This window comes from Vibrio sp. Y42_MX_L11 (assembly GCF_024181785.1).
In the GTDB taxonomy this organism is placed as follows: Bacteria; Pseudomonadota; Gammaproteobacteria; order Enterobacterales; family Vibrionaceae; genus Vibrio; species Vibrio diabolicus.
The window spans coordinates 1-88,817 of sequence record NZ_JAMZAP010000022.1; the positions used below are offsets into that span (position 1 = coordinate 1).

General features: G+C 45.4%; 81 protein-coding genes, 20 tRNA genes and 1 other RNA gene. 57 read left to right on the forward strand and 45 right to left on the reverse strand.

Annotated features, from left to right (window positions below; all coding sequences use genetic code 11):
• Window positions 1-457: 457 nt before the first annotated feature.
• Entirely contained in the window at window positions 458-1,894 is a 1,437-nt protein-coding gene (locus tag NL643_RS18730) for an NAD-dependent succinate-semialdehyde dehydrogenase (protein ID WP_253644971.1), read from the forward strand.
• Between the two features lie 282 nt (window positions 1,895-2,176).
• Here NL643_RS18730 and NL643_RS18735 read toward each other — a convergent pair.
• The 16 genes from NL643_RS18735 to mutY form a co-directional block, all read right to left on the reverse strand.
• Window positions 2,177-2,252, reverse strand: a tRNA-Asn gene (locus NL643_RS18735).
• A gap of 15 nt (window positions 2,253-2,267) precedes the next feature.
• Window positions 2,268-2,343, reverse strand: a tRNA-Thr gene (locus NL643_RS18740).
• A 40-nt stretch (window positions 2,344-2,383) separates the two neighbouring features.
• A tRNA-Asn gene (locus NL643_RS18745) sits at window positions 2,384-2,459 on the reverse strand.
• A 22-nt stretch (window positions 2,460-2,481) separates the two neighbouring features.
• A tRNA-Thr gene (locus tag NL643_RS18750) sits at window positions 2,482-2,557 on the reverse strand.
• Between the two features lie 53 nt (window positions 2,558-2,610).
• Window positions 2,611-2,686: transfer RNA gene (locus NL643_RS18755), tRNA-Phe, on the reverse strand.
• A 233-nt stretch (window positions 2,687-2,919) separates the two neighbouring features.
• Window positions 2,920-4,545, reverse strand: a complete 1,626-nt coding sequence (locus NL643_RS18760; RefSeq protein WP_046875116.1) for a methyl-accepting chemotaxis protein — start codon at window positions 4,543-4,545, stop codon at window positions 2,920-2,922.
• A gap of 379 nt (window positions 4,546-4,924) precedes the next feature.
• A tRNA-Asn gene (locus NL643_RS18765) sits at window positions 4,925-5,000 on the reverse strand.
• 38 nt (window positions 5,001-5,038) lie between these two features.
• Window positions 5,039-5,114, reverse strand: a tRNA-Phe gene (locus tag NL643_RS18770).
• A 7-nt stretch (window positions 5,115-5,121) separates the two neighbouring features.
• Window positions 5,122-5,197 (reverse strand) — tRNA-Thr (locus NL643_RS18775).
• Between the two features lie 70 nt (window positions 5,198-5,267).
• Window positions 5,268-5,343, reverse strand: a tRNA-Asn gene (locus NL643_RS18780).
• 55 nt (window positions 5,344-5,398) lie between these two features.
• A tRNA-Phe gene (locus tag NL643_RS18785) sits at window positions 5,399-5,474 on the reverse strand.
• Between the two features lie 7 nt (window positions 5,475-5,481).
• Window positions 5,482-5,557 (reverse strand) — tRNA-Thr (locus NL643_RS18790).
• A gap of 66 nt (window positions 5,558-5,623) precedes the next feature.
• Window positions 5,624-5,699 (reverse strand) — tRNA-Phe (locus tag NL643_RS18795).
• A 100-nt stretch (window positions 5,700-5,799) separates the two neighbouring features.
• Window positions 5,800-6,939: a membrane-bound lytic murein transglycosylase MltC gene (mltC, locus tag NL643_RS18800; RefSeq protein WP_005393998.1), complete on the reverse strand. Its 1,140-nt coding sequence runs from the start codon at window positions 6,937-6,939 to the stop codon at window positions 5,800-5,802.
• A gap of 78 nt (window positions 6,940-7,017) precedes the next feature.
• Window positions 7,018-7,290: an oxidative damage protection protein gene (locus tag NL643_RS18805; RefSeq protein WP_005381002.1), complete on the reverse strand. Its 273-nt coding sequence runs from the start codon at window positions 7,288-7,290 to the stop codon at window positions 7,018-7,020.
• A gap of 19 nt (window positions 7,291-7,309) precedes the next feature.
• Window positions 7,310-8,386, reverse strand: a complete 1,077-nt coding sequence (gene mutY, locus NL643_RS18810) for an A/G-specific adenine glycosylase (RefSeq protein WP_005393997.1) — start codon at window positions 8,384-8,386, stop codon at window positions 7,310-7,312.
• Window positions 8,387-8,589: 203 nt separating this feature from the next.
• On the opposite strand from mutY, the gene trmB reads away from it, so the two are divergent.
• The 3 genes from trmB to glsB all read left to right on the forward strand — a co-directional run bounded on the left by trmB (window position 8,590) and on the right by glsB (window position 11,374).
• Window positions 8,590-9,309 carry a tRNA (guanosine(46)-N7)-methyltransferase TrmB gene (gene trmB, locus NL643_RS18815; RefSeq protein ID WP_006743099.1) on the forward strand — a complete coding sequence of 240 codons (720 nt, stop codon included), beginning with the start codon at window positions 8,590-8,592 and terminating at the stop codon, window positions 9,307-9,309.
• A gap of 17 nt (window positions 9,310-9,326) precedes the next feature.
• Window positions 9,327-10,355, forward strand: coding sequence for a TRM11 family methyltransferase (locus NL643_RS18820; RefSeq protein WP_005393988.1), 1,029 nt, complete (start codon window positions 9,327-9,329; stop codon window positions 10,353-10,355).
• 98 nt (window positions 10,356-10,453) lie between these two features.
• Entirely contained in the window at window positions 10,454-11,374 is a 921-nt protein-coding gene (gene glsB, locus NL643_RS18825) for a glutaminase B (protein WP_005393987.1), read from the forward strand.
• Between the two features lie 60 nt (window positions 11,375-11,434).
• Here glsB and hemW read toward each other — a convergent pair whose 3' ends face one another.
• From hemW to NL643_RS18860, 7 genes are all read right to left on the reverse strand, one after another.
• Window positions 11,435-12,613 (reverse strand): radical SAM family heme chaperone HemW, encoded by a 1,179-nt coding sequence (gene hemW / locus NL643_RS18830; RefSeq protein ID WP_253644972.1) that lies wholly within the window; start codon window positions 12,611-12,613, stop codon window positions 11,435-11,437.
• An 18-nt stretch (window positions 12,614-12,631) separates the two neighbouring features.
• Window positions 12,632-13,234, reverse strand: coding sequence for an XTP/dITP diphosphatase (locus NL643_RS18835; protein WP_005381009.1), 603 nt, complete (start codon window positions 13,232-13,234; stop codon window positions 12,632-12,634).
• 118 nt (window positions 13,235-13,352) lie between these two features.
• The gene (locus tag NL643_RS18840; RefSeq protein ID WP_005393982.1) at window positions 13,353-13,784 is read right to left on the reverse strand and encodes a DUF4426 domain-containing protein; all 432 of its coding nucleotides are present in this window, start codon (window positions 13,782-13,784) and stop codon (window positions 13,353-13,355) included.
• Window positions 13,785-13,911: 127 nt separating this feature from the next.
• The gene (gene yggU / locus NL643_RS18845) at window positions 13,912-14,202 is read right to left on the reverse strand and encodes a DUF167 family protein YggU (protein ID WP_048626014.1); all 291 of its coding nucleotides are present in this window, start codon (window positions 14,200-14,202) and stop codon (window positions 13,912-13,914) included.
• Window positions 14,202-14,759 carry a YggT family protein gene (locus NL643_RS18850; protein WP_012841393.1) on the reverse strand — a complete coding sequence of 186 codons (558 nt, stop codon included), beginning with the start codon at window positions 14,757-14,759 and terminating at the stop codon, window positions 14,202-14,204. Before NL643_RS18850 ends, yggU begins: the two co-directional genes overlap by 1 nt.
• Before the next feature lie 52 nt (window positions 14,760-14,811).
• Window positions 14,812-15,630, reverse strand: coding sequence for a pyrroline-5-carboxylate reductase (gene proC, locus NL643_RS18855; RefSeq protein WP_253644973.1), 819 nt, complete (start codon window positions 15,628-15,630; stop codon window positions 14,812-14,814).
• A gap of 157 nt (window positions 15,631-15,787) precedes the next feature.
• Window positions 15,788-16,489: a YggS family pyridoxal phosphate-dependent enzyme gene (locus NL643_RS18860; RefSeq protein WP_253644974.1), complete on the reverse strand. Its 702-nt coding sequence runs from the start codon at window positions 16,487-16,489 to the stop codon at window positions 15,788-15,790.
• Window positions 16,490-16,517: 28 nt separating this feature from the next.
• On the opposite strand from NL643_RS18860, the gene NL643_RS18865 reads away from it, so the two are divergent.
• Complete coding sequence (locus NL643_RS18865) at window positions 16,518-17,558, forward strand: type IV pilus twitching motility protein PilT (RefSeq protein ID WP_005381015.1); 1,041 nt, start codon at window positions 16,518-16,520, stop codon at window positions 17,556-17,558.
• Between the two features lie 20 nt (window positions 17,559-17,578).
• Window positions 17,579-18,685 (forward strand): PilT/PilU family type 4a pilus ATPase, encoded by a 1,107-nt coding sequence (locus tag NL643_RS18870; RefSeq protein WP_006743091.1) that lies wholly within the window; start codon window positions 17,579-17,581, stop codon window positions 18,683-18,685.
• Between the two features lie 61 nt (window positions 18,686-18,746).
• On the opposite strand, the gene ruvX is transcribed toward NL643_RS18870, so the two are convergent.
• The 8 genes from ruvX to metK all read right to left on the reverse strand — a co-directional run bounded on the left by ruvX (window position 18,747) and on the right by metK (window position 25,474).
• On the reverse strand, window positions 18,747-19,172 hold the full coding sequence (gene ruvX, locus NL643_RS18875) for a Holliday junction resolvase RuvX (RefSeq protein ID WP_005381017.1): 426 nt from the start codon (window positions 19,170-19,172) through the stop codon (window positions 18,747-18,749).
• Between the two features lie 34 nt (window positions 19,173-19,206).
• Window positions 19,207-19,770, reverse strand: coding sequence for a YqgE/AlgH family protein (locus NL643_RS18880; RefSeq protein ID WP_253644992.1), 564 nt, complete (start codon window positions 19,768-19,770; stop codon window positions 19,207-19,209).
• Between the two features lie 127 nt (window positions 19,771-19,897).
• Window positions 19,898-20,848: a glutathione synthase gene (gshB, locus tag NL643_RS18885; RefSeq protein ID WP_253644975.1), complete on the reverse strand. Its 951-nt coding sequence runs from the start codon at window positions 20,846-20,848 to the stop codon at window positions 19,898-19,900.
• A gap of 13 nt (window positions 20,849-20,861) precedes the next feature.
• A complete protein-coding gene (gene rsmE / locus NL643_RS18890; RefSeq protein WP_005393970.1) occupies window positions 20,862-21,593 on the reverse strand; it encodes a 16S rRNA (uracil(1498)-N(3))-methyltransferase in 732 nt (243 codons plus the stop codon).
• A 116-nt stretch (window positions 21,594-21,709) separates the two neighbouring features.
• Window positions 21,710-22,405 carry a deoxyribonuclease I gene (gene endA, locus NL643_RS18895; protein ID WP_047008832.1) on the reverse strand — a complete coding sequence of 232 codons (696 nt, stop codon included), beginning with the start codon at window positions 22,403-22,405 and terminating at the stop codon, window positions 21,710-21,712.
• A 150-nt stretch (window positions 22,406-22,555) separates the two neighbouring features.
• Window positions 22,556-23,053 carry a SprT family zinc-dependent metalloprotease gene (locus NL643_RS18900; RefSeq protein ID WP_012841396.1) on the reverse strand — a complete coding sequence of 166 codons (498 nt, stop codon included), beginning with the start codon at window positions 23,051-23,053 and terminating at the stop codon, window positions 22,556-22,558.
• Between the two features lie 68 nt (window positions 23,054-23,121).
• Window positions 23,122-23,919, reverse strand: a complete 798-nt coding sequence (locus tag NL643_RS18905; protein WP_253644976.1) for a DUF2189 domain-containing protein — start codon at window positions 23,917-23,919, stop codon at window positions 23,122-23,124.
• Between the two features lie 400 nt (window positions 23,920-24,319).
• Window positions 24,320-25,474, reverse strand: coding sequence for a methionine adenosyltransferase (gene metK, locus NL643_RS18910; protein WP_005381027.1), 1,155 nt, complete (start codon window positions 25,472-25,474; stop codon window positions 24,320-24,322).
• A 315-nt stretch (window positions 25,475-25,789) separates the two neighbouring features.
• Here metK and tkt point away from each other — a divergent pair, with 315 nt between their 5' ends.
• Entirely contained in the window at window positions 25,790-27,784 is a 1,995-nt protein-coding gene (gene tkt / locus NL643_RS18915) for a transketolase (RefSeq protein WP_005393956.1), read from the forward strand.
• A 93-nt stretch (window positions 27,785-27,877) separates the two neighbouring features.
• Here tkt and NL643_RS18920 read toward each other — a convergent pair whose 3' ends face one another.
• Window positions 27,878-28,771, reverse strand: coding sequence for a LysR family transcriptional regulator (locus NL643_RS18920; RefSeq protein WP_225462181.1), 894 nt, complete (start codon window positions 28,769-28,771; stop codon window positions 27,878-27,880).
• Window positions 28,772-28,911: 140 nt separating this feature from the next.
• On the opposite strand from NL643_RS18920, the gene NL643_RS18925 reads away from it, so the two are divergent.
• From NL643_RS18925 to mscS, 5 genes are all read left to right on the forward strand, one after another.
• Entirely contained in the window at window positions 28,912-30,870 is a 1,959-nt protein-coding gene (locus NL643_RS18925; RefSeq protein ID WP_253644977.1) for a ligand-gated channel protein, read from the forward strand.
• Window positions 30,871-31,001: 131 nt separating this feature from the next.
• Complete coding sequence (gene epd / locus NL643_RS18930) at window positions 31,002-32,039, forward strand: erythrose-4-phosphate dehydrogenase (protein WP_253644978.1); 1,038 nt, start codon at window positions 31,002-31,004, stop codon at window positions 32,037-32,039.
• Window positions 32,040-32,192: 153 nt separating this feature from the next.
• Window positions 32,193-33,353: a phosphoglycerate kinase gene (locus NL643_RS18935; RefSeq protein ID WP_005393948.1), complete on the forward strand. Its 1,161-nt coding sequence runs from the start codon at window positions 32,193-32,195 to the stop codon at window positions 33,351-33,353.
• 154 nt (window positions 33,354-33,507) lie between these two features.
• Complete coding sequence (gene fbaA, locus NL643_RS18940; RefSeq protein ID WP_005393947.1) at window positions 33,508-34,584, forward strand: class II fructose-bisphosphate aldolase; 1,077 nt, start codon at window positions 33,508-33,510, stop codon at window positions 34,582-34,584.
• Between the two features lie 434 nt (window positions 34,585-35,018).
• Window positions 35,019-35,885 carry a small-conductance mechanosensitive channel MscS gene (gene mscS / locus NL643_RS18945; protein ID WP_005393946.1) on the forward strand — a complete coding sequence of 289 codons (867 nt, stop codon included), beginning with the start codon at window positions 35,019-35,021 and terminating at the stop codon, window positions 35,883-35,885.
• Between the two features lie 46 nt (window positions 35,886-35,931).
• On the opposite strand, the gene NL643_RS18950 is transcribed toward mscS, so the two are convergent.
• Together NL643_RS18950 and NL643_RS18955 are read right to left on the reverse strand one after the other, a co-directional pair.
• Window positions 35,932-36,414, reverse strand: coding sequence for a YbaK/EbsC family protein (locus NL643_RS18950; protein ID WP_074191803.1), 483 nt, complete (start codon window positions 36,412-36,414; stop codon window positions 35,932-35,934).
• Between the two features lie 19 nt (window positions 36,415-36,433).
• Window positions 36,434-37,063: a LysE/ArgO family amino acid transporter gene (locus NL643_RS18955; RefSeq protein ID WP_012841398.1), complete on the reverse strand. Its 630-nt coding sequence runs from the start codon at window positions 37,061-37,063 to the stop codon at window positions 36,434-36,436.
• A gap of 146 nt (window positions 37,064-37,209) precedes the next feature.
• Here NL643_RS18955 and NL643_RS18960 point away from each other — a divergent pair, with 146 nt between their 5' ends.
• Both NL643_RS18960 and NL643_RS18965 read left to right on the forward strand, forming a co-directional pair.
• The gene (locus tag NL643_RS18960; protein WP_182037135.1) at window positions 37,210-38,106 is read left to right on the forward strand and encodes a LysR family transcriptional regulator ArgP; all 897 of its coding nucleotides are present in this window, start codon (window positions 37,210-37,212) and stop codon (window positions 38,104-38,106) included.
• A 227-nt stretch (window positions 38,107-38,333) separates the two neighbouring features.
• Window positions 38,334-39,026 (forward strand): oxidative stress defense protein, encoded by a 693-nt coding sequence (locus NL643_RS18965; RefSeq protein ID WP_253644979.1) that lies wholly within the window; start codon window positions 38,334-38,336, stop codon window positions 39,024-39,026.
• 60 nt (window positions 39,027-39,086) lie between these two features.
• Here the strand turns inward: NL643_RS18965 and serA are convergent, their stop codons facing one another.
• The 5 genes from serA to NL643_RS18990 form a co-directional block, all read right to left on the reverse strand.
• On the reverse strand, window positions 39,087-40,319 hold the full coding sequence (gene serA, locus NL643_RS18970) for a phosphoglycerate dehydrogenase (protein ID WP_005393937.1): 1,233 nt from the start codon (window positions 40,317-40,319) through the stop codon (window positions 39,087-39,089).
• A 273-nt stretch (window positions 40,320-40,592) separates the two neighbouring features.
• A complete protein-coding gene (gene rpiA, locus NL643_RS18975) occupies window positions 40,593-41,249 on the reverse strand; it encodes a ribose-5-phosphate isomerase RpiA (RefSeq protein ID WP_005380982.1) in 657 nt (218 codons plus the stop codon).
• A gap of 53 nt (window positions 41,250-41,302) precedes the next feature.
• Window positions 41,303-41,902, reverse strand: a complete 600-nt coding sequence (locus NL643_RS18980) for a 5-formyltetrahydrofolate cyclo-ligase (RefSeq protein WP_253644980.1) — start codon at window positions 41,900-41,902, stop codon at window positions 41,303-41,305.
• A gap of 5 nt (window positions 41,903-41,907) precedes the next feature.
• A non-coding RNA gene (ssrS, locus tag NL643_RS18985) (6S RNA) lies at window positions 41,908-42,092 on the reverse strand.
• Window positions 42,093-42,100: 8 nt separating this feature from the next.
• Window positions 42,101-42,409, reverse strand: a complete 309-nt coding sequence (locus tag NL643_RS18990; protein WP_005393932.1) for a cell division protein ZapA — start codon at window positions 42,407-42,409, stop codon at window positions 42,101-42,103.
• 249 nt (window positions 42,410-42,658) lie between these two features.
• Between NL643_RS18990 and NL643_RS18995 the strand changes: the two genes are divergently transcribed.
• From NL643_RS18995 to NL643_RS19005, 3 genes are read left to right on the forward strand one after another with little or no spacing between them, the layout of a single operon-like run.
• On the forward strand, window positions 42,659-43,237 hold the full coding sequence (locus NL643_RS18995; protein WP_033907447.1) for a YecA family protein: 579 nt from the start codon (window positions 42,659-42,661) through the stop codon (window positions 43,235-43,237).
• A 23-nt stretch (window positions 43,238-43,260) separates the two neighbouring features.
• Window positions 43,261-44,439 carry a 2-octaprenyl-6-methoxyphenyl hydroxylase gene (ubiH, locus tag NL643_RS19000; RefSeq protein WP_074191799.1) on the forward strand — a complete coding sequence of 393 codons (1,179 nt, stop codon included), beginning with the start codon at window positions 43,261-43,263 and terminating at the stop codon, window positions 44,437-44,439.
• Between the two features lie 31 nt (window positions 44,440-44,470).
• On the forward strand, window positions 44,471-45,679 hold the full coding sequence (locus NL643_RS19005; protein WP_005393929.1) for an FAD-dependent 2-octaprenylphenol hydroxylase: 1,209 nt from the start codon (window positions 44,471-44,473) through the stop codon (window positions 45,677-45,679).
• Between the two features lie 65 nt (window positions 45,680-45,744).
• Here NL643_RS19005 and NL643_RS19010 read toward each other — a convergent pair whose 3' ends face one another.
• The 3 genes from NL643_RS19010 to ygfZ form a co-directional block, all read right to left on the reverse strand.
• Window positions 45,745-45,951 carry a DUF1107 domain-containing protein gene (locus NL643_RS19010; protein ID WP_005380970.1) on the reverse strand — a complete coding sequence of 69 codons (207 nt, stop codon included), beginning with the start codon at window positions 45,949-45,951 and terminating at the stop codon, window positions 45,745-45,747.
• A gap of 640 nt (window positions 45,952-46,591) precedes the next feature.
• Complete coding sequence (locus tag NL643_RS19015; RefSeq protein ID WP_031780369.1) at window positions 46,592-47,065, reverse strand: aminoacyl-tRNA deacylase; 474 nt, start codon at window positions 47,063-47,065, stop codon at window positions 46,592-46,594.
• Complete coding sequence (gene ygfZ / locus NL643_RS19020) at window positions 47,058-48,026, reverse strand: tRNA-modifying protein YgfZ (protein ID WP_253644981.1); 969 nt, start codon at window positions 48,024-48,026, stop codon at window positions 47,058-47,060. The genes NL643_RS19015 and ygfZ overlap by 8 nt, the downstream gene beginning before the upstream one ends.
• A gap of 189 nt (window positions 48,027-48,215) precedes the next feature.
• On the opposite strand from ygfZ, the gene NL643_RS19025 reads away from it, so the two are divergent.
• On the forward strand, window positions 48,216-48,476 hold the full coding sequence (locus NL643_RS19025; protein ID WP_005393925.1) for a succinate dehydrogenase assembly factor 2: 261 nt from the start codon (window positions 48,216-48,218) through the stop codon (window positions 48,474-48,476).
• A complete protein-coding gene (locus tag NL643_RS22790; RefSeq protein ID WP_308384594.1) occupies window positions 48,424-48,906 on the forward strand; it encodes a protein YgfX in 483 nt (160 codons plus the stop codon). The genes NL643_RS19025 and NL643_RS22790 overlap by 53 nt, the downstream gene beginning before the upstream one ends.
• 22 nt (window positions 48,907-48,928) lie before the next feature.
• Here the strand turns inward: NL643_RS22790 and nadB are convergent, their stop codons facing one another.
• Window positions 48,929-50,542, reverse strand: a complete 1,614-nt coding sequence (nadB, locus tag NL643_RS19030) for an L-aspartate oxidase (RefSeq protein WP_253644982.1) — start codon at window positions 50,540-50,542, stop codon at window positions 48,929-48,931.
• A 553-nt stretch (window positions 50,543-51,095) separates the two neighbouring features.
• Here nadB and rpoE point away from each other — a divergent pair.
• From rpoE to acpS, 11 genes are all read left to right on the forward strand, one after another.
• Window positions 51,096-51,674, forward strand: a complete 579-nt coding sequence (gene rpoE / locus NL643_RS19035; RefSeq protein WP_005380946.1) for an RNA polymerase sigma factor RpoE — start codon at window positions 51,096-51,098, stop codon at window positions 51,672-51,674.
• Between the two features lie 26 nt (window positions 51,675-51,700).
• Window positions 51,701-52,327, forward strand: a complete 627-nt coding sequence (locus NL643_RS19040; protein WP_012841405.1) for a sigma-E factor negative regulatory protein — start codon at window positions 51,701-51,703, stop codon at window positions 52,325-52,327.
• On the forward strand, window positions 52,324-53,289 hold the full coding sequence (gene rseB, locus NL643_RS19045) for a sigma-E factor regulatory protein RseB (protein WP_005393918.1): 966 nt from the start codon (window positions 52,324-52,326) through the stop codon (window positions 53,287-53,289). Before NL643_RS19040 ends, rseB begins: the two co-directional genes overlap by 4 nt.
• Window positions 53,286-53,756: a SoxR reducing system RseC family protein gene (locus NL643_RS19050; protein ID WP_005384575.1), complete on the forward strand. Its 471-nt coding sequence runs from the start codon at window positions 53,286-53,288 to the stop codon at window positions 53,754-53,756. Before rseB ends, NL643_RS19050 begins: the two co-directional genes overlap by 4 nt.
• A gap of 158 nt (window positions 53,757-53,914) precedes the next feature.
• Window positions 53,915-55,708, forward strand: coding sequence for a translation elongation factor 4 (gene lepA / locus NL643_RS19055; RefSeq protein ID WP_253644983.1), 1,794 nt, complete (start codon window positions 53,915-53,917; stop codon window positions 55,706-55,708).
• Window positions 55,709-55,812: 104 nt separating this feature from the next.
• Entirely contained in the window at window positions 55,813-56,712 is a 900-nt protein-coding gene (gene lepB / locus NL643_RS19060) for a signal peptidase I (protein ID WP_005380933.1), read from the forward strand.
• Between the two features lie 20 nt (window positions 56,713-56,732).
• Window positions 56,733-57,410 (forward strand): ribonuclease III, encoded by a 678-nt coding sequence (gene rnc, locus NL643_RS19065; protein ID WP_005393907.1) that lies wholly within the window; start codon window positions 56,733-56,735, stop codon window positions 57,408-57,410.
• A complete protein-coding gene (era, locus tag NL643_RS19070) occupies window positions 57,403-58,365 on the forward strand; it encodes a GTPase Era (protein ID WP_253644984.1) in 963 nt (320 codons plus the stop codon). The genes rnc and era overlap by 8 nt, the downstream gene beginning before the upstream one ends.
• Before the next feature lie 115 nt (window positions 58,366-58,480).
• Window positions 58,481-59,212, forward strand: a complete 732-nt coding sequence (gene recO / locus NL643_RS19075) for a DNA repair protein RecO (RefSeq protein WP_006743310.1) — start codon at window positions 58,481-58,483, stop codon at window positions 59,210-59,212.
• Window positions 59,209-59,940 carry a pyridoxine 5'-phosphate synthase gene (gene pdxJ / locus NL643_RS19080; RefSeq protein WP_253644985.1) on the forward strand — a complete coding sequence of 244 codons (732 nt, stop codon included), beginning with the start codon at window positions 59,209-59,211 and terminating at the stop codon, window positions 59,938-59,940. The genes recO and pdxJ overlap by 4 nt, the downstream gene beginning before the upstream one ends.
• Window positions 59,941-59,953: 13 nt before the next feature.
• Window positions 59,954-60,334 carry a holo-ACP synthase gene (gene acpS / locus NL643_RS19085; RefSeq protein ID WP_012841407.1) on the forward strand — a complete coding sequence of 127 codons (381 nt, stop codon included), beginning with the start codon at window positions 59,954-59,956 and terminating at the stop codon, window positions 60,332-60,334.
• 69 nt (window positions 60,335-60,403) lie between these two features.
• Here the strand turns inward: acpS and barA are convergent, their stop codons facing one another.
• Complete coding sequence (barA, locus tag NL643_RS19090) at window positions 60,404-63,202, reverse strand: two-component sensor histidine kinase BarA (protein WP_243328159.1); 2,799 nt, start codon at window positions 63,200-63,202, stop codon at window positions 60,404-60,406.
• A gap of 192 nt (window positions 63,203-63,394) precedes the next feature.
• Here barA and rlmD point away from each other — a divergent pair, with 192 nt between their 5' ends.
• The 13 genes from rlmD to rpoS all read left to right on the forward strand — a co-directional run bounded on the left by rlmD (window position 63,395) and on the right by rpoS (window position 77,740).
• Entirely contained in the window at window positions 63,395-64,714 is a 1,320-nt protein-coding gene (rlmD, locus tag NL643_RS19095) for a 23S rRNA (uracil(1939)-C(5))-methyltransferase RlmD (RefSeq protein ID WP_253644986.1), read from the forward strand.
• Between the two features lie 123 nt (window positions 64,715-64,837).
• Window positions 64,838-67,057 (forward strand): GTP diphosphokinase, encoded by a 2,220-nt coding sequence (relA, locus tag NL643_RS19100; RefSeq protein WP_005393896.1) that lies wholly within the window; start codon window positions 64,838-64,840, stop codon window positions 67,055-67,057.
• A gap of 209 nt (window positions 67,058-67,266) precedes the next feature.
• A complete protein-coding gene (gene mazG / locus NL643_RS19105; RefSeq protein WP_109169440.1) occupies window positions 67,267-68,064 on the forward strand; it encodes a nucleoside triphosphate pyrophosphohydrolase in 798 nt (265 codons plus the stop codon).
• 211 nt (window positions 68,065-68,275) lie between these two features.
• A complete protein-coding gene (locus tag NL643_RS19110; protein ID WP_005393892.1) occupies window positions 68,276-69,916 on the forward strand; it encodes a CTP synthase in 1,641 nt (546 codons plus the stop codon).
• Between the two features lie 78 nt (window positions 69,917-69,994).
• On the forward strand, window positions 69,995-71,296 hold the full coding sequence (gene eno / locus NL643_RS19115) for a phosphopyruvate hydratase (protein WP_005383785.1): 1,302 nt from the start codon (window positions 69,995-69,997) through the stop codon (window positions 71,294-71,296).
• Between the two features lie 466 nt (window positions 71,297-71,762).
• Entirely contained in the window at window positions 71,763-72,044 is a 282-nt protein-coding gene (gene ftsB, locus NL643_RS19120; RefSeq protein ID WP_005380907.1) for a cell division protein FtsB, read from the forward strand.
• A 1-nt stretch (window position 72,045) separates the two neighbouring features.
• Window positions 72,046-72,750: a 2-C-methyl-D-erythritol 4-phosphate cytidylyltransferase gene (gene ispD, locus NL643_RS19125; protein ID WP_065646112.1), complete on the forward strand. Its 705-nt coding sequence runs from the start codon at window positions 72,046-72,048 to the stop codon at window positions 72,748-72,750.
• A 17-nt stretch (window positions 72,751-72,767) separates the two neighbouring features.
• Window positions 72,768-73,244, forward strand: coding sequence for a 2-C-methyl-D-erythritol 2,4-cyclodiphosphate synthase (gene ispF / locus NL643_RS19130; protein ID WP_005393886.1), 477 nt, complete (start codon window positions 72,768-72,770; stop codon window positions 73,242-73,244).
• Between the two features lie 46 nt (window positions 73,245-73,290).
• The gene (gene truD / locus NL643_RS19135) at window positions 73,291-74,334 is read left to right on the forward strand and encodes a tRNA pseudouridine(13) synthase TruD (RefSeq protein WP_253644987.1); all 1,044 of its coding nucleotides are present in this window, start codon (window positions 73,291-73,293) and stop codon (window positions 74,332-74,334) included.
• A complete protein-coding gene (surE, locus tag NL643_RS19140) occupies window positions 74,334-75,110 on the forward strand; it encodes a 5'/3'-nucleotidase SurE (RefSeq protein WP_253644988.1) in 777 nt (258 codons plus the stop codon). Before truD ends, surE begins: the two co-directional genes overlap by 1 nt.
• A complete protein-coding gene (locus NL643_RS19145; RefSeq protein ID WP_005393881.1) occupies window positions 75,110-75,736 on the forward strand; it encodes a protein-L-isoaspartate(D-aspartate) O-methyltransferase in 627 nt (208 codons plus the stop codon). Before surE ends, NL643_RS19145 begins: the two co-directional genes overlap by 1 nt.
• 13 nt (window positions 75,737-75,749) lie before the next feature.
• Complete coding sequence (locus tag NL643_RS19150; protein WP_253644989.1) at window positions 75,750-76,673, forward strand: peptidoglycan DD-metalloendopeptidase family protein; 924 nt, start codon at window positions 75,750-75,752, stop codon at window positions 76,671-76,673.
• Window positions 76,674-76,753: 80 nt separating this feature from the next.
• Window positions 76,754-77,740 (forward strand): RNA polymerase sigma factor RpoS, encoded by a 987-nt coding sequence (rpoS, locus tag NL643_RS19155; RefSeq protein ID WP_005393877.1) that lies wholly within the window; start codon window positions 76,754-76,756, stop codon window positions 77,738-77,740.
• A gap of 82 nt (window positions 77,741-77,822) precedes the next feature.
• Here rpoS and mutS read toward each other — a convergent pair whose 3' ends face one another.
• Window positions 77,823-80,384 carry a DNA mismatch repair protein MutS gene (gene mutS / locus NL643_RS19160; RefSeq protein WP_006743294.1) on the reverse strand — a complete coding sequence of 854 codons (2,562 nt, stop codon included), beginning with the start codon at window positions 80,382-80,384 and terminating at the stop codon, window positions 77,823-77,825.
• 84 nt (window positions 80,385-80,468) lie between these two features.
• On the opposite strand from mutS, the gene pncC reads away from it, so the two are divergent.
• The 14 genes from pncC to NL643_RS19230 all read left to right on the forward strand — a co-directional run bounded on the left by pncC (window position 80,469) and on the right by NL643_RS19230 (window position 88,544).
• The gene (gene pncC / locus NL643_RS19165) at window positions 80,469-80,951 is read left to right on the forward strand and encodes a nicotinamide-nucleotide amidase (protein ID WP_253644990.1); all 483 of its coding nucleotides are present in this window, start codon (window positions 80,469-80,471) and stop codon (window positions 80,949-80,951) included.
• A gap of 200 nt (window positions 80,952-81,151) precedes the next feature.
• A complete protein-coding gene (gene recA, locus NL643_RS19170; protein WP_005393872.1) occupies window positions 81,152-82,195 on the forward strand; it encodes a recombinase RecA in 1,044 nt (347 codons plus the stop codon).
• A 128-nt stretch (window positions 82,196-82,323) separates the two neighbouring features.
• Window positions 82,324-82,791 (forward strand): recombination regulator RecX, encoded by a 468-nt coding sequence (gene recX / locus NL643_RS19175; protein ID WP_253644991.1) that lies wholly within the window; start codon window positions 82,324-82,326, stop codon window positions 82,789-82,791.
• 142 nt (window positions 82,792-82,933) lie between these two features.
• On the forward strand, window positions 82,934-85,516 hold the full coding sequence (alaS, locus tag NL643_RS19180; protein ID WP_109169448.1) for an alanine--tRNA ligase: 2,583 nt from the start codon (window positions 82,934-82,936) through the stop codon (window positions 85,514-85,516).
• Between the two features lie 212 nt (window positions 85,517-85,728).
• Window positions 85,729-86,916 carry an aspartate kinase gene (locus NL643_RS19185; RefSeq protein ID WP_005393869.1) on the forward strand — a complete coding sequence of 396 codons (1,188 nt, stop codon included), beginning with the start codon at window positions 85,729-85,731 and terminating at the stop codon, window positions 86,914-86,916.
• A gap of 92 nt (window positions 86,917-87,008) precedes the next feature.
• Window positions 87,009-87,206: a carbon storage regulator CsrA gene (csrA, locus tag NL643_RS19190; protein WP_004415691.1), complete on the forward strand. Its 198-nt coding sequence runs from the start codon at window positions 87,009-87,011 to the stop codon at window positions 87,204-87,206.
• 334 nt (window positions 87,207-87,540) lie between these two features.
• Window positions 87,541-87,632: transfer RNA gene (locus NL643_RS19195), tRNA-Ser, on the forward strand.
• Window positions 87,633-87,663: 31 nt separating this feature from the next.
• Window positions 87,664-87,740: transfer RNA gene (locus tag NL643_RS19200), tRNA-Arg, on the forward strand.
• Between the two features lie 29 nt (window positions 87,741-87,769).
• Window positions 87,770-87,861 (forward strand) — tRNA-Ser (locus NL643_RS19205).
• Between the two features lie 85 nt (window positions 87,862-87,946).
• Window positions 87,947-88,023, forward strand: a tRNA-Arg gene (locus NL643_RS19210).
• 55 nt (window positions 88,024-88,078) lie between these two features.
• Window positions 88,079-88,155 (forward strand) — tRNA-Arg (locus tag NL643_RS19215).
• A 53-nt stretch (window positions 88,156-88,208) separates the two neighbouring features.
• Window positions 88,209-88,285 (forward strand) — tRNA-Arg (locus tag NL643_RS19220).
• 53 nt (window positions 88,286-88,338) lie between these two features.
• A tRNA-Arg gene (locus tag NL643_RS19225) sits at window positions 88,339-88,415 on the forward strand.
• Between the two features lie 52 nt (window positions 88,416-88,467).
• Window positions 88,468-88,544, forward strand: a tRNA-Arg gene (locus NL643_RS19230).
• Window positions 88,545-88,817: the final 273 nt, after the last annotated feature.

Here is an 88,817-nt window from a genome sequence, read left to right on the forward strand (position 1 = left end):
GCTGACGGAAGAAACCAGCTTCAAAGCTGGGATCAAAAGAAAGCAGAAAAAAGCGAACCGTAGCAACAGCTACCTTTCGCAAGTCCTTGCAGGGCAAGGGGTTTCGTAATCTTTCCCTGACCTTATAGTAAATGCTGGAGACTGATGAATCCGCATAAGCTAGCTCGTCGTCTGCACTCTGTCACTGCGTATTTCGTTAACGCTTTTCTCTAGCAAGGGGTTTCTACTGCTACTTCGCAAATATTCATCGTTCTAGTGTTCTGGATAGTCCCTAGGAGAATGGATTGCTGGAGTTTGTTACCGCTAGTCTGATTTAGTCATTGGAAGAGAATGAGCGTCTAGACTGTTAAGAGAATAAAGTCATTCGAACATTCATGTCTTTTAGAAAACTTTGTTTTCTTTGCTGATCTTGCTAGTAAAGATTAACCTAAGAGGAGTTCTCGTAGGAGTAAGTTTGATGATGCAACAAATAAAAAATGAAACCTTGAAATCCGTATTTAAACAATGGTCTTCCGAAGAGGGAATTGTGGTCATCAACCCTGCAACTGAGCAAGAGTTAGTTCGATTAAAGCCCAGTGCTCTTGAGGAATTAGATGACATTATTGGTAAGTGTAAAACCGAGCAAATTCGCTGGGCAAAGTTAAGTGCTAAAGAGCGCTCTCGTCGCTTGAAAAAGTGGTATCAATTACTCTTTGATAATGCAGAAGACATTGCCACAATTATTACCTTAGAGCAGGGGAAACCATTAACCGAGAGTAAAGGGGAGGTGATGTATGGCGCCTCTTTTGTCGAGTGGTTCTCAGAAGAAGCCAAACGTGCTTATGGCGAAGTTATACCTGCCCCCACGACAGATCGACGTCTGTCTGCTATTCGCCAGCCTGTAGGGGTATGCGCTGCAATTACGCCGTGGAACTTCCCTATTGCGATGATTACAAGAAAAGCAGCACCAGCCCTGGCGGCAGGTTGTGGTATGCTGATTAAACCCTCTGAGCTTACTCCTCTTACTGCAATTGCTGTTGTTGAATTAGCTTATCAGGCAGGAATCCCAAAAGAACTGCTTCCTGTGGTGGTATCAGAGCAGGCAGCTGAGTTTGGCCAAGTACTAAGTACTGATCCTAGGATTAAGAAAGTTTCTTTTACGGGCTCTACGCGAGTCGGGAAGATTTTGATGAAACAAGCCAGTGACTCTGTCAAAGCGGTTTCGATGGAGTTAGGTGGTAATGCACCTTTTATTGTTTTTGACGATGCAGATTTAGATGCGGCGGCGGAAGGGCTTGTCGCTTCGAAGTTCCGTAATGCAGGGCAAACATGTGTTTGTACCAATCGGCTGTATGTTCATGAAGGTGTAAAACAAGTTTTTATTGAAAAAGTATTGTCGAAGTTAAACAAATTACAGCTTGGTAATGGTTTAGAGAAAGGTGTCACATTAGGTCCGGTTATTACGATGGCTTCTAAACATCGCCTAGAGGCAGTGATCGATCAAGCCGTACAAGAAGGAGCTTCTATTGCCAACTCTCCACAGAGACGCCCTGGGCGCTTTATGGAGCCCGTTCTTTTGGATAGCGTCAAGCAGCATATGTCGATTGTTCAGCAAGAGCTATTCGGGCCTGTGTTACCTATTATTACCTTTGAGAATGATGAACAAGTTCTCGGAATGGCGAATGACACAGAGTATGGTTTGGCTTGTTACTTCTACACGAATAACTTCAAGCGTATTGTTGCTTTCAGCGAAGGCCTGGAATACGGCATGGTTGGTGTCAATGAGGGGATTATTTCTACTGAGGTGGCCCCGTTTGGTGGAGTGAAAGAGTCAGGAGTTGGCCGAGAAGGTGCGAAACAAGGGCTCGATGAATATTTGGAGACAAAGTATATTTGTCTCGGTGGTTTAAGCTGAGTTGGTTGATTTAAGCAAAAAGCTGGGTTTTACTGGCTTTTTTGATCTGGGAGATGTGTGCCACCCACTATGATTATTATTTATTGGTGAGCATTGCTTATGGTGGGACTATCGATAGAAAGCAGAGTTGTTGGTGAGCAGATATTCCACTCTAAGTTAAGCGATGCCTTCAAGGTAATGATCTAAACTCTGATTTTCTTTCCTGAGTGACATGAGTAGAAAAGAGTTTGACTTTAAACCAATGCAAAAAAGCCGTATCAAGAGATACGGCTTTTTCTAATATGGCTCCTCCTACTGGACTCGAACCAGTGACCTGCGGATTAACAGTCCGTCGCTCTACCAACTGAGCTAAGGAGGAACAAATTTTAATAAGTGGTGCCGACTACCGGAATCGAACTGGTGACCTACTGATTACAAGTCAGTTGCTCTACCTACTGAGCTAAGTCGGCACATTTTCGTTAATAAGTAATCGACTTACTAACTGAAAAATGGCTCCTCCTACTGGACTCGAACCAGTGACCTGCGGATTAACAGTCCGTCGCTCTACCAACTGAGCTAAGGAGGAATTGTCTTTTTAAAAGAATAAATGGTGCCGACTACCGGAATCGAACTGGTGACCTACTGATTACAAGTCAGTTGCTCTACCTACTGAGCTAAGTCGGCACACTATATTCTTTAACTATTGTTCGTGCTAAGCACCAACAATTAATAAATTGTGGTGCCCGGAGGCGGAATCGAACCACCGACACGAGGATTTTCAATCCTCTGCTCTACCGACTGAGCTATCCGGGCGACGAGGTGTATTAAACGGTTTTTCGGCTCTTAGGTCAACCATAAAATTAAAATAAAATATCGTTTGATGAAAATGTGCTCGGAGTGGGCTGTTTTTATGCATTTTTGATACAAATACACCATTAACTAAGCTTTCTTTAATGGAGAGATAGGAGTTTGAAAGTAGAGTAAATGGATAAAAACAAAAAAAGCACGCTTGAAAACGTGCTTTATACTAAACAATTGACTTTAACCTAGTGCTTTACAGAGAACTTGTTTACCCAACCTTCTAGCTCATCCGCCAGCGAAGCTAAACTTTGAGTGCTTGATTGACTCTCCGTTACCACAGAGTTGAGCTGGCTTCCGCTTTCCTCGATAAGATTGACGCGCAGCGCAATATCATCACTAACCTGAGTTTGTTCGGCTGCTGCGGTCGCGATCTGCTGACTCATTGCGGTGATAGATTCTAACGCCGTTACAATTTGCTGCAGAGCTTCAGAGGCATTCTTAGACTCTGTTACTGTGCCCTCACTGGTTTCTGCACACACTTCCATTGTGTGAATAGCGTTACGGGAACCTTCTTGCAGGTTGGAGATCATATGCTGAATCTCTTTAGTGCTATCTTGTGTTCGGCCTGCCAGGTTACGCACTTCGTCGGCAACAACGGCAAAGCCTCGACCTTGCTCTCCGGCACGTGCTGCTTCAATGGCAGCATTGAGTGCGAGTAAGTTTGTTTGCTCTGCAATATCGCCAATTACATCGAGCACTTTCACTATACTATTTACATCCTGATCTAGATCGGCGACCGCTTTACTTGCAGTATTTAATTGAGAAGCCAAACCTTGAATGTTTTCAACAGTACTGTGAATCAGCTTCTGAGTATGCTGACTTTGTTTATCGGCTTCGTCTGTGTTGTTTGCTGTATCACTTGCCGAGTTGGCAACATGGTTGGCTGAAGATGCCATTTCAGTCATCGCAGTGGCAATCATTGCTGTTGACTGCTGCTGGGATACGGTGAGATCGGCAATCGTATTTGAGCGAGATTCTACGGCAGATAACTCAGCGCGCAGTGCGTGCATGGATTTCTCAAGGTTTGTCACCATGGTGGCTAGTGATTGACTCATATCTTGCACCGCACGATAGATACTTCCTCTCGGCGCCACTGCATCAAAACTGGTCTGAATGTCGCCTTGTGCGACAGCTTGAACGGCTTTGCGCACATCGTTTGGCTCTCCACCAAGTAGATTGAGCATCTTGCGAATCGAGATTATCAGGCCACCGAGAATACTCCCCGCGATAACTAAACACAGTACAAGCTGCCATTGAGCGGTAGCCCAGAAGCGAGCATTCACCTCATTAAAGCCGATCCCTGTACCTACAACCCAGCCCCAATGTGGTGTTTTCTCGGCAATAGAGTGTTTTTCTTCAATGCTTCCGTCGGCCTGCTTTTGACTCCAGGTATATTCGACGATTTGACCTGTTTTGCGCCCCAAAACATCTAAGATAAGTTGGCCGACGCTGTTGCCATCTCCATCACGAAAGTCGTGAAAGCTTGTTCCATGTAATTGAGGGTCAAGCGGAGCTGCAACAAAAATCATGTTCTCATCTGCGACATAAACGTATTCGTTGTCTTTGTAGATATTATTACGAAGTAGGCGAGTGGCTAATGATTTCGCTTCGTCCTCTGGCATTTTGCCTTCGATAGCCATTTTTTCTACTTCGGTAAGAATGCTGTACGCACTTTTGAATAGCTCAGTAACCCGAGCTTTGTTATCAAGGTTACTTGCGACGCGAAGTGTCCATAAGCCCGTTGCGGTCAGTGCTAGGAGTGCTAGCAATATGATCGCAGATAATAAATAGGCTTGAGTTTTTAGTTTCATATTTGGCTCACAAATAAAGTGTCATCACTATGCAAGGCATAGTTAAAAGAAGAAATGTAATAACTCGGGTATCTTAGTGAAGATGAATATGAGCGCATACTAGTGCGTATTGAAATTATGATGAGGATTAAATTTTTAGCGTAAAATAAGTGTTTTTTAGAGATTGGGCTTAATATTTTGCGATGCTAGAAACAGAGAAACAGAGAAACAGAGAAACAGAGAAACAGAGAAACAGAGAAACAGAGAAACAGAGAAACAGAGAAACAGAGAAACAGAGAAACAGAGAAACAGAGAAGCAGAGAAGCAGAGAAACTGGGGGAATGAAATGAACGTAGGGCAGATGCCAAAAAGCCGCATCAAAAGATGCGGCTTTTAAAAATGGCTCCTCCTACTGGACTCGAACCAGTGACCTGCGGATTAACAGTCCGTCGCTCTACCAACTGAGCTAAGGAGGAATTATTCGTGTATCGTGTTTAGCAATGACACCAAATAATGGTGCCTCGAGGCGGAATCGAACCACCGACACGAGGATTTTCAATCCTCTGCTCTACCGACTGAGCTATCGAGGCAAAAGAATGGTGCCGACTACCGGAATCGAACTGGTGACCTACTGATTACAAGTCAGTTGCTCTACCTACTGAGCTAAGTCGGCACACTTTATTCTTTTTAGAAGAGATGAACTCTTCGTTTTAAGAATCTCATTTATATGAAATTCTTAAAGTTGGCTCCTCCTACTGGACTCGAACCAGTGACCTGCGGATTAACAGTCCGTCGCTCTACCAACTGAGCTAAGGAGGAACTATTCTGTTTTGTGTCTTGCCAATGATTTAAAATTAAGCAAGCGCACCAAATATGGTGCCTCGAGGCGGAATCGAACCACCGACACGAGGATTTTCAATCCTCTGCTCTACCGACTGAGCTATCGAGGCAAAAGAATGGTGCCGACTACCGGAATCGAACTGGTGACCTACTGATTACAAGTCAGTTGCTCTACCTACTGAGCTAAGTCGGCACACTTTATTCTTTGTGCTTTTGTCCGTGTTATAACATTTCGTTAAGACACCAACAAATCAAATTGTGGTGCCCGGAGGCGGAATCGAACCACCGACACGAGGATTTTCAATCCTCTGCTCTACCGACTGAGCTATCCGGGCAACGGAGCGCTATTAAACGGATTTTCCCGCTTTGCGTCAACCACTTTTTTTAAATAATTTCAAAAAAGTGCTTGTTCGAACGCTTTTTATTCAACTATCACTACAAAGTTTGCTTTGAGTTAAATTCCTTTTTGAAATTTGTAACTTTTTCTAGGTAACGACGAGCTTCTGCGTTCGGGTGTTTCTTAGTTAGTGCCCAATAAACTTGGTTGGGTTGCAACGAATTAAGATCTTGCATTGCGCGTTTGCGATCGCTGCGATGGAATGTGTTTAAAACACCTCCAGTACCGCCATTGTAAGCGGAAATCATACTGTACTCGAGAGAGGTAGGGTGATGGACTTCTCTTAAATAACGATTTTTTAAAATGTAGAAATACGCAGTACCGGTATCGATGTTGTTTTCTGGATTAAACAAATATTCAGGGCTTGGCTGGCCTGAGCGCTTTTTCACGAGCTTGAATACGTCTCGACCGGCGGTTTTAGGTACAACTTGCATTAAGCCATACGCATTTGCCCAACTTACTGCGTACGGGTTGAAGCTGCTCTCGGTTTTAATAATGGCGTATATCAAATCTTCTGGAATATCGTATTTTTTGGAAGCTCGGCGCACGATATCGGCGTATTGGTAGCTGCGTGTTGAAAAATGGTCTTCAACCATGGGGATTTCGACGTAATACGCTTTCTTGAAATCAACGTCTTTGGTCTTGATCTTGTTTGCGATGAGATACTCCGCAAATCGGTTTGCCCGCCAAGACCACTGAATTGGCTTATTGTCTTGATCGACAACTTGTTTATACAGAAATGGTTGCCCTTCTAACGTGATTCCTTTTGAGGAGAACAAGTCGACGTGAGCTGGATCGTCTGGCGTGAGTAAGGTAGTGACAATCGCCTCTTTGAGGTGCTTTTGGGGCTCGGTCGGTGATACGGTTTCAATCGTGATCACGCCTTTGCGAAAGTCGACTTCGGCACGGCTAAGGTAGTTATCGATATATTTGACGTAATTACTTTTGCCTGCGTACTTAATTTCTTTTTTACCCCAGCGCTTTTGAATATTACCAGAGAAACTATTGATCAGGGCATCCAACGCGGCGGTATCTTTTTCAAATTGTCCAGGTAGCTCAGCTAAGTTATTGGCAAAACGGTTTGTGGGCTCGTAGTTGACGTCATAAATCTTTTCGACGAATTCACGGCTACAGCCAGCCATTAAAAGTGCGGCAGCAATAAAGACAATTTTTTTCATAAGTATCAGGGCTATTGAAGGTAATAGAAAAATGACACCACAAGTGGTTGTGATGTCATTGTTTTAACTCAAGCGACTTTATTCGCTCGGCGGTGTGTAACCTTCGATATGAACGTCTTTTCCTTCAAAGAGGAAGTTTACCATTTCTGTTTCGATCAGTTTTCGGTGCTCTGGATCCATCATGTTGAGTTTCTTTTCGTTGATCAACATGGTTTGTTTGTGTTGCCACTGAGCCCACGCTTCTTTCGAGATGTTGTCGAAAATGCGTTTACCTAGTTCACCAGGGTAAAGTTGAAAGTCTAGACCTTCGCCTTCTTTTTTTAGTCGAGCACAAAATACAGTGCGGCTCATAATGACTCCTTGTATTCAATTAACGAAGTTCGTGGGGTAGCGCTTCCAGCAATAGTTTTACTGGCGCAGCTAAACCGACTTCTTCAGGTTTAGATAAGTTATACCAAAGACCTTTGTTGCCTTCCATTATCACGTCCGGTTGCTTTGATAAATCAATCAAAATTGGCGTGATATCGAGGTGGTAATGGCTAAAGGTATGGCGAAAGGTAATCAGTGTTTGCTGCTGCTTGATATTGCTGGCTTGAATGCCACGTTGATCCAGTAGCAATTCAATGTCGCTTTCTACATCCACATGTTCGGTTTGTGGGAAGCAAAATAAGCCACCCCAAATGCCTGTTTGTGGTCTTTGTTCTAACCACACTTCATGACCATTTTCGGTGTTGTGGTGAAGCATTACAAAACGAGTTTGCTTGATTGGCTTGTCTTTTTTCGGTTTTTTACCCGGGTAATCGAGCACATTGCCTTGTTGTTTTGCCACACACAGATCCGCAACAGGGCAGAGGCTACATTTGGGTTTGCTGCGTGTGCAGACCATTGCGCCCATGTCCATCATTGCCTGGTTATACTTATCTACATCCGTTTGTGGGGTATGCGTTTCGGCAATTTCCCACAGCTGGTTTTCAACCTTTTTTTGTCCTGGCCATCCTTCGACTGCGAAACAGCGGGATAGGGTGCGCTTCACGTTGCCATCAAGAATCGCATGTGGTTGTTTATACACAGACGATAAAACGGCGGCTGCGGTAGAGCGGCCAATCCCCGGTAAGGCGTTCATTTTCTCTATATCAAGAGGAAACTCACCATTGTATGTAGAGGCGACCTCTTGTGCTGCTTTGTGAAGGTTACGGGCTCGGGCGTAATACCCTAAGCCAGTCCAAAGGTGCAGGACTTCATCTTGCTCAGCATTGGCAAGATCGATAACGGTTGGAAAACGCTCCAAGAAACGTTGGTAATACGGAATAACCGTAGTGACCTGAGTTTGCTGAAGCATGATTTCAGACAACCAGACACTGTATGCGGTCTTATTTTGTTGCCACGGAAGAGCTTTTCTTCCATATGCGTCATACCATTCTAGGATGGCACTGGCGAAAGGTGTCACGACTTGCTCTGTATTCTATTATTGGTTAGGTGCAAAATTGCACCACATAATGGGCAAGAAGTACAACGGATAAACAGCAGGGATATAAAGAGGTGTGCTATTGCTTTTGGGCTGCCATAGGCCAAGAGCTCAACAAATACTTGCACCTCAGTAAATTCTTTGGATAATCCCCGCTTTGATTAATCAATGTGCAGGCAAAATCAATGAGTGAAGTAACCACTAACGAATACAACGAAGACGGAAAGCTGATCCGCAAAATCCGCAGCTTTGTGCGCCGTGAAGGGCGTTTGACTAAAGGTCAAGAGAGCGCGATGAATGAATGCTGGCCAACGATGGGTATTGACTTCAAAGCTGAACTTCTCGATTGGAAAGAAGTGTTTGGTAACGACAACCCCGTTGTACTAGAGATCGGTTTTGGTATGGGTGCTTCATTGGTTGAAATGGCAAAGAATGCACCAGAGAAGAACTTCATTGGTATCGAAGTACACAGCCCGGGTGTTGGTGCTTGTCTTGCGGATGCGCGTGAGGCGGGAGTTACTAACCTGCGTGTGATGTGCCATGACGCAGTGGAAGTGTTTGAGCATATGATTCCAAACGGCAGCCTATCGACACTGCAGTTGTTCTTCCCAGACCCTTGGCACAAGAAACGTCACCACAAGCGTCGCATCGTTCAATTAGGTTTTGCTGAAATGGTTCGTGAGAAGCTGATCCCTAATGAAGGTATTTTCCACATGGCGACAGACTGGGAAAACTACGCAGAGCACATGATTGAAGTTATGAACCAAGCGCCAGGTTTCGAAAACATTGCTAAAGATGGTGATTTCGTTCCTCGTCCAGACGACCGTCCTTTAACGAAGTTTGAAGCTCGTGGTCACCGTCTTGGTCACGGTGTGTGGGATATCAAATATAAGCGTATCGCGTAACTAGAGGAGTTCATGGGATGTACCATTACGCGATATTAGCGAATCCGGGTCATAACCGAATTTACTTTGATAGCGCAATGACCATTGCCTGTTCAGAGCTAAAAGCAATTTTAGCTTCACAAGGCGTGGATGTGACAGAAATTGGTAGTAAAGAGGTTGGCTTACCTGCAGCGTTGGTGTTTTCTTGTCAGGAAGCTCTAAGCGATGAGCAGACGCGAAGAATCGCAGCCTCTTCGATTTACTATGCACTATTTGAAGTGCGCGAAGATGGTTTACTTCGACCAATTCAAGCGTCAGCGTTCAATACTTTCCCGGAAAGCATGAGTCAGATTCTGCGTTATACCGGGAAAACAAACGAGCAGTTTACTCGCTTGATGGTAAATATCGGCATTAGTTCGTCCAATACGGGAAGTGAGCAGCTGACCTTAATGGATCCAATGTGTGGTAAAGGTACAACCTTGTTTGAAGGCTTGATCCATGGTTTGAACGTGGTGGGGGTAGAGATCAATGCCAAGTGGGTGCAAGAGATCCAGACCTTTATCGTTAAGTTCATGAAGAATGGCCGCTTTAAGCACAAAGTGAGCAAAGAAAAGCGCACTGCGGGTGGCAAGAAAGTGGCGGATGGTTTCGTGGTTGAAGCTGCAGCAAATAAAGAAGATTACAACCAAGGCAATCTTCAGTTTATGAAGCTGTATTCGGCTGATACTCGTATCGCTGATCAAGTCGTGAAAAAGAACTCAGTTGACGTGATGGTGTCTGACTTGCCTTACGGCGTGCAGCACGGCAGCAAAAATGCCAAGGACAGCAAACTGAACCGCAGCCCACTAGAGCTTTTAAAAGAGGCTCTGCCTGCATGGAAAGTGGTACTGAAAAAACAAGGTTCAGTGGTGTTGTCTTTCAATGAATTTACGTTGAAATGGAAAGACGTCGCGGCATTATTTGAAGAGCAAGGTTGGAAGGTACTTTCAGAAGAGCCTTACATCGGTTATCTTCACCGTGTTGATCAATCTATCAACCGCAATATTATTGTGGCAGTAAAACCATAATCGACTTGAGTCGAACGAACCCTATGGAAAAGCCAACGACACGTTGGCTTTTTTTACCTCTGAGCTCAACGAGTTCTCTTGTAAATAGAAGGTAGAGAATGAAACCGACAGTGGAAATTTTGACAGATATTTTGGCGGAAGTGCGCCCTTTAATCGGCCAAGGCAAAGTGGCTGATTACATTCCTGCTCTGGCAAAAGTACCCAGCAACAAGTTAGGTATTGCGGTATACACCAACGAAGGTGAGGTTATTAAGGCGGGCGATGCCGATGAACCTTTCTCTATCCAATCTATTTCAAAAGCATTGAGCTTGACGTTAGCGATGTGCTTGTACAAGCAAGAAGAAATTTGGTCTCGAGTGGGAAAAGAGCCTTCGGGGCAGGCATTTAATTCGCTAATCCAGCTAGAAATGGAGCAAGGTATTCCTCGCAATCCTTTTATTAATGCTGGAGCGATAGTTGTGGCGGATCTGTTGCAAACTCGCTTATCTGCACCTCGTCAGCGCCTATTGGAATTTGTACGTCAGCTTTCTGGTGATACTCATATTGTGTATGACAAAGTCGTCGCGGCATCCGAAATGATGCATGGTGATCGGAATGCGGCGATTGCATATCTCATGCGCTCGTTTGGTAACTTCGAAAATGAAGTAATTCCAGTGCTGCAAAACTACTTCCACGCTTGTGCACTGAAGATGAGCTGTGTCGACTTGGCTAAAACGTTTAGCTATTTGGCAAATAAGGGCACATCGGTACAAACGGGTAAGCCCGTTGTTTCTCCCGTGCAAACCAAACAACTTAATGCACTGTTAGCAACGTGTGGCCTGTATGATGGCGCGGGCGAATTTGCTTATCGTGTTGGCATGCCTGGTAAGTCTGGTGTCGGTGGTGGCATTATCGCGGTAGTACCTGGCGAAATGACCATTGCAGTATGGTCTCCAGAGCTTGACCCTTCAGGTAACTCCCTTGCTGGTACTAAGGCGCTTGAATTGCTATCGGAGCGAATTGGCCGTTCGATTTTCTAATGTTGAATGTTCTATATAAAAAGCCTCTCAATTGAGAGGCTTTTTTGTTTTTGGGTTGCGTTACTCTTCGCTTTCTTCGGCCATAAAGGCTTCGAGCAAGTCATTAAGGAAGAGCTTCCCTTTTTCAGTAATTTGCCAATGAGTGGCGGTTTCACTCAAGTAGCCCATTTCTAACGCCCAATCAATAGTTTCTTGAATCGTACTGAGCGGCAAGCCTGTGGTGTCCACGTAATCTTGCTTCGGGCATGCTTCCATTAAGCGAAATCGGTTCATAAAGAACTCGAATGGACGATCTTCATCCGCGACGACATGTTCCGTATGCAGATAAGGTTTGACCATATTTTGATAAGCCGCTAAATAGCCACGCGGGTGTTTTACCTTTGTCGTTCGAATAATACGTCCGTCGGTAAAACTGAGTTTGCCATGAGAGCCACAACCGATACCAAGGTAATCGCCAAAGCGCCAGTAGTTGAGGTTGTGCTGACACTGATAGCCCGGCTTGCTGTAACCCGAGATTTCATATTGCACATAACCCGCTGCTGAAAGTTTTTGGTCTCCGAGCTCGAAAATATCCCACAAGTCATCATCGTCAGGTAGCGTTGGTGGCTTGTAGTAAAACATGGTGTTTGGTTCGATGGTCAGCTGATACCAAGACAAGTGCGGCGGTGCCAACTCAATCGCTTTGTCCAAATCTGCCAAGGCTTGTTCGATGCTTTGATCAGGTAAGCCGTGCATGAGATCGAGGTTAAAGCTGTTCAAACCGATTTGGTGCGCCAGCTTAGCAGCATTGACGGCTTCGTCTTGGCCGTGAATGCGCCCCAAACGCTCAAGCTTCTGCTGCTCAAAGCTTTGCACACCGATAGAGATACGCGTTACACCAGCTTTGCGGTAGCCAACAAAACGCTCTGCTTCGATAGTGCCTGGGTTCGCTTCCATGGTGATTTCGATTTCAGGCTTGAACGGAATACGCGCTTCAATGCCCTTAAGTAGACGCTCGATGCCTTCTGCCGAAATCAAACTCGGCGTACCACCACCAATGAAGATTGAATGCAGTGGACGTGGCGCTTCGTTAAGGCGGTATTTTTGAATGTCAGTATCCAAATCTTCTAGAAGGGCATTGATGTACTCTTCTTCTGGAATGTCCGCTTTTAGTGCGTGTGAATTGAAATCACAATAAGGGCACTTTTGCACACACCAAGGGATGTGTACATACAAGCTGAGTGCTGGGGGCGTTAACATGGTCTAATTCGCTCGTGATTACTGAGACACTTGCTCAGACAGTTGAGCAAACAACGACTTGAGCGCTTTACCGCGGTGAGACAGTTGTTTCTTACGTGCAGGTTCAAGTTCGGCTGACGCACAGTTGTCTTCAGGAACAAAGAAGATTGGGTCGTAGCCAAAACCATTTTCACCGTGTGCTTCAGTTAGAATGCGGCCTTCCCATTTACCGTGGCAGACGATAGGCGTTGGGTCGTTCTCGTGACGCATGAGGACTAATACACAGTGGAAACGTGCTGTACGCTCTGCTTCTGGTACGCCTTCCATTGCCGCTAGCAATTTTTCTAGATTCTCTTGATCAGATGCGCTCTCGCCTGCGTAACGTGCAGAGTAAATGCCCGGAGCGCCTTTTAAGAAATCGACTTCTAATCCAGAGTCGTCTGCAATGGCAGGAAGCCCTGTTTCTTGTGCGGCATGGCGAGCTTTAATGATTGCGTTTTCAATGAAAGTTGTACCCGTTTCAGCTACTTCCGATACATTGAATTCACTTTGCGCTAATACTTCAAAGCCGAAGTCAGACAACAAATCTGCCATTTCACGAACTTTGCCTTGGTTACCAGTTGCTAGCACAATTTTTTTCATGGGAATCTCTTTTAATAGTGATAGAGGAGAACAAATCGTTCTCCTCTAGATATTCTTTAACTAATAAGTGGTTTTTAGCCTGCTTAGATCCAAAAGCTTTTGGATCATCACAACCCAATTACTCTTCAACATAAAACTTCTGGGTGAATTTAAGCTTACCTGAGCCTTTGTTTCCAGCTTTTACGTCAATATCGAAAGTAAAAGTTTCTTCGTGGGTAATTGGCAGTTCGGCTAAATAGTATATCGCATTGCCTTCTTTGACTTCACGAAAGGACAAGGTCTGAGTTTGGCCGATGAGGTTTTTCGCGCGTCCAGCAATTTTTGCTTCTAATGCAGGCTTACCCAATGAAGCTCTATCTAGCACGCTAATATTAACCACAGCGAGGTATCCATTACGCTTGATATCGTAGCTACGTGCGACTTTCGGTGTTAAGAATGTCGAGTTAAACGCGACATAGTGTACTTCGATATCTTTCATATTTTTAAACTGATCGGCGAAGCTTGGTAACGACAATAGGCTGATCAGTAATGCGGTAATCCATTTGCTCATTGTTACTTCCTCAAAGCACTTGTTATAAAACAACCATAGCCGCAATTTTACCTTGGTCACGGGGTAAAAATGCGAACTCAGTCATTGGTACTAGTAAGTGTGGTACAAAATTGTAAATAAAAAGCCATCATAAGATGGCTTTAATTTCTGTCGGTATCTGGGTAGGTGATTCTATCCGAATTTGTTTGTGCCGTCCTAATTCACCTTTTTCTATGTGAACCAAACCCTTAGCGATTTTAAACTGCTTGGCTAAGAACTTAGTTAGGTGCGCATTAGCTTTGCCATCGACAGGTGGAGCAGTAATGGCGATTTTGAGCTCTTCACCATGCAAGCCAACAATTTTATCGCGGCTTGCTTTAGGTTGAATATAGAGCTTTAGGATGATGTCGTCGCCATCTTGCCAAACTGCGGCTGACATTATAATTGGAACCAAATTGGACCAATGATATCGCCCATCAAGAAATTCGCGAACTGCAAGCCGATAAACAGCACCAGTACGCTCAAATCAAGACCACCAATAGCCGGAATAATACGACGGATTGGTGCGCACATTGGCTCGGTTAATTGATGGAATACGTACTCGATAGGGCTGCGACCTTGGCTTACCCAGCTCAAAATTGCACGGATCAATAGTACCCAGAACAGCAGACCTCCAGCGGCTTTAATTAATGATAACAAGCCCAAGAACAAGAAATCAGCGCTGAAAGAGACGGAACCGTTCGAAGCTATCAGGATCAGAACGACAAATTTAAGCACACACAACACGTAGGCAAACAACACGGTTGCTAGGTCAATATTCCCCACGGAAGGAATAATGCGGCGCAGTGGACCAATGACCGGCTGAGTCGCTTTTACTATGAATTGCGAGAATGGGTTGTAGAAGTCTGCGCGTGCAGCTTGCAACCAAATTCGCAAAATTACGACCATGATGTACAGGTCAAATAGGGTTGAGATGAGAAAACTCATTGAATTCATAAGGTACCCTTAACAAGTGATGGATGATACTAAACGGAGTTCATCCAAATAATTAAAACAGTTTTTCCATTTCTTCCGCGCGAGCCACAGCAGCTTGCATGGCTTTAGCAACAATATCTGAAAGTTGATGTTCGTTGAATGTACGCAGTGCTTCTGCCGTTGTCCCACCTTTCGATGTCACGTTCTCACGCAGGGTCGATAGCTCAGTTTCTGGGTTGTTAACCACCATACTGGCCGCGCCCAATGCAGCTTGCTGAACCAATAGTCGAGCGGTGTCTTTATCAAAGCCTTGCGCAATCGCTTCTGCTTGCATCGCCTCCATAAACAGGAAGAAGTATGCCGGAGCACTGCCTGCTGCGGCAATCACATTATTAATACCAGACTCTCGCTCAACCCAACATACTTTACCGACCGCTTCCATTAACTCTGCGGCAAAAGCTTTGTCTTGCTCAGTTACATGGGCTGGTGCGAATAAACCACTCATGCCCAACCCAAGTTGTGATGGCGTATTTGGCATAACACGAACCAAGTTCAATTTGGTGTCTAGCATATCATCCAATCGTGAACAGTTGATGCCAGCGGCAATAGAAATCACCAGTTTATTAGTGAAATCGATCGCTTGCAGTGGTTTACAAACATCAGCCATCATTTGCGGTTTCACAGACAATACCACCACATCCGCCTCGGTCGCAGCTTGGATGTTATCGCTGGTGGTACGGATGCCAAAATCTTGTTCTAGCGGAAGACGGCGTGCCTCTGAAGGAGCTGTCGCGGTAATGTTTTGCGCTGGGTATCCGTTAGCAACCAAGCCAGAAACAATGGCTCTCACCATGTTGCCAGCACCAATGAAGGCGATTTTTTTATGTTCCATTTGTCTGATTTCCATCATGATATTTAGAGTTTATTGTGCGCTCAGGTGTATAATGGCGCCGCTGTTACTTACTGCTCCTATTGGCGAGTAAGATGATTGCGCGATTTACTCTTTAATTTAACGACGAATTTATGTCGCTAGTGAGCGTTTTGTTGATTTAGCTGTAGTCTCGCACGCCGAAAATAGCGGTTCCAATACGAACCATTGTACTACCAGCTTCGATTGCAGCGGTCATATCACCACTCATTCCCATTGATAATGTATCGATTTCTGGGAACTGTGCTTCGAGTGTTTGCTTCAATGTGGCCAACTTCTGAAACTCATGAAGCTGTGATTCGTAGTCAGACAGGTTGGCAGGAATCGACATCAACCCTCTTAAAGTGAGGTTGGGTAGGCGAGAAATCAACTCCGCCAGCTCGAATACTTCCGCTTCGGTGACACCAGACTTAGATGCTTCACCACTGGTGTTAACCTGAATCAGAACTTGTAGCGGTTTAAGTTCGCTTGGACGCTGATCATTCAGGCGTTGAGCAATCTTGGTTCGATCTATGGTGTGAACCCAATCGAAATGTTCGGCAACAAGTCGCGATTTATTCGACTGAATCGGGCCAATGAAGTGCCATTCGATTCGATTATCTGGATAATGCTCGGCAAAGTGCTGAACTTTACTGACGCCCTCTTGGACGTAGTTTTCACCAAAGGCGGTTTGTCCCGCTTGGTAGGCTTCGAGAATTGCCTCGACAGGTTTAGTTTTGCTTACCGCTAGAAGTTGCACTGACTCTGGAGTTCGACCACATTTTTGCTCGTCATATCGAATTTGAGAGGTGATATGTTCAATATTTTGTTGAATACTACTCATAGCTGTACTTTAGACTTAAGGATTTTAAATGGATATCACTGAGTTACTGGATTTTAGTGTAAAACATAATGCCTCGGATCTACATCTTTCTGCAGGTGTCCCACCAATGGTTCGTATTGATGGGGATGTGAGAAAACTAGGCATTCCAGCGTTTACACACCAAGAAGTGCATCGTTTGGTTTTCGAAATCATGAACGATGCCCAACGCAGTGAGTTCGAAGAAAAACTCGAAGTCGACTTCTCTTTTGAGTTGCATAACGTTGGTCGTTTCCGTGTCAACGCTTTCAACCAATCTCGTGGCTGTGCGGCAGTATTCCGTACCATTCCAAGTAGCATTCCAACTTTGGAAGAGCTGGAAGCTCCCGAGATCTTCAAAAAAATTGCGAACGCTGAAAAAGGCTTAGTTCTGGTTACTGGCCCAACAGGTTCTGGTAAATCGACGACCTTAGCAGCCATTGTTGACTACATTAATCGTAATCACAACAAGCACGTACTCACAATTGAAGATCCGATTGAATTTGTTCACAACAACAATAAATGTTTGATCAACCAGCGTGAAGTACACCGTGATACGCATAGTTTCCAAAACGCACTGCGCAGCGCATTGCGTGAAGACCCGGATGTCATTCTGGTTGGTGAGATGCGTGACAAAGAAACCATCAGCCTTGCGTTAACGGCGGCAGAAACGGGGCACTTAGTGTTCGGCACGTTACACACTAGCTCAGCGGCAAAAACCATTGACCGTATTATCGATGTGTTCCCTGGCAGTGATAAAGATATGGTCCGCTCGATGCTTTCTGAATCCCTTCGTTCGGTTATCGCGCAAAAGTTATTGAAACGTAATGGTGGTGGCCGTATTGCATGCCATGAAATCATGATGGCAACACCTGCGATTCGTAACTTGATCCGTGAAGACAAAGTCGCGCAGATGTATTCGATCATTCAAACTGGTGCGGCTCACGGCATGCAAACCATGGAGCAAAATGCTCGTCAGTTAATGGCACAAGGTATGGTCGCTCGTGAAGAGGTCGATAGTAAGATCGGGTTAGAAGTGCAGCAATTCTCGTAATACGTAGGTGAACACGGAAGATGGATCTAAATAAATTTCTCGAAGGTATGCTGGCGCTGAAAGCGTCGGATCTGTACATCACGGTTGGTGCGCCAATTTTGTTTCGCGTGGATGGCGAATTGCGACCTCAAGGTGAAAAACTCACCGAGAGTGATGTGGCGGCATTACTCGACAGTGCTATGGAGCCAGATCGGCGTCAGGAATTTCGTAAAAGTCGTGAATCGAATTTTGCCATTGTGAGAGATTGTGGCCGCTTCCGTGTTAGTGCTTTTTTTCAACGGGAATTACCGGGTGCGGTGATTCGTCGTATTGAAACCAATATTCCCACCTTTGAGCAATTAAAGTTACCGTTAGTGTTGCAAGATTTAGCGATAGCCAAGCGTGGTTTGGTGCTGGTGGTTGGTGCTACTGGGTCAGGTAAATCCACCACAATGGCGGCAATGACGGGCTATCGAAACAGCAACAAGACGGGACACATTTTGACGGTCGAAGATCCGATCGAATTCGTGCATGAGCACAAGCGCTGTATCGTGACTCAACGCGAAGTTGGGTTAGATACGGAAAGCTATGAAGTTGCGCTTAAAAACTCGCTGCGTCAAGCGCCAGATATGATTTTGATTGGCGAGATCCGTAGCCGTGAAACAATGGAATACGCGATGACATTCGCTGAAACAGGTCACCTGTGTATGGCAACGTTGCACGCCAACAACGCCAACCAAGCCTTAGAGCGCATTCTTCACTTGGTACCGAAAGATCAAAAAGAACAATTCTTGTTTGATTTGTCGATGAACCTAAAAGGTGTGGTTGGTCAGCAGCTGATCCGAGATAAGAATGGGCAGGGGCGTCATGGTGTGTTTGAGATCTTGCTAAATAGCCCACGAGTATCGGATTTGATCCGCCGCGGAGATTTGCATGAGTTGAAGTCAACCATGGCTCGCTCAAATGAGTTTGGTATGCTGACGTTCGATCAATCTCTTTATAAGTTGGTGATGCAAGGTAAGATCAGCGAAGAGGATGCGCTGCACAGTGCCGATTCGGCGAATGATTTGCGCTTGATGTTGAAAACGCAACGTGGCGAAGCATTCTCTACGGGCAGTCTTGCTAACGTTAAGATCGATATGGATTAAGCGTGTTTAGACGAAAAAAGGTTGGCACTTGCCAACCTTTTCTTGTTTTGAGTATTGTGTTTTATTCACCCCAGAGGGCTTCAAACCAGCTTTCTAGAATCACCACCGCTGACTGGCAGTCCACATTCCCTTTCGATAGGGCTTTGTAGCCGCCCATGCTGAACAACTCCGCACGAGCTTCTGCTGTAGATAAACGCTCATCATGCAGTTCAACAGGTAAGCCGTATCGGCCTTGCAGACGCTTAGCAAATTTTCGTGCACGAGGGGTTATGGTCTCAAGGTCTTTGCCATGAAGATCAGTTGGTAAACCGACCACTAGCAAATCTGGTTGCCACTCTTTGATTTGCTTTTCGATATCGTCCCAATTTGGAATACCGTCATTGGCTTTAAAGGCTTTTAATGGGGAAGCCGTACCAGTAATTTCTTGGCCAATAGCGCTACCAATGCTTTTGGTTCCAAAGTCAAAAGCCATAATTGTGCGTGACATAAGGTGTCTCTATCTAATGTAACTGTATTTCGGACTAAGCATGCCCAGAGTCTGCTGAAAGATGACTGGGGTCGATGCCCAGCTTTTCGATCGCTTTCTTCCAACGCTCGTTGATTGGTGTATTAAAGATAATTTCAGGCGTCGCTTCAATGGTGAGCCAAGAGTTTTCGACCAGCTCATTTTCTAATTGGCCTGCACTCCAACCTGAGTAGCCAAGTGCCACTAAGTAATCACTTGGTTCTGCTTCTGTTCCTAACACCGAAAGAATATCACGTGAAGTGGTTACAGCGAGGTCATCGGTCATTTGGACGCTGGACTCGTAGTAATCTTTAGGTTTATGCAGAATAAAACCACGATCTTCCGAGATTGGGCCGCCATTGTAGACTGGTCTATCTAGGCTGGCTTCAAATAGGCGCGGGTGTACTGGCTGAACTTCCACCTGCTTGAGCATGTTGCCGACGGTGATATCAACAGGAGCATTGATCATTAACCCCATAGCGCCGTCTTCGTTGTGCTCACAAACGTAGGTCACGCTGTTTTGAAAGTACGGATCTTTCATCCCTGGCATGGCAACCAAAAAGTGATTTGTGAGATTCATACTCATATTGACCCTTAACTCTCGTAAATGCCCTAAGCAAACATCATACAGTTTACCATCTAGGTATGTGCATGAGTTTGCTTAAGTTAATGTACTACGCTCTCTATTAACTGTAATACAGTTTGAGTTATTCGCCTTTTACTCGACGCTCAATCGCATCCATCAGTTTGCCAGTGATTGAGATGTCAAAAGCCGCTTCAATTTCGCGAATACAGGTTGGGCTGGTGACGTTGATTTCTGTTAGCTTGTCGCCAATTACGTCAAGGCCAACAAAAATAAGACCTTTTTCTTTCAGTGTAGGAGCGACAGTTTGAGCAATCTTAATATCGGTCTCGCTTAGTGGTCGAGCCTCACCTGTGCCACCAGCGGCTAGGTTGCCGCGCGTTTCACCTTTTGCAGGAATACGAGCTAGACAGTAAGGCATTGGTTCACCATCTACGACTAAGATACGTTTGTCACCGTTGCTGATATCTGGCACGAAGGTTTGCGCCATTGCGTAGTCTTGACCGTGGTTGGTCAGTGTCTCGATGATTACAGAGACGTTAGGGTCGTTTTCTTTTACGCGGAAGATAGATGCGCCGCCCATACCATCAAGCGGTTTTAGGATGACATCACCATGTTTTTCACGAAACTCTTTAATTTTCTCTGCTTTTCGCGTCACGATTGTCGTTGGTGTCAGCTCAGGGAACCACGCTGTAAACAGTTTTTCATTACAATCACGTAGACTTTGAGGTTTGTTAACGATCAGTGCACCTTGTTCTTCTGCACGCTCAAGGATGTAAGTCGCGTAGATGTATTCTGTGTCAAACGGAGGATCTTTACGCATTAGTACAGCGTCTAGCTCAGACAGTTCGATCGTTTGCTCTGATTTGAACTCGTACCAACCGTTTGGATCTTCTTTTAGCTCCACCACTTTAGTATCTGCAATGGCAACGCCTTGATCTAGATGCAGATCATTCATTTCCATGTAGTGGATTTCATAGCCGCGTCGTTGCGCTTCAAGCATCATGGCAAAGCTAGAGTCTTTTTTGATGTTAATGGACGAAATTGGGTCCATCACAATGCCGAGTTTGATCATTATTTTTCTCCGTTTAACCAAGATCGCCGAAACGAACTTGTAAGGCTGTAATTGCTGTCAGAGCCGCTGTTTCGGTGCGCAGAACGCGAGGGCCGAGTAGCGTTTCTTCAAATTGATATTCTCGAGTCATCTCGATCTCTTCAGACGATAAACCGCCTTCAGGGCCGATCAGTAGGCGCACTTTCTCAACAGGTGTTGGCAGTGTGTTGATTGAGTAGTTAGCACGAGGATGAAGATTGAGCTTTAAGCCATCGTACTCTTCTTTACACCACTCTTCCAAGCTCATAATTGGACGAATTTCTGGAACGACATTGCGTCCACACTGCTCACAGGCACTGATGGCGATTTTTTGCCATTGCGCGAGTTTTTTCTCAAAGCGCTTTTGGTCAAGCTTGACGCCACAACGCTCGGAAATCAGAGGTGTGATGGTATTGACGCCAAGTTCCACTGACTTTTGGATAGTGAACTCCATCTTATCGCCACGTGAAATAACTTGACCAAGGTGCAGGTCTAAAGGGGATTCAATACTGTTTTCTACACGCTCAGTAATGTTAACCAAAACCGTCTTTTTGCTGACTTCACTGATAACCGCTGGGAATTCTGCGCCGCTGCCGTCAAATAGGAGAACGTCTTGGCCTTCTTTCATGCGCAGAACACGGCCAATATGGCCTGCTGCGTCGTCACTTAAAGCAAGTGAGCCAAGTTGATGAATGGTTTCTGGATGATAAATTCGAGGGATACGCATGAGATTTCCAGCAAGAGAATAAACTTAAACCCTAACATGGATGCTTTCCACCGAAAAAACAAGGGGCAAGAAGCGTTTCAATATCAGTTATTGAAACGCTTCAAGGTAGAGGAGCACTAGAGTGCGCGACAGGCTTTTTGAACAAATGGGTTATGATTGCCTTGTACTTTGGCAATGCGCTCGTCACGCTCACATTCCCATTTATCGACTGGGTAGGTTTTGTTCCAAGCACTCATCAACTGCGTTTGCTGTTTTGATAATTTAAAGCCGTACTCTTTGCTCATGTATAGGTAGGTACGAGCAATCGAACCTCGAGCACGGTCTGGTGGCATGACTTTACGCTGCTTAAAGTTCACTTGCATCTCACAGCGACCATAACTCACGCCATCGATACCGTTCCATTGGCTAAAGTTGTAGTTCGAACGGTCACCGTTTACTTCACCAATGGCAGGGGTTAGGTTGTGCAGGTCTGCTTCCATCAAGCGAAAGGTTTTGTCTTTTTTCTTGCAGTTTTTACGTCCGCCATCTTGCCAGCATTGACGCTGGTGGCCAAATTGCCACGCAGGTACAACGTGCTCCCATTCGATTCGTGCGGCCCGCTTTTCCTGTTTACGGACTTGGTAACCGCAAGAGGCTAAATCTGGGGAGCCTTTTTTGCCTTGCCATTGAATGTTGCAGCCACAGTAAAAGCTCGTTGGATGGTCTTGATAAATTTTTACCGCCTCACGTTTGGCGGCAGAGAATGAGCTTGGTGGCGCGGCAACCGCAGTGCTAGAAAGCGCGATAAGTAACAAAGAGAATAGGTATTTCATGATTAAAGTCTTTATAAAGTATGACTTTATTCATGATAACACGCATAAAATAGCTTTAGTGATGAGTAAGTTAACAATAAGTGGCGAGGGGAAGGTTTTGATAAACTCGATCTTTATTTTGGGAACGCAAGTAACACTATGAGATATAGATTACGATAATTGAACGCCCGTGAAGTTAAGTGGTTGGCGGCATTTTTGACAAGAGTACGTTGCCTCTTTGCGCAGCACTTTATTATGACGGCGAATCGATAGAGGGTAGGTCATACAACCACAACGATACTCAAAGGTTTTACCTTGAACGGATTTTACTTCAAAGCTGTGAGTGGTTTTGGCTGGCACTTTAAATACGGCTTCCATGACACCTTGCCATTCTTTGCCGTGAGGTCTAACTCGTCCGTAAACCTGATAGGTAATTAGGTGTGCTACCTCATGAGGAATGACTTCATCTAAGAATGCTTGGGTGTTTTCGCGAAATAAAACGGGATTTAGGCGAACTTGATTTAATTGAAGGTAGGCTTTTCCTGCCGCTTTCCCGCGGACGTTGAAGGTGACCGTTGGAATAGGGAAAGAACGTTTGAAAGCTTGCTCTGCCATCGCGATGCAATCCGCCATCACTTGCTTGGCTTTATAGCTTAGTTCTATATCCACAACTCACCTCGATAAATCAAATAAAAAAGCCCCCGCATTCGCGAGGGCCAGATCATAGCATCAGTTAATTACGGAGTGTATTTTTTCTTGATGGTGGCATGGTAAGCGTGCCATGTACCGTAGCCTAGAATTGGCATGGTAAACAACATTCCGATCCCGTACGTTGCAAAGCCGATAAGAATACCGCCGCAGATGATCGCTGCCCAAACAATCATCGCTGGAATGTTGAATTTCACCGCATTAAAGCTGGTAAATACAGCGGTCATCATGTCTACGCGACGCTCCATCATAAGCGGAATAGAAAAGGCTGAAATGCTAAACACCACACAAGCCAAAACAAAGCCAACTAAAGATCCTATCACAAGGAAGGGTAGGAACTCACTTAAAGATGCCCCTTGAACAGAAGGGTAAAGCGCATGAAGTAGAGCGGCAATGCGCATCCAAAATATCATACACACTGCGAGTAACACGGCGAATGCCCATTGAGATGTTGAGTTACGACCGATCGCTTTCATGGAATGGAACAAGCTAGCTTTGTGTCCGCGCTCTCTCTCCCAACTGGCATCATACAAGCCGAGCGCGAGAAATGGACCGATTAACATGTAAACAATCAAACTGGGCATGACGACCAAGTGTGTGCCTTGCCACTGTACGAGCAAAACAATGCCTATCGCAGCCGCCATAAAACAGATGCCATAGAAAGCACTGATGAGGGGCATTCGCACGAAATCATGCAGACCTAATGCGAGCCAATGAAAAGGTGCAGAAAGATTGACCGTATTACACGGTATGGTTCTGGCGTATTCTTTATCTGGCACTTCCTTTCGCTTGTTGTGGAAGTCCGATGGATTAACAGTTCGAGGCATAACTCCTCCTTGATTTATTCCCACATTATCCGCTTATACCAACTGACAGCGGTTTTTGTTCAGTCAAACTTGAAGCGACTTTTTCAAGTTTACATCTGAGCATTGGCTTAGTTTGGTATCGGCCATAAAGATGCCTGACTCGTGTCTTTATTAAGTGTTGCTGCCACATCGCCAGCATCCGACGTCTCTATTTAAATTGGAATTAACAATATTTTAACTATTGGCGGAGATGGGATAATTTACAAATAATTGCTGAAAATTTATTCGGTATAAAAGTGAGGGAAAAACACGACTACTTCGTGAGGCGGGGCGGTATTAGTCGAAATGGCTGGATAAAAGTTGCTGAAAATAAAAAGCCCCCGCCATAGGCGAGGGCTTGATTGATTCTTGCTTGGCTTGATTATTTGATGCCAGCGAAATCACGTAGAAGTGCAGCTTTGTCTGTCGCTTCCCACGGGAATTCTTCACGACCGAAGTGACCGTAAGCGGCTGTCTTCTTGTAGATAGGTTGAAGAAGGTTAAGCATTTCTTGTAGACCGTATGGACGTAGGTCGAAGAATTGACGAACCGCTTCAATGATGATGTCGTGAGATACTTTCTCAGTACCGAACGTTTCCACCATGATAGACGTTGGATCAGCAACACCGATTGCGTAAGAAAGTTGGATCTCACAACGGTCAGCCATGCCAGCCGCTACGATGTTTTTCGCTACGTAACGTGCTGCGTATGCTGCACTACGGTCAACTTTTGATGGATCTTTACCAGAGAACGCACCGCCACCGTGACGAGCTGCGCCGCCGTAAGTATCTACGATGATCTTACGACCTGTTAGACCACAGTCACCCATAGGACCACCGATTACAAAGCGACCAGTTGGGTTGATGAAGAAGTTTGTTTCTTTGTTGATCCACTCAGAAGGTAGCACTGGTTTAATGATCTCTTCCATTACCGCTTCACGCAGGTCTGAAGTTGAGATTGAATCACAGTGTTGAGTTGAAAGAACAACCGCGTCGATACCAACGATGTTACCTTGATCGTATTGGAATGTTACCTGAGATTTTGCATCAGGGCGCAACCAAGGTAGTGTGCCGTTTTTACGAACTTCTGCTTGCTTTTGAACAAGACGGTGAGAGTAAGTAATTGGCGCTGGCATTAGTACTTCAGTTTCGTTACAAGCGTAACCAAACATGATGCCTTGGTCGCCTGCACCTTGTTCTTTAGGGTCAGCTTTATCAACACCTTGGTTGATATCTGGCGACTGTTTACCGATTGTGTTTAGTACCGCACAAGAATCTGCGTCAAAGCCCATATCTGAATGTACGTAGCCGATTTCACGAACGGTTTCACGAGTTAACTCTTCGATGTCTACCCATGCTGAAGTCGTGATTTCACCACCCACCATTACCATACCGGTTTTAACGTAAGTCTCACATGCAACACGAGCCTTTGGATCTTGCTCTAGAATCGCGTCAAGAACCGCATCAGAAATCTGGTCTGCAATTTTATCTGGATGACCTTCTGATACTGACTCAGAAGTAAACAGGTGCTTAGCCATGTTAGCTCCACTATATCTGGTTTAAAACTGGGGAATGATAAACTCTCCAGCGCAAATTAATACTAATTTTTGTAGGTGTATCTACATCTAGACGTCTATTCTAAATTTGATTGCTCGAATTACAAGCTCTTTTTTGGTTTTTGTTATAACCAAACGTTTGCCTGATTTATTGATAATTTTAAGAACTTCGAACGATTTGGCGTGAAAGGTGCAATATTTGTGAGGTTTTGGACTGGAAAACGTTTGCACACCCAACAGGGCTTTGAGAGAATTATGACCTACTTTTCGTTTCGCTTAATGTACTCAGGAGCAGACATGTCGTCTCGTAAACATCTTGCCAATGCAATTCGTGCTCTAAGCATGGATGGTGTTCAACAAGCTAACTCAGGCCACCCAGGCGCACCAATGGGTATGGCTGATATCGCTGAAGTTCTTTGGCGCTCTCACCTAAACCACAACCCATCAAACCCAGAGTGGGCCGACCGTGACCGCTTCGTGCTGTCAAACGGTCACGGCTCAATGCTTATTTACTCTCTACTGCACTTAAGCGGTTATGAGCTATCTATTGACGATCTGAAAAACTTCCGTCAATTGCACTCAAAAACCCCAGGTCACCCAGAGTACGGCTACGCGCCTGGTATCGAGACAACAACGGGTCCTCTTGGCCAAGGCATCACTAATGCTGTTGGTATGGCTATCGCAGAGAAAGCACTAGCGGCACAGTTCAACAAAGAAGGTCACGACATCGTTGACCACTTTACGTATGTGTTCATGGGTGACGGCTGTCTAATGGAAGGCATCTCGCACGAAGCATGCTCTCTAGCAGGTACGCTAGGTCTAGGCAAACTGATTGCGTTCTGGGATGACAACGGCATTTCTATCGACGGTCACGTTGAAGGTTGGTTCTCTGACGATACACCTAAGCGTTTTGAAGCTTACGGCTGGCACGTAATCCCAGCGGTAGATGGTCACGATCCTGAAGCAATCAACGCAGCGATTGAAGCGGCTAAAGCGGATCCTCGTCCGACTCTAATCTGTACTAAAACAATTATCGGTTTCGGTTCTCCTAACAAGTCTGGCTCACACGACTGTCACGGTGCACCATTAGGTCACGATGAGATTCAAGCGGCTCGCGAATACCTAGGTTGGGAGTACGGTCCATTTGAAATCCCTGCAGATGTTTACGCTGAGTGGGATGCAAAAGAAGCAGGTGCAGCGAAAGAAGCGGCTTGGAATGAAAAGTTCGAAGCATACGCAGCAGCTTACCCTGCAGAAGCAGCAGAGCTTAAACGTCGTCTAAACGGCGAACTTCCAGCGGAATGGGAAGAAAAAGCGAACCAAATCATTGCTGATCTTCAAGCAAATCCAGCGAACATTGCATCACGTAAAGCATCGCAAAATGCACTAGAAGCGTTTGGTCAAATGCTTCCTGAATTCATGGGTGGCTCCGCTGACCTAGCGCCTTCTAACCTGACCATGTGGTCTGGTTCTAAGTCTCTAGAAACGGATGACTTCTCTGGCAACTACATTCACTACGGTGTACGTGAATTCGGTATGACTGCTATCATCAACGGTATTGCATTGCACGGTGGTTTCGTTCCTTACGGTGCGACATTCCTAATGTTTATGGAATACGCGCGTAACGCAATGCGTATGGCTGCGCTGATGAAAATTCAGAACATCCAAGTGTACACGCACGATTCGATCGGTCTTGGCGAAGATGGCCCAACTCACCAACCTGTTGAGCAAATGGCATCTCTACGCGTAACGCCAAACATGAGCACATGGCGTCCATGTGACCAGGTTGAGTCTGCCGTAGCATGGAAACTAGCGATTGAACGTAAAGATGCACCAACAGCACTTATCTTCTCTCGTCAAAACTTAGCGCAACAAGATCGTACAGCTGAGCAAGTAGCGAACATCGCGAAAGGTGCATACATCCTGAAAGATTGCGAAGGCAAGCCAGAGCTAATCCTTATCGCAACAGGTTCTGAAGTTGAGCTAGCAGTAGAAGCTGCGACTCAACTAACGGCAGAAGGTAAGAAAGTACGCGTTGTTTCAATGCCATCAACGGATGCATTCGACAAACAAGACGCCGCTTACCGTGAAGCAGTATTGCCATCAGACGTAACAGCACGCATCGCTATCGAAGCGGGCATCGCAGACTTCTGGTACAAGTACGTTGGTTTCGATGGTCGCATCATCGGCATGACGACATTTGGTGAATCTGCACCTGCTGGTCAGCTATTCGAGATGTTTGGCTTCACGACTGAAAACGTAGTGAACACAGCAAAAGAATTGCTAGCGTAATTGCTAGATTGTCTCAATAGTCGAACGTAAAGGACGACTGTTAGATAATAAAGTTGGAAAGGCCATCATTGCGATGGCCTTTTTTGTTTTTTGTCAGGTTTTCCAACTTTGTGGAATGCTTTGGTGAATACAGTCTAAAAGTACGGATAAGCGTAATGGCGGTCTTCCTGCAGGCGTATAGCAGTTAATGGAGATGGGCTCTGAAAGCCAACCTTCTAAGCAAGGTGTGATTCGACCCGGATGATGTTTCTCGTAGCCGCTTGCTGTCCAAGTTGGCAGCAGTCCTATACCATGACCATTCGCGATGCTGTCGATCTGCATTGCGATGTTGTCGCTGTATAAGCGACTCACAAATGGTTCTAAAAAGAACTCACCGTGTTGGGGGTGTGTGAGCATCAATCCATTTTCTTGTACCGAGCCAAAATCGATCCACGGATGCGCTTCAAGCTCTTTGGGGTGCAGGATCGAACCGTGCTTATCAAGATAAGCTGGAGAGGCAAAGGGCGTGTAACGAAATGAGCCTAATACCTCTTTGCGCCAATCGAGATCTTTACGCTCACCGAGCCAGATGAACAAATCTGGGTCATGGTGCGCTTCAGAAAAGTCACTGGTAAGTTGGACCCTAACGTCAGGATTATCGGCAAGAAAACCGTTGAGCACACCACCTAGCCAACTTCTAACTAATGCTGTGTGACAAACAATATGTAGCGGCCCTGAAACTTGGTTTGTTAAACCTTGAAGCGCGTCATAACTCTCTTCACTTAGCTCAAGAATCTGGCGACTGTAGTGGGCAAAAATTTCTCCCGCTCTTGTCAGAACTAATCGGTTACCTTGTCTTGCGGTTAGAGCCTGACCGAAATCTTCTTCTAATTGTGCCAAGCGACGACTCAGCGTTGATTTAGGCTGGTTAAGGGCCTTGGCAGCGGCGGTCAAACTCTTATGCTGATTGAGCGCATCAAAGGCTCGAATTGATGCTAAGTCGTGCATATTTCATTTACTCCTTACTGCGTTATGCACGGGTTCCATAAATGGGAAGAACCGTTCCATAACTCTCACTATGCATCTCATTCTATTTGTGAATAATTCACTTTCGAAAATAATAATCATTATCAATTATGGAGATATAGATGTCTACTCTTAGACTGCCAGTTATTACTGCAACTGGTATTTTAGCCTTCGTCAGTGTCCCTCATGTGTTTGCCAATGATGCAGTTTCTAAAATGGAAACAGTGGTTGTAACTGCATCAAGTTATGAGCAATCTCAAGCGGACGCGCCTGCAAGTATTAGTGTGATTTCGCGTGAGGAGTTGGACTCTCGTTATTACCGCGATGTGACTGATGCACTAAAAAGTGTGCCTGGTGTTGTCGTGACAGGCGGTGGTGACACTACCGACATCAGTATCCGTGGTATGGGCTCCAAATACACTTTGATACTGGTCGATGGTAAACGTCAAAGCACACGTGAAACTCGTCCAAATAGTGACGGCCCTGGTATCGAACAAGGTTGGTTGCCTCCTCTTCAAGCGATTGAGCGAATTGAAGTTATCCGTGGTCCAATGTCGACGCTTTATGGCTCTGATGCGATTGGTGGTGTAATTAACGTGATCACGCGAAAAGACGCGATGGAGTGGACAGGTAATGTTCAGCTAGACACGGTTCTGCAAGAAAACAGTCGCTCGGGCGGAGAGCAGAGCGCGAATTTCTTCGTCAATGGGCCGCTAGCCGAAAATCTATCTCTCCAAGTATACGGTCAGTATACCGCAAGAGAAGAAGACGATATTGAATACGGTTATGAAGATAAAGATATGCAAAGTATCTCTTCAAAACTGACCTACCAGATTAATGACCGCCATTCTGTGCAGCTAGAGGGTGGCACATCGGCACAAAGTCGTCGCGGTAACGTTGGCCTTTCCGTACCAACGACGGGTTGCCGAAGAGGTTGTGAGGATTCACTCAACGAATATCGTCGTAATTATGTAACGCTAAGTCACAATGGCGACTGGGACTCGGTTGGCATCTCAGATACTTACTTACAACGTGAAGAGAGCGAAAACAAATCTCGTGAGATGACGATCACCAACACCACATTCAAGTCGAGCTTAGTGACTGGAATTGGAAACCATACGCTGACGACTGGTGTGGACGCCACTCATGCAGAGCTTGAGGATTTCACCTCCAACAAAGCGTCATCGAAGACCGAAACATCGAATACGCAGTGGGCTGTTTTCATTGAAGATGAATGGAGAATCGCCGATCCGTTTAGCGTTACGCTTGGTGGTCGTCTAGATCATGACGAAAACTATGGCGCGCACTTTAGTCCGCGTGTCTATGGTGTATGGCGAGTTGACCCGTCTTGGACTGTGAAAGGCGGTGTGGCAACAGGTTTCCGTTCTCCGCAATTACGTGAAATTACTCCTGGTTGGGCGCAAGTCAGTGGCGGCGGTAATATCTACGGTAACCCAGACCTTGATCCTGAAACGTCGCTAAACAAAGAAATCAGTGTCTTGTATCAAGGTGACTCTGGTTTAGATGTCTCTTTGACTGCGTTCCATAATGAGTTCAAAGACAAGATCACACGTGTTGTTTGTCCAGATACCATCTGTACAGATGGACCAAACCAATGGGGTGCAGATCCAACGTACCGCATTAACGTGGACGAAGCGGTCACACAAGGTATTGAAGCGACCTTAGCATCGCCATTAACGGAAACCATTTACCTCAGTTCGAGCTACACATTTACCGACTCAGAGCAAAAAACAGGTGAATACAAAGGCATGCCGCTGCAGCAGTTACCAAAGCATCTGTTCAATGTGGATGTAACTTGGCAAACAACAACAGATCTAGAAAGCTGGGCTAAAGTCACTTACCGAGGTAAAGAAATGGATCCGGTTACTGGCCCATCAAGAAACAGTATCGTAGAGCCTGCTTATACTTTTGTTGACGCTGGTGTGACATACCAGTTAACCGATAATACTCGTATTAAAGGTGCGATCTATAACTTGCTGGATGAGGAAATCAGTTACGAAGAATACGGATATGTCGAAGATGGTCGTCGCTACTGGTTAGGTTTAGACGTCGCATTTTAATTATTGTTGTAATAAGGCCGAGCATTGTCTCGGCCTTTTTTAATCCTGCTTTACTATGATTCAACAGGTGCGTTTTTCAGCCTGATCAGGTAGTATCTGTGACACGAAATTTTTGGTAGGGCGAAGGATAAATGCTAAAGGTTGCGATCAATGGATTTGGACGTATAGGTCGTAATGTTCTGCGAGCCGTATATGAAAGCGGAAAACATCGGCAGATCAAGGTTGTGGCGGTTAACGAATTAGCGCAGCCAGAAGCGATGGCGCACCTACTGCAATATGACACTAGTCATGGTCGCTTCGGTAAAAAAATCTCCCACGACCAAGAACACTTGCATGTTCATCATGACAGCGGCGAATATGACTCTATTCGCATTCTTCACCTCTCTGAACTCGAACTACTTCCTTGGCGCGATTTAGAAGTCGATATTGTCTTGGATTGCACTGGCGTGTTTGGTTCACAAGCCGATGGGCAAGCGCATATAGAAGCTGGCGCGAAGAAAGTGCTGTTTTCACACCCGGGCGCAAACGACATAGATAATACGATTATCTATGGTGTGAACCACGAAACTCTGAAAGACGAGCACCGTGTTGTCTCCAATGGCTCTTGTACTACCAACTGTATCGTTCCCATCATTAAAGTGTTAGACGAAGCCTTCGGTATTGAGTCCGGTACCATTACCACGATTCACTCTTCCATGAACGATCAGCAAGTAATCGATGCGTACCATAACGATCTACGCCGTACCCGCGCTGCTAGCCAATCTATTATTCCGGTTGACACCAAGTTGCATAAGGGGATTGAAAGAATCTTCCCGAAATTTTCCAACAAATTCGAAGCAATTTCTGTTCGTGTCCCAACCGTTAACGTCACCGCAATGGATTTAAGTGTCACAATTAATACAAATGTGAAAGTTAATGACGTAAATCAAACCATTGTTAACGCATCTCAGTGTACATTACGTAACATTGTTGACTATACTGAATCGCCACTCGTTTCCATCGACTTTAACCACGACCCCCATAGTGCGATTGTAGATGGAAGCCAGACTAGAGTGAGTAACGGGCAACTAGTAAAAATGCTCGTTTGGTGCGACAACGAATGGGGCTTTGCTAACCGGATGCTGGATACTGCCTTAGCAATGCAAGCTTCTTCTCAAGTGGAGCAGTAATGACGAAGAAGTGATGGAGAATTTTTATTTCAAGCCTTGAAATAAATCCATGATATCTCCATATCATCTATAACCAGTTTGAAGAATTAACAGGCTTGGCAGGGTTGCCGAGTTTTCAAAAACTTTAATTATCAATATTTGAGAGGACACATCATGTCTGTAATCAAGATGACTGACCTGGATCTTGCAGGTAAACGTGTATTTATCCGTGCTGACCTAAACGTGCCAGTAAAAGACGGTAAAGTAACTTCAGATGCACGTATCATCGCATCTCTTCCAACTATTAAGCACTGCCTAGAAGCAGGCGCTAAAGTAATGGTTACGTCTCACCTAGGTCGCCCAACTGAAGGTGAATACGCTGAAGAGTTCTCTCTACAACCAGTTGTTAACTACCTAAACGACGCACTAGATTGTGAAGTTAAGCTAGCAAAAGACTACCTAGATGGCCTAGAGCTAAACGCTGGTGAACTTGTTGTTCTAGAAAACGTTCGCTTTAACAAAGGTGAAAAGAAAAACGACGAAGAGCTATCTAAGAAATACGCAGCACTATGTGACGTATTCGTAATGGATGCATTCGGTACGGCTCACCGCGCTCAAGCGTCAACTCATGGTGTTGGTATGCACGCACCTATCGCTTGTGCTGGCCCTCTTCTAGCAAACGAGCTTGAAGCACTAGGTAAAGCAATGGACAACCCAGCTCGTCCAATGGTTGCTATCGTAGGTGGTTCAAAAGTTTCTACTAAGCTAACTGTACTTGAGTCTCTATCTAAAATCGCTGACCAACTAGTTGTTGGTGGTGGTATTGCTAACACATTTATCGCAGCTGCTGGCCACAACGTTGGTAAGTCTCTATACGAAGCGGATCTAGTAGACACTGCTAAGAAGCTAATGGATGAGTGTGCAATTCCAGTAGCAACTGACGTTGCATGTGCGAAAGCATTCGACGAAAACGCAGAAGCAGAAATTAAACACGTTTCTGAAGTACAAGACGACGACATGATCTTCGACCTTGGCCCAGATTCAACAGCTGAACTAGCAGAAATCCTTAAGAACGCGAAGACTATCCTATGGAACGGTCCAGTAGGCGTATTCGAATTCAAGAACTTCGAAGCAGGTACTAAAGGTATCTCAGAAGCTATCGCAGCATCTGAAGGCTTCTCTGTTGCAGGTGGTGGTGACACGCTAGCAGCTATCGACAAGTTCGGTATCAAAGCTGACGTTTCTTACATCTCTACAGGTGGCGGCGCTTTCCTTGAGTTCGTAGAAGGTAAAGTTCTTCCAGCAGTAGAAATGCTAGAAGCACGCGCTAAGTAATTAAAGCAAAGCGGGGGAGTGATTCTCCCGCTTTCTTGTTTGCTGCAACGTGTGAGGAACTCTGCTAGAATAGCCTCAGTTGTGAGCAAACGTTTGCAAGATTTTCAACTTAACAAGTTTTGTTTAAAAACGACAGATAAATAGGATTACATCCATGTCTAAGATCTTCGACTTCGTAAAACCAGGTGTTATCTCTGGCGATGACGTTCAGAAAGTATTTGAAGTTGCAAAAGAAAACAGCTTTGCACTTCCAGCAGTAAACTGTGTGGGTACTGACTCTGTAAACGCAGTACTTGAAGCAGCTGCAAAAGTTAAAGCTCCAGTTATCGTTCAATTCTCTAACGGTGGCGCTGCTTTCTTTGCTGGTAAAGGTCTAAAACTTGAAGGTCAAGAAGCTCAAATCCTAGGTGCTGTTGCTGGTGCGAAATACGTTCACGCTGTAGCTGAAGCTTACGGTGTACCAGTAATCCTACACACTGACCACGCTGCTAAGAAACTACTTCCTTGGATCGACGGTCTACTAGACGCTGGTGAAGAGTACTTCGCGCAAACTGGTAAGCCACTATTCTCTTCTCACATGATCGACCTTTCTGAAGAGTCTCTAGAAGAGAACATCGAGATTTCTGCTAAGTACCTAGAGCGCATGGCTAAAATGAACATGACTCTAGAAATCGAACTAGGTTGTACTGGTGGTGAAGAAGACGGCGTAGACAACTCTGATATGGATGCGTCTGAGCTATACACTTCTCCAGAAGACGTTGCATACGCATACGAGAAACTAAGCGCAATCAGCCACCGTTTCACTATCGCAGCATCTTTCGGTAACGTACACGGCGTGTACAAGCCAGGTAACGTTGTTCTAACTCCAACTATCCTACGTGATTCTCAAGCGCACGTTTCTGAGAAATTCGGTCTTCCAGCGAACTCTCTAAACTTCGTATTCCACGGTGGTTCAGGTTCTTCTCTAGAAGAAATCCGTGAGTCTATCGGTTACGGTGTTATCAAAATGAACATCGATACTGATACACAGTGGGCAACTTGGGATGGTATCCGTAAGTTCGAAGCTGAAAACCACGATTACCTACAAGGTCAAATCGGTAACCCAACTGGTGAAGATGCACCAAACAAGAAGTACTACGATCCACGCGTATGGCTACGTGCTGGTCAAGCTTCAATGGTAGCTCGTCTAGAGCAAGCATTTGCTGACCTAAACGCAGTTGACGTACTATAATCGTTACTGATTAAGTTACTTAAAAACCCGCTTTTTGAGCGGGTTTTTTTATGTCTATCATTTTGCCCCTATGTTTCTTTCCCTGTTTTCCTATTGATATCTTTATGCGTCAGGTTGTATTTTCTGGTGGGATGTTCCCCCTTTAACGTTTTTAAATAAAAACATAGGAATATCAGTCATAGGAGTGGCGAAATAAGAGTGCATTGCGTAACCTGTAACAAGCCAATATCAGAAAACTCTGATAAAGTCTTGTTTTGCATATCTTTGCGAAACTCTGACTTTGAAAAAAGTCAAAGTTGGGATATTGTGCCAAAAATCTGACACTGTTCAGTGGGGCAATAGGGATGTTGTTTTAGAAAAGAGCCTTTAAAAAACAAGGTTCATAAATTAACGGCAATTGGATTTATATATCTTTATTTTTGAGGATAAGAATTATGGCAGGTGAATCGGTGGGTATCGATACCACTTTAACGGATGGTCTAACTCAGGCTGAAACTTGGCTGACAAACAACTCAGATCTACTGGTTCAGTACGGTGTGAACATTATCTCTGCGCTGCTTATTCTGTTTATCGGTAATATTATCGTTAAAGCAGTCGCTGGTAGTGTTTCTAAAGTACTAGAAAAGAAAAACATGGATAAGGCTGTCGTTGAATTTATTCACGGTCTTGTTCGTTACTTGCTATTTGTAATCGTACTTATCGCCGCTCTTGGTCGATTAGGCGTTCAAACCGCTTCAGTCGTGGCTGTAATCGGTGCGGCAGGTCTTGCTGTTGGTCTTGCGCTACAAGGTTCACTATCAAACTTTGCAGCTGGTGTACTCATTGTTGCGTTCCGTCCATTCAAATCTGGCGACTACGTAGAAATTGGCGGTGTAGCGGGTAGTGTTGAAGCAATTCAAATCTTCCAAACTGTTCTAAAAACACCAGACAACAAGATGGTTGTTGTGCCTAACTCGTCAGTAATCGGTGGTGCAATTACTAACTACTCTCGTCATGCAACGCGACGTGTCGACTTAGTGATTGGTGTGTCATACAAAGCGGATCTTAAACTAACGAAGAAAGTAATTCGCGAGACGCTAGAAAAAGATCCGCGTATCTTGAAAGATCCTGATATCACAATCGGTGTACTTACACTGGCAGACTCTTCAGTAAACTTTGTGGTTCGCCCATGGGTGAAAACTGCAGATTACTGGGGCGTATACTTTGATGCAATGCAAGGTATTAAAGAAGCATTGGATGAAAATGGTATCGAAATTCCATTCCCACAAATGGATGTTCATCTGAACAAAATCGACGCTTAATACAAGCGGTAGATATTCGAAAGCGAGGCCAATTGGCCTCGCTTTTTTATATCTCATAAAGAATGTGATTACCGGCAAGCAATAGACGTTTTAGATGTTTACCGGCAAAGCCAAAGGTGAATTCAGGCAACCCTGGCGTATAGAGCAACTCTTCGTGTTGATACAGGGTTGTATCAACAATGAGCGTGACATATTCAGGTAAGCCAATCGGACATACCGCTCCAGGCAAACAACCTAACACTTCGACCATTTCATCGTCGTCACAAATTGAGGGGCGTTTACCTGTGACGGCCTTTATTTGTTTGGCATCGAGGCGAGAGTCTTTTTCTGTTAGATAAATTGCGTAGCCTTGCCCTTTAAGTTTTAAGAAGAGGCTTTTGGTGTGCGTGCCTGTCCATCCAAGCTCGGACGCAATTCTTATATCCGTGTCAAAGTCTAAGATGGCTTCATGCTGCCATTCCCGAAAAGGAATAGAGAGCGCGTTGAGTCGCTCTCTATTGATATCATAGATACGCTTTAGTGACTCCATGTCTATGTTGTCCTGTTGATTACCAGTACTTTTCAATAAGTTCGCTAGCTAAAATATACGCTATCGTGAACATCATTACTGCGACCGCGATGTCGATGCCTTTTTTCACTCTTGGCTTTGATAGGGTAGGGCCTAGTTTTGCGGCTCCTATCGACAAGGTATAGAACCAAACAAAGGAAGCCATCATCGTACCTAGTGCAAAAGCAATTCGGTCATGGCCTTCAAACTGCCCACCAATAGAGCCCAGAATAACGACTGTATCTAAGTACAAGTGTGGGTTAAGTACTGTGACGGCTAACGCGCCTAATATGACCGTTCGACGACCACGAGCGACGACTTCACCTTTTGATTCTGACTCACTGTCTGACTTAAACGCACTCTTAAGTGACAGTAATCCATAAAAGCTCAGGAAGGCAATACCACCAAGCGTCACCGATGTTAGCAAGATTTCATTTTGAGACAAAATCGCACCACCACCAAAGATACCTAGAGAAATGAAGATCATATCTAGGATGCTACAAATAGTGGCAGTCGTCAGGTGATGATTGCGCTTTATGCCTTGATTTAAGACATACGCATTTTGTGCGCCGATCGGAATGATCATTGATGCCCCTAAACCAAACCCTTGCAATAGAACCCACAAGCTCACACTTCACCTCACTTCAAAATAACCAATAAATTCTCAGAAGAGTGAAAGATAAAGAGTTTATCTAAATAAGTATAATTAATGATTTTAATATTATATTAGCCAAGCTAATTTAAGGGTTGGTGTTTTATCAGGAGAGGAAGAGTAGGATGAGAGGGTTGGACTACAAATGGATTGAGGCATTAGATGCCGTGGTTTATCAGGGGAGCTTTGAGCGTGCTGCTGAGCATTTATTTGTCTCGCAATCAGCGATTTCTCAACGTATTAAACAATTAGAGAAGTTTCTCGCACAACCCGTTTTGGTTCGTAGTCAACCACCCAAGCCAACGCCGATTGGTAAAAAGTTATTAGGCCTTTATCGTCGAGTGCGCTTACTCGAGCATGAAATTCTACCCGAACTCAAGAATGATACCAGTACTCGACCTGTACAACTCTCTTTGGCGACCAATGCTGATAGCCTTGCTACTTGGCTACTGCCTGCACTGCAAGATGTCATGAAGCAGCGTCAGGTTGAACTCAAACTCACTATCTATGGTGAATCTCGTTCCATCGAAAAGCTAAAAAGTGGCGAAGTGACGGGGGCGATCAGCTTAGAATCCCAGCCGATACCTGGCTGTAGAGCGGATTACTTGGGACGTGTTGATTACGTTTGTGTCGCGAGCCCGGAGTTTTATCAGCGTTACTTTGCTCAAGGCGTTAATAACCAGACTTTGGCCAAGGCGCCGGCCGTTTCGTATGATCAATATGATGACCTACATAGAACCTTTCTTACCGAGCATTTCAATGTCAGCCCTGATAGCGTCATTCACCATAACATCAGCAGCTCTGAAGCGTTTCTAAAAGTGGCGTTAGCTGGTGTAGCCTATTGCTTAATCCCTCGTTTGCAAATTACCGACGAGCTAGAGCGTGGCGCGTTGGTTGATGTTACTCCCGGTTTTTTAATGTCCCATCGGATTTATTGGCATCATTGGCAACTGGAAACGGGGGTTCTACAAGAAATCTCACACGCGATAGTCGGGTATGCTCAGCGACACTTACCTCAATAAGTTCATTGTCGCATCGATGGGTTCATTGCCGACAGAGTGTTTCGTTGAAAAATTACGCCAATGTTACATAGTCAAAGTTGTGTTAGAAGTCATTCTGAGTGCTTGGATAATCGACAGAAGTTTCTATTATGAAACCATACACTTTCTCAGTAGTGATAGTTTTGTCTGAATCTTGAGCCTTTCTGCTGAGAGTAAGTACTTTATTTTTGTATGGATGGATTTATTGAATGAGACTGTATTCATTTTTGCTGGCTTCTGCACTCAGCCTTACTAGTGCTTCAGTGTTGGCGAACTCGCCTGAATTTGCTCACGTAACGACGACAGGTTATGGTGAAGTTATTGCTACACCAGATATGGCGACGTTTTCTGTGAAAGTGGTAGACACGACAATGACTGCTGAACAGGCCAAGCAGTCAGTTGACAAAACCGTTGAGCAATTTCTGAAAAATCTGTCCGATGCTGGCTTATCAAAAGACAATGTTACCAGCTCGAATTTATACCTTGCGCCTCAATACCACTACCCTAAATCTGGTAAAGCAGAGCTCGTTGGTTATCGCGCTTCTCGTAGCATTGATGTGACGGTTACGGATCTAAAAAACCTAAACCAGTACCTAGATATGGCGTTAGAAGCAGGGATTAATCAGGTTGATAATATTCAACTTAAGGTAAGCAACCAGGCTGAGTATCAGCAAAAGGCACGCATGGCGGCTATCCAAGATGCGCGAGAAAAAGCAGCGTCACTGGCTACTGGCTTTGAGAAAAAATTGGGTGATGTCTGGCAGATCAATTACAGACAGATGCACGTTCAGCCAATTCTAATGCGCTCGATGGCGATGGACAGTAAAGAAGGGGCAAACAGCTACCAGGATTCTACCATGATTATTCGCGATCAAGTTGACGTGATTTACAAGCTGAAGTAATACTGGGTGCAAAAAGAAAAGGCAGGGTACTCCCTGCCTTTGTTATTTCTGCTTCACAAATTAGTGAAGGATACGAGCACGGATAGTGCCTTCAATACTTTTCAGTTTCGCTAGCGCTTCTTCTGAGCGCTCGGTTTCAACATCGATCACTACGTAGCCGATTTCAGCGGCTGTTTGTAGGTACTGTGCGGCAATGTTAATGCCGTCTTCCGCGAAGATGGTGTTGATCTGAGTAAGAATACCAGGACGGTTTTTATGGATGTGAAGCAAGCGAGAGCATTCACCACCGTGCTCTGGCAGTGACACCTCTGGGAAGTTTACGCTTGAAAGCGTAGAGCCGTTGTCAGAGTACTTCGCCAGTTTTCCTGCGACCTCAACACCGATGTTCTCTTGTGCTTCTTGCGTTGAACCACCAACGTGTGGAGTGAGGATGACATTATCGAACTTCTGCAAAGGAGATTCGAACGGGTCGGCATTCGTTTTTGGTTCTGTTGGGAATACATCAATCGCAGCGCCCGCAATGTGACCCGCTTCTAAACTATGGCAAAGTGCTGGAATATCCACGACAGTGCCGCGTGCTGCATTAATAAAGATTGAGCCTGGCTTCATGCGAGCAAACTCAGCTTCACCCATCATATTTTTTGTTTCTGGCGTTTCAGGAACGTGCAGAGAAATTACGTCACACTTGTTTAGTAGTTCACTCATGGTATGTACTTGCGTCGCATTACCAAGGGACAATTTGTTCTCGATGTCGTAGTAGTAAACGCGCATACCTAAGTTTTCGGCAATAATACCTAGCTGCGTACCAATGTGGCCGTATCCGATAATGCCAAGACGTTTGCCACGTGCTTCGTAAGAGTTGTCAGCACTTTTCTTCCAAATACCGCGATGTGCAAGCGCATTCTTTTCAGGAATGCCACGCAGAAGTAGTAGGATTTGACCAAGTACCAGCTCCGCCACACTGCGTGTGTTAGAGAACGGTGCATTAAACACTGGAATGCCGCGTTTTGCTGCTGCGTCTAGGTTTACTTGGTTAGTACCGATACAAAAACAGCCAATTGCAACCAGTTTATTCGCCGCATTGATTACCTCTTCGGATAGGTTCGTACGGGAGCGAATACCGATGAAGTGCACGTCTTTAACCGCTTCAATCAATTCTTCTTCCGGAAGGGAACCTTTATGGTACTCAATGTTGGTATAACCAGCTGCTTGAAGAACTTCAACTGAAGAAGGGTGGAGTCCCTCTAACAAGAGGATCTTAATCTTTTCTTTTTCCAGTGAAACTTTGGCCATTTTTTCTCGTCCTTAAAATGGAAAGGTGGGCTAATGTGGCGCACATTGGGCAAAACTATTAAAAAGGGGATAATTGATAGTTTTGTAGGAGGACAAACGTTTCCTTGTGCGTCTTCTGTTCAATAAAGTAACAAAAAAAAATTGCTTTGGGTAAGAAAATTACGGAATAAGAGATAATTTTCTTAGAGAAAGGAATAAAAAACGGTGCCTTGCAGCACCGTATGTAATGAAATAACAGAAAAGTGAACCAGATAGGTCGATTTGAGCTGTTATTTATTCTTCAATTTTTGCGCCTTCTGGTGTGCCTGTGATTACGACGTCAGCACCACGGTGAGCAAAAAGACCCACAGTCACCACACCCGCGATACCGTTGATCTTGTCTTCCATTTCTTTCGGGTTAGTAATCTGCATGTTGTGTACATCCAAAATTACGTTGCCGTTGTCAGTCACAACGCCTTCACGGTAAGCCGGGTCACCGCCCAGTTTGACTAATTCGCGCGCAACGTAAGAGCGTGCCATTGGGATCACTTCTACAGGTAGTGGGAACTGACCTAGTACGTCAACTGCTTTGGTGCCGTCAACAATACATACAAACTTATCAGAGATTGCTGCGACAATTTTCTCACGAGTCAGAGCCGCGCCGCCGCCTTTGATCATTTCACGTGCTGGGTTAATTTCGTCTGCGCCATCAACATACACATCCAGCTTCATTACGTCGTTACACTCGTATACTTCAATACCAAGCTCTTTAAGGCGCTCAGTTGAAGCGACAGAGCTAGACACTGCACCTTTAATATCGTCTTTGATAGTGCCTAGTGCATCGATGAAGTGATTCACGGTAGAGCCAGTACCAACACCGACAATGCTGCCTTTCTCAACATATTTTAGTGCTGCCCAACCAGCCGCTTTTTTCATTTCATCTTGAGTCATGCCAATCTCCTGAATAGATGTTCGTTAACGTTTGCGGGCGTGATTATAGCGGCTTACTTGCCACTTTCCCATTGCCATATTCGGCTTGGGGTCACGATCTTAGGTAATGGAATGTCCCAGCTTTCAATTGGTAAGCGTTCTACATGTTGGCAGTCGTGAGCGATACCAACAGGCTTGGCACCTTCTCCGGTTATAAACCAATGAGACAGGGTACGGTCATAATACCCTCCGCCCATGCCTAAGCGGTGGCCGATGCTGTCGAATCCAACCAAAGGCGTACAAATGATATCAAGTTGACGAACGGGCTTGAGGTGGCGGATGTCCAGTTTGGGCTCTAAGATGCCGTATTTGTTGTAGACCAATTGATCATCACTTACGTACAGAAGAAACAGTAACTGACCTTTGGAAAACGGATGGATGACAGGTAGATAAACCGATTTTCCCTGTAGCCACAACCACTCAATGAGCGGCTTGGTATCAAGTTCACCGTCAGCAGAAAGATAAATAGCAATATGCTGTGCTTGCTGGATTTCAGGAAGTTGAGAGAAATGAGTGACAAGGTCGATCCCCGCTTGGAATTGCGTGTCGCTACACAATGCGTTGCGCTTTTCACGAATCAGTTTGCGGAAGTCTTGTCGAGAGAGGTCTGACATAGAGAGAATACCCCAGGGTGCCGTTGAGGATTGTGGCCCTTGAACCAGCTGGTTCAAGGCGGATCAGCAATGACAACCGTAGGCTTCTCGGTGCATGCCGAGCTTGCTCAATAGTTACCAAATACTAACCCTTAGGTATTGCTTATCGGCTCAGGGACTTAAATCCTGCTGACGCACACCCCAGGGTAAATTTTGTATTTACTGCTGTCCTTGCGTAACTTTGCTTAGTGCGTTCTCAAGAGACGCAGTGAGCTTTTCCATTCGCTCAGTAATTTCTTGCTGTTGACCGTTTGATTCGTATGACTTGGTGTGCAACTCATAACAAATATTCAATGCAGCGAAGGTCAGCAGTTGGATTTCATTGGTTACCTTAGTACGTTCGCTCATTTCTTTCAATCGGCGATCCAGATCTTTTGCCGCTGCAACAAGAGACTCTTCTTGTCCTGTCGGACAATTCACTCGTGTAACTTTGCCTAATATTTCAACGTCGATCGCTTGATTGCTCATGATGAATAAACTCTATATTCGCGCTATCTAAGGTGTTGCTTCATACAACTACCGAGGAGCAAACTATAGGAAAACCGCTATTAAGATTCAAGCATTTCCCATCACAGAAAGAGAAATGATGACGAGATCACACAGGAATTGGGCAAATTGAGCAAATGCTGTTCAAAATTGAATTTGATAGCCGTTTCAGACCACTAACCTTGATGGTAGGATATACCAATACATTATTATGCAAGAATGAGCCAAGTTATGAGTGAAATCACCCTTCCTGAATACCAATCTATTGCTGCTGAACTGCAATCTGCAAGCCTAGCAGTAACACCTGCGGAATTACATGGCTTATTTGTCGGCATGTTAAGTGGTGGATTGGCGATTAATGATCAAACTTGGCAGCCTATTCTGTTTGACTACACCAATGATGGTATGGGTTGGCCTTCTACCGCGCTAGCGTTTGCTCAAAGCGTATTCACCGTTACTGTCAATGAACTCACGGGCACGTCGATGGAGCTGTCTTTATTATTACCAGATGAGCCGGGAGAAGAAGGCTTATTCGCGTTGGCTGACAGCGTGTCCGATTTCGTAAACCACTTTATTTCTGGGTTAGGTCTAGCAGGTGTTGCGCTAAATAAAGCGTCAGATGACGCTAAAGAAGCATTGGCTGACCTAGAAGAGATTGCCAAATTAGGCATTGATGAAGATGATGACCTCGGTGAACAAGCGCAATTGCTAGAACAAGTGATTGAACACATCAAAGCTTGCGTACTAACGATTCATGCTGAGTTTGGTGTTCGCCCTGAAAGTAGCGATAAAAAGCCTACTATTCATTAATCGTAGATGGTCCAGAGGTTAGCATGAAGCAATATGATGTAGTCATTGCTGGTGGTGCCATGGCTGGTGCAACGTTAGCATTGGCGATTGACCATTTGTCTCAGGGAAAGCTCCGCATTGCCGTCGTTGAGCCTTTTAAAGCGCAGTCAGATATGCACCCTGGTTTTGACTCTCGCTCAATCGCATTGTCTTACGGTACTGTCAATCTGTTGCGTCAACTACAGCTCTGGACTTCAGTAGAACCGTTTGTCACACCCATTGAACATATTCACGTTTCTGATCGCTCTCATGCTGGGATGACGGAAATTACCAAGCAAGAGATTGGCGTTGAAGCACTAGGGTATGTTGTCGAATTAGCCGATGTTGGTCGCGTATATCAAGAATTATTAGATAGCAGCGCATCCATTACACTGTTTTGCCCTGACTCTGTTACCGATATCGAGCGCGAGCAAGACTGTACCCATATTACGTTGAAAAGCGGTGAGCAGCTTGACGCAAAACTGTTGGTGGCAGCCGATGGTGCTGTTTCAACCTGCTGTCAGAAAATTGGTTTAGAGCTTTCTGAGCAAGATTTTGAACAAGTGGCTGTCATTGCCAATATTGTGACTCAAGAACCTCATCAAGGTAGAGCCTTTGAACGTTTTACTGAAAATGGCCCTGTAGCTTTATTGCCAATGAGTGACAATAGAATGTCTTTAGTTTGGTGTCTGCACCCTGAGGAAGCCCAAGCAGTTCTTGAGTTATCTGACCAAGCATTTCTCCAACGTTTACAACAAGACTTTGGCTGGCGTTTGGGCGCGATGAAAAAAGTGGGACGACGTGCGAGTTACCCATTGCTTCTTCGCCATCGAAAGCAAAATATTTCTCATCGTTTTGCGATTGTTGGGAATGCGGCGCAAACGCTGCATCCGATAGCTGGACAAGGTTTTAATCTTGGTATTCGCGACGTTGTCTCGCTAGCAGAAGAAATCGTGCAGCAAAGCGATGATGTTGGTCTTTATCAAGGCTTGATGCGCTTTAGTCAGCGTAGAGAGGCAGATCGAAGCGAAACGATCTGGCTAACCAGTGCCTTAGTGCATATTTTTTCAAATGATTTACCCGCGATGCGAATTGGGCGAAATACAGCCTTAGCAGCGATGGATAACCTTTCTATTTTTAAGCAGCCGCTACTGCGCCATACGCTTGGTTTGGTAAAACGATGAACGGCCGCACTGAATTAGGTAATAAAAAGCAATGATGCAAAGTGTAGATATCGCCATCATCGGCGGAGGGATGGTTGGGTTGGCACTTGCTGCCGCGTTCAAGGACAGCGATCTGCGTGTCGCCGTAATAGAAGGCAAGGTGCCAGATGAGTCGTTGAAAGAGTTACCTGATGTGCGTGTGTCTGCGTTGAGCCGTTCTAGTGAGACGATCTTGCGTAAGCTTGGCGCTTGGCAGGGAATAGAGCAACGCCGAGCTTCACCATACTACGGAATGGAAGTGTGGGAGCAAGATAGCTTCGCTAGTATTGAGTTCAATGCACAAAGCATGGCACAACCTGATTTAGGGCATATTGTTGAGAATCGAGTGATTCAACTCGCACTGCTCGAACAAGTCCAAAAGCTCGATAACGTCACTATGTTTATGCCTGCACGTTGCGCGACCTTAGCGGTGGGCGAACAAGAAAGTTGGTTGACGCTCGACAATGGTCAAGCCATGACGGCTAAGTTAGTGGTCGGAGCCGATGGGGCAAACTCGTGGCTTCGTCATCAAATGGATATTCCGTTAACGCATTGGGATTATGGACATCATGCTCTGGTCGCGAATGTTAAAACCGCTGCTCCGCACAATAGCATTGCACGACAGATTTTTACTCCTCAAGGGCCATTGGCGTTTTTGCCAATGTCGCAACCAGATATGTGCTCTATTGTTTGGTCCACTGAGCCAAATCGTGCAGAGCAGCTATTGGCAATGAGTGAGCATGATTTCAACAAAGCGTTGACGAGCGAATTTGATACACGACTTGGTCTATGTGAAGTCGTGGGAGAGCGTGCCGCGTTTCCTCTGAAAATGCGTTATGCGCGAGATTTTGTTGTGGAGCGAGTCGCATTGGTTGGTGATGCGGCCCATACCATTCATCCTCTAGCGGGGCAGGGTGTGAATTTAGGTTTATTAGATGCAGCCAGCCTCGCTCAAGAGGTGCTAGCGCTATGGAAGCAAGGCCAAGATATTGGCAGCAAACGCAATCTAAGAGGTTATGAGCGTTGGCGCAAAGCGGAAGCTGCAAAGATGATCGCTGCAATGCAAGGATTCCGAGACCTGTTCTCTGGAGAGAATCCTGCTAAGAAGCTGGTTCGTGGCATTGGTTTGAGTTTAGCGGGTCAATTGCCGGGAGCGAAAGATGAGATCATGAAGCGTGCGCTTGGTCTAAAAGGTCATCTGCCGGATCTGGCACGTCAGTAGGTGTAAAGCGAACTTCAAATACACAAAAGGCTGGTTAATCCAGCCTTTGTTTTATCAACGTTTTGCTAAGCATATGCGCATCGGAGTTTCATTATTTCTTGGTTGATCTCTTTGACCGCTCGGAAATGGCGTTGCTCTGCTTTCTCCGGCAGTATTAACTTGCCGTTATCAAACTCGAATCTACCGACCCCGTAAATATAAATTCTTCCTTTAAAAAGACGACTTATATGTTTAGCAATCATACTTGGTGTATAGCGCTTAAACAGTCTCATATTTACTTTCCTTTTATCTAACCTAGCCTAGGTATTCTACGTTTTGGACGCGAAAATTATTGTGACAGCCATAGTATTAAATACAGATGTAGGGTGTTGCGTCAGAGATTTGTGTTGTCTTAGACAATTTGACAGTGTCATCTCTTAAATAGCGTGAGGATTACCCCAAAAAATCACCGTTCAAGGAACCCTTACGACAATACACTCCTTTTTATGTGACGCATTAAGCAATAGTTTTGTTACAGAATTAAGAATAGAACGAAAATGATTGTTTGCTAATTGTTCCTATTAAGGTGGTATCCAACAGAACAAACTTTACGTCCTAACGGTTAGATAAAGAGGAAGAGAAAAAAGTTCCGTACAAAAAAAAAGCCCGCTTCAGCGGGCGAATAGTCACAGATGCATTACACAAAAGTGGACAGCTGACGGCATGAATACTGTCATTCAGTCAGCTGATTCACTTTATGTTGGTTAAGTGCTTGTTTGAAACTTAACCAACAAATTCAGCATATACGAGTTTTATCTTTGTGACTATTTATGTTTTATATGTGATTAAAAATTCTCTCGTCTATTTTTATAGATATGAGCGAGATCACGTGATGATAGAAACACTACGTGCTATTACATTATTTTTAGACGACTAACGACATATCTCAGCTACGGTCGGCTGACACAATTGGATAAGATCTTGGATAGAAAGCGCCAGTCCAGCCATGCGATCGCCACTGCTGATCGTGACTTCCTGTTCTTCTAGTAAGCTAGGATCGAACACGATCGGCATGTGTCGTTTGAGTAATAGTGGAGTGACAGTACCAATTTTGTAACCTGTGATGGCCTCAACGTCGGCTTGATCAACGCAAGTCATCCGGCGGCATTGCAGTAACGAGCGCACTTTTTTGGGATCGACACTACGATCACCAGGCGCACAGGCGAGAGCATATTGATTACCCATGTCTCGTAGCAAGATCGCTTTTACCATTTGAGAAGGGCGAATGCCGCGTTGTTGCGCGGCATCCTCAATAGTGGTTGCTGGTCTTTGATGCGGTAACAGACGAAACGGAATGTGTTGGTCTGTGAGAAATTGCATCAAAGGAGTATTGATTGTATTACTCATCATCAAGGCTGTAAGGCAGTGATTCGATTGTCCATTCACATTCTGGTTGAGCAACCAAACGAAGACGAGTGTCTTCATCGAGATTATTGGGCAGTACGATCAGGCCAATCGCTTGATTGTCGCTGAACTGGTAGTGGTTTAATAAAGCACCCACTGAACGCCAGTTTTCACCCACGCTGCGTTCGAGCTCAATTGGCTCGTCACTAAATGGAGCAGAAGTTGCCCCTTTTACGATGTACATCGCACGTTTATTTGTACCGCGATACTTAGCTCGTGCTACCGTTTCTTGTCCTGTGTAGCAGCCCTTTGTGAAGCTAATGCCTCCTAAAGCTTGCACGTTGAGTGCTTGTGGAATGTGAGCATTCTGCGCGGATGCAGGGACAAATGGTAAACCAGCTTCAATGTCGAAACGATTCCAAAGCTCATTTGTCGTAAGGGCAGCATCTGTATTTTCAACGACTTGTTGCGCAGCTGACGCACTTAATATCAGTAGCCAGCGGCTTTGTGAAACTTGTACCGCGGTGCCGCCTTCAACAGGGCGAACGCTGCCAGTCGTTTTGCTCATTGAAGAAATAAGCTCGTCGGCTTTTACGCCGGCAACACCTAAGATAACTTCATCAGAAGCTTCAATCGTTACTTTAGAGAAAATGGCGTATTTTTTTATTTCGCTAAGTTCTACGTCAATCGCCGATTTTGGTTGGATCATGCCGTAGCCATCGTGGTGATGGAAAAGGCGGAACACACTCCACACTTTACCTTTCGCATCACAATGTGCGCCTAACGTTGATTGGTCTTGTTCTAAAGAAACGACATCGCAGGTAACCTGACCTTGTAAGTATGATTTTTTATCGTCACCGACCATGGTGACCATGCCGAAATTGTCCAGCAGCGAGATAGATAACTCTGGAAGTGCGTCTTGAGTTGAGAGAGGTAGTGCTGAAAAACGAGTTTGCCATTCCATAATTACAATGCCTTTTGAAGATATTTTTCCGCTATGTTATACCCAAATAACCTTGAGATACTAGGGGAGCGATTTACGAATCAACATTTGTCTGCTTTCACTATCGTATTGTGACCCGCACACTAGTGACGTAGCACATCCCTTGTTACACTCCGCACTAACAACAAGACATCTATGAAGGAATAGTGAATGTACACTCCGGAAGAAAAAGCGCGTATTAAATGGGCTTGTCGTCGAGGCATGCTTGAGCTTGACGTAGTAATTATGCCGTTTTTTGAAGAGTGCTTTGATACTCTGAGTGAACAAGAGCAGCGTGACTTTGTTTCTTTACTTGAATGCGATGATCCTGATCTGTTTACTTGGATAATGGGGCATGGCCGCAGCGAAAACTTAGGTCATGCTGCAATGGTTGATAAAATTGTCGCCCATAACCTCAGCAAAGTTCGTTAATTTTACCGCTTCTCCCTCTCTGACTGCCCGAGTTCTCAATGTAATACTTTTCTTACTGATGACTTGGGCCGTTACCCTCTCTAGCATCCCTCTCGTATTATCGATTTATTTGTTATTAATGATTGTTAAGGCACTACTGAGCCAAGGCTTTGTTAAACCGACAAGTCAGGGTTATTGGTATGTGCATTGCGATGGCTCGGTTAGGTTTGAGGCCCTTGAGTATAGTGAATGTTCGGCGGCTCTTGAGTCTGAAAAGGATCAGTTACAACGAGTCGATACATCGACATTGCCATTCAAGATAACATTTCGATTGCAGTCTGGCCGTAGCGTCACGATTTGGCGTGATAGTTGTGACGATCAGCATTACCGTCAATTATCTTTGGTATTACGCCAGTGGGAAATGAAACAGGGAGCCAATGCTCCCTGTTGATGTAATAGTTTATTTTGTCGAATTAAAGCTGTTTAGCTGGAACCAAAATCGTTGGTCCGCTGTTTTCCAGTTGGTTCGGATAATCAAGCGTGTAGTGCAAACCTCGACTCTCTTTACGCTGCATCGCACAACGAACCATCAGCTCTGCTACTTGTAAAAGGTTACGCAGTTCTAATAAGTTGTTCGATACACGGAAGTTGCTGTAGTACTCATGCGTTTCTTGTTGCAACAGTTGGATACGGCGCAAGGCGCGTTCTAAACGCTTGTCAGTTCGTACAATGCCCATGTAGTCCCACATAAACAGACGAAGCTCGTGCCAGTTGTGCTGAATGATCACTTCTTCATCACTGTTGGTCACTTTACTTTCATCCCAACATGGCACCTGTGAAGGAAGCTCCACGTTAGTGTGATGTTTTAGAATATCTTTCGCCGCAGACCAAGCATAAACCACGCATTCGAGAAGTGAATTTGATGCCATGCGGTTAGCACCATGCAGCCCTGTATAGCTGACTTCGCCAATTGCATACAAGTTTTTAAGATCGGTGCAGCCATTTCTATCCACCATGACACCGCCACAAGTGTAGTGCGCAGCAGGTACGATTGGGATTGGCTCTTTGGTCATATCAATGCCCAAGTCCATCAAACGTGAGTAAATGGTTGGGAAGTGCTTAGTAATAAAGTCCGCAGGTTTGTGACTGATGTCGAGGTACATACAGTCGGCACCCAAACGCTTCATTTCGAAGTCGATAGCACGAGCCACGACGTCACGCGGAGCAAGCTCTTTACGCTCATCGAAATCTGGCATAAAGCGAGAACCATCGGGACGACGCAGGTAAGCACCTTCACCACGTAACGCTTCGGTCAACAAGAAGTTACGTGCTTCTGGGTGATATAAACACGTCGGGTGGAACTGGTTAAACTCCATATTTGCCACACGACACCCTGCACGCCAAGCAATGGCAATACCATCACCAGACGAAACATCTGGGTTAGAGGTGTATTGATAAACTTTTGAAGCGCCACCTGTAGCGAGAACCACAAATTTGGCCCGCACGGTTTCGACATGCTCTTCGTTGCGGTTCCAAATATAAGCACCGATAACTTTGTTTTTATCACCGCCAATTTTGTCTTCGGTGATTAAGTCCAGCGCATTGTGACGTTCGAGAACATGAATGTTTGGATGGTTGTGAGCGTTATCTTGCAAGGAGGTTTGCATCGCCATACCTGTCGCATCTGCCGCGTGAAGAATACGACGACGGCTATGGCCACCTTCACGAGTTAAGTGGTAGCGAGGTTCATCGTCAGAATCATCTTCTTCACGATCAAATGGGACACCACCATCAATCAACCACTGTACGCACTCTTTTGAATGTTCAGCAATGAACCTCACGATATCTTCGTCACAAATACCATCGCCGGCGATTTGCGTGTCTTCAACGTGTGAATCAATGGTGTCTGACTCATCAAATACAGCAGCAATACCACCCTGGGCATAATAGGTCGCCCCTTCGCTGCGTGGCCCTTTACTCAGCACCATCACTTTACAGTGGTTAGCAACGCGCAAAGCCAACGACAAACCAGCCGCGCCACTCCCTACCACTAACACATCACACTCATGTTCACGATTTGTGTTCATATAACTTTTATAATCCCAAGCTAAGGTAACAAAGTCACCTTGTGTATTATTTGCACACCATGTGCATTCCATTATCGCGACACCCGTCGCTAAGGGCTAAGTTGGGAGACCTATCGACATCCGTGTTACTGCGGTGACTGAGCCACTCTTCTTTTTCATGCAGAGCATGAGCATGCTTCCTAAGTTATATTTGTAACGCGGTGTTCAGATAGCCATTAGCCATGCAAATGAAAAGTAATAGTTTGTCAATGCCATTGCTTTTCCATGCTCGACCCAGCACAATCTGGGACAGAGATCATTCATTATACCCATTTCCCCTCAAGATGCTCGCTTGTCAAACTTAGACTAAAGTCAGGCAACGGTGGTCATTTGGGTATAGACATCACACTGTGAAAAAACAATGACAAAAAACTTGAGAAACCATGGAACTTTCTCATTCACGTTAGGGTCACAATAGTGCTCAAGTAAGCAGTGGTGTCAATACTACGTTTTGCATAATTAGTACCCATATCTGAGAAGAGTAGGGGCATAACAAATAGGAGTATCCGCTCGAATGAACGAGCAGCTGACCGATCAAGTATTGATTGAGCGAGTTCAGAATGGCGATAAGCAAGCATTCAATCTGCTGGTAACGAAGTACCAGAACAAGGTATGTAATCTTATTTCCAGATACGTTAGTAATCCTGGCGATGTACCAGATGTAGCACAAGAAGCGTTTATTAAAGCTTACCGAGCTATTCCCAGCTTTCGTGGGGAGAGTGCGTTTTATACGTGGCTGTATCGCATTGCAGTGAATACTGCGAAAAATCACATTGTTGCTCAAGGGCGTAGACCTCCAGCGACAGATGTCGATGCTGAAGATGCTGAATTTTACGAAACAGGTAGTGCACTTAAAGAAATATCGAACCCTGAGAACTTAACGTTGTCCAAAGAATTGCAACGGGTGGTGTTCAGTGCAATCGAAGCTTTACCTGAAGATTTAAAAACCGCAATGACATTACGAGAGCTCGATGGCTTGAGTTATGAAGAAATTGCAGAAGTGATGGATTGCCCGGTAGGAACGGTACGATCGCGTATCTTCCGTGCTCGTGAGGCGGTGGAAAAGAAAATCAGACCTCTTTTGCAACGCTAGTACAAGTAATAACTATGGTGAAAATAATGGCTGACAAAGAAAAACTTTCAGCTCTCATGGATGGAGAATTGGTCGATAAGGCTTTAATTCAAGAGTTAGAGCAAGACCAAGAGAGCCGTGATGCTTGGCAGAACTATCACCTGATTGGTGATGTGATGCGAGGCGAAGCGCCAGCAAAACCTGAGTGGAATATTGCTGAAAGCGTGGCGTTAGCGTTAGAAGATGAACCTGCACACCGTGCGTTTGATGCGCACAGTGCAAATGTTATCTCAATTGCTGATACGCCAAAAGAGTCGCAACCAGAACCGCAAAAAGCAAAACGTCAGTTGCCAGGTTGGTTGACACAGTTTGGTCAAGTTGCTGTTGCTGCATGTGTATCGCTTGTCGTTATTTTAGGTGTACAGCAGTACGGTGGTAGCGATTCGATGTCGCCGCAAACAGACCAATTGCCTGTGTTGCAGACAGTTCCGTTTGCTGGCAGCGCAGAGCCTGTGAGTTTAACTCGTGAGTCTGTTGAGCGTTCTGTAGGTGAAGCAAATATGCAAGAGCAACGTAAGCGTGTTCATGCTATGCTGCGAGACTACGAATTGCAGTTACGAATTAACAGTGATGCATCTCAACAAGATGCAAATCTGAATCCGGATATTGAATGAAAAAATTTCTGATCAGCGCTTGCGCTCTGTTCAGTATGATGTCTTCTCAAGCCTTTGCTGGTGATAAGCCAGCGGAGGCTTTATTGCATCAAATGAGCGAGGCGAGTAAGAATTTAAGTTACGAACTCTCTTATATCCTTATCAAAAAGAACAGCATTGAGCCGTTGCTGTATCGTCATGCGACGCATGGTGACGATCAATATGCTCATCTTGTCTATTTAAGTGGCCCTGTACGCGAAGTGATTCGTCGCGGCACAGAAGTAAGCTATATCGAAACGGGTTTAGAACCATTCACCATCGAGTCAGGTAAAATGGTCGCTCCGACCATGCCTATGCTCAACACCAATATCGATGAGCTAAACTTGTATTACGACTATGTAAAAGTGGGTAGAGCTCGTGAAGCAGGTGTAGCAACACAAGTGCTGCGTGTCGTCCCTAAAGACGGTCTGCGCTATTCATACGTACTATGGATCGATGAAAAGAGTAAATTGCCGTTACGTGCCGACCTTGTGGACCGTGATGGTGAGATGCTTGAACAATATCGCACTATTTCTTACACGGTGAATCCAAAAATCGCAGAGTTAATGAGTGGCCTACAAGATGTTCAATTACCAGCTGTTCTCACCATGCCAAAAGGCGATATTGGGACCAGTAATTGGCAGGTAGGTTGGATCCCTGAAGGTTTCGAGCCGAACGAGCTCAACCGCTATCGTATGGCCGTTACTAATCAAATGGTGGAGAGCCAGCTGTATTCTGATGGTCTATTTAGCTTCTCTGTTTACGTAGCAAACAAAGATGAGCACTCGTTAAAAGGTCAGTTGGTTCGCCAAGGCCGAAGAACGCTGCATAGTTTTGTGAGCGGTCAACATGAAATCTCCGTAGTTGGAGACATTCCGCCGACCACAGCACAACGTATCGCCCAATCTGTCACATTTAATGTAACAAAGAGTAAACAACAATGATGACCGCGTTGGCTACTGTGACAGACGTACATCGTCGCGGTAAACAATACGAAATTGATTTAAGCTGCGAACAGCAGACCAGTTGCAGTAGTTGCTCTTCACAGAAAAGCTGTGGAACAGGCGTTGTGACTAAAGCCATTGGTAACAAGAGTTTATCTTGGCATCTGCGCACGGATAAATCAGTGAAGATAGGTCAAGTCGTCGAGATAGGTTTTCCTGAGTCGAGCCTGATAAAATCAGCAATGGCGGTTTATTTACTGCCGTTGTTTGGTTTGATTATCGGTGCGATGTTTGGTCACTTCCTATTAGCGCCGCTGACCGCGGGCGGGGAAGGTATCATCATATTGGCATCAGTATTATTTGCAGCTGGTGGAATGTGGATCGCAAAACGTGTTTCTCGTCCGTTAGAGGATGAATCCAAGCGCCAAGTTACCCTTGTTAGGGTACTTGGGGAGCCAATCCAGTAAGCGCTGTCCCCCTCCACTTAAGGTTATTTGGGTATGTACTTTAAATTACGTGCGCCCGTTAACGAAATTCGGTAGAATCTGCCAACTTGATTGAAATGCCGTCAGTAGATGGCGTTTCTTACTGTCCCTATTTGTAAAGAGTTAGTCACCCTAAATCTATGAAGCACATTCGTAACTTTTCGATTATCGCCCACATCGACCATGGTAAGTCGACCCTATCAGACCGTCTAATCCAAGTTTGTGGCGGGTTAACCGATCGTGAAATGGCCGCACAGGTTCTGGATTCTATGGATCTTGAACGTGAGCGTGGTATCACCATTAAATCTCAGAGTGTGACGCTAAACTACACCGCTAAAGACGGTGAAACGTATCAGCTGAACTTCATCGATACTCCGGGGCACGTTGACTTTGCATATGAAGTATCACGTTCTCTAGCGGCTTGTGAAGGTGCGTTATTGGTTGTAGATGCGGGTCAAGGTGTTGAGGCTCAAACACTGGCTAACTGTTACACCGCGATTGAGATGGATCTAGAGGTTGTGCCAATCTTGAACAAGATTGACCTACCAGCAGCCGATCCTGAGCGTGTAGCGGAAGAAATTGAAGAAATCGTTGGTATCGATGCAATGGAAGCAACACGCTGTTCTGCGAAGACAGGCATCGGTGTTGATGACGTTCTAGAGAACATTGTGTCAGCGATTCCAGCACCGGAAGGTGACCCAGATGCGCCATTACAAGCGCTGATCATTGACTCATGGTTTGATAACTATCTTGGCGTTGTTTCTCTAGTACGTATTAAAAACGGCGAACTGAAGAAGAACGACAAGATCAAAGTGATGAGCACGAGTCAAGTTTGGGGTGTAGACCGTCTTGGTATTTTTACGCCAAAACAAGTAGATACCGATGTCCTTCGTACTGGTGAAGTAGGTTGGGTGGTTTGTGGTATTAAAGACATCCTTGGTGCACCAGTTGGTGATACGCTGACTATGGCTAAGAATGGCTGTGAAAAACCGCTACCAGGCTTTAAGAAAGTAAAACCTCAGGTTTACGCAGGTCTGTTCCCGGTATCGTCTGACGATTACGAGAACTTCCGTGATGCGCTGGGCAAATTAAGCCTAAACGACGCATCGCTATTCTACGAGCCAGAAAACTCAGCGGCACTTGGCTTTGGTTTCCGTTGTGGTTTCCTTGGCATGCTGCACATGGAAATTATCCAAGAGCGTCTAGAGCGTGAATACGACTTAGATCTTATCACCACGGCACCAACGGTAGTTTACGAAGTTGAAAAGACCGATGGTGAACTGCTGTACGTTGATAGCCCTGCCAAACTACCAGCGATCAATGATATTGAAGAAATTCGTGAACCGATCGCTCGTTGTAATATCCTGGTACCTTCAGAGTACCTAGGTAACGTAATCACGCTGTGTGTTGAAAAGCGTGGTACTCAGGTCGATATGGTTTACCACGGTAACCAGGTTGCCGTGACTTACGATATTCCAATGGCAGAAGTGGTACTGGATTTCTTCGACCGTCTGAAATCGACATCTCGTGGTTATGCGTCTTTGGATTACAACTTCCAGCGTTTTGAAGCTTCGAATATGGTACGTGTAGACGTTCTTCTGAACGGTGACACCGTTGATGCATTGGCGATGATCACACACAAAGACCAGTCTCAGACTCGCGGTCGTCAGCTGGTAGAGAAGATGAAAGAATTTATCCCTCGCCAAATGTTTGATATCGCAATCCAAGCAGCGATTGGTAACCACATTATCGCACGTTCAACTGTAAAACAGCTGCGTAAGAACGTAATCGCGAAATGTTACGGCGGTGACGTAAGTCGTAAGAAGAAACTTCTGAAGAAACAGAAAGAAGGTAAGAAGCGCATGAAGCAGATCGGTAACGTTGAGCTGCCTCAAGAAGCGTTCCTAGCCATCCTTCACGTAGGTAAAGACTAAAGTTGAACTTTGTCTCACACTTGTCGGTCTTAAGACGTTAGATATTAAAATAAGTGAAAGGGTTTCGGCTCTTTCACTTTCGTATTTTTAGATAAGGGAATTTAATGGCGAATACATTCTCACTGATGTTGGTTATTGCGACTTTGGTAACTGGCGTGGTTTGGCTATTGGAAAAGCTGGTTTTCGCGAAAAAGCGTCAGGAAAAACTGGCGGAGATTCAAGCTCAGACGTCTAATGGTTTGGATGCAGTGACCTTGCAAAAAGTTGAGCGTCAGCCTTGGTGGGTTGAAAATAGCGTCTCAATTTTTCCTGTGATTGCGTTCGTTTTAGTATTACGTTCTTTTATCTACGAACCATTTCAAATCCCATCAGGCTCAATGATGCCGACTTTGTTGGTGGGTGACTTTATCTTGGTAGAAAAATACGCCTATGGCTTGAAAGATCCGGTATGGCGCACGCAGTTAGTTGAAACAGGTAAGCCTGAGCGTGGTGATATCGTGGTATTCAAATACCCGCCACAACCAAGTGTGGATTACATTAAGCGTGTTGTTGGTTTGCCTGGTGATATCGTGCGTTATTCAAGTGATAAGCAGCTTTGCGTGCAAAGCCAAGGTGAATCGGCGTGTAAACCAGTTAAACTGAGCAATGTTGAAGAAAGTCAGTTTAGCTCGAACGGTATTCCAATGATCCAACTGGATGAAAAATTGGGTAACGTGGAGCACAATATTTTGGTTAACCCTCTTGTTCGTAACCGTGTGGAGCAATACTTCCCACGTAGCGGCACGACAGAGTGGGTTGTACCACAAGGTCAGTACTTTGTGATGGGTGATAACCGTGACAACAGTGCTGACAGCCGTTACTGGGGCTTCGTTCCTGAAGCAAACTTAGTCGGCAAAGCTGTCGCCATTTGGATCAGCTTCGAGTTTGATCGTGGCGCAGATAGCGTTCTACCTTCATGGATTCCAACTGGTGTGCGTTTTAACCGCATCGGTGGTATTCACTAACCATTTTATATCGAGAGAGTATGAATTCTCCAATTGATAAACTAGAGAGAAAGCTCGGCTACCAGTTTCAAGATGCCGGGCTTATCAACTTGGCGCTGACTCACCGCAGCGCCAACAGTAAGCATAATGAACGTCTTGAGTTTCTGGGCGATTCAATTTTAAGTTTTGTCATCGCTGATGATCTGTACCATCGTTTCCCGAAAGTGAACGAGGGTGACATGAGCCGTATGCGTGCTACTTTGGTTCGCGGACATACATTGGCGGAACTGGGTCGTGAATTCGATCTAGGAGATTATTTAAAATTAGGTCCAGGTGAATTGAAGAGTGGCGGTTTCCGCCGAGACTCTATTTTAGCCGATGCGGTTGAAGCCATTATTGGCGCAATTTACCTAGACAGCGATCTTGAAGTCGTGCGAGGCATTGTACTGAGTTGGTACAACTCACGCCTTGAAGCCATTAAACCTGGCGTCTCACAAAAAGATCCGAAAACTCGCCTACAAGAGTTCCTACAAGGCAGAAGAAAACCGCTGCCTGTGTACACAGTGACTAATATTAAAGGTGAAGCGCACAACCAAGAATTTACGGTTGAGTGTGAAGTAGCAGGTGTGGACAAGCCTGTAATCGGGAAAGGCACCAGCCGCCGCAAGGCAGAACAAGCGGCTGCTGAAACAGCACTTGAGCAATTAACAAATGGCTGATAACGAATTCGATATCGATGCGTTTTTCGCATCACAAGGTGAGCCAAGCTCGCCAGAAAACCAGCACTGTGGCTTCATTGCTATTGTTGGTCGCCCAAACGTAGGTAAGTCGACACTTCTGAACAAAATCTTGGGTCAGAAGATTTCGATCACCTCACGTAAGCCGCAAACAACACGCCACCGCATTATGGGTGTGGACAAAGACGGCGATTACCAAGCGATTTACGTTGACACGCCAGGACTTCACATCGAAGAAAAGCGTGCGATTAACCGTTTGATGAACCGTGCGGCTAACTCATCTCTAAGTGATGTAAACCTAGTGTTTTTCTTAGTCGATGGTACGCATTGGACTAAAGACGATGAGATGGTGCTGACTAAGCTTCAAAAATCGAACTTCCCAGTTGTGCTTTGTGTCAATAAAGTCGACAACGTGCAAGATCGTAACGAAGTGATGCTACACATGGCTGAGATGTCTAAAAAGATGGACTTCGTTGACGTTGTGCCAATCTCTGCGAAACAAGGGAAGAACATTGATGTACTGCGTAAGCACGTGCGTAATCACTTACCTAAAGCAACGCATCACTTCCCAGAAGAATACGTGACTGATCGCTCTCAGCGCTTTATGGCATCTGAAATTGTGCGTGAAAAGTTAATGCGTTTTACGGGTGAAGAATTGCCATACTCGGTAACGGTCGAGATTGAACGTTTTGATTACAACCCAGAAACTGACGGTTTCCATATCAATGCCTTGATTCTTGTGGAGCGTAATGGCCAGAAGAAAATGGTTATTGGTAAAGGTGGCGAGAAGATCAAGACCATTGGTCGTGAAGCGCGTTTAGATATGGAAGAGTTGTTCGGTCGTAAGGTTTACCTAGAAACCTGGGTAAAAGTGAAATCTGGCTGGGCAGACGATGAACGAGCACTGCGCTCGTTGGGTTATATCGACGACTTATAATCTTGGCTGCGAAGATGCTTCGCTCCAACATCGATGAAAACTCAGTATCGATTAAAATAAGGAGCCGCTTGGCTCCTTATTTTTTATTTCACACTTTTTAGGCACAATGACTTCGATGAGTAATCTGTCTTCTGAAGGTTTACAGCGCTGCTTTGTATTACATCGCCGCCCTTACAGTGAATCGAGCTTAATCCTTGATGTATTCAGTGAGGAATATGGTCGAATGACTTTAATGGCCAAAGGCGCGCGCAGTAAGCGTTCGAACTTAAAAGGCGCATTGCAACCTTTTACTCCGCTGTTACTTAAATGGTCGGGGAAAGGTTCGATGAAGACTTTGCGTCAAGCCGAGCCGATAAGCCTAGGCTTACCGCTAACGGGCATTAATCTCTACTCAGCCATGTACGTCAATGAACTGATTGGCCGTATCTTGATGGCGGAAGTGCCGATGCCAGCGCTATTTCATGATTATTTGCATGCGTTAACAGAGTTGGCACACAACGAGAACCCTGAGCCAGCACTGCGTCGTTTTGAGTTAGCACTGCTCTCTTCTATGGGGTATGGCGTGGATTTCTTGCACTGTGCAGGTACTGGCGAGCCCGTCGACCCAGAGATGACGTATCGTTACCGGGAACAAAAAGGCTTCATAGCTTCGGTTAGGCGCGATAACCTTACGTTTTTAGGGAATGAACTGATTGCTATCAGTGAGCGGCGGTTCGTCACTAAAGAGCAGCTAAAAGCGGCAAAACGCTTTACACGTATAGCCTTAAAGCCGTATCTTGGCGGCAAACCTTTAAAAAGTCGTGAATTTTTCATTCAGACCCCCAGAGCACGGAGTAACGGAAAATGAGCTCAATTTATTTAGGCGTCAATATCGACCATATTGCCACTCTACGTAATGCACGTGGTACAAAATACCCTGATCCTGTTCACGCTGCAGAAATTGCTGAGCGTGCAGGCGCGGATGGTATCACAATTCACTTACGTGAAGACCGTCGCCATATTTTGGACCGTGATGTACATATTCTGCGTGAAACCATTCAAACGCGCATGAATCTAGAGATGGCTGTGACGGACGAAATGGTTGAGATTGCGCTGCAAACTAAACCAGAGTTTGTGTGCTTAGTGCCTGAAAAACGTGAAGAACTGACGACGGAAGGTGGCTTGGACGTTGTGGGGCAGCTTGAAAAAATTAAAGCTGCGACGAAAAAGCTGACAGATGCTGGCATTAAAGTTTCACTCTTTATTGATGCTGATCGTCAACAGATTGAAGCGGCAAAAAAGTGTGGTGCTCCGTTTATTGAGCTACACACTGGTCATTATGCTGATGCGACGACAGAAGACGAACAGCAAGCAGAACTGAAGAAGATTGCCGCTGGTGCGAGTTATGCTCATGATCTAGGTATTATTGTTAATGCCGGGCATGGACTGACTTATCACAATGTTGCGCCAATTGCTGCATTACCAGAAATTTACGAACTCAACATTGGTCACTCAATCATTGGTCGTGCGGTATTTGATGGTTTGAATAAAGCGGTTGCGGACATGAAAGCACTGATGATTGAGGCACGCCAGTAATAGGGCTATCTAGATGGCGATTATAGGGTTAGGGACCGACATTGCAGAAATTGAGCGTATTGAAAAAGCGTTAGCTCGTAGTGGTGAGCCTTTTGCTCAGCGTATTCTTTCAGAAGAAGAAATGGCTAAATTTTCACAGCTTAAGCTGCAAGGCCGCTATCTTGCTAAGCGCTTTGCGGTCAAAGAAGCGGCCTCAAAAGCATTGGGAACAGGGATCGCAAAAGGGGTCACGTTTCACGATTTTTCCATCTCGAACGATGCGCTTGGAAAACCAGTGCTCGCATTGACGGGCACAGCAAAACAAATAGCGGATGCGATGGGCGTTAACCACATTCACCTGTCCATTTCCGATGAGCGTCATTACGCTGTGGCGACGGTCATTTTTGAATCCTAGCTTGTAAGTCTTAAACAAAATACTAAAAAGCCAGAGCAGATGCTCTGGCTTTCTTGTCTCTCGAGCAGATTACTGTTCAAGGTATAATTTTGCAGTCGTTGTGACTTTAATCATTTCATCTTGCAGCTCGAACATTTCAGGCTCAACCTCCTCAAGACTGACCCCTGAGCGCAGTGCTTGCTCAAGCGTCGCACAGAGTGATTTCAGCCTAGGCACTCCGCAATATGAGCTACTGCCGTGCAGCTTATGGATGACATGAATTAGGTCATCACGGGAGATATCTTCTTGCTCCAGAGCTTGGTCAACGACTGCTTCTACTTCAGGGATGAACTCAATCAACATGCGCAGCATGTCTTTGGCGAGATCCTCTTTATTCGCGCTCTGTTTTAAGGCAGCTTGCCAATCAATAATCACATCCTGCTGAGGCGAAGAAACGGATTGTGGCGCGCTCCCTTCAGGCTCATCAACGTATGAAGGGGCGACTTTGCCAATGCTCTCTGTACAAGCATTTGGGTTCCAGTGAACCAAAACCTGTTGTAGCACATGCTCTTCAATAGGTTTGGTCAAGTAATCATCCATTCCTGCCGAGAGCAAGCGATCTCTTTCACCCGCCATGGCATGCGCAGTTACCGCAATCACTGGCGTGTCTTTATTTAACTCCAACTCTTTAATGTGCTGACAAGCGGTCACACCATCCATTTGTGGCATTTGGATATCCATGAAGATTAAGTCGTACTTTTTCTCCGTCGCAAGGTTCACCGCTTGCTGGCCATTGCTGCAGGCGGTGACGGTTTCTACTCGTTCGCGGAGCAGAGCGGAAATCAGCTTCAAGTTCGCTGGGTTATCATCCACCGCTAACACCGTCAGAGGTAAACGCTCCCCTTCGCTTGGCGTAATTGGAGCACTCAATGTTGGTGGTGATTCGACATGTTCGCTAATCAGGCTTTGTAGCAGTTTACGGCGAGACAACGGCTTCGTCAGGCATTGGACGTGATGCTCTGTCATAATTTGGTCGGCAAGTGCCAGTTCGGTACTCGGCGTCCCTAGGATCACACTCGGAGCCATGCGTTTCGCTTGTTCTATCCAAGGTGTAATGACGTCTGCATCATGCGTTTGATTCGCCGCTAAATTCAGTAATACATAGTCATATTGTTCTTCGTTTTTCGGTAGCGAAGAGCGGTAGGTTACTAAGATACCTTCTTGACTTAGAATCTGTTGGGTTACGGATGCGGCTTGCATGTTTGGTTCAATCAACAGCAACTGTTTGCCCGTTAGAAGCTCCACTTCAATCAGTTCGCTCATTGGCATCTCTGTTGAGTGCAAGCGCACCGTAAACCAGAACGTCGAACCTTGGTGTAGGCGGCTGGTTAAGCTGATCTCGCCACCCATCTGGCTTACCAATTTCTGCGTGATAACCAAACCTAACCCAGTGCCACCGTAGCGACGTGAAATGCTGGCATCCGCTTGGCTAAATGCTTGGAATAATTGCGCTTGCTGACGTTCAGAAATACCAATGCCGGTATCACGCACCATGAATTGCAGTTCGACGGAGTCCCCAGATTGAGAGCGCATTTCAACGCTAACATCAATGTTGCCTCGCTCGGTAAACTTGATGGAGTTACCGACTAAGTTCGTCAAAATTTGCTGGATACGTAGTGGGTCCCCAACTAAACCCGGTGGAATTTTAGGGTCCACTTTTAGGGTGATTTCTAACCCTTTCTCATGTGCACTTGTGGCTTGTAGGTTAATCACTTCTTCTAAACTTTCTCGGAAATCAAACGGAATGTTTTCCAGCGCCAGCTTACCCGCCTCAAGTTTCGAGAAGTCGAGAATGTCATTGATGATGTTCAGTAGATTGTTCGCCGACTTCTCAATCGTCTGTAGGTAATCAGTTTGGCTGTTAGAAAGCTGCGTTTTAAGCATTTGACGAGTAAAGCCAATAACCCCATTGAGCGGAGTACGCAGTTCGTGCGACATGTTCGCCAAGAACTCAGATTTAACCCTGGCCGCTTCTTGCGCACGTTTCTTCGCGATATCTAACTCAACGTTCTGAATCTCTAGCTGCTCAAGCGTTTCACGCAAGTCTGATGTGGCTTGGTCTATACTGTGCTGCATCTCCACGTGATATTCCGATAGCGATACCGCCATGGCGTTAATACCGTTTTTCAGTTGGTCTAACTCACCATGCATTTTACCTTCGATACGCACGTCTAGGTGACCACGGCGAATGCGGTCAACGACATTCTTCATGTGGGTGATAGGCTGGGTAACATCGTGCATCAGACGTGAAGCAAACACACTTGCCAAGCCAAGACCAAGTATAAGAACTAAAAAAGCAGAGAAAACTTCTTGATACTGTTGCAGCCTTAAAGAGGAGAGATCTAACTCAACGGCAATATAACCAATTGCTTTGGTTCCTTGGCTTTCGTTCGACAACTCCGCTAAATAGTGACCCTCTGACAAAATAGGTACGCGCAATATCAGTGAGTTTTCGTAGATTTCCGAATTGCCCAGTTGCGGGATCGGTTTATCTTTGGGGAACATCAAGGCTTCGAAATTAGGGTGAAAGTTAGATGTCACGAAGAGCTCATGATGTTCATCAAACACCGCGATACTACGAACCAGTTTAGAGTTTTTGCGATGGGCGTAGCTTATCAAGCGACGTACCGCCTCTCGGCTTTCTGATAGTAGATGAGTTTCACTGGCAATTGCTAACGGCTCAATGATGCTGTTACCAGTGGTGATAACTTGTTTCTCAAGGTCTTGGTAGCGATTAAATGAGAAAAAACCGCTCAGTAATAAACCAATGATGAGAGTGGGAGCGAGAGTCAGTGTAATTACACGTGCTCGTAAGCCATATCTGGTCATGTTATCTAATTACATCGGAGTCTGGATATGGGAAAATAACGCATTATTTCTCAAGCGCACGATAAGGCGTTGAGCAAAGAAGTGACGTCACCTAATAAACGGTAAGCATAATCAAGTCACTCGAATCACACAACGGCTGCAATCAAGAATAGTGAAGCCGAAGAGCAATTAGACATAAATCAGGCATAGAGCATGGCACGCATCTTTCAACCGAAAAAGAAAACCCAACTCAATACTCGTCATCAAGCGGTGCAAGTGGAGCGTTTAGATCACCACGGCGCAGGTATTGCTTACCTAAAGAAAAAACCGCTGTTTATTGATGGCGCATTGCCGGGAGAAGAAGTCGTCACACAATTAGTGGAAGAAAAAAGTAAATTTGCTCGCGGTAAACTGATTAAGATTCTTAAGCCGAGTGACACTCGCGTGGAGCCATTTTGTCCGCATTACCACGAGTGTGGTGGCTGTGACTTGCAACACCTAGATTATGACCAACAATTGACGTACAAACAGCAAACGTTGCGTCAGCTAATGCGAAAATTTTCAGGCAGTGACATTGAACTAGATGCCCCGTTATTGGGAGATTCGCAGGCCTACCGTCGCCGTGCGAGAGTGAGCTTGTTTGTTGATAAAAAAACACGTCAGCTACATTTTGGTTTCCGTAAAAAGCAGAGTAAGCAAATTGCGCAAGTGACCGATTGCCCAGTGCTGGCGCCGGAACTGAACGTTCTGCTTCCAGAGATTTATTCAGCACTAAAAGCGTTTAAAAAGCCCGAGCAATTGGGTCATGTAGAGCTGGTTCTTGGTGATAATGGGCCGTGTATTACGTTGCGTCACTTGAGTGCTCTGACAGCGAGTGAAACTCAATCTCTAACGGAGTTGGCAAAACGTCATGGTGCATCGCTGTACCTAATGCCAGCAACAGATCAGCTAAACCTTGTTGAAGGCGATATGCCTTTCTATCAAGAAGTTGGCGTGAAAATTCCTTTTGCGCCAAATAATTTTATTCAAGTGAACCAAGCCGTAAACAAAAAAATGGTCAAGCAAGCGGTTGAGTGGTTAGACCCGCAAAAGAGTGACCGAGTGTTAGATTTGTTTTGCGGCGTAGGCAACTTCAGTTTACCGATTGCGAAGTTAGCTAAGCACGTGGTTGGGGTTGAAGGTGTTGCAGAGATGGTCGAAAAAGCCACAAATAATGCATCCTTGAACCAAATCAATAATGCGCAATTTTATCACGCTAACCTTGAGCAAGATTTTGAAGGGCAGGTCTGGACGGCAGAACAGTTTGATAAAGTGCTGTTAGACCCAGCACGCGCGGGGGCAAGTGGGATCATCGATCAAGTTTCTGAGCTTGGCGCACAGCGTGTAGTTTATGTTTCTTGTAATCCTGCTACCCTTGCTAGGGACAGCCAAAGCTTGATGGAGCAAGGCTATAAATTAACTAAATTAGGTATGCTGGACATGTTCCCTCATACCAGTCATCTAGAATCGATGGCATTGTTTGAAAAGTCCTAACTTTAGGACTTTGGCCCCTTATTTGTGGTGGGTGGTCATAAAGCCAGCGTTTACGCGCAGGTAAAAGAACTAACCTGGACGGTGTTAGTCAAACCACACGAATATAATAATTAGGATGATGAGATGGTTGCGGTAAGAAGCGCGCATTTAAACCAAGATGAACAGTTTGAACTCGAAAACTGGGTGGCTAGCCTAGGACAAGAGAAAAACACAGCCTCACGCTTAATCGAAGTATATCGAGATTGCCAGACGGTATTAGCCGATAACGAGCAAGCGGAACTGTTGTTGTGGCGTGGACGAGAAATGATCGAAATTTTGATCACCTTGTCTATGGATCAGGCCACCTTAGTGGCTGCACAACTGTTTCCTTTGGTTTCAAGTGGTGCTTTTAACAGAGAAATTCTGGAAGAGAAATACAGCAAAGAAATCATAAAATTAATTGATGGCGTTGAAGAGATGGCGGCTATTGGCCAACTCAATGTCAACATGGAAGGCAGTGCAGCGTCATCTCAGGTAGATAACGTACGCCGTATGCTGCTTGCCATGGTGGATGACTTCCGCTGCGTGGTTATCAAGCTCGCGGAACGAATTTGTAATCTTATTGAAGTTAAAAAAGCGCCTGATGAGGTTCGACGTGCGGCGGCAAAAGAGTGTGCCAACATCTATGCGCCGCTAGCAAACCGATTAGGCATCGGTCAGCTGAAATGGGAAATTGAAGATTACGCTTTCCGCTACCAACAGCCGGAAACTTACAAACAAATTGCCAAGCAGCTTTCTGAGCGACGCATCGTTCGTGAACAGTACATCAAAGACTTTGTTGAAGACCTCACGCACGAAATGGAAGTGTCAGGTATTAACGCCGAAGTGAGTGGTCGACCTAAGCACATCTACAGCATTTGGCGAAAAATGCAGAAGAAGAGTTTGGCATTCGATGAGCTGTTTGATGTTCGAGCAGTACGTATCATCGCAGACAAACTGCAAGACTGTTACGCGGCTTTGGGTGTAGTTCACACCAAATACAAGCACCTACCGAGCGAGTTTGATGACTACGTTGCTAACCCTAAACCAAACGGTTATCAATCGATCCACACCGTAATTCTAGGGCCAGAAGGCAAAACCATCGAGATCCAGATTCGTACCAAGCAAATGCATGAAGAGTCGGAGCTGGGTGTTGCCGCGCACTGGAAATATAAAGAAGGGGCAAGCAGCCGAAGCGGTTATGATGAGAAGATCACGTGGCTGCGTAAGCTACTGGATTGGCAAGAAGAAATGTCAGATTCTGGCGAAATGCTTGATGAGCTACGTAGCCAAGTCTTTGATGACCGCGTCTATGCGTTTACGCCTCGTGGCGATGTTGTCGATTTACCTATGGGGGCAACGCCGCTAGATTTTGCCTACCATATTCACTCCGAAGTCGGACACCGTTGTATTGGCGCCAAAGTCGGAGGCCGCATAGTACCGTTTACTCATAAACTACATATGGGTGATCAGGTTGAGATTATCACTCAGAAAGAGCCTAACCCATCGCGAGACTGGTTAAACCCATCATTAGGCTTCGTTCATTCTGGCCGCGCGCGTGCCAAAATTAACGCCTGGTTCCGAAAGCAAAGCCGTGAGAAGAACCTCGAAGCGGGTCGTGAAATTCTTGAACATGAGTTAGCAAAAATTGGCGCAACGTTAAAAGATGCTGAGCATTACGCTCTCAAACGGTTTAACGTCAAAACACCAGATGAGCTTTACGTTGGTGTTGGTAGCGGTGATTTGCGTATCAACCAAATCATTAACCATATTAATGCGCTCGTTAACAAGCCAACGGCAGAAGAAGAAGACCAGCAAGCACTGGAAAAACTGCAAGAAGCAGAGCACAAATCACCAGCGCAAAGCCGACCGAAAAAAGACGCCGTCGTTGTAGAAGGCGTTGATAACCTAATGACGCACCTAGCGCGTTGCTGTCAGCCGATTCCAGGTGATGATATCTGTGGTTACATAACGCAAGGGCGCGGGATTTCAGTACACCGCAGTGACTGTGAGCAGTTAGAAGAACTGCGCCATCATGCGCCAGAGCGTATCATTGATACTGTCTGGGGCAGCGGCTTCGTCGGGTCATACATCCTCACCGTCCGTGTTGAAGCGATGGAGCGAGGTGGTCTACTCAAAGACATTACGACACTGTTCGCCAACGAAAAGATCAAAGTGACCAGTATGAAGAACCGAGTCGATTACAGACGTCAACTTGCCATCATGGACTTTGACCTAGAAGTCACCAATATTGAGGTGCTTTCTCGTGTTTCGAAGCGTGTTGAGCAGATTAAGGATGTGATGACGGTGAAACGCCTCGGCTAACTTTCACGTCGTACTTGTCACTTTTACTGCGTTAACTGCGTTTTCTTGCTCCATCACATAGGCGAGCTATGCTCAGGAGTCGCGAAAACTTGTTGCCTTGTCAAAGTAACAATTACTTAGTGAAAGCTGCTGAGAAAATATAATGTAGAAGGTGAGTGGTTTTGGCTGCTCACCTTTTTCTTTAGTAGAAAGGTTTAAAGGAACAAAAAATGAGTCATCCAATTGAACAATTAGAACAAATCATGGCGAAGTTGCGTGACCCAGAAAACGGTTGCCCTTGGGACTTAAAACAAACCTTTGACACCATCGTTCCGCACACCATCGAAGAAACTTACGAAGTGGTGGACGCGATTCAAAATCGAGACTGGACCAATCTAAAAGAAGAGCTAGGGGATTTGTTGTTTCAGGTGATTTTTTACAGTCAGCTAGCGAAAGAGCAAGAGCTGTTCGACTTTTCGGATGTCGTCGAAACCGTGAATGAAAAACTGACTCGCCGTCATCCTCATGTTTTTTCAGATGTTGAGTTTGAATCGGACGAGGAAATCAACGCCAACTGGGAAGCGGAAAAAGCAAAAGAAAAAGCGCAGGTAGGCAAAGCGGAAGAAAGTATCCTAGACTCAATACCAAACTCTTTGCCGGCACTTTCTCGTGCTACAAAGATACAGAAAAAATGTGCGAAATATGGATTTGACTGGGACTCTCTTGGCCCGGTCGTCGATAAGGTGCGAGAAGAAATTGATGAAGTCATGGAAGAAGCACTACAAGTTCAGCCTGATGAAGAAAAAGTGGAGTTGGAACTCGGCGATTTGCTATTTGCGACCGTCAATTTGGCACGCCATCTTGATAAAAATCCAGAAGTCGCACTAGGTAAAGCAAACTTAAAGTTTGCGAGACGTTTTAAGCAAGTTGAAGGAAAGGTCCAGCAGTCAGGCAAAGCGCTTACAGATTGTTCTTTATCAGAGCTCGACGATTTCTGGGATGAAGTAAAGCGAGAAGAGTCTAGATAGGGGGAAATAAGCGGAATATACAATATGAGGCCAGTTTGCCTCTTAACACGAAAACGGACTTTGGTTTGTCTTTGCTCACTTTGATTTGAAGCAAAAAATAAAAAATTACGGTGTGATAGATTTCACGTTGTGGCGGTAAGGAGCTTCTGGTATATTTATCTCCCGTCCAGAAGCACTCCATTTCCCTCATTCAACCAATTTCAGGTTAAACATGACGACAAATTACATTTTTGTTACTGGCGGGGTTGTATCCTCTCTAGGTAAAGGTATTGCAGCAGCATCTCTTGCGGCTATTCTAGAAGCTCGTGGTCTTAAAGTGACTATGATGAAGCTTGACCCTTACATCAACGTTGACCCGGGCACAATGAGCCCTACTCAGCACGGTGAAGTGTTCGTTACAGAAGATGGCGCAGAGACTGACCTTGACCTTGGTCACTACGAGCGTTTCATCCGTACCAAGATGACCAAGCGTAACAACTTTACTGCAGGTCGTGTTTATGCCGACGTACTTCGTAAAGAACGTCGTGGTGACTACCTAGGCGCAACTATTCAAGTTATCCCTCACATCACTAACGCGATCAAAGACCGTGTAATTGCTGGCTCTGAAGGCCATGATGTGGCTATCGTTGAAGTTGGCGGTACCGTTGGTGATATCGAATCACTACCATTTATGGAAGCGATTCGTCAGCTAGCCGTTGAACTAGGCCGTGAGCGCGCAATGTTCATGCACCTAACACTTGTTCCTTACCTAGCGGCAGCGGGCGAAGTGAAAACTAAGCCAACTCAACACTCTGTAAAAGAACTTCTATCTATCGGTATTCAGCCAGATATCCTAGTTTGCCGTAGCGACCGCGTTATTCCAGCGAATGAACGTAAGAAAATCGCACTATTCTGTAATGTTCCAGAAAAAGCAGTAATTTCAATGAAGGACGTAGATTCTATCTACAAGATCCCTCAATTGATCAAGTCTCAAGGTCTAGATGATCTTGTGTGTGCTCGCTTTGGCATCACAGCTCCTGAAGCTGATCTTTCTGAGTGGGAACAGGTTATTTACGAAGAAGCAAATCCTACTGGTGAAGTAACCATCGGTATGGTTGGTAAATACACTGAATTGCCAGATGCATACAAGTCTGTGAACGAAGCGCTTAAACACGCTGGCTTGAAAAACCGTCTAAGTGTCACAATTAAGTATGTAGACTCACAAGATATCGAAACAAAAGGCGTTGAGCTGCTAGAAGGCTTAGACGCGATCCTAGTTCCAGGTGGCTTCGGCGATCGTGGTATTGAAGGCAAGATCCGTGCGGCTCAATATGCACGTGAAAACAATGTGCCTTACCTAGGTATTTGTTTGGGTATGCAAGTTGCACTAATTGAATACGCGCGTAACGTTGCGGGTATGGAAGGTGCACATTCAACAGAATTTAACAAAGAGACTAAGTACCCTGTGGTAGGTTTGATCACAGAGTGGGTAGACGAGTCAGGTAACGTAGAAGAGCGTACTGAAAAGTCTGACCTAGGTGGTACGATGCGTCTTGGTTCACAGCTATGTCACCTAGAGAAAGGTACGAAAGCTCGTGAACTTTACGGTAGCGCGACGATCCATGAACGTCACCGTCACCGTTACGAAGTGAATAATGTGCTTCGTCCGCAAATCGAAAAAGCAGGTCTGAAAGTTTCTGGCCTATCAGCGGACAAGAAGTTAGTGGAAATGATTGAGAACCCAGCTCACCCATGGTTTGTAGCGGCTCAGTTCCACCCAGAATTCACATCGACTCCTCGCGATGGCCACCCATTGTTTGCAGGTTTCGTTAAAGCTGCGGGCCAAAACGCACGCGGCGAATTCGAGAAGTAAAAGGATACGGGCGGCGGCGAAGGTTGTGCTGCTGCCCTTTAAAATTGACATTTATATTTGAAACGAGAGGAAACATTAATGTCTAAGATCGTTAAAGTTCTAGGTCGTGAAATCATCGACTCACGTGGTAACCCAACTGTAGAAGCTGAAGTACACCTAGAAGGCGGTTTCGTAGGTATGGCGGCAGCTCCATCTGGCGCATCTACTGGTTCTCGCGAAGCTCTTGAGCTACGTGACGGTGACAAAGCACGTTTCCTAGGTAAAGGTGTTCTTAAAGCAGTTGAAGCTGTAAACGGCCCAATCGCTGAAGCTCTAGTTGGCAAAGACGCTAAAGACCAAGCTGCAATCGATGCAGTAATGATCGAACTAGACGGCACTGAAAACAAATCTAAATTCGGTGCTAACGCTATCCTAGCTGTTTCTCTAGCAAACGCTAAAGCTGCTGCTGCAGCTAAAGGCATGCCTCTATACGAGCACATCGCTGAACTAAACGGTACAGCTGGTCAGTTCTCTATGCCTCTACCAATGATGAACATCATCAACGGTGGTGAGCACGCAGACAACAACGTTGACATCCAAGAGTTCATGATCCAACCAGTTGGCGCTAAGACTCTTAAAGAAGGTCTACGTATCGGTGCAGAAGTATTCCACAACCTAGCTAAAGTTCTTAAGTCTAAAGGCTACAGCACTGCAGTTGGTGACGAAGGTGGTTTCGCTCCTAACCTTAAATCTAACGCTGAAGCTCTAGAAGTTATCGCAGAAGCTGTTGCAGCTGCTGGTTACGAACTAGGTAAAGACGTTACTCTAGCTATGGACTGTGCAGCATCTGAGTTCTTCGACAAAGAAGCTGGCATCTACAACATGAAAGGCGAAGGTAAAACTTTCACTTCTGAAGAGTTCAACCACTACCTAGCTGAGCTAGCTAACCAATTCCCAATCGTTTCTATCGAAGACGGTCTAGACGAGTCTGACTGGGATGGCTTCAAGCACCAAACTGAACTACTAGGTGACAAACTTCAACTAGTAGGTGACGACCTATTCGTTACTAACACTAAGATCCTTGCTGAAGGTATCGAGAAAGGCGTAGCTAACTCTATCCTTATTAAGTTCAACCAAATCGGTTCTCTAACTGAGACTCTAGCTGCAATCAAGATGGCTAAAGACGCAGGTTACACAGCAGTAATCTCTCACCGTTCTGGCGAAACTGAAGATGCAACTATCGCTGACCTAGCGGTAGGTACTGCTGCAGGTCAAATCAAAACTGGTTCTATGAGCCGTTCTGACCGTGTTGCTAAGTACAACCAACTAATCCGTATCGAGGAAGCTCTAGGTGAGCGCGCTCCTTTCAACGGTCTTAAAGAAGTTAAAGGTCAAGCTTAATTCTTAATTGAATAAGTTTAGCTAAATAGCTTTCTAGAAACGCTCCACTTCGGTGGAGCGTTTTTTATTTAAGAGCGATGAGCCGTTCTGGCCGTGTTGCTTGCCATACCTAAAGAAAGCAACCCATTTATCTGCATCGAGGAAGCTCTAGATGAGCACGCTCCTCCATGTTTCAAAGAAGCGGTCTTAAAGAAGTTCAAGCTTAGTTCTTCATTGGATTAACCGCTTAGATTGAAGCTTTGAAAATACCCTGATTTTGCGGGGTGTTTTTGTATCTATAGGCTTGTATTTCTTGGTCTTACTTTGGTGAGTGCTAAGAATAGCTTCATATGTCTTTGTTTCATTTTGCTGCTTATTTCTTGTAAGGAGCGTGTGAGTCTCCCTTTCTCCCCTAGAGGCGACCTCGCATTTATGCTATATATGTCACCTTATCTAATTCCTTCCGGTACAGAATGTTAGCAGCGATATGCGAATCTTTGTTATAGCCCTTACGCTACTGTTTGGCTTGCTTCAATACACTCTATGGTTTGGTAAAAACGGAGTGTCTGACTACTACACAGTAAAAGATGAAATTGAAGTTCAGCAACAAGTGAACAGCAAGCTACAAGCTCGCAATAATGAAATGTTTGCTGAGATTGATGACTTAAGGCAAGGTCTTGATGCGATTGAAGAACGTGCGCGTCATGAGCTTGGTTTAGTTAAAGATGGCGAGACTTTCTACCGCATTATAGGTGAGGAAAATCATTAAAATGTTGGATGTGAACTCATCGCATGTCGCAATTGTTCCTGCTGCCGGTGTCGGTAGTCGAATGAAGGCTGACCGCCCTAAGCAATATTTATTGATCGACGGAAAAGCGGTGCTGGAACACACTGTAGAAAAGTTGCTGTCGCACCCACGAATTTCGAAAGTGGTTGTCGCCATTACCGAAGGTGACCCTTATTTCCCTGAGTTAACCATCGCGAACCATCCTGATGTAATTCAAGTCGCGGGTGGCAAAGAGCGCGCTGATTCCGTACTTTCAGGGCTAAACTATGTCAATGAACATCTGGAAAGCGAGTGGGTATTGGTCCACGACGCTGCGAGGCCATGTGTATTAACATCCGACATTGACCGTTTGATTGATGTTTGCTGCGCTCACCCAACGGGTGGCATCCTCGCATCTCCAGTGAGAGACACAATGAAGCGAGCAAATGCAGCACAAGATATCGGTCATACGGTAGAGAGAGAAGCATTGTGGCATGCATTAACTCCACAAATGTTTAAAACTCAACAACTAACTCGAGCACTGGCTGACGCATTAGAACAAGGCGTAGCCATCACGGATGAAGCATCGGCTTTAGAGTGGTTGGGCGAAACGCCTGCTTTAGTCCAGGGTAATGCGAATAACATAAAAATTACTCAGCCAGAAGATCTCGCGTTAGCCGAGTTTTATCTGAGCCGTGAGCGCGGCTAAAAAAGAAAGGATAAAAAATGATTCGAATTGGTCATGGTTTTGACGTGCATAAATTTGGTGGTGAAGGCCCGGTCATTATCGGTGGTGTTGCTATCCCTTACGAGCAGGGCTTAGTAGCCCACTCAGATGGTGATGTTGCTCTTCATGCTTTGACTGATGCGCTACTCGGGGCGATTGCTGCGGGTGATATTGGTCGTCACTTCCCGGATACCGACGATAAATGGAAAGGGGCAAATAGCCGCGAATTGTTGAAGGACGTTTATCGTCGTGTCAAAGAGCAAGGCTACCGCCTTGGTAATGCCGATGTCACCATCATGGCACAAGCACCTAAGATGGCACCTCATATTGACGCGATGTGTGCGGCGATTGCAGAAGACCTAGAAACCGATATTAGTAACATTAACGTAAAAGCGACGACGACAGAGCGTCTCGGTTTTACTGGACGCAAAGAAGGCATTGCAACGGAAGCCGTGGTGCTTCTGTTCAAGCAATAATTAACCAATTTGCTCCCTAATGCTGTGTAAACAGCGGAAAAACATCATGTCAGATATTTTATCTTCATTGGCTTATCTAACGGGTAAGCCTGTTGCATCGGCAAAAATCAAAGCGCAACCAGAACATTTTCAGGTTCGTGAGGATTTAGGTTTTGCCTTTACGGGCGAAGGCGAGCACCTAATGGTTCGTATCCGTAAAACGGGCGAGAACACCAGCTTCGTTGCTAACGAGTTAGCAAAAGCCTGTGGTGTTAAGTCGAAAGACGTTAGCTGGGCGGGTCTTAAAGACCGTCATGCGGTGACGGAACAGTGGTTAAGTGTGCATTTACCAAAAGGTGAAACGCCAGATTTTTCAGCGTTTTTGTCTCAATATCCAAGTATCGAAATCCTTGCAACAGATCGTCACAATAAAAAACTGCGTCCTGGAGACTTAATAGGGAACGAGTTTGTTGTCACTTTGTCTGAAGTGACTGACGTTGAAGATATAGAGCAACGCCTTGAAAAAGTGAAACAAGTTGGTGTGCCAAACTACTTTGGTAGTCAGCGTTTTGGCAATGATGGCAATAACCTTGAAGAAGCACGTCGATGGGGACGCGAAAACGTTCGTACCCGTAATCAAAATAAGCGCAGCATGTATTTATCAGCGGCGCGTTCGTGGATCTTCAACCGTATCGTTTCTGCTCGTCTAGAAAGTGGTGTGTTTGATAAATTCATCGATGGTGATATTGCACAGACAAATTCTGGCACTCAGTTGGTTGATGCAAGCAATATCGCAGATCTACAAGCACAATTTGCTGCTGGTGAAGTGGCAATTACCGCTGCGCTTGCTGGCGATAATGCGCTTCCAACTCAAGCGGATGCGCTTACTTTAGAACAACCGTTCTTAGATGAAGAGCCTGATCTCATGGCGCTGATTCGTGGTAATCGCATGCGCCATGACCGTCGCGATATTGCGCTGAAGCCAAAAGATTTAGCTTGGACGGTTGAAGGTAACAACATTACGCTGACTTTCTCATTGGATGCGGGATCTTTTGCAACCTCTATCGTTCGTGAGTTAGTTAATGAGGTTGAAGTAGAAAGAGAATACTAATGGAACAGGATTCACTAAACGCGAAGCCCCTAAGAGTCTTAATCAGCAACGACGATGGCGTACATGCGCAAGGGATTCATGCACTTGCTGATGAGTTGCGAGATATCGCTGAAGTGACCATTGTCGCACCTGACCGAAATCGTTCAGGTGCTTCGAACTCACTGACACTAGAGCAACCATTACGCGTAACTGAAATTGCCCCAAATATCTATTCAGTGCAAGGAACGCCTACAGATTGTGTACATTTCGCGCTGAATGAGCTGATGAAAGATGATTTGCCCGATCTTGTTTTATCAGGCATCAACCATGGTGCAAATTTGGGTGATGACGTTCTTTACTCAGGAACGGTAGCTGCAGCAATGGAAGGGCATTTCCTTGGTGTTCAGTCGGTTGCTTTTTCGCTGGTGGGTAAGCGTCATTTCGAATCTGCCGCAAAAATTGCACGTCAAATTGTGCAACAGCATTTAGCGTCTCCGATTCCAACGAATCGGTTATTGAACGTAAACGTGCCTGACTTACCAGTAGAAAACCTGGGCGAAATCGAAGTCACGCGTTTGGGTGCGCGTCATCACGCAGAGAATATGATTAAGCAGAAAGATCCGAGAGGTCATGATATTTATTGGCTAGGGCCTCCAGGAAAAGAGCAAGATGCGGGGGAGGGCACTGACTTTTATGCGATTGAACATGGTCGAGTTTCAATGACGCCTCTGCAAGTTGATCTCACTGCTCATGAGTCGCTGCGTGCAATGGATAGTTGGTTAAAGGAAGAGAAGTAATGAGTAACCCACATGCTGACAGGTTGATAGCGTTTCTTATCTCCAGTGGCATCAAAGACCAAAGAGTTCTGGATGCTATCCAACGCTTACCACGAGAAAGCTTTGTCTCTCAAGCGATGATGCACCAAGCCTACGATAACAATGCGTTACCGATTGGTCAGGGACAAACTATTTCTCAACCTTATATTGTTGCTCGTATGACCGAGTTACTCGAACTAGAGCCAACGAGTCACGTACTGGAAATCGGAACGGGTTCCGGTTATCAAACCGCAGTACTGGCGAAAATTGTTGACCATGTATACTCCGTTGAGCGAATTAAATCGTTGCAATGGGAAGCAAAACGCCGTCTGAAACAATTGGATATCTACAATGTTTCAACCAAGCATGCTGATGGGTGGCAAGGCTGGGAAGCTCGTGGTCCTTTCGATGCCATCATTGTTACTGCAGCTGCAGAAGTGATCCCCCAAGCACTTCTCGCACAATTAAAAGATGGCGGTAAGATGGTGATTCCTGTTGGAGATAAGGAGCAACAGTTACTAAAAATTGAACGTAAGGGAGATGAATATCTCTCTACTGTTGTGGAAATGGTTCGATTTGTACCTCTGGTTGCGGGTGATTTAGCTTAAGGGTTAGGGATAGGTGAGTAAGTTATTACGTCATATTGGTATTAGCTTTGTGTTTGCTGCAGGACTAGTTGGTTGTGCAGCGCATTCTCCTGCACCTGTCTCTAGCTTAAAGAAAGACTATTCAAGCCTTGAAAGAGGAAGTTACAGAGGGAGTTATTATGAGGTAAAAAAAGGCGATACACTTTACTTCATAGCTTATGTCACAGATAAAGATGTAAATGATCTTGTCCGTTACAATGAGTTAACTCAGCCTTACACCATCTACCCTGGACAGAGGCTAAAACTTTGGGCTCCGAAATATGTCGCCCCTAAATATGGCCAAAAAGTTGAACCCGTTGTGGTTCCTGTTGTTACGACGCCACCAGCCCCAGTGACGAAAACATCAACAACCTCTAAACCGAAAACTTCAAGTAAAAACTCTAGTCAAAAACCTACAGAGACTAAGCCTAAAGTCGTACAAAAACAGCCTCCAAAGAAGGTTGAACAATCGAAAACAAAGGAGTATGTTGGTTCAAAAGATAACCAAAAAGTGAAGCAAAAAGCGCCAGTTACCACGGCGAAGAGTGATAAAGTTTCTAAGTGGTTGTGGCCAACAAAAGGGAGAGTAATCAAGAACTTTTCGGCGGGAGAACAGGGAAATAAAGGTATCGACATCGCAGGACAGCGTGGTCAACCTATCGTTTCAACCGCAGCCGGCACTGTTGTTTATTCAGGCAATGCGCTACGAGGTTATGGCAACTTAATTATAGTAAAGCATAACGACAATTATTTAAGCGCCTATGCACATAATGACAAACTGCTGGTATCAGAAGGACAAAGTGTAAAAAGCGGACAGAAAATCGCCACCATGGGTAGTTCAGGTGCAAAATCAGTCAAGCTACACTTTGAAATTCGCTATCAAGGTAAATCGGTGAATCCAAAACGCTATTTGCCTTAAAACTTTGAAAAACAACTTGCGACATCATTTAGCGACATATTGAGTTGTCATGTCTTGCTAACTCGCCAGGGGGAGGCGTTATGAGTATCAGCAACACAGTAACCAAAGTTGAAGAGTTTGCATTTGACAATGCGTCAGTGAAGACCATTGATAACGAACTCGAAAAATCATCATCCACAGAAAGCAAAACGGCTGCGCGTGAAGAATTTGACGCGAGCAGTAAAAGCTTAGACGCAACTCAGTTGTATCTAGGTGAAATTGGCTTCTCACCTCTACTTACTGCCGAAGAAGAAGTGCTTTATGCTCGACGAGCTCTGCGTGGCGACGAAGCGGCACGTAAACGTATGATCGAAAGTAACCTACGTTTGGTGGTCAAGATCTCTCGTCGATATAGTAATCGCGGCCTAGCACTACTCGATCTGATTGAAGAAGGTAACCTTGGTTTGATCCGTGCGGTCGAGAAGTTCGATCCTGAGCGTGGTTTCCGCTTCTCTACTTATGCGACTTGGTGGATCCGACAAACGATCGAACGTGCGTTGATGAACCAAACTCGTACGATCCGTCTACCTATTCATGTCGTGAAAGAGCTGAACATTTATCTGCGTACTGCGCGTGAACTTTCTCAGAAGCTCGATCACGAACCTACCGCAGAAGAAATTGCTGCTCAGTTAGATATTCCAGTCGAAGATGTAAGCAAAATGCTACGTCTCAATGAGCGTATCAGTTCTGTCGACACACCAATCGGTGGTGACGGTGAAAAAGCGCTGTTGGATATTATTCCCGACGCAAACAACTCCGATCCAGAAGTCTCGACTCAAGATGACGATATCAAATCATCGCTGATTCATTGGTTAGAAGAGTTGAATCCAAAACAAAAAGAAGTACTTGCACGACGTTTTGGTCTTCTAGGCTATGAGCCTTCGACGCTTGAAGAAGTTGGTCGAGAGATTGGTTTGACACGTGAGCGTGTACGTCAAATCCAAGTAGAAGGTTTACGTCGTCTTCGTGAGGTTTTAATCAAGCAAGGTTTGAATATGGAAAACTTATTTAACGTCGAAGATGATTAAATAATCCGTACTTCAGTAGATATGCAAAAGGCTATGGTTATCCATAGCCTTTTTTCTTTTGTGCTCACTTACGTGAATCGATTTAAAGCATCTTCTTCAAACGATACAACTCTTCAAGTGCTTGGCGTGGAGTCAAATCATCAGGATCAATACCAGATAAGGCTTGTTCGATCTCGCTAGGTTCTGGAATTAGACTCAATTGGTTAGCCACATCTACTGCACTTGGACGTGGTGCGTCACTGTTTTGCCCTAGTTGCTCTAGCTGAGATAGCTTGTTACGCGCATTTTTGATGACCGTTTTGGGTACGCCGGCTAAGCCCGCAACAGCTAGGCCGTAAGACTTACTTGCCGCACCTTCTTGAACTGCGTGCATAAAGGCAATGCTGTCTCCATGCTCTACCGCATCCAAGTGAACGTTCGCTAAGTTTGGCAGTTGGTTTGGCAACTCTGTCAATTCGAAGTAGTGAGTTGCAAATAGTGTCATCGCACCAATTTGTGTTGCGAGCCATTCCGCACTTGCCCAAGCTAAAGAGAGGCCATCGTAAGTACTGGTACCACGACCGATTTCATCCATTAGCACTAAACTGTTTTTAGTCGCATTGTGCAGAATATTAGCGGTTTCCGTCATTTCTACCATGAAGGTCGAACGACCAGATGCAAGATCATCTGACGCACCAATACGAGTAAATATACGATCTAAAGAACCAATTTGTGCAGATTCTGCAGGTACATAAGAGCCGATATGTGCCATCAATGCAATCAGCGCAGTTTGACGCATGTAGGTGGATTTACCACCCATGTTTGGACCGGTGATGATCAACATCTTACGAGCTGGGTTAAGCTCTATTGGGTTAGCAATGAACGGTTCTGTTGTTACTTGCTCTACGACTGGGTGACGACCCGCTTGAATGTGAATGCCAGCGTCTTTCACAAGCGTTGGTCGGCAGTAATCCAAGGAATCTGCACGTTCTGCTAGGTTTTGTAGTACATCCAGTTGAGACAGAGCAGAAGCTAAATTCTGCAGCTTCTCCAAGTTTGGCATCAATAGATCAAACAGTTCTTCCCACAGCTGCTTTTCAAGTGCCAGCGCTTTCGATTTCGAATTAAGTACTTTGTCTTCGTGCTCTTTGAGCTCTGGGATGATATAGCGTTCGGCATTTTTGAGTGTTTGGCGACGCACATAGTGCGGTGGAACCAAATGGCTCTGGCCACGGCTCACTTGAATAAAGAAGCCATGTACGTTGTTGTAGCCGACTTTAAGCGTATCGATGCCGTGTCGTTCACGCTCATCTCGCTCAAGCTGCTCAAGGTATTCTGTTGCACCGTCTGCTAATTTGCGCCATTCATCGAGCTCGGCATTATAGCCTTCTGCGATCACACCACCATCACGAATAACAACTGGCGGATTTTCTTTAATTGCACGCTCTAACAGATCACATACTTCGTCAATCGGAGCTGCGTATTGCGCCAGTTTTGCTAGGTATGGATGGGTCAAAGAAGCGGTTACAGATTCTAGCTCTGGTAGCTGCTGCATGGCATTGCGAAGTCTAGCCATATCGCGAGGGCGAGCAGAGCGTAGTGCAAGGCGTGCTAAGATACGTTCAATATCACCAATTTGTTTTAACGTTGGTTGAAGATCGGCAAACAGCGCTTGTTCTTTAATCTCACCAATCGCATCAAGACGATTGTTTAACGTTTCAATGCAACGCATAGGCTGATGTAACCAACGCTTCAGCATTCGGCTACCCATCGGCGTCGCACAATGGTCGAGTACCGCAGCTAGCGTGTTATCGGTTCCGCCTGCTAGATTTTGAGTAATTTCCAGGTTGCGTCGGGTAGCGGCATCAAGAATGACGGATTGGTCCTGATGATCAAACGTTAAAGAGCGAATATGAGGTAAAGCCGTACGTTGTGTATCTTTCACATACTGGATCAAACAACCAGCAGCACATAACCCTAGGGATGCATGTTCTACGCCAAAACCAACCAGATCTTTGGTGCCAAACTGTTGATTGAGTTGTTGCTTAGCCGTATCAAGCTCAAACTCCCATACTGGGCGACGACGGTTACCATTGCGGCTCGCCATTAAATGTACAGGTTCAAAATCTTCTGGGAATAGTAGCTCACGTGGTGCGGTACGCTGAAGCTCGGCTGTCATCGCTTCTTCGGTTTCTGGTTCTGTCAGTTGGAAGCGACCAGAAGTGACATCCAGCGTCGCATAACCGAACTTACCGTTGTGATGGTAAATGGCTGCGATTAAGTTATCGACACGCTCAGAAAGCAGTGCTTCATCCGTCACAGTACCTGGTGTCACGATACGTACAACTTTACGTTCTACCGGACCTTTGCTGGTGGCTGGATCGCCAATTTGTTCGCAGATTGCGACTGATTCACCAAGCTGAACAAGTTTTGCTAGATAGCCTTCTACTGCGTGAAATGGCACTCCCGCCATAGGAATAGGCTCTCCAGCTGACGAACCGCGCTTAGTTAGCGAAATATCAAGCAGTTGGGACGCTCGCTTTGCATCATCGTAAAAGAGTTCGTAGAAATCGCCCATGCGGTAGAACAGCAAAATCTCAGGGTTCTCAGCTTTTAGCTTGAGGTATTGCTGCATCATCGGAGTGTGTTTTTGTTCAGCTTTCACAGGTAAGTTCTTTTGTTTATTTCCGTAGCGGCTTAGGATACGTGAATCCCTATCAAGTAAAAAGAGACAAAGGGCATTTTGGCTATGGAAAAAGCAACAAAATTGAGCGCAGATTTAGGCGCATTATTGGCAAAGTATGGTCATGTTTTAACGACGGCAGAATCGTGCACGGGTGGCGGTGTTGCGACCGCTATTACAGATATTGCAGGCAGCTCAGGTTGGTTAGATAGAGCTTTTGTCACTTACAGCAACGAAGCCAAAATGGAAATGCTGGGTGTGAGAGTGGAAACCTTAGAGGAACATGGTGCCGTGAGTGAGCCTGTTGTGATTGAAATGGTGCAAGGTGCGCTTCAACACTCGAATGCCACTATTGGGGTTTCCATCAGTGGTGTTGCTGGACCGGGGGGAGGCACTGATGAAAAGCCGGTTGGAACCGTCTGCTTTGCTTTTGCGGATAAGCACGACTGGCTCTTTGTTGAGACCATGCATTTTTCTGGTGACAGGGCGGAAGTTCGTCAACAAGCGGTGATGCATGCATTGACTCGATTGCATCAACATTTAATTTAGAATTTCTTACACTGTCTTAGCCCAGAATTGATAAGGGCTGGAGCAAATCCTTAGAAGCCGTGAACTAAATTTTTTCTATACAGGTATAGACACTGTATGAATCAACAGTATAATAGCTTTCATTGCTGAGCAGGTTAGCTGCTTAAGAAAAATGAATTACTATTCGTCGCCCAAAGAAGATGAATAAATCGGAGAAAGTAATGGACGAGAACAAACAGAAAGCGCTCGCCGCTGCGCTAGGTCAAATTGAAAAGCAATTCGGTAAAGGCTCTATCATGCGCCTTGGTGATAACCGCGCAATGGACGTAGAAACGATTTCAACAGGCTCTCTTTCTCTTGATATCGCTTTGGGTGCTGGTGGTCTGCCAATGGGGCGTATCGTAGAAGTCTACGGTCCAGAATCTTCAGGTAAAACAACACTAACGCTTGAGCTTATCGCTGCTGCGCAACGTGAAGGTAAAACTTGTGCGTTTATTGATGCAGAGCACGCTTTGGACCCTGTCTACGCGAAGAAACTTGGTGTTGATATCGATGCGCTCTTGGTTTCTCAGCCAGACACTGGTGAGCAAGCACTGGAGATTTGTGATGCGCTAGCTCGCTCTGGCGCTATCGATGTAATGGTTGTTGACTCAGTTGCGGCGCTAACACCAAAAGCAGAAATTGAAGGCGAAATGGGCGACAGCCACATGGGTCTACAGGCTCGTATGCTTTCTCAAGCGATGCGTAAGCTAACAGGTAACCTAAAACAGTCTAACTGTATGTGTATCTTCATCAACCAAATCCGTATGAAGATTGGTGTGATGTTCGGTAACCCAGAAACGACCACAGGTGGTAACGCACTTAAATTCTACGCTTCTGTTCGTCTTGATATTCGTCGTACTGGCGCAATCAAAGAAGGTGACGAAGTCGTTGGTAACGAAACTCGCATCAAAGTGGTTAAGAACAAGATTGCTGCACCGTTTAAAGAAGCCAATACGCAAATCATGTACGGTCAAGGCTTTAACCGCGAAGGTGAACTAGTAGATCTAGGCGTGAAGCACAAACTGGTTGAAAAAGCTGGTGCTTGGTACAGCTACCAAGGCGATAAGATTGGTCAAGGTAAAGCGAACGCGTGCAACTACCTACGTGAGCATCCTGAAGTGGCTAAAACCATCGATACTAAATTGCGTGAAATGTTGTTAGCGCCAGCCCTTGCGGAAGCTCCTGAAGCAGGCGAGGCGCCTGAGCAAGCTGAAGAGTTTTAATCCCTTCACAGATTAAAAAGTGATAAAGCCCTGCAATGCGGGGCTTTGTTGTATCTATTGACATCAAAAATCGAATCATCACAAAGGCCATTGAGAGTCTGTACAGCAAAAATACCTTTAGGATCACCATGTACCAAAAGCGCCAGACACCAACATTATCGAGCAAAGAGGCGGCTATCCAACTGCTTAGCCGTCGCGATCATGGTCAGTATGAGCTGTACCAAAAACTGTCGATGAAAGGCTATGAAGCATCAGACATTGAAATCGCGATTAATTTTTGCTTAGACCATAACTATTTAGATGATTTACGTTATGCGAAGAGCCAAATTCGGCAGCATGTATACAAAGGACATGGAGAGCGTCGAATTCGCCAAGAGTTAAACCAGAAACGTGTTGCGGAATCGGTGATTGAGCAAGCTATGGTTGAAGAACCACAAGACTGGTTTGAACTTGCTAAGCAGGCGGCAGAAAAGAAATTCAAAGGCGTCAAAGCCAAGGACCAAAAAGAATACGCAAAACAAGTCCGTTTTCTACAATACCGAGGCTACAGTTTCGACCAAATTAGCTATGCGCTTGCCTTTGAAGACCAAGATTAGCGTTGATCCAATTGCGCTGATTTTTGTTTTGCTTCAAATTTTTTCTTCTACTCCCTCTTTTCCTCAAGAAAACTAGTCTCAGCTGTTTGCATGATCTACAATACGGCAAAATTCTAACTCGACTATTTTCAGGAAGAGCTGCATGTACATGAGCACTGACGAGGTTCGTAACGCGTTCCTCAAGTTCTTTGAAAGCAAAGGACACCAAATCGTAGAAAGTTCATCGTTAGTTCCACATAACGACCCAACCCTGCTGTTCACAAACGCAGGCATGAACCAATTTAAAGATTGTTTCTTAGGCTTAGAAAAACGAGCCTATACTCGAGCGACTACGGCTCAACGTTGTGTACGTGCTGGTGGTAAACACAACGACCTGGAAAATGTTGGCTTTACCGCTCGTCACCACACATTCTTTGAAATGCTAGGCAACTTCAGCTTTGGCGACTATTTCAAAGAAGATGCGATTTCATTTGCTTGGGAATTCCTAACCGAAGTTCTTAAACTGCCTGCGGATCGTCTATTGGTAACCGTTTACGAAACCGATGACGAAGCATTCGACATCTGGAACAAAAAAGTTGGCGTGCCTGCTGATCGTATCGTTCGCATTGGTGACAAAGAAGGTGGCAAGCCTTACGAGTCTGATAACTTCTGGCAAATGGGCGACACTGGTCCTTGTGGTCCATGTACTGAAATCTTCTACGATCACGGTGAACACATCTGGGGTGGTCGTCCTGGCACGCCTGAAGAAGATGGTGACCGTTTCATCGAGATCTGGAACAACGTATTCATGCAGTTCAACCGTCACGCAGACGGCACTATGGAACCGCTACCAAAACCATCGGTAGATACTGGTATGGGTATCGAGCGTATCTCTGCAATCATGCAAGGCGTTCACTCAAACTACGAAATCGATGTATTCCAAACTCTTATCAAAGCAGCGGCTGAAGTCATTGGTTATGAAGATCTATCGAACCAATCGCTACGCGTTATTGCTGACCACATCCGTTCATGTTCATTCTTGATTGTTGATGGTGTGATGCCTTCAAACGAAGGTCGTGGTTACGTACTACGTCGTATCATTCGTCGTGCCGTACGTCATGGTAACAAGCTAGGTGCACAAGGTGCATTCTTCTATAAGCTTGTTGGCGTATTAGCAGAAGTGATGGGCACAGCAGGCGAAGAGCTGAAGCGTCAACAAGCAGTGGTTGAAAAAGTACTGCGTATCGAAGAAGAAAACTTCGGTCGTACACTTGAGCGCGGTATGGTAATTCTTAACGAAGCATTAGATAACCTAGATGGCAAAGTGCTAGACGGCGAAACGGTATTCAAGCTTTACGATACTTACGGCTTCCCAGCAGACCTCACTAACGACGTTGCACGTGAGCGTGAGTTCGCGATCGACGAAGAGGGTTTCGAAAAAGCGATGGAAGAGCAGCGTCAACGTGCGCGTGAAGCTGGTCAATTCGGTACAGATTACAACGCAGCAATCAAAGTTGATACGCAAACAGAGTTCTGTGGTTACACAGGTACTAAAGGTTCTAGCTCAGTCGCAGCGATGTTTGTTGAGGGCAACGAAGTAGATTCACTATCTGCAGGCGATAAAGCCATCATCGTGCTTGGTGAAACGCCATTCTACGCAGAGTCAGGCGGTCAGTGTGGTGACGCGGGTGAAATCCGTACTGAGTCTGGTGTATTCCGCGTTGAAGACACTCAAAAACTCGGTAACGCAATCGCACACCACGGTGTAATGGCAGAAGGCGTGCTAGCGAAAGGTGACGAAGTGGCAACCATCGTTGACGCAGAGCGTCGCGCAGCTATCTCTCTTAACCACTCAGCGACGCACTTGCTACACGCAGCACTACGCCAAGTTCTTGGTGAGCACGTAACTCAGAAAGGCTCATTGGTGAAGGCAGACAACCTACGTTTCGACTTCTCGCATCTAGAAGCCGTAACCGCAGCAGAGCTGAAAGAAGTTGAGCGTCTAGTAAACGCACAAATTCGTCGTAACCACACGATTGAAACCAATGTGATGGACATTGAGTCTGCTAAGAAGAAAGGCGCAATGGCATTGTTTGGTGAGAAGTACGATGACGAAGTTCGCGTGTTGTCTATGGGCGACTTCTCTACTGAGCTTTGTGGTGGTATTCACGCATCAAGCACGGGTGATATTGGTCTATTCAAAATCACATCAGAAAGCGGTATTGCAGCCGGTATTCGTCGTATTGAAGCGGTAACAGGCGAAGCTGCATTAGACGCCATTGAAGCTCAAAATGCGAAGTACGAAGAGAAACTGGCAGAATCTGCACAGAAAGCAAAAGCACTAGAGAAAGAAGTGCAGAAGCTAAAAGATAAGATGGCAGCCGCAGAAAGCGCTAACATCATGGGCAAAGCGGTTGAAGTAAATGGCACAAAAGTTCTAGTTGCGGCCCTTGAAGGTGCTGATAGCAAGAACCTACGCACCATGGTTGATGACATCAAGAATCAAATGGGTTCTGGTGTTGTACTGCTTGCAAACGTAACGGGTGACAAGGTTGGCTTGATTGCTGGTGTGACTAAAGATCTCACTGGTAAAGTAAAAGCAGGTGATCTGGTTAAAATGGTTGCAGAGCAAGTCGGTGGTAAGGGCGGTGGTCGTCCAGACATGGCTCAAGCCGGTGGTACTGATGTTTCAGCACTACCAGAGGCAATCAAAACAGTTCAGCCTTGGCTAGAAGAGCGTTTATAAGCTCTTAACTAATAAAATTACGCTCAATCAAGTTTCTTTGATTGAGCGTAATTTTTTTTAGCAACCAAGTGGTTTAATTGACCAAAAGTTAACCGAGTCATTTAAGCTGCTTGGTTTTTGTTGTAACTACTGCTTATATAATTTTTCTCAAAGGAAATATTTAAGATGTAAGCAGTTCTAAAGAGACTTCGGTCTTGGGAAGGTGAAGACTGGTGAAAAAGCCCCTTATCGTGCAAAAGTTTGGCGGAACCTCTGTGGGTTCAATTGAAAGAATCCACCAAGTCGCTGAACACATCATTAAGGCGAAAAATGATGGCAATCAAGTTGTTGTTGTCGTGTCTGCAATGTCAGGCGAAACAAACAGACTGATGGATCTCGCTAAACAGATAGATAGCGTACCTACAGCTCGAGAACTTGATGTTTTGCTCTCTGCTGGTGAGCAAGTGTCAATGGCACTGTTAGCCATGACTTTGAATAAAATGGGTCATGCTGCGCGCTCGCTTACCGGAGCACAGGCGAATATTGTGACGGATAATCAACACAATGACGCAACGATTAAACACATTGATACCACGACAATTATGGGATTGCTTGAGCAAGACCAAATCGTGATTGTTGCGGGCTTTCAAGGTGTGAATGAGAACGGGGATATCACCACATTAGGTCGAGGTGGCTCAGATACGAGCGCTGTGGCACTGGCGGGCGCATTGCGCGCTGACGAGTGTCAAATCTTTACCGACGTTGATGGTATTTATACTTGTGACCCACGTGTAGTGAAAAATGCGCGCAAATTGGCGGTTATCGATTTTCCTTCAATGGAAGCGATGGCAAGCCGAGGCGCAAAAGTATTACATTTACCTTCAGTGCAATTTGCATGGAAGAATAATGTGCCACTACGCGTGCTTTCGACATTTGATGTTAATGAAGGCAGTTTGGTAAAGGGGGAGTCAGGCAATCAAGCCGTCTCTGGTATAGCCATTCAACGTGACCTTGCCATTATCGAAGTCGATAAAGAACATTTATCTAGTGCTACAAAACAATGTCAGATGCTGGGTATAGACATTTGGAATGTGATCGAGGAAGCAGAACGGGCAGGTATCATGATAAAACAAGATGCATGTGCCAAGTTCGATCTGGTGTTCAGCGACAAAATCCGTAATAGTGAAGTGGTAAGCCTGTTGACCGCAGTGGGGCTTGAGGCCAATGGAATGGTAGAGCACGCATGCGATTTGTTGGCAAAGCGAGATATTGAGATCAATTTCAGCGCAACGAATGCACTCACTATGATGCTAGTTTTAGCACCCGAATGTGTGGATACAGCAGCAAACATTCTGCATGATGCTTACATTACGTCTAGTGAAGCATTAAACATTCAACAAAAACATGCCTTTTTAGGCTGATTTTCGCTAACAAGGTAGTTTACGAAAATATAACTTTTGTTGGATAATAGCTTTGTAGCAAGAAAATTTAGAGATTACTCAAGGAGCAAAGAATGCTAATTTTGACTCGCCGCGTAGGCGAAACACTGATGATTGGTGATGAAGTGACTGTAACTGTACTAGGTGTGAAAGGTAACCAAGTACGTATCGGCGTTAACGCTCCGAAAGAGGTTTCAGTTCACCGTGAAGAAATCTACATGCGCATTCAAGCTGAAAAAGGCAATGGCAACGTTGCTTCAGGTAACTACTAAGTCGCTCCTGTTTACAGAGCTTAGTTTGAATGAAAAAGGCTAACCGAAGGGTTGGCCTTTTTAGTCTTTAATGTTTTTGAAGATTTGCGGAAACCATTGTGTTGAGTGTGGCCGTGAATCCGTCAATATTGTTGAATCGAACACCAGGAAGTTGTTTGAAAATAAATGTCTTTTTTTCAGAGAAGACTCTCTTTTTTTCATCATAATAGAGTGGTAAAGTTCGTTTAATAGTCACTTTGATTAAATCAGCAACGGTTAAGTTAGTTTCGTGGATTTTTTCAAAGAAAGTGTTTGACATATTTTCGGTAAAACGTAATATGTGCCTCCGCAAGACGGTGAGGTGGCCGAGAGGCTGAAGGCGCTCCCCTGCTAAGGGAGTATACGGTTTATCCCGTATCGAGGGTTCGAATCCCTCCCTCACCGCCATTCTTGCAACGTTGAGAAATCAACAAAAAGTGCGTCCTTAGCTCAGCTGGATAGAGTACCTGGCTACGAACCAGGCGGTCGGAGGTTCGAATCCTCCAGGACGCGCCATATCTCTTCTGAGATATAACAATGAAAACGGTGAGGTGGCCGAGAGGCTGAAGGCGCTCCCCTGCTAAGGGAGTATACGGTTTATCCCGTATCGAGGGTTCGAATCCCTCCTTCACCGCCATTCATTGACTGGCCCGATGGCCTTTTTTTTGTTTCGTAAGAAATGAATGTGATTTGCTTCACAACTTCCTAGCAAGAAGAACTGCGCGTCCTTAGCTCAGCTGGATAGAGTACCTGGCTACGAACCAGGCGGTCGGAGGTTCGAATCCTCCAGGACGCGCCACTATTTAATAATTCGTTTGATAAACGGGTTATACAAAGTAAAATAAGATTATTGCGCGTCCTTAGCTCAGCTGGATAGAGTACCTGGCTACGAACCAGGCGGTCGGAGGTTCGAATCCTCCAGGACGCGCCACTTATTGAAGGGTAATGCCCTGATATTGATGAAAGTTGATATCGAAAACTTGCGCGTCCTTAGCTCAGCTGGATAGAGTACCTGGCTACGAACCAGGCGGTCGGAGGTTCGAATCCTCCAGGACGCGCCACTTATTCAAGGGTATTGCCCTGATGTTGACGAAAGTTGATATCGAAAACTTGCGCGTCCTTAGCTCAGCTGGATAGAGTACCTGGCTACGAACCAGGCGGTCGGAGGTTCGAATCCTCCAGGACGCGCCACTTATTAAAGGGTATTGCCCTGATATTGATGAAAGTTGATATCGAAAACTGCGCGTCCTTAGCTCAGCTGGATAGAGTACCTGGCTACGAACCAGGCGGTCGGAGGTTCGAATCCTCCAGGACGCGCCAGATACAAAAAAGCCTCGCAATTGCGAGGCTTTTTTTGTATCTGGACATCAGGAACTATAGCCTAGAGTTGTTAGAGGCGAGGCCCTTCTTTTCCAAAAGCGAATATGTGCTTATCTAAGCAATTTGGAATAAAGTTTCTGCTGTAGTTTGTGACCGTCATTCCGCAGCCAATTTAGGAATAAACTGCTTCATACAGAACACCAAGAAGCTTAAGCAGCCGAGTCTGATGCTCTTGAACACCCGTTATGAAGCTTTGGCCGCCAAATTCGAGTG

Excerpts from the sequence above, each read along its gene's own strand:
- NL643_RS18920 (WP_225462181.1), bottom strand. The coding sequence starts at position 28,771 with ATGCACGACTTAGCATCAATTCGAGCCTTTGATGCGCTCAATCAGCAT.
- eno (WP_005383785.1), top strand. The coding sequence starts at position 69,995 with ATGTCTAAGATCGTTAAAGTTCTAGGTCGTGAAATCATCGACTCACGT.
- NL643_RS19145 (WP_005393881.1), top strand. The coding sequence starts at position 75,110 with ATGAGTAACCCACATGCTGACAGGTTGATAGCGTTTCTTATCTCCAGT.
- ispD (WP_065646112.1), top strand. The coding sequence starts at position 72,046 with ATGTTGGATGTGAACTCATCGCATGTCGCAATTGTTCCTGCTGCCGGT.
- rpiA (WP_005380982.1), bottom strand. The coding sequence starts at position 41,249 with ATGACTCAAGATGAAATGAAAAAAGCGGCTGGTTGGGCAGCACTAAAA.
- rpoS (WP_005393877.1), top strand. The coding sequence starts at position 76,754 with ATGAGTATCAGCAACACAGTAACCAAAGTTGAAGAGTTTGCATTTGAC.
- acpS (WP_012841407.1), top strand. The coding sequence starts at position 59,954 with ATGGCGATTATAGGGTTAGGGACCGACATTGCAGAAATTGAGCGTATT.
- recA (WP_005393872.1), top strand. The coding sequence starts at position 81,152 with ATGGACGAGAACAAACAGAAAGCGCTCGCCGCTGCGCTAGGTCAAATT.
- lepA (WP_253644983.1), top strand. The coding sequence starts at position 53,915 with ATGAAGCACATTCGTAACTTTTCGATTATCGCCCACATCGACCATGGT.
- NL643_RS18760 (WP_046875116.1), bottom strand. The coding sequence starts at position 4,545 with ATGAAACTAAAAACTCAAGCCTATTTATTATCTGCGATCATATTGCTA.
- NL643_RS18805 (WP_005381002.1), bottom strand. The coding sequence starts at position 7,290 with ATGAGCCGCACTGTATTTTGTGCTCGACTAAAAAAAGAAGGCGAAGGT.
- NL643_RS18730 (WP_253644971.1), top strand. The coding sequence starts at position 458 with ATGATGCAACAAATAAAAAATGAAACCTTGAAATCCGTATTTAAACAA.
- NL643_RS18865 (WP_005381015.1), top strand. The coding sequence starts at position 16,518 with ATGGATATCACTGAGTTACTGGATTTTAGTGTAAAACATAATGCCTCG.
- NL643_RS18990 (WP_005393932.1), bottom strand. The coding sequence starts at position 42,409 with ATGAGCAATCAAGCGATCGACGTTGAAATATTAGGCAAAGTTACACGA.
- gshB (WP_253644975.1), bottom strand. The coding sequence starts at position 20,848 with ATGATCAAACTCGGCATTGTGATGGACCCAATTTCGTCCATTAACATC.
- serA (WP_005393937.1), bottom strand. The coding sequence starts at position 40,319 with ATGGCCAAAGTTTCACTGGAAAAAGAAAAGATTAAGATCCTCTTGTTA.
- NL643_RS18905 (WP_253644976.1), bottom strand. The coding sequence starts at position 23,919 with ATGCCTCGAACTGTTAATCCATCGGACTTCCACAACAAGCGAAAGGAA.
- NL643_RS22790 (WP_308384594.1), top strand. The coding sequence starts at position 48,424 with ATGCTGCAATGGTTGATAAAATTGTCGCCCATAACCTCAGCAAAGTTC.
- NL643_RS18820 (WP_005393988.1), top strand. The coding sequence starts at position 9,327 with ATGTACCATTACGCGATATTAGCGAATCCGGGTCATAACCGAATTTAC.
- NL643_RS18840 (WP_005393982.1), bottom strand. The coding sequence starts at position 13,784 with ATGAGCAAATGGATTACCGCATTACTGATCAGCCTATTGTCGTTACCA.
- csrA (WP_004415691.1), top strand. The coding sequence starts at position 87,009 with ATGCTAATTTTGACTCGCCGCGTAGGCGAAACACTGATGATTGGTGAT.
- relA (WP_005393896.1), top strand. The coding sequence starts at position 64,838 with ATGGTTGCGGTAAGAAGCGCGCATTTAAACCAAGATGAACAGTTTGAA.
- NL643_RS19010 (WP_005380970.1), bottom strand. The coding sequence starts at position 45,951 with ATGAGACTGTTTAAGCGCTATACACCAAGTATGATTGCTAAACATATA.
- NL643_RS19015 (WP_031780369.1), bottom strand. The coding sequence starts at position 47,065 with ATGAGTAATACAATCAATACTCCTTTGATGCAATTTCTCACAGACCAA.
- NL643_RS19005 (WP_005393929.1), top strand. The coding sequence starts at position 44,471 with ATGATGCAAAGTGTAGATATCGCCATCATCGGCGGAGGGATGGTTGGG.
- barA (WP_243328159.1), bottom strand. The coding sequence starts at position 63,202 with ATGACCAGATATGGCTTACGAGCACGTGTAATTACACTGACTCTCGCT.
- lepB (WP_005380933.1), top strand. The coding sequence starts at position 55,813 with ATGGCGAATACATTCTCACTGATGTTGGTTATTGCGACTTTGGTAACT.
- epd (WP_253644978.1), top strand. The coding sequence starts at position 31,002 with ATGCTAAAGGTTGCGATCAATGGATTTGGACGTATAGGTCGTAATGTT.
- hemW (WP_253644972.1), bottom strand. The coding sequence starts at position 12,613 with ATGTTAACGCCCCCAGCACTCAGCTTGTATGTACACATCCCTTGGTGT.
- recX (WP_253644991.1), top strand. The coding sequence starts at position 82,324 with ATGTACCAAAAGCGCCAGACACCAACATTATCGAGCAAAGAGGCGGCT.
- recO (WP_006743310.1), top strand. The coding sequence starts at position 58,481 with ATGAGTAATCTGTCTTCTGAAGGTTTACAGCGCTGCTTTGTATTACAT.
- NL643_RS18850 (WP_012841393.1), bottom strand. The coding sequence starts at position 14,759 with ATGAATTCAATGAGTTTTCTCATCTCAACCCTATTTGACCTGTACATC.
- ubiH (WP_074191799.1), top strand. The coding sequence starts at position 43,261 with ATGAAGCAATATGATGTAGTCATTGCTGGTGGTGCCATGGCTGGTGCA.
- NL643_RS18835 (WP_005381009.1), bottom strand. The coding sequence starts at position 13,234 with ATGAAAAAAATTGTGCTAGCAACTGGTAACCAAGGCAAAGTTCGTGAA.
- metK (WP_005381027.1), bottom strand. The coding sequence starts at position 25,474 with ATGGCTAAGCACCTGTTTACTTCTGAGTCAGTATCAGAAGGTCATCCA.
- NL643_RS18980 (WP_253644980.1), bottom strand. The coding sequence starts at position 41,902 with ATGTCAGACCTCTCTCGACAAGACTTCCGCAAACTGATTCGTGAAAAG.
- NL643_RS18925 (WP_253644977.1), top strand. The coding sequence starts at position 28,912 with ATGTCTACTCTTAGACTGCCAGTTATTACTGCAACTGGTATTTTAGCC.
- rnc (WP_005393907.1), top strand. The coding sequence starts at position 56,733 with ATGAATTCTCCAATTGATAAACTAGAGAGAAAGCTCGGCTACCAGTTT.
- NL643_RS18950 (WP_074191803.1), bottom strand. The coding sequence starts at position 36,414 with ATGGAGTCACTAAAGCGTATCTATGATATCAATAGAGAGCGACTCAAC.
- NL643_RS18870 (WP_006743091.1), top strand. The coding sequence starts at position 17,579 with ATGGATCTAAATAAATTTCTCGAAGGTATGCTGGCGCTGAAAGCGTCG.
- yggU (WP_048626014.1), bottom strand. The coding sequence starts at position 14,202 with ATGTCAGCCGCAGTTTGGCAAGATGGCGACGACATCATCCTAAAGCTC.
- tkt (WP_005393956.1), top strand. The coding sequence starts at position 25,790 with ATGTCGTCTCGTAAACATCTTGCCAATGCAATTCGTGCTCTAAGCATG.
- NL643_RS19050 (WP_005384575.1), top strand. The coding sequence starts at position 53,286 with ATGATGACCGCGTTGGCTACTGTGACAGACGTACATCGTCGCGGTAAA.
- fbaA (WP_005393947.1), top strand. The coding sequence starts at position 33,508 with ATGTCTAAGATCTTCGACTTCGTAAAACCAGGTGTTATCTCTGGCGAT.
- NL643_RS18995 (WP_033907447.1), top strand. The coding sequence starts at position 42,659 with ATGAGTGAAATCACCCTTCCTGAATACCAATCTATTGCTGCTGAACTG.
- nadB (WP_253644982.1), bottom strand. The coding sequence starts at position 50,542 with ATGAACACAAATCGTGAACATGAGTGTGATGTGTTAGTGGTAGGGAGT.
- NL643_RS18935 (WP_005393948.1), top strand. The coding sequence starts at position 32,193 with ATGTCTGTAATCAAGATGACTGACCTGGATCTTGCAGGTAAACGTGTA.
- NL643_RS19110 (WP_005393892.1), top strand. The coding sequence starts at position 68,276 with ATGACGACAAATTACATTTTTGTTACTGGCGGGGTTGTATCCTCTCTA.
- glsB (WP_005393987.1), top strand. The coding sequence starts at position 10,454 with ATGAAACCGACAGTGGAAATTTTGACAGATATTTTGGCGGAAGTGCGC.
- proC (WP_253644973.1), bottom strand. The coding sequence starts at position 15,630 with ATGGAACATAAAAAAATCGCCTTCATTGGTGCTGGCAACATGGTGAGA.
- mscS (WP_005393946.1), top strand. The coding sequence starts at position 35,019 with ATGGCAGGTGAATCGGTGGGTATCGATACCACTTTAACGGATGGTCTA.
- alaS (WP_109169448.1), top strand. The coding sequence starts at position 82,934 with ATGTACATGAGCACTGACGAGGTTCGTAACGCGTTCCTCAAGTTCTTT.
- NL643_RS19040 (WP_012841405.1), top strand. The coding sequence starts at position 51,701 with ATGGCTGACAAAGAAAAACTTTCAGCTCTCATGGATGGAGAATTGGTC.
- NL643_RS18960 (WP_182037135.1), top strand. The coding sequence starts at position 37,210 with ATGAGAGGGTTGGACTACAAATGGATTGAGGCATTAGATGCCGTGGTT.
- era (WP_253644984.1), top strand. The coding sequence starts at position 57,403 with ATGGCTGATAACGAATTCGATATCGATGCGTTTTTCGCATCACAAGGT.
- ygfZ (WP_253644981.1), bottom strand. The coding sequence starts at position 48,026 with ATGGAATGGCAAACTCGTTTTTCAGCACTACCTCTCTCAACTCAAGAC.
- NL643_RS18965 (WP_253644979.1), top strand. The coding sequence starts at position 38,334 with ATGAGACTGTATTCATTTTTGCTGGCTTCTGCACTCAGCCTTACTAGT.
- rlmD (WP_253644986.1), top strand. The coding sequence starts at position 63,395 with ATGGCACGCATCTTTCAACCGAAAAAGAAAACCCAACTCAATACTCGT.
- NL643_RS18880 (WP_253644992.1), bottom strand. The coding sequence starts at position 19,770 with ATGAATCTCACAAATCACTTTTTGGTTGCCATGCCAGGGATGAAAGAT.
- mazG (WP_109169440.1), top strand. The coding sequence starts at position 67,267 with ATGAGTCATCCAATTGAACAATTAGAACAAATCATGGCGAAGTTGCGT.
- NL643_RS18860 (WP_253644974.1), bottom strand. The coding sequence starts at position 16,489 with ATGAGTAGTATTCAACAAAATATTGAACATATCACCTCTCAAATTCGA.
- mltC (WP_005393998.1), bottom strand. The coding sequence starts at position 6,939 with ATGAAAAAAATTGTCTTTATTGCTGCCGCACTTTTAATGGCTGGCTGT.
- ruvX (WP_005381017.1), bottom strand. The coding sequence starts at position 19,172 with ATGTCACGCACAATTATGGCTTTTGACTTTGGAACCAAAAGCATTGGT.
- truD (WP_253644987.1), top strand. The coding sequence starts at position 73,291 with ATGTCAGATATTTTATCTTCATTGGCTTATCTAACGGGTAAGCCTGTT.
- pdxJ (WP_253644985.1), top strand. The coding sequence starts at position 59,209 with ATGAGCTCAATTTATTTAGGCGTCAATATCGACCATATTGCCACTCTA.
- NL643_RS19025 (WP_005393925.1), top strand. The coding sequence starts at position 48,216 with ATGTACACTCCGGAAGAAAAAGCGCGTATTAAATGGGCTTGTCGTCGA.
- trmB (WP_006743099.1), top strand. The coding sequence starts at position 8,590 with ATGAGTGAAGTAACCACTAACGAATACAACGAAGACGGAAAGCTGATC.
- ispF (WP_005393886.1), top strand. The coding sequence starts at position 72,768 with ATGATTCGAATTGGTCATGGTTTTGACGTGCATAAATTTGGTGGTGAA.
- ftsB (WP_005380907.1), top strand. The coding sequence starts at position 71,763 with ATGCGAATCTTTGTTATAGCCCTTACGCTACTGTTTGGCTTGCTTCAA.
- rpoE (WP_005380946.1), top strand. The coding sequence starts at position 51,096 with ATGAACGAGCAGCTGACCGATCAAGTATTGATTGAGCGAGTTCAGAAT.
- pncC (WP_253644990.1), top strand. The coding sequence starts at position 80,469 with ATGGAAAAAGCAACAAAATTGAGCGCAGATTTAGGCGCATTATTGGCA.
- surE (WP_253644988.1), top strand. The coding sequence starts at position 74,334 with ATGGAACAGGATTCACTAAACGCGAAGCCCCTAAGAGTCTTAATCAGC.
- rseB (WP_005393918.1), top strand. The coding sequence starts at position 52,324 with ATGAAAAAATTTCTGATCAGCGCTTGCGCTCTGTTCAGTATGATGTCT.
- rsmE (WP_005393970.1), bottom strand. The coding sequence starts at position 21,593 with ATGCGTATCCCTCGAATTTATCATCCAGAAACCATTCATCAACTTGGC.
- endA (WP_047008832.1), bottom strand. The coding sequence starts at position 22,405 with ATGAAATACCTATTCTCTTTGTTACTTATCGCGCTTTCTAGCACTGCG.